This window comes from Bradyrhizobium japonicum USDA 6 (assembly GCF_000284375.1).
Classification (GTDB): domain Bacteria; phylum Pseudomonadota; class Alphaproteobacteria; order Rhizobiales; family Xanthobacteraceae; genus Bradyrhizobium; species Bradyrhizobium japonicum.
Genome location: NC_017249.1, coordinates 3,157,787 through 3,268,097 on the forward strand (window position 1 = coordinate 3,157,787; position 110,311 = coordinate 3,268,097).

The window sequence follows — 110,311 nt, forward strand, 5'->3', positions numbered from 1 at the left end:
GATATCTATGCGCAAAATACGCCTGCCAATTGCCCTTGTTCTTCAAGTATTTCTCTACGGAACGTCGCCGAGCTTGGCTCAGTCGATGGCGCCAATACCGCACGTCGCGGTGCAGGGCGCCGATCTCTATCGCTTCCGGGTCGGTGCGGTCAACGTCATCGCCTTGTCAGACGGCACGGTGCCGCAGGACCTGTATGCCCTGCTGACCAACACCACTCAAGCGAAGACGGACGCCCTTCTCGAGGTGAGCTTTCTGCGCAATCCGATCGAGGCGTCGATCAACGTGTTCCTGATCGCGCTGCCTGATCGCCTCGTGCTCGTCGATACAGGTTCTGGCGAGCTCTTTGGGCCAGGAAACGGTGGCAAGCTCCTATCCAGTCTTGCGGCGGCCGGCTACCGGCCGGAGCAGATCACCGACATTCTGATCACCCACGTCCACACCGACCACAGCGGTGGCCTGGTCGAAGGCCAGAGGATCGTATTTGCGAACGCGACGGTCCGTGTCGGAAAGCCGGATGTCGACTTCTTCCTGAACCCGGCGAATTCCGCCGAGTCAGGTTACGACCGCAAATACTTCGACGAGGCGATCAAGACTCTCAAGCCCTATGTGGACGCCGGAAAGGTCGCTGCGTTCTCGAGCTCCACGGAAGTCGTCCCCGGTATTTCAAGCTCGTCGAAAGGTAACATCGTCGACTTCCAGAGCGCGTCCGCACCGCGCCTCAAGGGCCGCCTTCTCCTCAGGAGATCGTCGAGGAGGTGGAGATGACGCCGCAGGAGATGTGCCGTCAATTACGTCAACAGGCGCATCCGACACGATGGAAGCGCGAGGGGCGTCCGGCATGAAGCGCTGGCGGCGAATTCACATGAAGCGCGACCGGCAGCGGCTGGCTGCCCCTTCCGGCGGGCTTCATCTTTCCCACGAAATCACCTCGATGGGTGCAAATCGCCTTGAAGCCAGCGGCCAAGGGCCTTGGACTTCATGGGGTCTTCATATGCAGCAAGGGTCTCAAAGACCTGATTGCAGACAGCGCATTTGAACGTATGCAAGTCGAGGTCCCTGGCGGGGTCTGGCTCGATGCTGACGAGCATCATCGCGGCGTAGCACTTCGGACAGGCGGGGCGCTCAAATGGAGCCGGAAGAACGGCGGACGACAGGTGCTGAGATTGGGCCATGGGTGCTTCCCCACAAATAGGCGGGAGCACAAAACTCTCGGTCACCGGTAATGCCGAGTGCGGGACCGGTGATGGTGCAACTATGCGCCCCAGGGAAGTCAAACGCGAGCTAATTCGAGCCCTGGCACCAACCGCTGGCGGGCTTTTCACGGGGGCACCGTGGCGCGCGCGAGCTACCGCGCGTCATGGGTGCGGAAAAGCAGAAGCGCGGGTCGCGCAGAATGAGCGACTGCCAGCAGCTGGCTGCTCACGCAAGGCGGCGAAAGGCGCACCTGAACAGGAAGACCCGCTAACTGATCAGCTTTATCTGGATCGTCCCGGCTTAGGCGCCGGGCGCTGGTTCGCTTTGGAGATTTGCGTTCGAGTCTCTCGTGCTTCCTTGGCCAATCTCAGTTCCTTGAGGCGCGCCATGTTTTCGCGAATATCAACGGCATTTTTTGCCTCTTCTTGCAAGACCACCTCGCGATGCGCGACCGCAAGGCGCTCTCGGTTCGCTTTGGCAGCGCGATGAAGTTCCCGATCGTCACTCATCTTATGGTCTCCGGCCTCGACATGCGGCTTGGAACGGTTAGCGGACCTCATTAGGCGCTCGGTTGAGGGCAGGAAGGCGCCCGCTTAGGGCTTTGCAAACCCGTCCGATGGTTTCACGGGCGTATCTCAATGTCGCGCCCATCGGTGCCTCAGTCCCAACAGCGTTCTCTAGGGCCACCGGCATCATCCGCCTTCTGTTCGGCGCGGGCGGCCTAATTCGCGCAAGGAAGGCTCCTCTTCCGGAGCAGTCGACGGGTCGATCGTCTGGGCTGTGGTGGCGACCCTGCAACGATCAGCGCCACGAACAATCTCTTCATGGCTCATAGCACGTGCCGGCTGAGAAGTCTGACTTTGTTTCGTCGTCGCCTCATGGGAGTGAACGATTCAATTCAACTCTGCGGGTACGGCGAGGGCGACGACCGCCAACGGAGGCAGCCTAATGCTGCGGGGTCCCTATTTCGATAGATCAGGGAGGCGCAGAACAGTTGCTTGGTTGTGGAGCGAACCTCAATCGCCATTCGGGACGTTCGTGGAAGCTGCTCCGGACTTCGAATTCGAGCCAACGACTCGCATCACTCGATGACCTCGTCGCTTTGTGCAAGAAGCATCGCCCGGCACTCCGAGGCGGAGAGCCCTGCAAATTCGCTCTCGCTGCTGTTCCTCGACGTTTTAGCGCTCGCTATTCCCAGGACGTAAGCGTAGAGTTGCTCATCACCGCCCATCCTGCGGCTTTCACCGGTGACTGAGGGTAACGAACGCTCCCGCCGAAAGAAAGGAAGAGGAGCGTGGATGTCTCGATCTCGTTTGGCAGCCGACTGGATCGTGTCGCCGGTGATCTTCCTGCTGTTTCCTGTGCTCCTGGTATTTGCAGCGGTTGTCCCGCGTGGATAGCGCAACACGAATGCAATACCTGGTTGGCGGCCACAATGGAGCCGGCCGCGTCAATCTGAGTCGCGACACGGTGGCTGCCGCCTTGAAGAAGGCGCGGGAGCTCTTGCAGGAAGGCTATATGGACGTGCGGATCTGCACGCCGCGAGGCCAGATCCTGCTGCCTGACGAGTTCGATAAGCTCGAAGCCTGAGGGAACAGCTGTGCTGCCGCGCCAGAGCAAACGGCGGGCAGACGGTTTTCGCCTCGGCAGAAAGAAAACGTTGCGGGATGATCGGCGTGAATATTGTGCGGAAAGGCAGCTGGACAAAGAGACGGCGACCTTAGTCGAGGAGCGCGCTGTCGACGCGTCGCTGCCGCTTTGCAACAGCAACTCGGATTTTGCGGCAACGCCGCCGTGTCTGTTCTGGTCGACTATCGAGTTTGATCGTAATGGATGGCTGCGCCTATGAAAGGCCGGACATGTTCAAGTCTAAACAATATCGTGCAGAAGCGGCCAAATACGGCGAACGGGTCAAGGGTTCGACCGATCTGGATGAAGGCCGCAAACTTCAGGAACTGCAGGACCGCCTCGTCTCGCTTGCTGATAACGAGCAGAGACTGGCGGACGACTACCACGACGCAGTTCATGTCATAGGCCCGGACCAATCTCGCGGCGCGGCCCTTGCAAGCGAAGAGGAACGCGTTCTGCGCTGTCTTGGCGCGGCTGTCATCATGCAATGGAACGCTCTGCCGACGACGTTGCAGCGGGAGATCTTCGACACCGCTGGATCGGTCGGCAAGTTGCTGGAGACGGCGGAGCTTCGTGGGCAGATCGCGCGATTTCTGCACAAGCACAAGAATGACGCGAACGGCAACGAACATTGATGAAGGCACGCCCGTCTTTATGAACGCGCAAAGGTTGTTATCGGATGCCGGAGTAGCCACCTGATGGAGGACACGATCGGATCGCGGTGACAGCGCGCGTCGCGAGCGCGACGTTTTTTAGCCACGCCAGATCTTACCGACCGCACCGACCAACAGCAGTCGCTTCGAGATGCGCGTCAAGGGTAAGGACAATCCATGACCATCGAACATGCCTCGGTGCAGGTTGCGCGCAAACCATGGGGGGTCGCAGACATCCGACCATGGAGCTGCATCGACGTTTCGGGCGACCCCGTCGGGGAGTTGTGGTTCGAGCGCATCGATAAAGATGCACCAGGCTCCGCCCTGCTGCTCAAGCTCCTGTTTACCAGCCAACCTCTGTCGATCCAGGTCCACCCCAACGATGAATTCGCGCACGCCATCGATTTGCCGAACGGGAAGACCGAGGCATGGTACATCCTGTCAGCAGCGCCGGGCGCGCGGGTAGCGCTGGGACTGACGCGGCGCCTCACGCCGCAGGCGTTGCGCGCAGCGATCAGGGACGGCTCGATCGCCGGTCTCGTGCAATGGCGCCCTGTTGCGAAGGGCGACTTCATCTGCGTCCCCGGCGGCACAATCCACGCCATCGGCGCCGGTATCGTGCTCGCCGAGATTCAGCAACGCAGCGATACGACATTCCGCCTGTTCGACTTTGGCAGGCACCGCGAGCTGCACGAAGACGACGCGGTGGCCGCTTCCGTCGCCGGGCCATCCCAGGCTCAATCCGCTCCGCGGCGTCTCACGGACGCACGAAGAATTCTCGTCGCGAGCCCACAATTCGTGCTCGAGCGGGTCGATTTCCAGGCCAATTCGCAGTGGGCGCTCGATGCCAACCGGGAAACCTGGATGCTCGTGATCGAGGGGAAGGGGCGCATCGGGCATACGGATGCGACCGTCGGTGACGCGATCTTCATTGAGGCAGACAGCGCCGGCATCGCGATTGGCCCGGACGGAATGAGCGGCCTGGTCGCCTATCCGGGACCGGATCCCATGGTTTCGCTGATGCAGGACTGCACCGGACGAGCGACCAAGTCTCCCGATGCATCCACCGGCACGGGCTCCAGGAAATCGGGCAAGATCATCGAGGCACAGACATGACGTCGCTCCGCCGCATCGCCCTTATCGGCAACTCGCTGCCTCGCCGTTGCGGAATCGCAACCTTCACGACGGACCTGCAGAGAGCGATATCGGCGTCACGCCCTGATCTGGAAACCTGCATCGTGGCGATGACCGATCGCGGCCAGGCCTACGAGTATCCGCCGGCGGTCGCTTTCCAGATCAAGGACGACAATGTCGAAGACTACCTGCGTGCAGCGGATTTCCTGAATGCCGGCCGGTTCGATACCGTGTGCCTGCAGCACGAATTCGGCATTTTCGGCGGCGAAGCCGGCGCCCATATCCTCCCGCTGCTGGCGCGCCTGACCATGCCGGTCGTAACGACGCTTCATACCGTATTGGCCAACCCGTCAGCCAAGCAACGCGCGGTCATGGAGCGCATCGTCGATGCGTCGTCGAAGGTGGTGGTGATGGCCAACAAGGCTCGCGAGCTACTGCGCAGCGTCTACCTCGTGCCGGACGACAAGATCGAGGTGATCGCCCACGGCATTCCCGATGTCGCCTTTGCCGGGCCCGATGCGGCGAAGGCCAGGCTCGGATTTGACGGCAAGTCGGTCATTCTGACGTTCGGGCTGCTGTCCCCCAACAAGGGCATCGAAGTCATGATCGATGCAATGCCCTCGATTCTGAAACACCGCGCGAATGCGGTGTATGTCGTGCTCGGCGCAACGCACCCCAATCTGGTTCGAGACCAGGGCGAAGCCTATCGTGAAAGTCTGATGGCGCGGGTCCGCGCGCTGGGCGTCGAGGACCACGTGGTGTTCCTCGACCGGTTCGTAGATCAGGCCACGCTGCTCGAATTCATCTCGATGTGCGACGTCTATGTCACGCCCTATCTCAACGAGGCCCAGATGACCTCTGGAACCTTGGCTTACAGTTTTGGGCTCGGGAAGGCGGTGGTGTCGACGCCCTACTGGCACGCACGCGAGCTGCTTACTGACGGATGCGGAGTTCTGGTACCATTCGGCGATGCGGCGGCGATCGGCGGTGAAATTGCCAAACTGCTCACCGACGACCCGCGCCGGCAAGAGATGGGCCAACGCGCATACGCCATGAGCCGGATGATGACGTGGGAACGCACGGCCGAGCGTTACATGTCCGCCTTCGAGGCCGCGCGGCAGGGTCATCGGCTCAAGGTCTTTGCGCGTCCCGATTCCGGCGCGCCGGAACCACGCGGCCCCGCTGCGCCCGACATGCAGATCGGCCATTTCATGACGATGTGCGACGACATCGGCTTGTTCCAGCACGCGGTTCAGTCGGTGCCGGATCGCTCGCACGGCTATTGCGTCGATGACAATGCCCGGGCGTTGCTCTTGGCCTGCGCCCTCAACAATCCCGGCGAACAGGCGTTGCCGGAAATCCTGACGACCCGCTTTGCGGCGTTCGTGCAGCATGCGTGGAATCCCGACATCAGGCGATTTCGCAACTTCATGGGCTTCAACCGAACATGGCTCGAGGACAGAGGCTCGGAAGACAGTCACGGGCGGACGCTATGGGCATTGGGCGAGGCGGCGCGCGGAGACGCAAGCCCGTCGCGGCGCAGGTGGGCCACCGATTTGTTCGCCCAGGCTTTGTCGACGGCCGAGAGCTTCAGCTCGCCCCGCGCGTGGGCGTTCATGCTGCTAGGTCTGGACGCTTATTGCACTGTTGCTCCGGATGATCTCCACGCGAGGGAAGTCCGGCATGCGCTTGCTGACAGGTTGATGTCCTGTCTTGCGTCGGTAGAGACGCCGGACTGGGTGTGGTTCGAGGAAGGGCTCGCTTACGACAACGCGCGATTGCCGCAAGCCTTGATGCTGACAGGGATGACGACTCAAACGCCGCAATACCGCGATGCCGGATTGCGCTCATTGCGCTGGCTGATGACGCAGCAGACGAGCGTGGCAGGTCATTTCCGGCCGGTGGGCACCGCCAGCTTCGGCGAACAGCGGCAACATCCCCGCGCCTTCGATCAGCAACCCGTGGAAGCCACGGCAACAATCGCTGCCTGCCTGACGGCGTGGCGTGCGGACGGCGATGCCGAGTGGAAAACCATGGCCATGCGCGCCTTTGGCTGGTTTCTGGGCAGCAATGATCTGTCCGTAGCACTGGTCGATCCGCACACCGGGAGCTGCCGCGATGGATTGCATCCCGATCGCGCCAACGAAAACCGTGGAGGCGAGTCGGTCGTCTGCTATTTGCTTGGACTTGCGGAGATTCGTCAGCTCGCGCGCGTCAACACCAGCCTGAACAAGCCCACGTCCTTACGCGCCGTGGGCGCTTGAATTTCCCTTTCATCCAGCGACCTGAGGATACCGTGTCACAAGCTACCTTCCTGAACCGGCAGGCGCTTCATCTGCGTCCCGATCCCGCGCGAGTTATCGTGCGGCCATTCAAGCCGGCGACTGAACCGCGCGATCTCAACCCCACCGACAAGATGCGCGCAAATCATATCGTCGAGCGAGTTCTCGCACTCGATCAGGAAGCCGTTGCCGCTCAGCTCGCGGACGTCCTGGACAATTTCAAGGGGCGGCATCGCAACCTGTTGGAAAGATTCGAGGCCCGCGCGGACGAAATGGAGGACGCTTTCGCGACGCATGGCGTCTTCTCAAAGAAGCAGCGCCAGCTGGTCGGCGCCTATTTCCTCAATGAGTATTCATTCGAAGCCTCTGCCTTGTTCAATCCGAGCATCGTGGCGCACCCCGATCAATCGGGAGCGCCGAAGGGCGGCGTGCGCTTCATCCTCAGTCTCCGTGCCATAGGCGAAGGGCATGTATCGTCACTGACGTTTCGAACCGGGACCATTGCGGCTGACGGCAGTCTGGCTGTTGATCCGACGGCTCGGCTCGCGTCGATTCCGAGGATTTGCCATCGCATATCGGGGCCGGACGGCGAGCGTGTCGAGCTGATTTTCAAGCCCGAAGAAGACCTGACCGAGCGCGTCATCTTTCCCGTCACAGAATCCCAATCGAACGGCATAGAGGACGCGCGCTTTGTCGAATTCAGCGACGGCGATCGAAAGACGTATTACGCGACCTATACCGCTTACAGCGGTCGAGCCATCCGCTCCGAATTAATCGAGACCAGTGATTTCACGTCGTTTCGACTGGCGCCCCTACGAGGGGCTGCGGCTCGGAACAAGGGCATGGCACTGTTCCCGCGCAAGATCGGCGGCCAGTATGCCATGATCGCGAGGCAGGACAATGAGAACCTGTATCTAATCTATTCAGACGACCTCCACACGTGGGATGGCGGTCAAGCCATTTTGAAACCGCAGTTTCCCTGGGAGTTCGTCCAGATCGGCAATTGCGGGTCGCCGATCGAACTCGATGAGGGTTGGCTGCTGCTGACGCACGGTGTCGGCCCGGTCCGCAAATACTCGATCGGTGCGGCGCTGCTCGACAAGCACGACCCATCCAAGGTGCTGGCACGTTCGCGCGAGCCGCTATTGCGGCCTGAACCATCCGAGCGTGAAGGATACGTCCCTAACGTCGTTTATACGTGCGGCGGGATGCGGCACAATAACCAGATCATCCTGCCATATGCCGTGTCCGACACATTCTCAAATTTCGCAACGATCGAGATTTCCGAGCTCATAAACGCGATGAAATGCTAGGGCGCGGCCAGCTGATCTCAGGAGCATACATCCAGTTCAATAGCTGCTTTTGTTCCCGAGCTACTCCTGCGCCTTGACGCCAGGCCGCACGCTTATCCTTGCGAGCTCGCGACGCTCGTCCTCTGTCAGCTGCCAATCCTCGCACTGGCTGCAAAGCTGCGCGAAAACGTCGTGTAATTGGCTTCGGGCTACCCTGACGATCTCGGTATCGTCGAATTCGCAAGACTTCAGGAAAATTGGCAAGGTAAAACTGGTCTGACGGCTTTCGAACTGAAACGTCAGGCGAATGTCCTCGCCACGTTCATTCGGCAGAATCACCTCGATGCGTGCGATCGTAATCTCGAACATATTCATGCGCATCTCCTTGTCGCCCACCTTTCCAAGTTGGTCTCGCCCGGGAGCGAAGCGTTCTGGCTGCTCTCCGGCATGCGCGAGCCGGCGCGGTCAATTGGAATTGCGGCTTGAAACTGTTGTGCTTCGTGCTGCGGTTGCTGTGGCATGGTGGGCAACGCCTTGGCGTCGTCCACGGGAAGCGGCATATCCGCAGCGTCCCGGGCTGGCCTTTCGGGCGGATTGCCGGGTTAGGCGCAGGCGCTGGCCGCAGAGGTCGAGCGGATGGGCATTGTGCGAGGCCGCCCCATGCAGTCTCCCGGAAGTGCCGGCCACTCCGGAGGGCGGACCTGATCTCTGTCTTCCAGGCTCCGCGTTGCGCCGGACGCTACTGTGCGAAGGTCTCAAGGTTCCTCACCTTGCCAGGCGATCTTTGCTCATGATCAGCGTAACGACCAGCCCCTCTTCCGACCAGTCGAATGCGATGGAGCCACCGAGTTGGGCCGCCATGCTCCGCTGCACCAATTTGCTTCCAAAGCCATCGAGCCTTGCGGGAGCCTTAAGAGGCGGGCCGCCCCGCTCGGTCCAGGTCACGACGACTTCGTCGCCATGGGCATTGCACGACACGTCCAAGGTGCCGCTTGCCAGCGATAGCGAACCGTATTTCGCCGAGTTCGTTGCCAGTTCGTGCAGCACAAGAGCGAGCGTTGTACTCGACATCTCGCCGACATTCATCTTCGGCACCGAAACGCGAATGCGGACGCTCGCCTCTCTTTCGTCGTAAGGCGCGAGCAAGATGGAGACGAGGTCACCAAGAAGCGCTCGTTCGCTCTTCCTTCCCGGTATGGGGCGAATGAGATCCTGTGCACGTCCCAAGGCCATCAGCCGATTTGTTAGCTCGTGGGCCATGTCTTCTTTGGTTGCGGCCGAACGCGATGTAAATTGAGTAAGCGCGGTCGCGATAGTCAGAAGGTTCTTCACGCGATGGCTCATCTCACCGGCAAGCAACTCGTTCGCTTCTTCGGCTTGCTTGCGTTGGGTAACATCGAGGAAGATGCCAAACATGGTTCGATCGGCGATGTCCGCATCGTCGCCTTGCCCGCGCGCGGAGATCCAACGGATGTCGCCGTCGAACAAGATGCGAAAGTCAATCTCGTAAGCGCCTACTATTGCGCGAGTAGCGGCAAACGCAGACCTGACTCGTTCCAGATCAGCAGGATGGATGTTCCTGGACAAGATCTCGAATGTGATGTGTTTTTCACTCTTCGGAACGTCCCACAGGTCGTAGGCGCGTTCGTCCATCGTAATAGCGTCCGTATCCACGTTCCAGGCCCACAAGGCCACGCCGGCGGCGTCGGTCGCAGCACGCAAGTGCTTTTCATTCCAAACCGGCATCGATATCTTATCGGACGACATCCGCTTTGCTTCCATCTTGTACACTTGTACACCGATAACGGCTGAGGGGCGCGGTGGTGCCAGGCAGCGCATGTGAGCGGAAGAACGAGGCTTGGCGGAATCAATTTCCGTGATCGGCCCGCGCCGGCCGGCCTGCGCACTCCGACATACGCGCCGCGAGCGGATAGGAATGAGCCTTGCCTTAGTCGGCGTCCGTGATCCTGCCCTTGCCTTTGCATGACTGGCATTTCGCTGGGTAGATCTTTCGGCCCGGTTCCACCGGCTGCATCGTCGGAGCGAAGCCCGTTCCGCTGCATCCAGGGCAGGTATGCTCTTTGATCTTTAGCGTCATATCGACCTTTCAGGTTCCGCGGATCTGCGGCCAACAATTTCATTACAGATCGCGCGCTTCCATGATCGATCACGCTTCAGCGGTCCGTCCTGCTTCTCGCGCTCCTGCGCCAAGCCAAACAAGAGCGGCCCGAGTTCGGCACTGGTCGAGATCTCGGGCCGCCCGAACGGCGCGGGGGCGGCCCGCGACGCCCGGCGTCATCCGATCACATCCAGCTCGCGGTCGCTGTGCAATTTTGCTCACTCTTCGACGCGCCACTTGTTGGTCCCCACCTGCTCACGCGCCCTGATGCCGGGCACGCGAGGTAAGACCGGTCTGAGGTGCCTTCGAATTGAAACGTCGGCCGACCGTCCTCGCCGTGTTCGTTCGGCGGAATCGTCTCGATGCGTGATCTGTATGCTGAATGCATTCAGCGCATCACCTTGCTTGATCGACCTTGAAGCGACTTCCCTCGGCTTGATCTCGATCTCGATCGCGCTCGGCAGCGATGCTGCCGCGATCATACCAAATGACAACCATACTGGATCGCGATCAGCATCGCAGCGATCCGGCGAGAGGGCGAATGCCAAAGACCGGCGAGGGGGCCGACGTGCCCGACCTCCAAATGGCGATGCCACGCATCTGCAGTCGATCAATCGACCGGTCGCGCGCCGGTCAGTCCTTCCGGCCCAGCTCCGACTTCTCAATCAGAACGGCGTTCAGGAGCGAGCTATGGACCTCGATTTTTCCATTGTAGCTGATGAAGCCAAGCCTGCGGAATTTATTCATGAAGAAACTAACCCGCGATCGGGTCGCGCCGATCATTTCGGCAAGTGTTTCCTGGCTGATCTTGACCCCAATAGGCTGCGGGCTGGTTTCCTTGCCGAAATTCGCGAGCAGAAGCAACAGCCGCGCCAGACGTTTTTCGCTGGAGTTGAATAGTTGGTCGATCAGATCTTCTTCAATTCGGCTATTGCGCGTGAGCAGGTACGCCATGAACAATTGGGAGAACTTGGGCCTGCCTTCGAGCGCTGAAATCATTGCCAGTTTCGATATTCTAGTGATGATGCTGTCTTCCATTGCCGTAGTCGTCGCGATACGCAATGGCTGGCCGTTGAGACAACCTTCACCAAAGAATTGTCCCGGCTCCAACATCCCGACGACGGCTTCCTTGCCCTGGTCGGAAACGACCGTGAGCTTGATCTTTCCTTTTTGAATGTAGAAAACCGCGTCCGCGACATCTCCCTGCACGAACACGTTCTGACCCTTGCCAAGCTTTGAGATCGATTTTCCTGCCCCAACCTTGGCGAGGAAGGTCTTGGGATCAAACTTGTCCTTCGCGGGCTTGGCCGAATGGACGCTCTCATTCCCTAGGTGTAGTGCCCCGTAATATTAGCAGAATGTCCGATTCGTGGAAGGCGCAGCGCGGGAGAGCGGGAACGGAAATCACATCAGGGAATTCCGGCCCGCAAGGGGGGGCCAGGTATGGACATCCCGAAATACTGCGCAGATCGCGCCCTGCGCAGGTTCGCCGGCTATCCGCGTTGCTCCACCGCTTTTTCGCGGCCGAGCGATTCGGCACAAGCCCGTGCAACGGCCGAGTTTGGCTCGGTGCTTCCCGGCATCGTGGCCCAACCTCCCTTTTCGACGAACTTGCCTTGTTCCGATACATAGGTCGCCTTCTTCATTTCGGTCAGGTTCGCCGAGGCATCAGCGGTCTGTCGAAACTTTTCAACGCAGATGGGTGTGAGAGCTGCGACGACGGCCGTCGCAGCGCGGCTTGCAGCGAGGGTCTCTGCGGACCCACCGGTCACCCAGCCGCCCCAGCTGAAGCCAACGATCGCCAGGGCCATCGCCCCAGCCACAGCACCCCACAGAACGGAGCGCGCGGTCGCCTTTGTCTCCCGGGAGATGTCCATGATGTCGCCTTTGACTGAGAGGATCGAGATAGCTTGAGGAAGCCAAGCATGTCGATCGCTGGGCGGCTGTACCAAATTGCTCATTCGGCGTGTGGAGGCCCAACTCGGATGGGCACAGATGTGCCGCATGCCCCCGCCCGCGTTGTGTGCCTATTTGAACAGACAGCGCAGTCTACCCGCGCTCTATTCTTGAATTGCCTGACTTGAAATCATACTTCCGATCAGCCCGGCCCTCGCGGCCGGGCTTTTCGTTCCGGCTCCATCGATCTGAGATCCATTCCAGGGGGTTTGCTTCGAAAGAGTTTCTCCACGTAGGTCGAAAGAAAAGGCCCGCCGGAGCGGGCCTTTGAATGTTGCCTAGCGAAGCGCGCCACCGTATTGCTGCCGCTCCTTGCGAATCTCCTCGGCGCCGTAGGGCTTGCTGGCCGGATCGAATGATTTCCACCCGGCCTTTTGCCAGGCAGCGCTGCGGTCACGCAGGTTGATGGCCGACTCGTTCAATATTGCATCGAAGCGAGACTGGTCTGCATCGGCCACGCGTGCCGACACCAGCGTGCCGCCACGACGGACGCCCTCGGCATAGGAGTGCGCGTCCTCTTCCGAAACGCCAGCCTGCGTCAGCGCTCCGACAATTCCGCCGGTAGCTGCACCTGCGGCTGCGCCGACCGCCGTCGCGGCCAGCCAGCCGGCTGCGACAACGGGCCCGAGGCCGGGGATCGCCAGCAGGCCGAGCCCGGCAAGAAGGCCGGCCGTGCCACCCACGCCCGCACCAATGCCGGCGCCTGTCCCGGCACCCTCGGCGCGATCGTCGACCCCATCGCCGTCGCGGTCCACCTTCTTGTCGGTGTTGAACCAGCTGTCTGAATTGTTGGCGACGATGCTGATGTCCGAGTGCGGCACGCCTGCGGCTTCCAGGCGTCGAACAGCCTGCTGGGCATCATTGTGGTTGTCGTAAAGACGAGAAATTGTAACGGTCATGCTGAGCCTTCCTTACTTCGCGCTATTACTTGGCGCTATTGACGTTGCCCTGAAAATCGACGCTGACCGCAGCGACTGAGCCGCTCTTGCTCGCCTTGCCGCGCCAGACACCATTGTCGTCCTTCTTCAACTCGGTGACGTTGGTGTAGCCGGCATCCTCGATCTTCGACTTGGCTTGTCCTTCGGTGAAACTGTTACGACCGGCGACGGGAGCGTTGGAGTTGTTTTGACCGGGGCTATTGACGGCGCTGTTGTTCGGCCCCGACTGCGCGGGCGGATTTTGCGCCGAAGCCGTGGTGGCCGCCAATAATCCAATGCAAATGAGCAGAAGTGAACGTTTCATAGTTTTCTCCAGTGTTCAGGTGGGAGCCCAATCTCTCGTCGCCGCGTTAGTTCCTCGCGCCGCAGCGTAAGTGGAGTTCCGCGGCGGCTAGGTAGCGCTTCAGTTGCCGGGAACGCGGTCGCGTATCGCGCCGGAGGTTGCGACGACTCGTCAACTGACGCTTGAGGAACTTAGCCGGACGCGCGGGATTGCCTCCCACAATCCCCCCCCACATCGCGGAGATGGACCATGGCGAAAATGAAGAAGCTCGAAGACCTGTTTCACGACACTCTCAAGGACGTCTATTTCGCCGAGAAGAATTTCTCGCGACCCTGCCGAAAATGATGAAGGCTGCGCAGCATGCCGACCTCAAGGCCGCTTTCGAGAAACACCTTGGCGAGACCGAAGGTCAGATCGAGCGCCTAGAGCAGGTGTTCGCCGAAATCGACAAGAAGCCCCAGGGCAAGACCTGTGATGCCATCGTGGGTATCGCGAAGGAAGGGCAGGAGATCATGGACGAGTACGAGGGCATGCCCGCTCACGATGCCGGGTTGCTCGCCGCTGCGCAGGCCGTCGAACACTACGAGATGAGCCGCTACGGCACGCTTCGTACCTGGGCCGAGGAACTCGGTTACACCAAGTCGGTCAAGTTGCTCCAGCAGACCCTCGACCAGGAACGTGCGACTGACGCCGCGCTGACCAAGCTTGCGAAAGCCGTCATCAACCTGGACGCTGAGCAAGACGAAGCAGCGTGAGTGAGCGGGGCGCGGCCCGACCGAATGCGGCGGCGTCCGTTATCTCAACATGTCGGCTGCAGGCTCGCTCCACTTCGTTCGGCACGCTTTCACCGCTGCCGAACGAAGACGTCCCTCATTTTAGGGGCGTATGACGATTCGCGCATTAGTGCGCCATCGCGATCTCACCCGACAAATGCTCGCGCCTTGCATCAATCCGCAACATCACGACAACGATCGCGCCCGCCAGCGCGCACCCCGCCAGCAGGAGAAGGCCGGCGGTAAAGTTGCCGGTCAGATCCTTCAGATAGCCCATCGCGTAGGGACCGGCGAAACCCGAAAGATTTCCGAGCGAGTTGATCGCGGCAATGCCGGCGGCGGCCGATGCGCCCGTCAGGAAACTCGCCGGCAGCGGCCAGAACATCGGGGGTACCGCGGAGACGCCGATCTGTGCAAAACAAAGCAGCGCCATGACGACGACGGCGTTTGAGACGAACCCTGCCAATCCGATTCCAATCGCGGCCATGAGCAGTGCCACCGCGACGTGACCCTTTCGTTCCATGGTCCGATCCGAATGACGACCGAGCAGCACCATGCCCACGGCGCCGAAGACAAAGGGCAGCGCCGCAAGCAATCCGGTCTGGGTATCGCTGACGCCAAACCCCTTGATGATGGTCGGCAGGAAGAACGCCACTCCGTAGCTTGCGGCATTCAGGCAGAAATACACCAACGCGCACATGAGAATGCGCGGATCCGTGAGCGCCTGCCCCAGGGACAGGTGCTCGACCTTTTCCTTGTTCAGCTTCTCGGTCGCCTGCACGTTCTCCAGCCACGCAATTTCATCCCGTTGCAGCCAACGCGCCTGGCGCGGCAAATCGGTCAGGTAGATCAGGACGCCGATGCCCACCAGAACCGATGGCAGCGCCTCGAGAATGAACAGCCACTGCCAGCCGTCCAGTCCCCAGCCGGTCAGGCCTAGCAGCATCCCGGAGATTGGCGATCCGATGATGGATGATATCGGGATCGCCAGCATGAACAGGCTGATGACCCTGGCGCGGTAAACCGCCGGGAACCACAGGGTCAAATAGAAGATGATGCCCGGAAAGAAGCCTGCCTCGCAGGCGCCGAGCAGCAGACGGAGCGAGTAGAAGACGCCCGTCGTCGGAATTCCGGTCGCCGCCGATATCGATGGGATGAACGCGAAGGCCGCCGAGACGATCCCCCACGTGATCATGATGCGGGCGATCCACACGCGCGCGCCGACCTTCTCCAGAAAGATGTTGGACGGTACTTCAAACAGAAAATAACCGACGAAGAACAGGCCTGCGCCCAATCCAAAGGCTGCTTCACTCAAGCCGAGCGCCTCGTTCATGTGCAGCTTGGCAAAGCTGACATTGACCCGGTCGAGATAAGCCACGAAGTAACACAGGATCAGGAACGGAATGAGCCGCCACATCACCTTGCCGATGACACGTTTCTCGACGTCTTGCATGGCGCAGCCTCTCGCTTGGTAGTTTGAGCTCCATGTCCCATTAAGCGGTAGCGTCGCCAGCCGACAGGACTGGCACGCCTCGTGGCGTCGATCTGGCGAACAAACGCTTCGATCATTCGCGCCGCCTCACTCCGCACGGCAAAGATAGTGTGAAACGATCGTCAGTCTGAGTCTGAGCAAAATTGATCACAGCATCTGTTCCTGTCGGCGCAGCAACGCAGCCAGCTGGCGGTCTCATCGACCACTGCTAACCGGCTGGCTTTTCCTTCTCATGCGGCGTGCCACGATTTTCGTCAGTCTGCTCGGCATCCCCCGGCGTTTTCCCTGCCATGTTTCCGGGATTGAAATGGTACTTGCCATCCGGATTCTCGCCGGGCTGCTTCTCAGTTGGATTCTTGTTGTTAGTCATTGGACCAGTCACTCCTTGGTAAGAGTAACAATGTTGAACGGGACCGAGGTCTCTATGTTCCCAAAGCTGCGATCTATCGCGTGGAACGAAAGCTCGCTCGTCCCCGTTGAGCATAACCTGCAACATTTCTCATTGGCGTGAGGCGTCGTGCAGACCACTTGAGGTGTTGCACATGGCTTTTTCGCAAACACGTTCTTCAGCATTCCTATCCGACTGTCTGGCCGCCTTCAGGCGATATCCCGCCATCGCCGCCTTTGCTGGGGCCGCTACTCTTGTGGCGGCGACGGCGATCGCGAACCGGCATCTTGCCGATAAAGCGCAGCGTGATAACCCGCCACGGGGTCGGTTCATCGACGTCGACGGGGTTCGGCTGCACTATGTGGAGCGCGGCAATGGCCGGCCGCTGGTTCTCTTCCACGGCAATGGCAGCATGATCCAGGATTTCGAGTCGAGCGGCCTGATCGATCTGGCAGCCGAGAATTACCGGGTGATCGTGTTCGACCGACCGGGATTCGGGCATAGCCTGCGGCCGCGAAACGTGGTTTGGACGCCGGAGGCACAGGCGGACCTGTTCAGGAAGGCATTTGATGGGCTGGGCGTTCAGCGAGCCATCGTACTCGGGCATTCGTGGGGGGCGTCGGTCGCGGTTGCGCTGGCGATAAGGCATCCTTCCTTCGTCGAAGCGCTGGTGCTGGCATCGGGATACTATTTTCCGACCGCGCGAGCCGACGCAGTGGCCTCATCTCTATCCGCTACACCCGCGCTTGGCGATATCATCAGCTACACCGTCTCTCCGATCCTGGGTCGATTGATGTGGCCGGCAATGTTGCGCAAGGTGTTTGGCCCGCAACCAATCCCCGGCAAATTCGCCGGCTTTCCGAAGGAAATGGCCGTCCGGCCATCACAGCTCCGCGCCAGTGCGGGGGAATCGACGTTGATGGTTCCCGCTGCATTTGCTTCCTCGAAGACCTACGGCGAACTCGACATGCCGACGATCATACTCGCGGGCGAGAATGATCGTTTGATCGATATCGATGAGCAATCGGCCAGGCTGCATGACGAGGTCAAGCAGAGCAAGCTGCACCGCATTGCCGGAGCCGGACATATGATCCAGCAATCTGCCACGCGAGATCTAATGGCGGCTATCGACGAAGCCGCTGCCGAGACCCTGCACTAGTCCATCGGATGCGGCGATGCGCTGGCGCGTACCGCTCGCCATGACCGCGCAGGGCTACCTGGCTGGGTCCGGGCTCCGGCAGGACAGATTTGCGTGGAGGATGGAGGAAACGCCTTGGTTTCGCTTTCGATGTTGCCGGAGGAGTCCCCATCGTCGCCAGGGCAGGACGCCGGCGCGTCGGAATCGGAGGCCCTGCCAACGCAGGCGGTCGACAATGTCGAGATGCCGCTGCCGTCCAGTCCGCAGACGTTCTTTCTCGGTAGCCTGTTGACACTGGCCGTCCTAGCGGCCGTGTACGTGGCAAGCTCGATCATATTGCCCGTGGTGCTCGCCTTCGTGTTGCAACTCATTCTGCAACCTGCCGTGGATCTTCTCGAGCGTATCGGCCTACCCCGTGCCGTCGGCGCGCTCTTGGCGATCCTGCTGGTCGTGGGAGCGCTCGTGGGCTTCGTGGCAGCCTTGTCAGTACCCGCCGCGTCGTGGGCGGAGAAGTTGCCGGACGGCTTACCGCGCCTGGAAACTCATCTGGTCGTCCTGAAGCGCCCGATCGAAGCGCTGCAAAAGGTTGTCCAGCAGGCGGAGCACGTCGCGGACTCTCCCGGGAAAAAGGAGCCCACCGTTTCGGTTCGCCGCGATCTCGGTCTGACCGGCGTGCTCTTTGCCGGAACGCGCGCCGTGCTCGACGGCCTGTTCACGACGGTTCTGGTGCTCTATTTCCTTCTGGTCGCAGGCGACATTTTTCTGCGACGCATCGTCGAGGTGCTGCCGAATTTTGCCGACAAGAGGCAGGCCGTGGACATCTTCCAGCAGATCGAAGCGGACATATCGGCCTATCTGCTCACGATCACGGCCATGAATGCTGCGGTGGGAATTGCGACGGCGGCTGCGATGTACCTCTGCGGGCTTGGAGATCCCTTGTTGTGGGGAGCCGCTGCTTTCCTGCTCAACTACGTTCCAATTCTGGGGCCGTTGTTGGGAACCGTCATCTTCCTGCTCGCCGGAATGTTGAGTTTCGACAGCTTGTGGTGGGCCTTGCTGCCGGCGATTCTTTACTTCTGCATCCACCTCGCCGAGGGCGAGACCCTGACTCCCATGCTGCTTGCGCGACGCTTCACCCTGAATCCCGTGCTGATCATCCTGTCGCTAGTGTTCTGGTTCTGGATGTGGGGGGTGCCTGGCGCAATCCTGGCCGTTCCAATGCTGGCCATCCTGAAGATCGTCAGCGATCGCGTCCGTCCGCTAAAGGCTTTGGGGCACGTCCTCGAAGGATAATCGCAGCGTCTTGGTGATGGATTGAGGACGTACCGCCGGCGGGGCACGGCCAGTGCTGGCAGGCTACGAAAGAGGCATAGAGAAGGTGAAGCGGGTTCCAGCGGAGTTCGATGCGACGGTCAAAGCGCCCCCCATGGGCCTTTGCGATCTGAGAGGCGATGTAGAGCCCCAATCCAAGCCCCTGCTTGCTCGCACGAGCTTTGCCGCGGAAGAACGGTTCGAACAACTTCTCCATCACCGTTTCCGGAATCGCCTCACCCGCATTGGCTACCCAGAGTTCGAACGATCCCTTTCGCGTCTCGGCGTGAACGACGATGGGTTTGTCGGTTGCTCCGTGCGTCACCGCGTTGCCGAGAAGGTTGGAGAGGAGCTGGCCGATGCGGATGCGATCGCAATTCACCGGCTCGTAGATGGCAAATTCGGTTTCGATGACCCGGCCGGGTGAGGCCAGTCTCAGTTCGTCGACCACCTGGGCAAGGGCAGGTTCGAGCGGCGCTCTTGCATCGCGTTCCAGGGCAATGCCGCCGCCCAGCCGACCGCGCGCGAAGTCGAGAACGTTGTCGATCATCGAGGCCATTCGCATGACCGTGGTCTGCATCATGGCGATGATCTGGTGTTCCTTTTCGCTATGGACGGTTCGGTCGAGAATTCTCGCGCCGGCGCTAATGGAGGCGAGAGGATTGCGAAGATCGTGACCGAGCACGGCGATGAACTGTTCGCGCAACTCGGAGGTTTCGTGCTCGAGCCGCAGCAGTTCTTGCGTCGCCTTCTCGGCGCCAATCGCCAATTCTCGGGCGGCCAGAAGCTCGTGCTCGTAGCGCCGCCGATCCGTCGCCTTGATCAGGGCTAGACGGATGAGCAGCAGCCTTCCTTCCGGATCGCGGCGCTCGTTCGCGTTGGCGATCATCTGCAGTGGCGTACCGGCGGCGGTTAACACGTCGATGGCGAATTCGTCGAAGGATCCCTGCATTCGGAGCAGCGGCGCGATATGGGTTTCGTAATAGATGCGGCCCGGCATGGTCAGGAAATCGCTGAAGCGCTTCCCGATCATCCGTGGCGCCGTATGTCCGCTCCATTCCAGGAAGGTGAGGTTGACGTACTCGATCCGGCCGTTCGGCAGCAGGGTGACGTAACCGCAGGGCGCGTTGTCGATCATGTCCTTGAACTGGGAATCGGAGGCGCGCACTAGACAAAAGGTCGCATCGCCGCGACGACCTCTTCCGGCGCGCTCAGATTTGGGCAATGCCCGGTCGCGTCCAGGACTATCATCCGGCTGTTGGGAATATTGCGGGCGACAAACTCGCCGACCTCCGGAGGGGCGATAATATCCTCGCTGCACTGGAGAACGAGGGTCGGAAGGGAGACCTCCGCGAGGTCTTCGCGGTTGTCGGAGGTGAAGGTCACCCGGGCGAACGCTTTGGCGATTTCGGGATCCGTGCTGCAGAAGCTATTGGTTAGCTCCTGACCTAGTTCCGGTCGATCGGGATTGCCCATGATCATCGGCGCCATCTGCATCGACCAACCCATGTGGTTCGAGTCGAGAAACCTGAGCAATTCCTCGATCTGCTGAGCGCTGAACCCACCAACGTAGCCGTCGTCGTCGATGTAACGGGGTGACGGACCGATCAGTACAAGCTTGCCGAACATCCCGGGGGCTTGTCGGGCGGCCATCACGCCGATCATGCTGCTGACGGAATGTCCTACGAAGACGGAATCCTTCAATCCGAGCTCCGTGCCGATTTCGACCACGTCTTTGGCGTAGCCGGACAGGGTCGAATATTTGGCGCTGTCGTAGGCCGAGAGGTCGGAGCCGCCGGCGCCGACGTGGTCGAACACAACGGTCATGAAATCCTTTTCGAACGCGGGAGCCACAAAGCGCCACATGTTCTGGTCGCACCCGAAGCCGTGTGCGAAGATCATCGTCCGGTGGCCGGCGCCGCGAACGCGAACGTTATTTCGTTTGATTGTGCCTGCCATCAGGACTCCCTGAACCGCCCTTTATCGTGCAGTTCCTCTACCGTCGCCGGGCCGCGGTCTGGTTTGCGAGGCCTGAATGCAGTGGAGATGCCCGGTCCTGCGAGCCGATCCGGATCAGCCGGCGCGCTCGAGCATCTCGACTTTCGCTTGCTTGATTTCTTCATCCGACGCCTCCTCGATGCCCGCAATGCGGTTGCTTGCGGCCTTTGTCTCCAGGATCAATTCGTCGAGTTTCAACTGCAAGGCCAGCGTGTCGCGGTTCTGCGTTGCCTGGATCAGAAAGACCATCAGGAACGTCACGATTGTCGTGCCCGTGTTGATGACGAGCTGCCAGGTATCGCTGAAGCCGAATAAGGGACCTGTGATCGCCCACACGAGTACGACGGTAACTGCCAGCAGAAAGGTCGTCGGTCGGCCGGAAATGCGCGAGGTCGCAACTGCCAGCCGGGCGAACCAATTGCCGCTTGGCTGAGCATTCGCGGACGTAGAGCCTATGGGCAGATTTGCGCGCATTGAATGATTTCCTTGGCGAAGCGGAAGCCACACCGCAGATGTCTGCAAGTCAGCTATTGGCGATCGACGGACCGCAAGGAGCGCCGTCAGCTGATGGAAGGAGGCCGTCTTTCTTTTCCCATTTGTCTGACCGCTTCGACGATGCGGTCGGGTTGGTAGGGCTTGTGCAAGGTGAGACTGCCAGGCACCGGACGGGCCTCGACGGGCGAGAAGCCGGTCGCGTAGATCACCTGCAGCTGGGGATCATGCTCCCGACAACGTTCGGCGATCTGCCACCCGTCAACTCCGCCGGGCAGCCTGATGTCGGTGACCAGAACGTCCGCGATCTGCCTCTTGCACAATGCCAGCGCTTGCTCACCATTGGAGGCGTGAAAGACCTCGTAGCCTTCCTCGCGCAGAGCGTCGACCACCAATTCGCGGACAAGTGGATCGTCCTCGACCATAAGTATTCGCACCGGTGGCTCCTCAATACTCTTGACGACCGTTGCAAGTCTGGAACGGCCCAGCCTTGAGAGGGTTCCGCGGCGACGCTGCCAACGTCGCAGCATTCTCGGAATCAGAGACTCAGGCCATCCTGTGAAATGCCGGTGGCAACGTCTCTCGAACCAGTTGACTCAGATCCAGCGCCTCCCCGCTGTCCGCAATGTCGGAGAATAGAACCTCGACGAAGGGATGCTGTCGGTTGAATACCGCGCCTCGCTGGTATTTCGCGCTCACGATCCGCTGAAGTGCGGGAAGGTTCAGTCTGCCAAGCGCATTGTATTGATCGCGAAACAGGCTTTGTCGCCCTCCACGATGCTCGATGGAATCCGCCCAGACGTCCATCACCTTCCGCCCAATGAACGCCTCCACGCCATCATTTCCATCCTGAGCGAGAAGCCTTAGTCCATCCATGACGTGTGGTCCGTCATCGACCCGAAACTGTGTAAGCGACATGGGAGTCCTCCTGTTATCGGCGTCCATCTACATCGGCGGGCAGTCGTGGACTGCTCCTCCCTCGTTGTCCCATCGCGACAGCGCCAGGGCACTTGATCTTGCATCGGCAGGCGAGTCTTCTGTCACCGGCAATTTGCCGCGACCGGCATCATCCTTGTGGTTGTGGAGAAACCGGGCGATTTGGCTGCGGAGCGCCGATGTCGCCAGTAACTTGCCGACCGACCCCGCAGTGTTGAAGATCTGCCGTTGCAGCGTTGTCGGCAGGGCGTTCCATCGTATGATGATGGCCGCGCCCAGACACCGCAAAACACGTTCTTCTCGGGCCGCAAGGGCTGCACCGTACGAACGGTTCTCATCCGGAGCGGGCGGGTGCTTGGTCAGTTCGCCGTGCTTGGCTTCTCTCGCCCGAGATTGCTGAGATCTAAACATTCCGGGCCCCCTTTCGTTGAAAGTCGCGGCCCCTTCCGAACAACCCCCGATGGGGTGATCAGACTCAAATAGATATGGGGATCAAAGGTCCGGACAACGAGCCCAAAGTCCAAATAAACTTGCACGATAGTTGGCATCGTTTGGCGTCCAGTTGCGTCGTGCAAAGAGCATTGCCGCGACAGCGGACTGCGGTGATCCCGTCAAACTCCCGGTCGTGAGCAATATTGACCAGCGGGCGGCGCTGCCGGGTCCATACTGCTGCGATCGCCGTGGACGCCGATCGGTGAGAGTTCGATAGTGCCGCTGCCCTTATTCCGCAGGGGGCGAGCGTGCTCGGGTCACAAGCCAGGGCCCCTAACGCCTCGCGCGATGTGGCGACCAGTGCTGCCTTTGGAGTGCAAGGTGAGGACGATGAAATGACAACGCTGCCGCGCAACGATCTGGACTGTCACGATTGGGCTACCCGGGCATCCGAGGCTCTTGCGCAAGCAAGGCAGTTGCCGGCTTGGAGCGATCCGATTCGAAGCCATCAGAAAAGCCGAGCAACTTGGCTTTGCCGCTGAGATGAGGAAATGGCTGATACCGAAGAAGCCCAACCGCGCCCCGAAACGGACTGGCTGACGGCGATCTCAGTTTCGAAGAGTAAAGTGCTGCTTTGCGTGAGAAGCTCCGGCCCAGAGAGCAGATCAGAAGGGCACTCCTAAAGGAACGGCCCCAGAGCGTGGGGCGCGCTGGGGCCGTCATTTCATCGGATGCGTGGGGGCACATGCATCCGGTCGCCGTCACCAAGTAACGCCGCAGACATTCGTTCCAGGAAATGCCCAAGTCGCGATGCTAGGAAGTGATCTCGTCGGTCCACACCTTGAAGCTCACCAGGGTGTTGGGCCCGAACGTCTGCGTAATCGGGACGTCAGCGGCGTCACGTCCCCGCGCAATCAGGATACGTCCAATCCGTGGCACGTTGTTGCGCGGATCGAACGTGTACCAACGTCCGCCAATGTAGGCCTCGAACCATCCGGCGAAGTCTCCTGGCGCATAGGGGGCGGCATGCCGATGTCGCCCAAATAGCCGGTGCAGTACCTTGCCGGAATGTTCATGCAGCGGCAGAACGTAATGGCCAGATGCGCAAAGTCGCGACAAACGCCCTTGCCCTCGTGGTACACTTCCCGGGAGGTCTTGGTGGCGCGCGCGTGCTCGTAGCCGAATTGAATGTGATTGTGGACGAAATCGCAGATCGCCTGAACGCGCGCCCATCCGGGCGGCTGCTTCTCGAAGAGCTTCCACGCGGTGTCGGATAGCTGGTCGGTTTCGCAATAGCGACTGCCGAGAAGATACACAATCGTCTCTGCCGGCAAGTCCTCGACCGCGTGTTGGGAAGCCGAGGGCACGGTGGCGTCCGGCAAGCCCGTGTCGCGAATGATGCCATCAGCCGCCAGCCGCAGTCGACCGGCTGGAGCAACGATACGGCTGCACCAGTTACCGAAGCCATCGCGGTATGGGTTGATCGCCACCGGAGGATCAGTGGTCAGATAGTCAGGCACGATAACGTCGGAAGCCCGGGTAAAATGAACGCCCAGGACCATGATCATGGGTGTGGGTTGCGGAAACTCGTAGACCATCTCATAGCCGACCCGGATCTTCACTCGGCGTCCTCCAAAGTCGAGAAGGCTGCTCGACTACTTCGATCTTGTGTGTGCTCACCCTACACTCGCGACACGGCGCGGCGCGAACCCCAACGCCCTGGTGGTGCTTGTGTTCCAGCCACTTCATCACAGCAGCAAAAATAGAGCCGACGCCGTTTTGACGTTGACCTCCACATTCATTCCAAGCTCGTCCTCGCGACTTCCCCAATAGGTGCCGAACAGGGGAATGGCCTGGCTCGGGATTCTGGCCACCGCGACGCGAATTAAGTCCCGGTTTCCGACGATGCCGTTGGTCGGATCGAACTCGACCCAGCCCGAACCGGGGACGTAAATCTGGCACCAGGCATGAGTGGCTCCCCCACCCAGCCAGGTAGGTCCATCGCGATCCGGTACGTAGATGTAGCCCGTGATAAAGCGCGCGGCGAAGCCCAGACTGCGTGCGGCTTCAATCATCAAAATGGCAAAGTCCCTGCAGGTGCCTTTCCTCAGTTCAAGTGTGGTGGAGGGAATTTGAGTTCCTGGCGCCGTGCGGCGGTCATATGCGAAGCCATCCGAGATTGCTTCATTGAGGGTCATCAGGAGCTGGCCCGTCGGACGTTTCGTCCCCCGCGTGAGAAAGGTGTCCAGCCACCGGCCAACATGATCTTCCGGGTCGGAGAACCATCTCTGAACATAAGGTGCCAGGTCAGGCGCCTCTTCGTCATGATACGTGAATGGATGGTCCTTCGCGTAGTCCTCAATCCTAAAGTCCGGGGCGTTCTCCGGAGTGTGGTCAACCTTGATTTCACAGTCGAATCGCAAGTAATCGCTCGCGCGGTCAAATTCGATGTGCGCGACGCAATTCCCAAAGACATCATGAAGCCATCTCACCTCTGAGGGCTTCGGCGTCACATCGAGCGAGAAGTCAATCAGTCGTTGATCGAAGCTGTCCCTCGGACGTGCCATTAGCTGATGCCGGCCGAGCCTTACCTCGCGCTCGTACCGGTACGTTGTACTATGCCGGACGATGAAGATCGCCATGATGTCGCCGGTCGACGAGGGTTAAGGGCTTACGATCCGCTCGAATGATGGAGACGGATCGCATTCCGACGGGAATGGTAGCTGGATTTGCCAGCAACTGGCGAAATCTTCGCAAGGCCGTGGCGCAAGTGATGCCAGGGCAGGGTCGCACGTCTGGTGGGATCAGACAATAAGGGCGGCTCTCGAGCCGCCCTCGTAACTGCCTGTCATACGCCTGGCGTGGTCGCCTAGCCTTCGATGATGTAGACGATCTCGTGGGTGCGCGGGCGAAGAACAATGTACCTTCCGTGCACGAGGATGAAATCGTATCCACGCCATTCCGGATAGATCTCGACGATACGTGCTGGCATCGGGTAATAACGGACGCCCGCCGGCACGGCCGTTCCGATCGAGAGGTTGAAGTTCACGTTTGCAACTTCCTCGACCTTCTCTTGCTTCATCGCCGAACTGATCTGGGTGCGCTTCTCGGCGGGAGGCGTCGCTGTCGCTGCGGCTGCGGCGTTGCCGGTCGTCTTGTTGTCCGAGGTCGAGGGCTTGGTCTCGGCAGTCGGAGTCTTCAAGTCCTTCGAGGTCGCGGCCGAATCAGACGATTTCGTCTTGCTTTCGGCTTTCATCTCGCTCGCCGCCTTGCCGCCCGAAGGCGACGTCGTTTCGGCGGCCGGATTCTTCAGGTCCTTCGTGGCGGCCGGCGTCGTTGACTCCGAGGCCTTCGACTTGCCATCGGCCTTCATGTCACCGGTCGTTTTCGCATCCGGCTTGCCCTGCGCTTGTTGGGGCGCCATCTCCTTTGACCCAGCACCTGGGGTAGCCTTCTCGACTCCCTTTGCCGCCGGTGCATTCATCGGCGCCGCAGGATCACCTTTCGGCGAAGCGGCCGTCGGAGAGTCCTTCGCCGCTCCTTGGTTGGCGCCTTGAGCTGTCGCAAACCCGGTGGTGGCCAATAGGGCCGCAACGGCCGCAGAAACCATTAGTGACTTTCTCATCTGATTTTCCAATTCAAATTCAATCTATGCCGACGGACGCCGGCCATAGGGTGCAACGGCTCCGACCTCCTAGAGTTCCGCTTTCTCCGATTGAACCATCACTCGAGCTGCGCAAGCCGTCATCGACGGCGGGCGATGGCAACTCCCAGCAGGAAGGCGACCAGCAGAGAGCCAAGAGGGCTTCGCGCGCGATATTGCTCAGGATGCTCAGCGGCATTCCTGGCTTTCGTCCAGCCTTTATCGCGCCCGCAACCCGATTGGCCGTCCCCTTCACGGCGTGGGAGACTTCCGCGATAGGAGATTTCGGCTCTGAAGCAGGATCCAGGCCTTCGTGCGGGAAGGGGCGAGCGGGATGTGGTCACTCATGATTCAATCTCCCAATCCAGCAATGCTCGGCTGCACCCGTCCCAAACGCTATCGCGTGCGCCGCGTCGGGCGCGCCAGCCATTGCGCCAACACAAATCCGATCGCGCCGGCGATCAGCATCGAACCGAGCGGATTATCCTGCACCTTCCTGGCGATCGCTTGTGTGCCCTCGCGGAAGGTATCGCCGCTGTTCTCATAGGCGTCCTTGGCGTAGTCGGCGGCGGCATCCGTAACGTCGCGCGCGGCGTCCTTGGCTTGGCCGTACAGGTTCTGCGCGGTGCCCTTCGCCTCGCGGAACCGGCCCGCTGCCTGGCTCTTTGCATCGCCGGCGATATCGCCGACGGTGCCCTCGAGCTTACCGGCGAATTCCTTCGCCGAGCCGGCAATGCGATCGTTCTCCATAGCGGATACTCCCTGGGGTGAAAGTCTCGGAGAGCTAACTGGTGGGATCACGCGGCGTTCCTGCGCGCACAGAGCGCGGCCTGCAAATGTGGTTGCGATCTGAGCTCCCAGCAGTCCACGCCTGCCGCTCGACCGCGCCGAAGAGACGGATCAAGATCGCCAGGAAAGCCGCTTTCGCTTCTGCGCAGCCTTGAATTCCAGGGCATGTCGTTGAACGGCGTGCTTGGCATTGAAGCTCCAACGACGCACGAGTTGCCATGCCGGCAGGGACGCGACCCAGTCCTGGCCTTGGCAAAACCTATCGTGGCACCAGGCGAAAGCAGGAATTGACATCAGCTTGTCGCGGTTGACGCAGAAGAGCCGCTCGATGAGCAGGAGTTTGAGAAGCTCGCCGACGATGAGGAGCGCAAACCCGCGACCGATGTGCCCGGTCGCCGTCAGGTAAGCCGCAAGAGGCTTGACAGGTTCAAGCAAGATGACCGGCACGAGGAACAGTGCCAGAGCCGGATACGGGCGAAGCGACTCGATCCACGCTCGCACGCGCTCGAAAAACCAGCAGTTCGCCAACCGGCGAAAGACAGGTTTGAAGAGAGTGAAAAAGACCGCGTCCACCAGGAAGTAGATGGCTGCGATCAGAAACACAAAGGGTTTGAACATGCGGCTCAAGCGGGTTCTCCAATGAACCAAGCGCGAACCCATCGTTAAGTTCACGAATTCAAGCGGCGAATTCCAGGACCCGCAACGGAACCATTGCTCTGCGTCCCCTTATGGCGCGCGACCAGACCTATTTTGGCGTCTCGGAACGAAATGAGCCGTCGCTCCTTCTCGTCCCACAAGGCCTTCGGCACACATCGCAAGCTCTGGACGAGGGTGATTCGGCCCACATTTGCGAGCTCCGGATGATCCCGGAGCACGTCCGGCAGCCGATAGCAGGGAATTCGACTGCATAGATGATGGACGTGGTGGACGCCGATGTTCGCGGTGAACCAGCGCAAGAACCCACGGCAAGTGATAGTGCGAACTGCCATAGAGCGCAGCTTCGTGAAAGCTCCAGGCTTCATCGCATGACCATGAGGTGTTCTCGAACTGGTGTTGGACATAGAACAGCCAGACGCCGATCGACGCAGCCAGAACCATGATCGGCAGATGCACCAGCAGGAATGGCCCAGGGCCTACCAGCCGGATCATGCCGACGATCAGAACCGCGATGGCGACGTTCGTGCCCATCGTGCTCAGCCATGGCTGCCAGCCGTTACGCATCATCCCAATCGGCAATCGATGCCGCAAGATGAACAGATATGTCGGGCCCACGCCAAACATGACGATCGGATGCCGGTACAGGCGATAGAGGATCTGGCGCCATCGAGACCGTGCGGCAAACTCACTCACGGTCAATGTATCGATGTCGCCCGAGCCTCTATGATCGAGATTGCCTGAACTCGCGTGATGCCGCGCATGGTTGCGCCGCCAAAAATCGTAGGGAGTTAAAGTGACAACGCCGATGGCTCGGCCGATCCAATCGTTTGCAAGTCGGCTGCGAAAGAAAGACCCGTGGCCGCAGTCATGCTGGATCATGAAGAGACGAACGAGCAGGCCTGCCGCGGGCACGGCCAGCAGCAGGCCAATCCCATGGCCGCGGACAACGCCGACGAGCATCAGAGCCCAGATGACAGAAAAGGGTACTGCCGTGATCACCAGCTCGAAAATGCCGCGCGCGTCATCGGGTTGGCGATACCGGGCGAGCAGCGCTGCGAGCGAGCGGGCTTCCGGTGGATATTGAACCATGTCTAACTGCTTTCGGAGTGAGCCGCCAAAGCCAGGCCGCGACATCATCGACGACCGGAATGATCACGACGAGCCCGGGTTCGGCACGAGGTAACCCATGACACCGAGCACCGCGCCGATAAGCGACGCGGGCTACCGCAGGACATGCGATGATCGAACCCAATGCTAATCCGCGTCCGGATGTCTTGCTGAGCAATATTGCTCAGTCCGGGAGCCGGCACTTCAGAAAGGACGCGGGTTGATCGAGGCTACGGGGTGTACGCTTTCGGGATGCGGCGAATGCGGGCCGGACTCCTTGACCGATCTTGCAATCACTTCTCGGAAAATGTGAGCAATATTGATCAGCAGCCGGTCAGGTGGTGCGCGATTTTGGTGCCGTCCGATTCGCTTCACGACCATAGGTGAACGGCCCCGACCCGGAAGGAGCATCACATGCCCGAAATCTTCGCGCGCCCCGAGCCCTCGCTTATTCCGATCGCACGACCGCGCTGTCCGAAGTGCCAGGGCCGCATGACGCTGACCCGGATCGAATCCGACCACGGCAATCCTGACCTGCGGACTTTCGAATGCTCCAATTGCGAGCTCGTCTGCCGGCTGCCGGCAGATGAACAAGTAAAATCACTCAAGACCTAAGGGCCCGAAGCCCGAAAAGGGAGTCCACTCACGTCACGCGATACGTCGCGCACAAGCTATGTGGCCGGGGTGCTCAGCGCGGCTATTGGCACGTCGAACGTGTACGAAAACCCCGTCGACGCATAGGCTAGTTGCACGTCACCCCGCAACTGCTTGCCCAGGGTTTCGATCAGCCGTGTTCCGAAGCTGCGCTTTGCGGGCGGCTGGACGACCGGGCCATTCTTTTCGGTCCAGGTGAGGTGCAAGCGTTGTGTCGCTTGGTCCACCGTCCAGATGATGTCGACGCGTCCCTCCGGGACCGACAGGGCGCCGAACTTCGTGGTATTCGTGCAAAGCTCGTTGAGCGTCATCGCGACGGCGATGACGGCACCCGACGCCATCCGGATATCGGGCCCCGTGATCGAGAATTTCGATTCGTCGGGATTGTCGAAGGCTTCGATGGCGCTGCGAACGACCGTGCCAAGATCGGCGCTGGACCATTTTGCCTGCAGAAGGAGATCGTGCGCCCGACCGAGTGCCAGGAGCCGGCCCTCGATGGCGCGCTGCGCGTGCTCAACCCCCTGCAGGTTGCGCAGGCTCTGGGAGACGATTGCGGCGACGGTCGCGAGCGTGTTCTTGATGCGGTGATGCAGCTCTTCGAGGATCAGCTTCTGCAGCTTGTCGGATGCCTCGCGTTCTTTGGCATCGATACCGGCCTTGGCAAGCAGGCTCCTCGTATTGATCTCAGCCTGCGCCAGGAGTAGTCGCAGGCTGACATTCTCCGCCGCCAGAAAGTCCTGGTGGAATTCTGCGCCGCCGGGGCGATTGTCCGTACGGAGATCAACTTCAAGCATTTGCAACTGTATCACCTTGGGCTGGGTGCCGCACTTGAATTCGGCCGAGCGTTCCCTCTGGCGGCATCCAGCGCCAAGAACGACGAGATTCAGGCGTGACCAATCATGCTGCGTAACTCAGCTATGATCTGCCAGGCTTGGAGTGGTTTGCCAAAAAATCTGCTGCAGGGGGGAAGATCGATGCTCGATGGGTTCAATTGGCCCGACACCAGGATGATCTTGATCGCCGGCCAACGCTTATGCACGGTATGCGCAAGACCCAGGCCGTCCATGCCGCCGGGCAACTGAATGTCGGTGTATATGAGTGCGACGTCGGACCTGGATTCCAGGATTGCGACGGCGTCGTCGGTATCCAGGGCTTCAATCGGCGTGTAACCGGCGTCTTCCACCATGTCGACCGCGTGCATGCGGAGCATCGTCTCGTCCTCGACAATGAGAACGACGGCCGGACTGCGCGAAAGATCGTGCACCATCGGATGGGCATCCACGGGAAAACGGGTGTGACTGAAACAAGCGATTGATCTGAGACAAGCATCTCGGTGCCCCTACGATCCATGCCCGGGTGCTGTTTTCCTAAATATCCGAGTTTGGGCCTGAGCGGTGGAGCGCGAAAAGAAGATAGCTCTCAACCGTCATTTTGCTGGCACGCCGACCCTGCCGCTGAAATGCTCGAGCATTTCAGCGGCGTTCTCCAGGATCGTAGCCATTTTCATCGCCTCCGCGCGCTCGTCTCCCGGCGGCATCTTGCGGGCTCCATCCAGGGCGTCTGCCGCCCGGATGTTCAGCTTGCAAGCTAACGACGATTGGACTCGCTTGACTGGCCGGAATGAGCGGTTGGCTTCAGCAGACGGCGCGGGCCCAACGAGGGAAATTACCACTGAATAAGCATCGCAGCAGCGATCAGCAGCACAAAGAAGATCGGCAGCAGTACCGGAGGCACCAGCCACTCGCGAACGCTGAATTTGGAGATATCTGACATAGTAACCGCCTCTAGGTCGCGGCGGGAGCACAATGCTCTCAGTCACCGATAACAGCCGAGGGGCGGGCGGTGATGTCTAGGATATAGTGCCGATCCGCAGAATTACGAGGCCAGGCGCAACTATTTGCTGTGACAGGATCGAGCGGGGTGGTAATCCGCTTCCAGCATAGCAATTTGGAGGGTGGCGCAACCGGATCGCTCCAAACTCCCTCCCTTCGCGCCAAGCTTTGGCTACCGCACATCTTGTCAGCGTATCGACCGGTTGCACGCAAGTGCGTCGGAGACAGGATCGGCTATCGCCATCGAATATGCCGCGACGCAAATCGCGTGCAGCCGGCACGGAGGTCTCGTGCTCCGACAACTGATCGGCCCCGACAACATGATCGAGTTTCCGAACCATAGCCGGTCTTATGACCGCACGCGGCGTGCCGTCCGATTCTGGGGACACGACAGCGCTATTGAGGCATCGTTCTTCATCAACGAAAATGCGCTGAAGCGAATTCAACCGGATATCGGTTGCGATGAGCCGGGCTTCCTCCGCGCATTCGATTCCAATCGTGACTTGATATGCGCCGCCGCTGCCAAGATGTACGTCCGCGGCAGCAGGGGCTCTTACGACCTGGTCGCCGCAAATTTTTGAACCGATCGTGCTTCTGGATTTCGCCTGATCGGCGAAACTGCTTGATGTGCTTCGATCTGGCCATCTGAATACTCTCGACTGACCACGAGGGGTAGCGGCAGAGTTTAACCGAGACTGAGCGTCAGACGCCGAGTGAAGCGTTCGATCTATGCCATTTGAAGATGGCCTCAATGAAAATGGCCGCGGAGTACTCCGCGGCCATTCATAGATATCCCGTCGTCTCTCAGTAGCGGTCGGTCCCGATTCCGACGCTCACGCCGGGAGCGCGGAAGCCGACGCCGGCACGGTCGTCATAGCCGCGCCGCTCGATGTAACGCTCGCGTGGAGCGTATCCGTAAGCATCGCGCCCGTCGCGGATGATAACATGGCGTTCGCCGCGTTCACGCCAGCAGCGACCATCTTCATTGCAGACCATGCGAACGTTTTGAATGTTGCTCTCCGGTGCAATCGATACACTGGCGAAAAGCGGGGCGGCTGAAGCGGCGGTCACAATAAGTGTACTTGCGGCGGCTGCCAGAGCGATTGCGAAGGTTTTCATAATAGCATTTCTCCAAAAGTGATTGTGTCAGTGAGCCAATAGGCTCGCGACAGGATGGTTCCAGGAGCTCGACTGTGAATATTTTCAACGCAGGTGCAGGCGAGGAGCAGGGTTTCCAAGTTGATGGCGGCTTGATACCCACACCCGAGAAAACCCGCCTGACGTCGGACGCGAAGGGGCGCGGGGCCCCTCGGTTAATCGCGACCTAGACTGGAAGTCGGTATCGGTGATTACGTCTCCGGGATTTGAGCCTGCTCGCGATCATATTAGACCGCAATGATGGCGCACGAACCCCCGACCCTTGGATGCATCGATCTGCCGCCAGTAACCCGCTGCCACGCCCGCAACCCCGGTGGCGTTCGGACCCTATCTTCACTGGGAGAGGAGCTTCATTATTTGGAAATGCTTGCTAAGCAATTGATGTTACTAGCGGCGAATTCGGCTATTTTTTTCCAAACGCGCTTTGAAATCGTTGAATAATCAAGCAGGTTTTTGATTCCGCCATTCGGATTCTGATCCGTTGCCCTCAAAAGGACGCTTAAGCCCGTGAGTTCGTTACGTACAGAAGGCCGGTAGGCGCGGGTCCTTGGGGGCGTTTGGAAACCGCTGCTAACTCTCGGCACACCGTCCAGAACAGTCTCCCGAGTTACACTGTCACACTCCTCAGGCGGCCAGTTCGAAGTCATGCTACCTGCTGAGTTCGTTCTTGCCCCTCGCCCAGAGTGTTTGGCTCCAATCGGACTTGGGTAACGGTGCTTCGGCTAGCCCCGGGACCGAGCCAATTGATCAGAGCTTTATGTTCCTTTAGCGACTCACCAAGTGCGGAAAACACGACGGTACTGATAGCTTGCTGTTGGCTGCGCAGGTGGTCTTCAACCAGCTTGTGCCGAGTGACATAGCCTGCGTTCACGCCAGGGATAGAATGGTTCATGAGGAGCTTAGCATCGAATTCGGAAACGCCGGCAGCGGTCGCAATCGTCCGAAATGTTTGACGAAGGTCATTGCCCCATTTTGACAAGACCTCTCGATCTTCCTTTGTTTCCGCTAAGTGTCCAGAGGCGCTCTCAGCGGGGAACAACCACTTTTGCGCCTGAGACGGCTGCATTTGCCTGCCGAAACGAAGCACCCGAATGAGACACAGGATCATTTGCCGAGATAGCGGGATGTCGAACGCTCGCTTGCTGCCTCCTTTGGGCTTTGGGATGTGAAGCGTACGCCGTCGAAAATTTATGTGTTCGGGTCTGGCCTGCTGCAAGGCGGTGGGTCTAGATCCACACAGCAATGCTAAAAGATGGAATTCGCGCCGGATTGGGTTCTCTAGATTGGCCAGTTCGAAAAACCATCCTTTCAAATCGCCGGTCCCCATACCAGTATTCCTGCGCTCTTCCTGATTCCAATCGACAGCATCTGCGGGGTTGTCACGCGGCAGCGATCGATTGGTCTTCCGCGCATGATTGTAGATGGCCCGCAGCGTCCGCATGCTGCCATTCGCGATGTAGGGACCGTTCTCCTTAGTAAGCTGATCATGCTTTTTGGCGACGCGAGCGGGATCATTCGCAAGATCCAGCAAAGGGGTCTTCAGCCATTCCGAAAAGAGGCGTTCAACGTGATCGCGATACCCGCTGATCGTTTTCTCGCTACGGCCTTTTCGGATCAAGTGGGCTTCCAGGTAGCGTTGCCAAGTCTGCTCCAGGGTAGCGGCCCCTACAGCACCATTCCCATCGGTCGCGGCTTGTTCTGAGTTTCCGTTCTCCCTCGCTTTCGGGTGCTGTCCCTTGCTGATCTGAGCAAGATATTCCTTGGCAATCGCGCGGGCTGCCCTGGTCGTCAACTCGCTGGCGTCACCGATCGATACTCTGATGGAGGAGGCCCGCTTTCCTCGTTGTCTAAGATCACCTTGAACAGTGAAGGTCCTTTTTCGCTTCCCGACGACCACGAAGAAGCCTTTCAACTCGGTGTCGCGAGCCAAATACCAGCCATCTTCAGGAGTCGGCAGCTGAGCGATGGCCTTATCGCTGAGAGCAATGCGAATGTCGGTCATGAGGGTCGACGTGAACTGCTAAAACGGTTTTCAAACGGTTTTGGCGAACTGAGGTGTTTGAAGGTCAGGGTTCGCTGGGCTGCGAAGCTATGCGACAAGTCTCTATAAATAAAAGACCTTTCTCGACTTCATCGTAGTGTGGCGCAGATTCAGAAATCGCAGAGAGGCGCCGGTTTTGAACTCTTAATCAGCGGGTCCCAGGTTCGAGCCCTGGTGCGCCCACCAAATCAGTAGTTTAGCGGGCAAAACCGTTTGAGCGTCTGATTTTTCAAACGGTCTTTTTCAAACCAACGGCCAACAGCGCCCGATAAAGAGGGGCGTCGCGCGACACTCAGCAGTTTGTTGGGATGACGGAACGGATCCTAGGCGTCGATCGGCAATTGCAGGCCGCGATCATCGCGAAAGTTGAGCAGTGCCGCAGGGCAAACCAAGTTGATGATCCAGTGACGGCTCAACGTCGCGGCGATCTTGCGGTCAAATATATCCATCAGATCAAGAGCGCCGCTGTCGAGTAAGTCCGCCAACTAAGGCGTCCTCGCGCTGTTGCACCGGCTGTCTCGGCGACATCGGCATCCCGGCGTCCCACGCCGCCCGGGGACTTTGCAGGCTGGTTCGAAGCCTATCTTGGCGCCGCTGGTACACATTCGATGCAGGCAACAGCACTCCGCGATTCGGCCGCGTCCTGATCGCGCAAGGCCGCGATGCGGCGGATGTTCCGATCGCCCAAACTTTCGACCCAACACGCTCGTCAGCTTCAAGGTGCGGACTGATGAGCGTGTGTAAAGGGCTCGCCTTGGGCGATTGGCTACCAGGCGGCTGAGATTGATCTCGCTAATTGGTTAGAAGGCTGCTACACAGTTCACATCACCGCGCGCTACGTGGCTGTTATCGGTGACTGAGAGCGTTGCGCTCCCGCCTCAACCCAAGAGAAGGCGGTCAGATGTCAAATTCCGACAAATTCGACATTCGTGAGTGGCTCGTACCACCCTTGTTGGTACCGGTCTTCCTCGTACTGCTGATTGCGGTGACGGCCATTTTATAGCGGTAAATCCGTTCAATCACGATGCGTCAGAACTGCAAACCGGGGCGTTGAGCCAGTTCAGGCCAAACGGGAGCCCAAAATGGCAAACACGGCAATCATCAGGGATGCCTACGGGGTTCCGGCAATCTTCGTTGGTTCGAAGACTGGCCGGGACGATGCGCCCTTTGTCTTCGTGAGGGTCGGAGGTGAGGAGCGCCGGATGCGTTGGTCCGAATGGGATGCTCTTCCGGCCTGGACCGGCGAGAGCCCCACCTGGGCGAGTAAAACCAAATAGCTATGGAGTGCTCAGCATGAGGATGGTTCGAACAGGCAGATGGACCGCGGCGCTTTTGCTGACATCCGCACTGGGCACATTCACGCCAGCAGCTGTTGCCGCGGAGCCGAATTGCCGTGCGATCGAAAGCACCAGCGCCCGCCTTTCCTGTTACGATGCGGCATTTCCTCCAAAAGCCAGGAAGCCCGCCGAAGCCGGCATCGACTCATCGTCAGGCTACAAGGATCCATTTCTTGCGGAAGAAGCCCGAACCGCCGCGAAGCTCAAGAATATTTGCCGCGGTTGCTGAGTTTCGCTTCCGAACATGCGCGCCAATTAAGAGACCTATAAGATGACGAACGATGCTAAAGATCGCCGAGTGGGCCGCCAACGAAAGCGCGCTCTTCATCTGGCGGGCACGGCTTTGGATGGGAGGGCAGACCACTCTGCGATTCTAAGGACCCATCGGCCAGAAAGCAGCGCCTGCTTGACGGGCCAGCGGAATTCAAAGCGGTCCGCGTCGATCGTTCGAAGAGACTTCAAGCGATGCTGAGTAACCGAGGTTTGTCGCCGCGTACGGTTGCTTTAGCCCCATAGTCGTGATCGCGTATGGAACATCAGGGCATTAAATATACGGTGGTCCAGACGATCAATCCGCCCGGCTGGAAATGGTCGTTTGAGCGAGACGGTCGGTCACCCCGAACCGGAATTGCCTTCAATCGAGTGGAGGCTGTCAGCGCAGCTGAACGAGCGATCAGCCGATCGCTCAGAGATCAGCAACGCCAATAGAAGCGCTCGGTGTGCAGCTCCTGCTTCAATTTGAATTTGGCCTCTGTCGTAAGGCGCAAGTGCTGATCACAGAAAGGTCGGCGCCAGGGCGGAGAATTGCAAGAGAGTTGCTCCCTGCCAGTACTGCATTGCAGACCATCGACTAGCTTCCGGCACTTCGCAAATAGTTCCTGCCAGGAACCGAACAAAGCGCTCGCTATTCGACAGATAAAGGCGCACTGTCCCACTGCCATCGAACGGCCCATAGCATCTATCGGTGGTGTGAACGCAAGTTGCGCTCCCGCTCAACCCCGCAGCGGAGCGTCATACATGCCGGCTCAACGGTCCCTAGAACAATCCTCGACATTCGAATACCGCCTCGCGCAAGAGGCGATCAATCTCCGCCTACAGGCCAGGGGAATGCCCGCTGGCGTCCGCCGCACGGAGCTTCTGCGAAAAGCCCGGCAGATCGATGTTGCCGGGGACATCAACAAGTGGCTAACCTCGCCGGGACTGCAGCCGCCATCTTGAATTTTGGTCTCGTTCTTGTCCGACGTGATGAACTTCAGCACGCCATGCGGAGACCAACCTTTATCGGGATTTTACTCTCACCTTCCCGGGGCTGGTAAGCCGCCGCCTGCGCTTTATTTAAGCGGGCGGCGTTTTTGCTTGCGATGGAAAGCCATTGAATGCGATGTCCAGCGGCCGACTGATATAGCCGCAGTCACGCAGAAGGCCTCCGCGAGGAACGACGTAACAACGGTTGCATTGCCCTTCCTAAGCGAAAGGGCCAAGCATGACCCGGTACTACTTCGACATCCGGGACGACGCCGGCCTTTGGCCGGATGAGGAAGGCTTGGAGTTCGATACTCAGCAAGAGGCAGAGGTGGAGGCCGCCCAGTCACTGGCAGGCTTGGCTAGGGAGTTTGCCTCGATACAGCAAGACGTTGCCGTCGAAGTGCGAACGGATATTGAGCGCGTGTTCCAAGCCGCGTTCATCTTCGATAGAAGCACGACGAAGCAGTAGGACCTGGCATCCTCTCGCATCCAGTCGCGCGCATGGCTTCACGCTGCGCCGCATCCAGATCGCGCCTAGTTCTTGCCGGGCGCTTGGATCGTCTCAAGAACCTCGCCGTTGGCATCCCCTGCGTGAACGTCATGCCGACTCCACAACGCGGCGGCCCAAGGCCGCCGCAACCGCATCGGCACCCCGCCGCGCGGCGGTGGCTCGTCGTCGTCTCCGTCGAGGCGACGCAGCGCGGCGAGGATGTCGGCGAGCCGGATCGTGTGGCCCATGCCGGGGATCTCGCGTAGCGCGGGGCAGGATTCGACCGCGAACATGTCGGACGCCCAGGACGACAAGATGATCCGCTTCTCCGGTGCGGAGAGTTCGTTGTCGTTCAGGACATCCTCCGGAGACGCATAGTGCGCGGCCGGATGGAAGAATGGATTGAGATTTCCGGTGTTCGTGTTGGCGTTGCTCATCGGTTGGGCTCCCCTTTACGCTCCTTTTCTCGAGATCGCTTTCGGTTCGGGCGGCGACGACCGTCGCCCGAACTGGTCGTTACTGCTTGTTGATCGCGATGCGTTTGACCCCGGCGCGCGGGTTCTCGGACTTCGGGAGGGAGATCGTCAGGACGCCGTTCTTGAACGACGCCTCGGCCCTGTCCTCCTCGACGTCCTCAAGGGCGATCTGCCGCTGGAACGAGCCGTAGTGGCGCTCGGTGAAGTATCTGCCTTCGTCCTTCTGCTCGCTCTTTTTCTCGCCTCGGATGGTCAGCACCCCGTTCGCGATTTCGATCTGGACGTCATTCTCCGTCATGCCGGGAAGCTCGGCCGAGATGGTCAGCGCCTTGTCGGTCTCGCTGAGCTCGATCTTGGGCCAGCCGAATTGCCCTTCCATGAACGGCGACAGGCCCGTCCCGCCGAAGCCGCGGATGACATCGTCGAACATTCGGTTCATTTCGCGATGCAGCGTCATGAACGGATCGTGGGGGCCGCGCGCCGGCGCAAGCTCCTGGTTTCTCGACCAGGGAATGAGATCACGAACTGCCATGGTTTTCTCCTTCGTTGCATGAGCCAGGGAGCGCGGCCACGCTTGCGCGCACCGCGTTCCGCTGTCGAACCTGATCCGGTGTCAGGCCGCCTTCTTCTGCTCGATCTGCGAGGCGGGAGAGGCGCCGCTCCCAATCTGGATCCGGCGCGGCTTCATGGCTTCCGGCACCTCGCGGACTAGATCGATGATCAGCAGTCCATCGCGGAAGGAAGCCTCGTTCACCTGAACGTAGTCGGCCAGGTTGAACACGCGCCGGAACGGCCTTGCGGCGATGCCCTGATACAGGTACTCGCCGGCCGCCTTCTCAGGCTTCCTGCCCTCGATGGTCAGCGCGTTCTGCTCGGCCGTCACGGCGATGTCGTCCGGGCCGAAACCGGCGACGGCGAGCGAGATCCGGTAGTGGTCTTCACCGGAGCGTTCGATGTTGTAGGGGGATAGTGCTCTTCGCTTGCCTGGCGCAACGTGCTGTCGACGAGGTCGGCCAGGTGGTCGAAGCCGATGGTGGAGCGCCACAGGGGCGCGAAGTCAAAGGTGGTCCTCATAACCAAGTCCTCCAAAGAGCAAGCTGGATACAAGGAGCGCAAGGCAGGAGTCAGAGCGGGTCTGATACCGGCCCGGCGCCCGCGCCGGACCCGTGAAGGCGCCCGGCACACCGCTCTCGCGGCGAAAAATGACTTAGAAAAGCGCAAAGGCCTTTCAAGAGGTGGCCGAAAAAATTGCGGGTGGCTGCGTGCCCGTCGACCCGTGCCCGGGACGACAGAGGCGCTTGACAGTTATTCGAGCCCGGATATTTTGCGTCGGGAATTCGCTTTCCCGGTTTTCTCAACACCGAAAAGGACCGTGACGACCGTCAGGAGAGACGACGATGCTCGACGAAGATCTGGCCCGCATCCGTGCGCACCGCAACAATATCCATCGCTATCGGCGACTGCTTCGGACGAAGGTCTCGGAGTTGGAACGCCAGTTCATCGAACGGCGCCTCGCCGAGGAGCAGACCGCACTCGATGCGCTGACCGCCGATACCTTCCCCGTCGCGTTTGCGATGCCGAAAGGTTCGGCTGGCTCCGAAGGGGCGGGGCCGAGCCATGAGCGACATCCGCGGCCTCCTGATCCGCGGCAGCGAGAAGGTCATCGGGCACTACCGGCTGTTGCTGGCGAGCGCCAAAACTGACAGCGAGCGTCAGCTCTATCAGACCCGCATCGACCGGGAGCAACGGCTGCTCGATCAGCTCCAAGGTAACTTTCCGGATCGGTCTGCCGCCTGATTGGTGCCTCGCATCAGCTGCCTTCTTTCGAAGCCCTGAGCTTCGGACAGCTGTCCCAAAGCGAAGCCAGCGCCACGCTAATTTGAGCGACGGCTTCGTCCGCGGCGATGCCAAGCGGATCCTGACAGGTCGGTTGGAAGGCGTCGCCGCGGACATGCGATCGGGGCCTCAATGCAACTGCATGCGGAGTCTCTTGATGATCTCCCATAGATCGTTCGCGTACTCCCCGATAGCTCGCCGGGTCTCCGCCACGCGCGACGGCTTGGCCTTCGGCGTCTTCCTCACCGGACCTCGCTCGTCGGGCTGGTTCATGGGAAGAAAGTTCCGCTCAACCGAGCGGGACCACTGACCCAAATCAAAAAAGCTCGAAACGATGTGCCAGTGTTCGATTTTGCGCAATGAGGATGCTGAATGAGATGGTTGACCTTCCAAGCTCGCTCGGTGTGTGCCCGCCTTCTCCATCAGCGTCGTCCCGCGCAGCTACGGCGACTTCGACGACACCGAGGGCGCTAACCAGGCCTCAATCTTGGCCGAACGCTCAGTCAGCTCGGCCTTCCGAAGCAGCCTCTTGCGTTCTTCGCCTTCCGGAGCCTCTTCCGCCCGCCGCCTGGCCAGCTTCGCCATCGCCAAAAGGCGCTCTTGCAGCGAACCTGGGGGCGGCTGCGGTTACGTTTGACTGACACGACTGAAATCTCCAGTTTCTGGTCCCCTAACGGTTTAGGAACATCGCGGTTCCTAGAGAATTGACCCGCAATTCGGCCAAGCGTCCCGTCGGGGGATTGCATGAAACAGCTCGATGAGCCTACCAAAACCATACGTGATGCCGCCCTCGAGAATGCCTGCCGCACGGCGACGATCATCTTTTCCGAAAAGCGATAGCCCAGAAGCTGATCCACAGCGTGAGTCGGCGAGCCGCAAGTCGGCTTAATGATCCACGCGATTTGGCGCGCGAAAGAGAGCTAGCGTCTCATGCCGCACGTCTTCGTATTCGGCACGTTGAAAAGAGGACGCCCCTTCATACGTGCGGTCTGGATGGGGCGTTTCCGCTGGGCGTGTATCAGACGGTCGAGCCTTTTCCCCTTGTCATTGCCGGGCCATGGTTTGCGCCGATGATGTTCAATGAGCCCGGTCGTGGACATCGGGTCTTCGGCGAAGTTTATCGCATTGATGTCGGCCGTCTTCAAAAGCTCGACCGGTTGGAATCGCTCGGCAAGCCGGGCAACTTCCGGGTCGCTATAGAGGTCGTCCCACTTGGCGTCGGCCAGCCGGTCCGGGCCTTTGTTTATTTGAAATCGCGCGAACTGGCCGGCGGCGCCTATCACAGCGATCTCCTTGAAACTACGAAGCCGACCGATTTGTCGTTCCTTGGCGACGGTAAGAGGCCACGACGTTTTCACGGTGCGCAACAGTCGTCGCACGCCGCAGGGTGTTTTGAAGATAGATCCGCGGTTTCTCCGAGCGCGACGCGCGACCGTGTCTGCGATGACAGTCCGCCGAACAAGGTCCGATGCGCGCAGAATCACCGCGATGCCAGAAGCCATTTTCAAGTGCGACGGCCTTGACGCTAGGCGCATCTCGCAAAAGGCTGCACTGTACAGCTAGCAACCTCCTCTGACGAGATAATCGTGGAAGCGAACACTTGAACGGTGTCAAGTTGGAACCCGCGACAGAGGGCCGCGTTGCGCTCCGCAATATGTAGTGGGAGGACAGCATGGAAAAGCCGACGGACGAACAGAGTCGGGAGCGCGCTCACTTGCTGTGGCAAGCCGCGGGAGAGACTGAAGGGCAGCAAGATCGGTTTTGGTTTGAAGCCGAGCGCGAGCTCATGCAGCAAGATCCCGCCATGAATACCGATGAGAATTCTGGCACCTTTACTGAGTAGCGATGCCGGGCTTGGGCAACGCGCGCCGCAGCCGCCACATACACACGGCGACGGCGAACCAAACCAGAGAGGCGGCAGCTAGGCAGAGCGGCGGATTGAGACCGGGGGCCTGCCACCAGATCATCAGTGCGAAGCTGGCCATGCCGATGCTACCCCAGCCGGCTCCGGCGGCATCAAGCGCGGCCGCCCCCTTGCCCCGCTGCTCGCCAAGCAGGCCCCTTTGTTGCTTGCGTTCACGTTCATGCTTCTCGATTAAAGTCGCGCTGGCGCAGAAAATTGCCGGGAAGGCGAGCATCAATCCGCCGGCCTCAGGCCCTGCCCAGTCTGCCACCAGACCGGCAACGACAGTCGCCAATCCGCCCAGCGCAAAACGCACGATGTACTCGTAAGTATGTCCCTGCTTTAGCGCCGAAAGTTTGAAGCGTACGGCCATAATTGTCACCCGATCAAGACTTGCTTGAGGCCTGCCGCCACCACAAGCCAGACGGCAAGAGCGGCGAGGGTGGCCTTCAGCGCCGACCAGTCGGCCCGCATCAGCAACTGACACACAACCATGCTATAAGCCGCCAGCGCGATCGAACCCAGGATCATCGAGCGGCCTTCGATCGCCACATAGTCGCCGCCGTGCTTCCAGAAAGCGAGGCCGAGCGTGGCAAGCGCAACGGAGGGCGCGGCGCCAAACAATCCCGCGAAACTCTTGGGTCGCAGCACGTCGCCTATGACCGCAAACAGTGAGACCACAAGGCCGCCGATGATGAAGCGCAAAGCGTAATCCACGACACCTCCTTGCTTGTCGCTTCTAGGATGTTGTAGGCATCAGCATGCTGACGGCCATGCCCACGATGCAAAGAGCCATCGCGGCCGTGGATGCCCAGCCAAGCCAGTACAGCCAGCCTTCGACGACAAGCTTGCCCATGACGTCACGGCGCCTGACCAGCAGCATCAGCATGGTCATCACCGGCGCCGCCAGCACGCCATTGATGACCGCGCTCCAGTAAAGCGCCTTGATCGGATCGATGGGTGTGAAATTGAGCGCAACACCGAGGCCGACCGAGAGGGCAAGAACCGAATAGAAAGCCACCGCCTGCTTCGGTTTGCGCGCGAGACCAACCGGCCATTTGCGGCCTTCGCCGATGGCATAGGCGGTCGATCCGGCCAGCACCGGCACGGCGAGCAAACCCGTGCCAATGATGCCGAGCGCAAAAACCAGTTCGGCCAGCGGCCCCGCGATCGGCTTCAAGGCGGCGGCCGCCTGAGCCGATGACTGCACATCGGTCACCCCCCGCTGATGCAGCGTGGCGGCTGTCGTCATGATGATCGCGATCGCAATGATATTCGAGAAGGCCATGCCAATCATCGTGTCGAGGCGAATGCGCCAAAGCTCGCGCTCTTCAGTACGCGCGTCCTCCTTGAGCGGTTTCTTGTCGGGATGAATGCGCTGCTCCTCGGCTTCCTGCGAGGATTGCCAGATAAACAGGTACGGCGAGATCGTGGTGCCGAGGATGGCGACCAGCGTCGTCAGAAAGGCGCCGCTCCATTCGACCTTCGGGATGAACAGTCCCTTGAGCGCGTCAGGCCAGGGCACTTTGACGACCGCCAGCGCAACCACATAAGCAAAAAGCACCAGCGTCAGCCATTTGAGGATCGCGACATAGCGCTTGTAGGCGATGAAGATCTGCGCCAGTACCGAGACGACCGCAAAGGCAACGACATAGATGATCGCCGAGCCGCCAATCACCAGCTTCGCGGCATCCGCCATGGCGCCGAGATCGGCCGCAACATTGATCGTGTTGGCGACAAAGAGAAGACCGACGAGCGACCAAATCACCCAGCTGGGATAATTGCGGCAGACATTGCCGGCGATGCCGTGACCGGTCACCCTTCCGATCCGGCCCGAAATCTCCTGGATCGCTACCATTAATGGATAGCTGAGAAGCATCGTCCAGCCGATGCCAAAACCAAGCTGCGCGCCGGCCTGGCTGTAAGTGCCGATGCCGGAAGGATCATCGTCCGATGCGCCCGTAATCAGTCCAGGACCGAGCCGTTTCAGAAGGCCATTCTTCTCATCCGGCTTTTTGTCATCCGGCGTTTTGGCCTCGGCTTTTGCCATGTGCTCCTCGGGATCAGGGCTGCGCAGCGTCCCGTTTGCCACGTCAAGAAGCAATGAGGACTTCTCCGGTCAAAGTTCAACGCGCGACAGGGGACGCCCGCGCCGCCGGGGACGCGGGCTCGCCAGCCTAATGGTGCCAGAAGATCGCCAACAGCAGAATGATCGGCAGCGGGATGCCCAGCAACCATAACAATGCGCCTCGTCCAAAACCCATGGCTCTTTCCTCCAATCATCTGTCCCACGCTTTCAACGCCACCGTCCGCCGCACAGTTCCTCGCTGGGAACGGTTTTCGCGGCTGTCGATTGAGAGACCGAGACGACCTGCTCCGCTTGCCAATCGCTATTTTATGGGGATTGCGGCAAGGCCGATCGTGGAAAGGAGGTCAAGGCTATCGATGACAATACGCGTGCACCCTTTGCCAGCCGACACCGCGCTCGCACGCATAATCGCGCGCAACACACGGCCTCTGCCTGAAGACGTATCCTCGATCATCACTTGGGGAGCCGATGGACATGTCCTGACGGCGCTCGCCGTCGGATGGTGGCTCTGGTCGCGTTCCAAGTCACCAGCACAGCGACGGGCGGGCGATCATGTGCTGCTGACGACGTTCGCGGCGGTTCTGCTGCCTCACCTTTTGAAAACGCAGTTCGATCAGGTGCGGCCCGATCGCCGGACCGTGCGCGGCCATCTTCATGGCATTCCGCTCTCGGGCAAGGCGCTTGATGCGTTTCCTTCGGGGCACGCTGTGCATGTCGGCGCCCTTGCTTCCGCCGCAACCGAGTTGCGGCCAGCCAAGAGAAACCTTGTCTGGGCCATTGGTGCCGTTCTCGTCTCGACGCGCATCGTTTTGCTCGCGCACTGGGCAAGCGACGTGATCGCGGGACTGGCGATCGGCGCGGTCCTCGAGCGCCTGATGCGGCGGCTGACCGGCTTTGGAAGGTCGGGCTAGTCATGGGCCAATTGCTCTCGCCGCCTGGCCCGCATGCCGTCCATCTCTGCATCGACATGCAAGGATTGTTCGCGCCCGGCGCTGCATGGGCAACGCCCTGGATGGAACGTGCGCTACCCGGGGCGGTCAGGCTGATTGCACATGCGCCACAGCGTACCGTGTTCACGCGATTTATACCGGTCCGCAACAAGGCCGAGGCGCGCGGCGTCTGGAAGGCCTATTACGAGAAATGGGAATGCGTAACACGTGATAGGGTCGATCCGGCGCTGCTGGAGCTGATGCCGGCCCTGCTACGCTTCGTGCCGCCTGCCACGGTCATCGACCGCCAAACCTACTGCGCTTTCGCCAATGGGCGGCTGCACGGCTTCCTTGATGGGCATCAGGTGGATACGCTGATCGTTTCCGGCGGTGAGACTGATGTTTGTGTGCTGGCCACCGTGCTTGCCGCGGTCGATATTGGCTACCGCGTGATCCTTGCCGAAGACGCGCTATGCAGCTCATCCGATGAGAGCCACGACGCGCTGATCGAGCTCTATACCAAGCGCTTCAGCCTGCAGATCGAAGTGGCATCGGTTGACCGCATTCTAGCGAGTTGGGCGGTCGATGATTGAGCGCGTAGGATGATGGTACTTCTAGGGCGCGCTTAACATAGGTTAGACTTGCGCTTGCAAAGCAAGCACTTCGATCAACGGGCTTGAATTGAAGCCGATCACATGGCCCGATGGGTGGGCGTTCCGCCAATCAGGATCGAAACTGTGAGCCGTACCAAAGGGCGCCTTTACCAATTGCTTCTCGCCGCCGCGCTGCTGGCGGCGGGGGCAGCGGCCGCCCAGGAAAACAAGAAGACCGACGACGATAAGCCGGTCGATCCCGATACGGGCGAAAGTACCTTGGAGGAAAAGACGCTGGGTCTCCTTCCCAACCCTTTCCAAAAATACGGCGTCAAATTCGCAGCCACCTATATCGGCGAAGTGCTGGGCAACCCTTCGGGCGGACTGAAACAGGGTTCGGTCTACGAAGGTCGGTTGAATCTCGCCGTGGACCTAGACCTGCAAAAGCTCGCCGGCCTCGATCAGCTGACATTCCATGCCAACATGTTCCAGATCCACGGCGGCGGGTTGTCGCGCGGCAGTCTACAGAACTATTTGGTCGTCAGCGGCATCGAGGCATTGCCGTCCACGCGTCTTTACGAGGCGTATTTTGAAAAGCAGTGGGGCAGCGAGAAAGTCTCGCTCAAAGTGGGACAACTCGCGGCCGACAGCGAGTTCTTCAATACCAAATATACCGACGTCTTGACCAACGCCTCGATGGGCTGGCCGGCGATCACCTCGCTTGATTTGCCCAGCGGCGGTCCGTCGCCTCCCTTGGCTGCCATGGGAGCCCGGCTTCTGGTGAATGTCACTGAGCAGTTGTCCGTTCTTGGCGGCATCTTCGATGGCGATCAGGCTGGGCCCGGCCCCGGGGATCCGCAGGAGCGTAACCGCTATGGCGTCAACTTCCGCGTCAACGATCCGCCCCTCCTGCTCGGCCAGATCCAGTATGCCTGGAATAACACGAAGGGCGATCCGAACCCGGCCGGCCAGATCAAGTTTGGCGGCTGGCGCCATTTTGGGTCTTTCGCCGATCAGAGATTGGCGTCCAATGGCGTCTCACTCGCTTCACCCGTTAGCAGCGGCGAACCTCTGCTCTTGTCCGGTGATGTCGGCGGTTGGATGGTATTCGAGCAGAAGCTCTATCGTGTGCCGAAAAGCGACGACCGTGGCATTGGCATCTTTGCGCGTATCTCGGGGGCGCCTGCCGACCGCAATCTTATTGATCGCTACGCCGACGCCGGCATCGAATTCATCGGACTCGACGACCGCCGTCCCGACGACAAGTTCGGAATTGCAGCCGGCTACGCACATGTATCGAAGCGCGCACAGGCGCTCGATGCAGATTATCGAACATTTGTCGATCCGACCTGGCCGATGCGAAGTTTCGAAGGCCTTCTGACAGCCGTGTATCAATATCAGATCAGGGACGGGTGGACGTTACAGCCCAATCTTCAATACATCATTCATCCGGGTGGAGGTGCCACCAGCCCTTCCAGTGCAATGCCCGGCAAGGCGCTTCACAATGCGACCGTGCTTGGCCTGCGAACGACCCTGAAGTTTTGAGCCATGTGCCTGGAAACCTGGCGCCACGCGTGGCAGGGAACGTCGAGACGGCCCGAATGACGCGTGACTGCGGAGTGCCTGCATATTGCCCCGTTACTTCTTTTTCTTGGGGACCTTCTTGCCTTTTTTGCGGGCCTTGGAGAGGCCGATCGCGATTGCCTGCTTCTTGCTTTTCACCTTGCCGCCCTTTCCGCCACGGCCGCTTTTGGCGGTCCCCTTCTTGTACCGTCGCATCTCGCTCTTGACGTCCGAGCCCGAGCTCTTCGAGGTGCGACGCTTCTTCTTTGCTTTCTTTGCCATGGGTTTCTTCCTTTCCGTGTTCGGATAACGACAGACGTTGTCAAGACGGCGGGCTGTCACCCCCACCGACCATCCAATCCTCGATGCCTTCGTCGTCTTCCTCAGTACTCAGCCGCCAACTGCGTCGGCGGACTCGGTCGGACATCTGTTGCTTCAGCTGAGTTCTGGTGCGGCGCATCGATCAAGGGTACTCCACGCCATCAATCATGCAACATCTGGCGGCGTTCCTATGCGGTCAATCCTATTCAGCGCGTGCCAGGTCGGATGCGCGGAGCTGTACCTTGGAATTTGCCCGCGCCATCGAAATGTGTCGCCACACAGCTTAGCCGGGCGACGGATCAGCAAGATACACGCTCTAGTCACCAGTGATGAGTTCGATGGCGATGACTGAGAGTGCAGCTCAGCGGGCCAGCCGTTTGATGGCCTTGGTCGCACGGTTTGGCCCATGCCAGCCGAGAAACTTCAGATCCTTGTTCTCCAGGGCATTCGTTGCCAGGAAGAACTGTTCGAGATCATCGCGCGCATGCGATGGAAGATTGCGGATATCCTTGAGATCCGTTTCGAGCGGTGACCGGTCCGGTACCGCAAAAATGCGGTCGTTTCGCTCGCTCTTGCCCTTTTTCTTCTGCTCGACTTCGAGAATGCCGATCGGCCGACAGCGTAGCACAATACCGGGATAGGTTTGCGCGTCGTGCAGGATCAGCACATCCAGTGGATCGCCATCCTCGGCCTTGGTCGAGGGAATGAAACCCCAATCGTAGGGATAGGTCAGGCCCGCCATCAACGGCTTCGCCAGAGCAAAAGCACCGAGCTTAGGATCGAATTCGAGCTTGCACGAACTGCCGCGCGGCGTCTCGACCACGGCGAAGATGTTGTTATCGTCAGCCCAACTCGGCAGTTCTGTCAGATTGGTCATACGGATGACTTGGCCTCGAAAGGAGTAGCAGGCCCGATGGAAAACGATCCGTCGGGCCCTGCCGGATCATGCGGCGGTGGAGGCCTTCTTGTTGACGCCCTTGCGCAACGCGACTGTGTTGAGCTTGGTGTTCGCCGCCTTCTCTTCGTTGAGGTTCGTCGTCAGGAAGCGCACGATATCGTCGTGGCCGAGCTCTTCCGCCCAGGCGATCAGTGTGCCATAGCGGCAAATCTCGTAATGCTCGACGGCCTGCGCGTTGGCGACGATCGCTGCATCCAGCACCGTCTTGTCTTCGATCTCGCCGGCCGTTTCGTCGGCTTCCTTGATGATGCCGTCGATGGCCGGGCATTGCGTGCCGCTTGGCGACTGGCCAAGTTTCTCGAAGACCTTTTCGAGACGCTCGATCTGCTTGTTGGTCTCCTCGAGATGATTCTTGAGGCCCGTTGCCAGATCACGGTTGGTGGCCTTGTCGATCATTTTCGGCAGGGCCTTGGTGATCTGCTGCTCTGCATAATAGATGTCCTGCAAGCCATGCAGCAGCAGGTCATCCATCGTCTTGATGTCCTTTGTGAAAATTCCCATGACGTCGCTCCTCCAATTCAAAGCGATGGAACGGCGGCGCGACGGCTTTGTTCCTCGCGCGTTTGCCGCTACCGGACGGGCGAATGCGGTCCCCGAGCGTGAGCGGCCTTCCACAGCGACTGGCTTCCCGCGCCTTCGCAGGAACCCGCGACAACAGCCCGCGTTTTGCCTCTTTGGGTGGAGTTCAACATGGTCAGCACCTCGCTCTGGATGGAGACCGAGATCCTGCCGGAGGCGGGGGCGCTTGGAGGTGATGTGCACTGCGATGTCGCCGTGGTCGGCTCCGGCGTCGCCGGGCTCTCGACGGCGTACGAACTCATGAAGCGCGGCCGGTCAGTCGTCGTCATTGATCGCAAAGGCATCGCAAGCGGTATGACGGCGCGCACGTCGGCGCATCTTGCGCCGCTTTGCGATGATCTGATGAGCGAATTCAAGAAGCTGCGCGGCGCCGATGCCGCCAAGCTGTTCTACGAAAGTCAGGCTGCCGCCGTCGACCGGATCGAGGACATCCAGGCCGGCGAGAATATTGCCTGCGACTTCCTCCGTACTGACGGCTATCTTTTTCAGGGTAACGGCATGCCGGCCGATATATTCGATGAGGAGCTCGAAGCGGTGCGCGAGGTCGGCGCTCCCGTTCATCGGCTGGTCGGCGTGCCGCTCAAAGGCTGCGAGAACCGGCATGTCCTTCGATATCCACGCCAAGCAAAATTCCACCCCCTTAAATATCTCGCCGGACTTGCGGCCGTTTGCGAGAGCGGCGGCGTTCGTTTCTTTGCCAACAGTCCAGTGGAAGAAGTTGCCGAGCAGGACGGCGCTGTCACGCTGCGAACATCGCAAGGGCAGGTCACGGCCAGCCACGCCGTGATCGCGACCAACGCATCCATCGCCGATCGCTTTCAACTGCACACGAAGGTGGCTCCCTATCGCACGTATGTCCTCGCTTTCGCCATTGAACGGGGCGAACTTCCCGATGCGCTCTATTGGGACACCGAAGATCCCTACCACTATGTACGGCTGCAAACCGGCCCAGACGATCATGATTTCGTTCTTGTCGGCGGCGAAGACCATAAAAGCGGCGAAGCCAACGACGCCGACAAACGCTTTACACGTCTGGAGAGCTGGGCACGCGACCTGATTCCGGCCCTTGGGCGCATCACGCACCGCTGGTCGGGCCAGATTCTCGATACGATCGACTATGCCGGCTTCATCGGCCGCCAGCCCGGCAGCGAGCGCATCTACCTTGCGATGGGCGATTCGGGCCAGGGTCTGACCCATGGCGTGATGGGCGCGATGCTGAACACGGCGCTCATTCTCGGTGAAGATCATCCATGGCAGTCCGTCTATGCGCCGGATCGCAAGCCGTTGGCAGCGGCCAAGAATTTCCTGCGCGAGAACGTGACGATCCTGCAAAACCTCGCCGAATACGTGGCGCCGGGTGAAATCGCCTCGCTGGAAGAGCTTCAGCCGGGTGAGGGCGCCATCCTGCGCCGTGGTCTCGAAAAGATCGCCGCCTACAAGGACAAGGCCGGCGAACTGCATCTTCATTCGGCCAGTTGCACCCATATCGGCTGTCATCTGCTCTGGAACAGCTTTGAGAGCTGCTGGGACTGCCCGTGCCACGGTTCGATCTTTGCCCCCAACGGACAGCCGATCAATGCACCGGCCGTGTCGGCCTTGCGCCCGGTGAAAGTCTAGCGGGTCAAGGCACCTGGGAGCGTTCCATCTTCAAAAATGATGACATCGAGCAGGACGATCTGCGCAGCCCGCGCGCACCGTGGGCCGTCCTGCCGCCGCCGCCGATTGAACCGATAGCTGACAGCTTTCGATGCGAGGTTCTGATCATCGGCGCCGGCATCACCGGCGCGCTGGTGGCCGAGCGTCTGACACGGCAAGGCCATCAAGTTGTCATTATCGATCGCGAGCTTCCGAGTCTCGGTAGCACGGCGGCCAGCACCGCCATGCTACTCTGGGAAATCGACCGGCCGCTGTTCGAACTCGCGCAGCTCTATGGCTTCGAGAGGGCGGCGCGTTGCTATCGAGCCAGCCACCATGCTGCGCAAGGCCTGCTGTCCCTGGTTGCGCAGCATGGAATTGCCTGCGAGATGCGGCCACGTCTATCGCTCTATCTCGCCATCGATGACAGTCGGAAGCTTGTTCAGGATGAATATGCGCTGAGGCGTCGTGCCGATCTGCCATCCCTCTATCTCGATCATGCCGCGCTGCTGAGGCGCTTCGGCATCAGGCGGGCGGGCGCCCTTTTGTCAGCAGACGCGGCGGATGCCGATCCGGTGCTCCTCACGCATGGCTTGCTTGATATCTCCGTCCGACGCGGCGCCCGCCTTCTCAAGGACAATGCGGTTGCCTTTGATAGCGCCGCCCAGAGCGTCATCGTTGGCCTTGAAAGCGGGCTTTCGATCGAGGCGCGCCATGCCGTGCTCGCGACCGGCTATGTGGTACCCGACATCGTGAAGCTCAAAGCCCGACCAGCCTCCAGTTGGGCTATCGCGACCCGCCGGCAGCCGAGCCATCTGTGGCCCGAACAGGCGCTGATCTGGGAAGCGAGCCGGAACTATCATTATGGACGGACCACCGCTGATGGCCGCATCATCCTTGGTGGCGAGGATGATCACGCGTTGATCGAGCCCGAGGCTCGAAATCATGCCACACCGACAAAGGTTGCGGCGCTCAAGGATTATCTGAAGACACTTTGGCCGCAGGCATCGGACCGGGTCGACTTCGCCTGGTCCGGCGCTTTCGATACCACCCATGACGGCCTGCCGTTGATCGGCGCGGTGCCCGGCTGCAAGAATATCTTTGCCGCCTTTGGCTATGGCGGCAACGGAATTACCTTTAGCTTCCTCGCGGCGGAACTTCTGGCTGCGTTGCTTGCCGGAGGCTCTTCGCCGCTGCTCGATGATCTTGCGATTGACCGCGATATTCCCGGCTAACGACGCGCGATCAGGCAGCCCAGCATGAAGGCGACGAGCAGCGAGGGCAGCGGGGCCTCTCGCACCACATCCCGCAGGAAGGCGAGCGCCTGGCCGGGCGGCTGTCCTTCTTCGAAGCTTTGCCTCACCGTGCGGGCGGTCTCACGCACGCCTTCCGAAACGTCCTTCACTTTTGCCAAGGCGTCTTCGCTGTCCATTTGATCCTCCTCCGGCTTATCCAACAAGCCAAGCTCATGGATGCCCAGTCGTTCCTCCACCGTTCTGTCCTTCACCATGAAGCCGTTGTGGTGAAGTGAACCATCGGCGGAAGCCTGCCTCGGCGCCTGAGACGAAAGACGGAGAGCAAGCCCCAGCGACTCCGCTTATCGTAGCGTAATGGTTCGTCTTCGCGTGTGCCCTACGGAAGACCCGATTTAGGAACTTTTGATCTCGGCCGGGCGTTTAGGCATGTTTCGCGGAGTCGGGAACCAACCGGCCAAGGCGACCAGGGGCAGGAAGAACAATGGTGCCGCACCCCTCTTGGTCCTGGCGCGGGGGATGAGGCCTATGAATATTCAGCAGACGGCGGTCGATCTTGACAGTCTCGAGCCGCTCGCAGCGCTCGGTTTGCAAAGCCCGTCACCCGCTTTCCTCGCGCAGCTTCCCATCGCGATCCACGCCTGTGACGCGGAGGGTCGCATTCTTTGGTTCAATTCACGCGCGGCGGACTTGTGGGGCCGCGCACCGCGGGTTGGAGATGATAGCGAACTCTTCTGCGGCTCCTACAAGCTCTTCCTTGATGGACGGCCGATCTCGCGCGAGCTAACGCCAACGGCCGAAGTGCTGCGGACCGGAACTCCGGTCCGTGGCCTCGAAGGTCGCCTGGAAAGGCCCGATGGCTCACACGTCTGGGTCACCATCCATATTGCGCCGGTCTTCGATGAGGACGGTGTCCTGGCCGGGGCCATCAACTGCTTTCACGAGCGCATCGGCGGCCGAGTCGAAATGTGCGACGCCCGTTCCGACGACTGGATGCAGGCCCGCGACGAACGACTTGCCGCCACCTATGAGCATGTCGGCGCCGGCATCGTCGAAATCGATCGCGACGGCCGCATGCTACGGGTCAACCAGCAGCTTTGCCGGCTGACCGGATATATGGCTTCCGAGCTTTTGGGACGAACGATCTTCGAGGAGACGCTGCCCGAAGATATTGCCGAGGATCGCGCGCAATTCACCCGCCAGATCGCGGGCGAATTCGATCGCTACAGCATTGAGAAACGCATTTATTGCAAGGATGGCGGACATATCTGGGCGGCCGTCACGTCATCGAGCATTCGCGACGCCGCCGGCAAGTTTCTTTACGCCGTCCGTGTGCAGCACGATATTACGGACCGCAAGCGCGCCGAACAGGCGCTCGCTCGGCGCATGGAAGAGCAAGCCGCCTTGTTCGCTTTCTCGGAGCGACTTCAGCACTGCCAATCGGCCGAGCAAATACACCAGGCCGCGCTTGATGCTATCACGCGCGCGCTGGGCTGTACGCGGGCCTCGATCCTACTCTATGACCAGGCCGACATCATGCGGTTCGCGGCTTGGCGCGACCTTTCGGAAGCCTACCGGAAGGCGGTGGAAGGACATTCCCCGTGGGACCGCAATGAGACAAGGCCGGCGCCTGTTTGCATCGAAGATGCTGCCCGCAGCGACCTGCCGGATGATCTGAAACAGACAATCCTCAACGAAGGCATTCAAGCCACGGCCTTTACGCCCATTGTCCAGGATGGCCGGCTTGCCGGCAAGTTCATGGCCTACCATGATGAGCCCCATCATTTCACGCCGTCCGAGCTCGACACCGCGCTCACGCTGGCACGCCTGCTCGGCTTTGCCCTTGCGCGCTTTTCCGGCGATGAAGCCCGCCGCCTGGCCGAGCGCGATGCCCAGCAACTGGCGGCCATCGTTGAATCGTCAGCCGATGCCATCGTCAGCAAGAATCTCGATGGCATAATCCAGACCTGGAATGATGGTGCGCGGCGTCTGTTCGGCTACAGCCGAGATGAGGCTGTCGGCCGATCGATCACGATGCTTATTCCGCCGGACCGGCAGGATGAGGAGCCGCGCATTCTGGCCAAGATCAAAGCCGGCGAGCGCGTGGATCATTTCGAGACCGTGCGTCGCCGCAAAGATGGCAGTCTAGTCGACATTTCGCTGACAATCTCGCCGATCCGCGATCGCATGGGGCGCGTCATTGGAGCCTCGAAGATCGCCCGCGATATCACAGAGCGCAAGCTCTCCGAAAGGAGATTGCAGGAGAGCGAACAGCGGTTGCAGGAATTGCTCGACGCCATACCGGCCGCCATCTACACGACCGACGCCGACGGAAGGATCACCTATTTCAACCAGACTGCCGTCGAATTCGCCGGCCGGACACCGTTGCTCGGCAGCGACGAATGGTGCGTGACCTGGAAGCTCTATCTCCCCGACGGCACGCCGTTGCCGCATGACCAGTGCCCGATGGCCGTCGCCCTCAAGGAAGGCCGTCCGGTGCGCGGGGTCGAGGCTATTGCCGAGCGGCCGGATGGCACACGCGTTCCGTTCATCCCGTTCCCGACGCCCCTGTTCGATGCATCCGGCCGGGTCACCGGCGCCATCAACATGCTGGTTGATTTGAGCGAGCGAAAGCAGGCTGAGACCCAGCAGCGCCTGCTGCTCAATGAACTCAACCACCGCACCAAGAACAACATGCAGATGCTCCAGGGGCTCCTGTACACGGCGGCCCGCAGCGCCCGGAGCGAGGAGGCCCGGCGTGTGCTTGACGATGCCTGTAGCCGGATTGCCGCCATGGCCGCTGCCCAGCGTGTTCTTTATGGCACCACCGACGCGACCAGCTTCGCGGCGGATGAGTTTCTTGGCGCAGTGGTCGAAACGATCCAGCAGACGCTGCCAGCGAGAATCAAGATCACGCGTACGCAGGCAACCGGTGCTCTGTCCAATGATATTGCCATGCCGCTCGCCCTGATCCTCAATGAATTGCTGACCAACGCAGCCAAGCACGGGATCCGCGATCCAGCCGCCGACAGCATTCGCGTCAGCCTTGTTGAGCATGATGGACAGTTCGAGCTTCATGTCGAGGATGACGGGCCCGGATTTGACTTGAATGCGGTGCGGCAAACCTCGTCGGGCCTTCGTCTGGTACTTGGCCTGGCCCGCCAGCTCCATGCCGAGCTTGCCGTGAGCCGATCGCCATCGCGCGCTACGCTTCGTTTCGGCGCATCGCGAGGTGCATGATGACGCAGCCGAGCATGTCCGATAGCCATGAACTAGCCGCTCCGACCGATCATCCGCCTGATAAAAAGATGGCGCCCGCCGCCGACGAAGCGAGCGATCGTGTTGATCAGTCCCACGCGGTCCTGATCGTCGAAGACGATTTTCTCATCGCCATGCAGGCCGAAGCCGCGTTGCTCGATGCCGGCTTTCGAGTGACCGGCATTGCAACCACCGCCGAGGAAGCCTTGACGATGGCAAGGGAACAGATGCCGGCCCTTGCCATCATGGATATACGTCTGGCTGGCCGACGCGACGGCGTTGAGGCGGCCGGTGATCTCTTTCGCGAGCTCGGCTTGCGCTGCGTCTTCGCCACGGCCCATGATGATCTCCTGACCCGCACGCGGGCCGAGCCGTTCGCGCCGCTTGGCTGGCTCTCGAAGCCTTATACCATGGCTTCCCTGACGAGCGTGGTCCGTGCATCGTTGGCGCGGCCAGACTAGCATCTGCGCGCCAGCGTCGATGCCGCGATACTTCAGTAGATAGGAACAACCGCAGCGCCTGGCTGTTCGGGACTCATCTCCCTCCAAGCCCGAGGCTTTTCCATGTATCACCACGTCAAGAAGTTGATGTTCACCGTCCGCGTCGATGAGCCGGACCCGCGCTTTGGCAATATGCTTCTTGAACAGTTCGGCGGTGCCAACGGCGAACTCGCGGCCGCCATGCAGTATTCGATACAGGGGCTCAATTGCGAAGACCCTGATCGCAAGGACCTCCTGATGGATATCGGCACCGAAGAGCTGAGCCATCTGGAAGTCGTCGGTACGCTGGCCCGCATGCATCTCAAGCCGGCGAAGTTTGATCGCCAGGCTGCCGAGGCCGATCCGTTGATCGCGATCGCGGGTGGGGGCGGGGTGAACCTCTTCAACTCGCAAGGCAACGCCTGGACCGCCGATTACCTGAAGATCACGGGCGAACTGGACGTGGATCTGCGCAGCAATATCGCCGCCGAAGCGCGGGCCAAGATCGTCTACGAACGCCTGATAAATTTTACCGATGACGCCGGCACTAAGGACGCCTTGCAGTTCCTCATGACCCGCGAAATCACCCATATGAAGGCCTTTTCGCTCGCCCTTGAGAGCATGAGCAAGCCAGCCTTCAGTATCGGCCGCCTTGCGCCGACGCCCGGCCTGGTCGACCAATTCTTCAACGACTCCACGGGCACCGGCGATCATGGCGAGATCGACACCCGCGGGCCCTGGAACGAAGGCGGCGAATGGGTCTTTACGGAATCGCCGGCCATTCAGGCCGGGGAACCAGGACCCGCGTCGGCTATCGTCACCGAAAGCTCACCGCCGGTCGACGAGGCCGGTCTTGGCGACCTGCTGATCGACGAGCTCCGCGACATCCTTCACGCCGAGAAGCAGTTGACGAAGGCGCTTCCCAAGATGGCGGAAGCGGCGCGGTTCGACCAGTTGCGCGAGCTGTTCGAGCTGCATCTCGGCGAGACCGAAACCCAGATCGAGCGCATCAATGAATGCTTTGAGTTGCTCGGCAAGTCCGCGCGCGCCAAGCCCTGCAAGGGCATGATGGGTCTTGTCGAAGAAGGTCAGGAAGTCATGACCGAGGGCGAGGAGAAGGAAGATGCCGCGGCCGACCTCGCCCTGATCGGCGCGGCGCAGCGGGTCGAGCATTATGAGATTGCCGGCTACACGACAGCGCGCAACCTTGCCCAGCAGCTACGCCATAGCGCCGTCGTCAGCCTCCTATCGAAGTCACTGGCAGAAGAGGAAAACGCGGACCAATTGCTCAACCAGGTCGCGCGGTCCTTGATGTCGGTCGCGAAAATGCCAGCCGCCGTCGAACAGACCGAACAGTAGGCGGATGAGGGCGGTCCCGGGCAATGCCACGGTAACTGCGCAGCTTTGCGTCTGTCAGCTGCTGTGCCTTGCTGTAGTCGGAGGCGTTGCCGATGTCGTCCATCGTCCCCCTGCGTGACGAGCAGGACATCTATCTCGTTGAAGACGATCGTGGCGCCTCGGGCCCTGTTTGGTGCGAGGCGCCCGTCCTTGGCAACGACTTCGAAGCCGTTGTGATGGATCTGCTGGAGGGAAACTATCAATGCCCGCGCCGGGTCGCGGTCTTCAATATCGCTCAAGGCTGGGTTCGCGATGCGTCGGCCGAGGTGGTTCACGAATTGCGGCGGCGCTGCGATCTCCAGCTCCGCGATATACTGGAGGCCCTGCATGCCTTTACCGACCGCTATGAAGGACGCTTCGCGGACGTGCAATTGCCGTTGCCAATACCAATAGGCATTTAGGCCTTCCACACACGCCATGACACGTCCTGTCACCCCCGCCACCTTTCTAGGCCTTCCTGCGGCGGCGCCCGACATAGTCTCGAGCGCGGATGTCGTGATCTTTGGTGCGCCGGACGCGACGCCGCATGTTCCGGGCTCCACCAGCCATGCCGCACGCGCTCCTTCGGCTCTACGAGAAAGTACCGAGCAAATTGCGCGTGATCCCTTGCGGTGGGATTTCGATCAGGGGCGGCCCTTTGATCCCGGAAGGACTGCGGGCGGTTGATCTTGGCGACCTTCCAACCGATCCGGCAACACCGCAGGAGAATCGCTCGCTGATCACATCGACAACCGTGAGCATTCTGAAGGCGGGCGCCGTGCCTCTGCTGCTCGGCGGGGATGACTCGGTTCCCATTCCATTCTTCGCGGGGTTCGAGCGGTTTGGCCCCGTCACCATCTTGCAAATCGATGCGCATCTCGACTGGCGTGATGATCGGGATGGCCTCAAGCATACATTCTCCAGCACCATGCGCCGCGCCAGCGAAATGCCATGGGTGGAGCGGATCATTCAGGTTGGACAGCGCGGCATCGGTGGTTCGCGGGAACGGGATCTTGCCGACGCCCGAGCTTGGGGCGCGACACTGTTCAGTGCGGCGACCGTGCGCCGACACGGCGTGCAGCCGGTCATCGACCTAATCCCGCCGGGCAGCCACTGCATCGTCACCCTCGATTGCGACGGGCTCGACCCGGCTGTTATTCCCGCGGTGCTGGTCCCACAGCCGGGTGGTCTCGGCTATCTCGATATCGTCGAGCTTTTGCATGGCGTTACGCAACGGGCGAGGATCGTTGGTTTTGATCTTGTGGAGCTGGTGCCGGATGCGGATGTACGAGGCTTAGGCGTGCTCGCCGCCTCGCGCATTCTCTGCGTTGCCCTTGGATGCGTGGCGCGACAGCGATCCGCTATGAGGCTAGCGGATCCATGACAGCATGAGAGGCCTGATCAGGATTTTGCGGTGCCGGGCTCCGCCTGTTTGCGATGCTGCTTGGCGAGTGTCTCGGCCGGCGTCACATTGGCAACCGCCGACTGGATCTTGTTCTTGAGGCCTGTCACAACGTCGCCTTCGCCATTCATCATCGCCTCGAAACCCTTGCGGGCGACCATCGCCGCATCGTCCTTGTCCTCAGAGCCCACTTTGGAGTCGAGCATATCTGCGCGCGCGAAGAACTCGGTCTCGGTGGCACCCGGCATCAGGCAGGTGACCGTCACCTTCGTGTCGCGCAGTTCCTCGCGTAGCGCAAAAGAGAGGGAGTTCAGGTACGACTTAGATGCATTGTAGACGGCCTGAAAGCTGCCGGGGGTAAAGCCGGCGATCGACCCGGTAATAAGGATCCGTCCCTCATTGCGCCGGCGCATGTCCTGGCCGACGCGCTGGAGCAGATAGGTCGTGCCCATGACGTTGGTGTCGATCACCTGCCGGATACGCGCCCACTCCTGATCCAGGAAAGCATGGCCCAGACCGCGGCCGGCATTGGCCATCAGCGCGTCGACCTTGCGGCCTTGTGCCACCTCGCAGAGTTTGTCGACGCCTTCAATGGTCGCGAGATCGGCTTTCAGCGCTACAGCGGCGATGCTGTTGACTTCTTTGCGCAGCGCCTCCGCCGCCGTCTCGATCTCGGGCTCATCCGCGGCGATGAGAAGGTCATATCCTTTGGAGGCGCAGAGCCGGGCAAGCTCAAAGCCGATGCCGGTCGAGGCACCCGTCACGATTGCAAACTGTCCGGCCATGGGCATTCCCTCTCGGTTTTTTACGTGGCTTTGAGCCTAATGGCGCACGGGCGCGAGCGTTCCTAAGCAGCTAGGAACCAGCCGCAAGATTGAGGCTTGGTCTGGTCGCGCAACCTTTGGAGCGGTCCATGAAAGCCCTCACCTGGCACGGCAAGAGCGACATTCGCTGCGAGTCAGTTCCCGATCCCAAGATCCAGGACGGACGTGACGCGATCATCAAGGTGACGGCCTGCGCGATCTGCGGCTCGGACCTTCATCTGTTCGACGGCATCATGCCGACCATGGAAAAGGGCGACGTGCTCGGCCATGAGACTATGGGTGTGGTGGTCGAGGTCGGCAAGGACAACAGCAAGCTCAAGGTGGGCGACCGGGTGGTCGTGCCCTTCACCATTGCCTGTGGCGAATGCTTTTTCTGCAAGAACGGCTTCTACTCCGGCTGCGAACGGTCTAATCCCAACGCCAAGCAGGCCGATAAGATGTGGGGACATTCGCCCGCCGGCCTGTTCGGCTATTCGCACATGCTGGGCGGCTTTGCCGGCGGTCAGGCCGAATATATGCGTGTGCCTTACGCCGATGTCGGCCCCTATAAGATCCCCGAGGGTCTCACGGACGAACAGGTCTTGTTTCTCTCGGATATTTTCCCGACCGGCTATATGGCCGCGGAATTTTGCAACCTCAAAGGCGGCGAGACAGTCGCCGTCTGGGGCTGCGGACCAGTCGGCCAGTTTGCCATCAAGAGCGCATTTTCTGCTCGGCGCCGAACGCGTGATCGCCATCGACACGGTGCCCGAGCGGCTGTCGCTCGCCATGCAACGGGCGCCATCATGCTGGATTTCATGAAAGAGGATGTCTACGAGCGCATCCAGCAACTCACGCAAGGGCGCGGCGCCGATGCATGCATCGATGCGGTCGGCACCGAGCCCGAGACCATGGCAAGCAAGGATTCTGTGATCGATCGCATCAAGGTCGCGACCTTCATGGGAACCGATCGCCCGCATGTTTTGCGGCAGGCCATCCAATGCTGCCGCAACTTCGGTACTGTCTCGATTGTCGGCGTCTATGGCGGCTTGCTCGACAACATCCCGATGGGCAGTGCCATCAATCGCGGACTAACCTTCCGCATGGCCCAGACCCCTGTTCAGCATTACCTGCCCAAGCTTTTGCAACGCATCGAAAAAGGCGAGATCGATCCAAGCTTCGTTATCACCCATCGAGCGACGCTTGAGGAAGGGCCCGATCTCTACAAGACGTTCCGCGCCAAACAGGATGGCTGCATCAAGGTCGTAATGAAGCCGTTCGGCTGATGGGGAGGGTGCCGCGAAAGAGCTGAAGTCACGCTGGCTGGCGGCCGCTCAGCTCGGGCTCGTCAGTAGCACATTCTCGACGCTCATCGGTCAGCTTGCGGCGTCACAGTTAGGACGGGACGCGGCGGTTGACTGGATGACCGTCGCTGCTCAATGGGCGGACTTTTCCTGGGCGCTTGTCTTCTTCGGTCTGTTTGGGCGCTGGACGAGCCGTCTCGCGCCCCGCACTCTTTTCTGGCTGGCCATTCCGTGGGCTGTCTTTACCTCGGCAACCGAGTGGTTTGGGCTGGTGCCGCTATTTCCGTTCTTCCAGCCGATCTTCACTTTGCAGCAACCCTACTGGATCGGCTTTCTCGTTCATCTCTCGTCCGCTTTGATCTATCCCTTGTTCGCCTGGCTGCGTTGGCCGCTAAGACGTGCGCCGCCAACATCCGCGGTGCGCTTTGCCAAACGGTGGGCAGCGGGAGCACTTCTCGTGCTCGCAACGTTCGGCCTTGTTTCCGTGATCGATGGGTTGGGTTGGCCGCTGCCAACCCTCAGCCGCGATGTCGCCGGTGATCAGCGTTATATCCGCCATATGGTGACGCATCACGAGCAAGGCATTGAGCTTGCAAAGCTAGGCAAGCAGCGCGCACAAGACCCGCACCTGCGCGCGCTCGCGGCTTTGATGGTCGCCAGCCAGCAGAGCGAAAACCGCATCTTCGATCGTTGGTGGCGCGGGTGGTCCAGCGAGCCGATGGCGCTCTGCTCCAGCGAGGAACGGTTGGCCATGCCTGGCTATCTGACGTCGGCACAAATGGCGGATGCGCGCAACGCGGCCGATGGTGAGTTTGATGCGGTGTTTATCCGTCTGATGAGCCTGCATCATGCCGGCGCCGTCCAGATGGCGGATAACCAATGGCATTCGTCCGGCGATCCCCGCCTGCGTCTGATGGCGCATGCCATACGACATGAGCAGCAAGGCGAGATTGCTTTGATGAACAACGTCACGGGCATCGAAGCCGTGCGGCAGGCGACGCGCAACATGCTGGCCAACAATCTCTGACCAACCTTAATCTTTCTCTCAGGAACGAGCTTCTGATCTCGCCATTAGCCTTCATGGGCCGGGCAACAAACAAGGAGAAGATTGATGGCAGACGAACAACGTGGTGGCTCCGGAAATTTCGCCAACGATCCGCAGCGCGCGTCTGAGGCCGGCAAGAAGGGTGGCGAGCGAAGCCACGGCCAGCAGGGACAGCAGACCCAGGGCGGAAGCAAGCCCGGCCAGCAGGGCGGGAGCTCGACGGACAATCCGGGCAATTTCGCCAACGATCGCGAGAAGGCCAGCGAAGCCGGACGTAAAGGCGGCCAGTCCTAAGGCTCCACTGACCCAGCAAGGCCAGGACGTCGACGAGATGTCCTGGCCTTTGTTAAAAGCGCGCCGAGCTACGTCGCTGCTCGGAAGGTTTGTGTGGCCGCCCTCTGCCGAAGCTGATCCATGCGACATTGCGAGGGCTTCTTGTCAGGACGCCAGCGGATGACTTTCGTGCCGTGCCGAAAGCGGTCGCCCGTCACATGGTCATAGGATACTTCGACCACGAAAGTTGGACGCACGGCTTTCCATTCAGCCGATCGCTTTGTCGACCAGCGGCTTGGACCGCCCGGTGAATTGCCGGTGAAGCTCTGCAACCCGACGATTTTCTCCAGCCGATCGGTGAGAGCCAGTCGATCGGACGATCGGATGCCGGACGTAAATCCGACATGGTGCAGAAGTCCACCCTTGTCGTAGAGGCCGAGCAGCAACGAGCCAACGACTTTTCGATTGCCCTGCTTCCTCTCGGCATAACGAAATCCGCCAACAACGCAATCAGCCGATCGCAGCAGCTTGATCTTCTGCATGCCGTCTCGGGTGCCGCCTCGATAGGGTAGGTCGAGGCGCTTGGCGACCACGCCATCATGATCTTCATTTACGCTGTTGAGCCAGGCCTCGGCATCCGCATAGTTTCGGCTTGCCGGTGTCAGCCGGAAAAGCCCGCTCGCCTGGAAGGCCTTTCCCGCAAGTGTTTCAAGAGCGGCGCGGCGCTTCATAAGCGGCAGACCCGAAAGATCTCTCGCGCCCGATCGCAACAGGTCAAAAACCATGAAGGTTGCGGGAGTTTCTTTGGCAAGGTGCTTGACCCGGCTGGCGGCCGGATGAATGCGTTGAAGCAACGCATCAAACGAATAGCCCTCATCAAGCTCGATGATCAACTCACCATCCAGGGTGAGCGTCTTCGGCGACAAGGCGGCCGCGGCTGCGGCAATTTCCGGGAAGTAACGAACCAGATCACGGCCGCTTTTGGATTGCATGCTGACTCGGCTGCGTTCGCGGATCAAAAGACAACGGAATCCATCCCATTTCGGCTCGTATTGCCACTGGGCCCCCCGTGGCAGTTGGGCGACGGACTCGGCTTCCATGAGCTGCATTGTGCGGTTCAAGCTCCGGGAGGGGCGCAGGACATTGATCGTGAAGCCCTGGCTTTTCACGGCATCAAGCGAAACCGTCCAGAAACGTTCCTCCGTCACGGTTATGCTGCGACTGAAATACCAATGTTCTTGGGACAATCGCTATAGCAGTTCTCTTAGGGCCTGCGCGTCGGCCGGCGCCGCACTCTTCTGGTCGTTGTCGAAATAGACAAAGGCGTCGCAGCCTTGGCGCTTCCACGATTTGAGGCGCTTGGCCCATTGGGCGAGCGTGGCCTGCGAGTAATGGCCGTGATAGCGTCCGCCTGGGCCATGTCCGCGGACATAGACGAAGTCCGCCGTGCGCTTCCAGGGAGCCGGCGCATCGTGATGGTCGGACAGGCAGAGTGAGATATTCTCGTCAGCCAGCATCCGGAGAACGCGCGGCTGATACCAGCTCGGATGCCGAAATTCGAAACTGTAGCGGCGCTTCCTGGAGAGAAGCTTGAAGAAGGATCCCAGCCGATCGGGGTCCGCTTCAAACTGTGGCGGAAGCTGAAACAGGATCGGGCCGACCTTGCCGCGTAAAAGGGAAATGCGACTTTCAAGCAGGTCGAGGCTGTTCTCGGAGCGTTCGGACAAGCGCTTCCAGTGCGTGATGAACTTCGAAGCCTTCCAGGCGAAGACGAAGTCGCGCCCGGTCTGGTCGCGCCAAGCCTTCACTGCCTCTGGTGTAGGGGTGCGGTAGAACACCCCGTTCAACTCGGTGGTCTCAAACCGCCCGGCATAGTAGGGGAGCTGCTTCTTGAGCGGCAATCCTTCTGGAAAAAACGGACCTCGCCAGGAGGCGTAGTGCCAGCCGGATGTGCCAATCAGAACGCGCGCCATCTGCTTTGCCATCATTGGGCGCGATGCATCCAAGCCGCGCTTTCAAAGAATAACGTTGGGGCGCAGGATACGTTGCTGTCGGCATAGCCGGCCTTCCAAGTCCGGACAACCGGGCGCACCCGGCCGACTCCTCGGCAAAAAAATTTCGCCGGCCTCTTGAAACTTTTTTGAGCCGACCAATTTTTTTGGCGTCGCCGCGGGCGACCGGGACGCCTTACGGGTCCCGCTGTCATGAGACGGGCGCCGGACGGTGTCCGGAGCCTGCTCGTACCCATCTTGCTCCAAGGAGGATTTGGATATGAGGTATGATTGGACTCCCCTCTGGAGGTCGACCATTGGGTTCGACCGCCTGTTCGACGTTCTCGACGAGGTCCAGCGGACCGCCGAAGAGAGCTATCCCCCTTATAATATCGAACGTCTCGACGAGAACCGTTTTCAGATCTCGGTGGCGCTCGCCGGCTTCACACCGGATGAAGTTGCTTTGACGGTCGAGCAGAACGTCCTGAGCCTCGAGGGCCGCAAGAGCGAGAAGGAAGAAAAGACCTTCCTGCATCGCGGTATCTCAGCGCGGAATTTCAAGCGCCAGTTCACCCTTGCCGACCATGTGGAGGTGAGGGGTGCGCGCCTCGAGAACGGCCTGCTCATCATCGAGCTGCAACGCGAAGTTCCCGAAGCGATGAAGCCCCGGCAGATTGCAATCGGCACAGCCACAACCCCAAGAAGCGTGAGCCAGATTGGGGCCAAGGCCGCCTGAACGAGGCCAGGACCTCAGCTTGATCCAGGCCGCGCGGGACGAGCCCGCGCGGCTCTTCCTCAAACCCGTCTCGAACAGGAGGCAATCATGCGGCCGACGACCGCGCTCCCCGACAACGTTTTCGATTTCGACTATCTCCTTCATCCGGGCACCAGGTTCGATCACCCGAGGGATGTGCTCGCGCATTCAGGCCTCACACCTGCCGAAAAGCGCGCCATCCTGGCTTCATGGGCGTCGGATGCGTCTGCAATCGCGTCATGCCCATCGCTGCGGGCTCCCAAAGGCCTGAAGGCGCCTGTAACGATCGACGAAATCCTTAATGCGCTTTGCGCGCTGGATGGTGGTCCGCGGCATCCGCCAGGTGGCAAGCCAATGCGTAGGCGGTCAATCGAGCGGTGCGCCGCAGCCTGATCGCAGGCGCTTGACTCGCAAACCGCTCCGCATATTTTTGGGTCGGGAAATTCGCTTCCCGACCCCTGAATCACAAAGGACGATGACGACCGTCAGGAGTGACGACGATGCTTGATGTAAATTTGGCCCGCATCCGTGCGCACCGCACCAACATCCACCGCTACCAGCGTCTGCTACGGACAAAGCTCTCCGAGCTGGAGCGCCGGTTCGTTGAAGGACGGCTGGCGGACGAGCAGGCAGCGCTCGACGCGCTAGCCGCCGAGACATTCCCGATCATACTTCCTTCGCCGAACTGCCAATCCGCTTCCCCCGGCCTGAGGAGCGAGCTATGAGCGACATCCGGCAGTTGCTTATCCGCGGGAGCGAGAAGATTATCGAGCACTATCGGCTTCTTCTCGCAGGCGCAGCGAGCGCACAGGAGCGCGAACTTTATCAACGCAGGATCGAGCGGGAGCAGAAGCTGCTCGACCAGCTCCATGGCCTTTCCGATCGCGCCGCGGCTTAACCGAGGCATAAGCGATACCTATCAGGAGGCCGGGCGGGCTCCACTCCGAACGGCCTCGTGTCATTGCTTCCTGAAGATCCTGGAATTGAAGACCGCCGTCAGCTCGAGCACAGGCCCAATTTCATTGCGGACCTCATCCTTCGATAACGGCTTCGCGGGCGGCGTCCACGAGTGCATCAAGCGCCACGTCGTGCGCCGCTTCCGCGTCCGGCAAGCCCATGAAGCTGCAGCGGTCGCCTCCGGACGGGGCGCCGAAAATCGTAGCCCGTGGGGCAAAGGAAGATCCCGCGCCGGCGGAGGGCTATTCGTCGACCGCGGCGGCGGTATCCTGGGTGCCAAGCAGCTTCAGCGCGGTCTCGATCTTGGCGAGGAGCGCCTGGATTTCGGCGCGCTCGTTCGGGCCCGGATCGTTGTCGAGGCGCGCGAGCAGTTGCTCCTTCTGATTCTGGAGCTTCGCAACAGCTGACATCTTTTCTCCGCGAAGGCGAGCATGACGTAGAAGGGGCCGCTCAAAGAGCGGCCCCTTCTCGGGAGTTCACCAGCTTCGGGTGCCGAAGCTGAAACCAATGCTCGGGCCACCGCCGTAGTGGCCATAGCCGCGGTCGTAGTAGCCGGGTCCGCCATAGTAGCCGTAGCTTCGGCGAACCACATACCCGTCGTCGCCGCCGTAGTAGCGCTGGACGTAGCGGGGGCCGCGGGTCCGGTAGCAGCGGCCATACTCGTCACAAACGAGGCGCACCTGCTCGACGCCGGCAGCCTCGGTCGAGGCAGTGGCCGCAGGCGCGATTGGGGCGGCATTCGCAGAGGCCGCCAACAGTGCGGCCCCGAGCGCTCCTAAAAGGATGGCTTTCATCATGTTCTCCTTTGTGCGAGATCAATCGATCTCTTCGATGACGCGACGTTCGTGGGGTTCGACGATGTAGGTGCGGCTGTCCCGGTTGATGTACCGGTACTCGCGAAGGCTCGGAGCATCCCGATAAACCTCTTCCGGAAACGCCTCGATCTCAACGCTCTCCGGCAGGCGCTCGCCGGTCCGGATCTCCCTCCGGACGGTGCTGCCGGTCGTGCGGCTCTCGCGTTCGACCGGGCGCGCCTTGGCGTGCTTACGGACGACCTCGCGATCGCGGTCGCTGAACGTCACCTTGCGCTGCTCGGTGCGCGTCGGCGCCGAGGCGGTGGAACGGCCGGAGTACGGCAGGACTGTCACGATCTTGTAGGTGGATGGCTCCACGATCACGATCTCGTCCTTCACCAGGACGAAGTTGTAGCCGCGATACTGGGGCACGATCTCGACGACATCCGCGGGCAGCGGCTGCAGGCGGACGTCGCGCGGCACGACGGTGCCCACCGACAGCGAGAAGTTCACGTTGGTGAGCGGCTGCACGTTCAGGTGAGAGATCGACGCGCCGATTCGTGTCCGCTGCTGATCGTTGATGTTCACTGAGGCATTCACGTTGGTGTTCGACGAACGATCCGCCGTGTTCTGCTGATTGTTCGGCTGCTGGGCGGTGTTGGTCGATCCGCTACCCACCGGCGATTGGGCCTGATTCGTGCCCGACGCGGGCGGATTGGCGCTCTGCGTCTGATTGTTCGTGCTCGACGGAGGGTTGGTCTGCGCCTGGTTGGCTGGCGTCGTGGTCTGGCTGGACGGCTGATTAGTCTGGGCCTGGTTGGTCGAGTTGTTCGAGGCAGGCGCCTGCGTCGTGTTGGTGCCAGAATTGGACGACTGGCCGGCTGTGGTCTGACCGGTCGAAGATGGAGACTGAGTCTGAGCCGAATTCGTCGAAGGATTGCTCTGCGCGGATCCGGACGACGAGCTCGGTGACGTGGTCGAAGGCGATGGCGACGTGGTCGAAGTGGAATCCTGCTGACGCTGTGTCGCCGACGGACTTGAGCTCGACGTGCTCGGAGAAGATTGCGCGAACGCCGAAGTCGCGATGGCGACGGCGGCGGTGGTAGCCAAGAATAAACGTTTGTTCATCGAAAACCTCCGAAATGGGGACGCCGATCAAACCCTCGACGCGGCGCGAGGTTCCGATCGGGATATCCTGGCAAAACGCGGCAGCTCACACGCTTTTGGTAGCCGCGTTATGCTGCAGTAGCGAAATAGTGTACCCGCGCAACAATCGGGAATAACTGGAACTCTGGCCCCGCGTGCTCGTTGGCAGCTACATACAAGCTTTGAGGAGGACACCATGAAGAAGCTGATCGTATGCGGTGCTCTGGCCGCTTTCGCCCTCGGCACCCAGGCCGCGAGCGCCGCCGAGTTCTATATCGTTCGTGACGCGACCACGAAGAAGTGCACCATCGTCGACACCAAGCCAACGACCACCACTACGACGGTCGTGGGCAACGGCGTCTACAAGACCAAGACGGAAGCTGAGTCCGCCGTGAAGACGACCAAGGTCTGCACCGAGCAGTAATCGCTCCACGACTCTGGTCTGAAAACGTTATTGGAGGAGAGCATGCCCGTCTTGATTTTGTGGGCCGTTCCCGCCGTCCTCGTTGTCGGTGGTGTCGGCTATTTCCTGGTTCATATGCACTGAGCGAACAGATCATTGCGGAACGGCTCGTCCGGTACGCCGGGCGGGCCGCTTGCGTCCGGTCATCCCAACGAACGCGTTCTTCGACCGGCGTCACCTGCAAGCGAACAGCTCGCGATAACGGCTTTCGTATTCCCTCGCCATCCGACTGGCGGCAAAGCGCTCCTCGAAGCGGGCCCGAATCCTTCTTCTATCCAGCCGCACGGCTTCCTTCACGGCCTCGATCGCGTGCTGCTCGCCGTCCACGATAAAGCCGGTGACACCATCTTCTACTACTTCCGGCACCGATCCGGAACGATAGGCGATCACGGGCGTTCCGCACGCCATCGCCTCGATCATCACCAGACCGAAGGGCTCGGGCCAATCGATCGGAAAGAGCAATGCGGCGGCACCTGCGAGGAAGGTTTGCTTGCGGACGTCGCCCACCTCACCGATCAGGAGGATGTCCTCTCCGTCGATCTCGGGCTCGAGCTTCTTCTTAAAGTAGGTCGTTTCCGCGCGAGGAATCTTGGCCGCGATCCGCAGCGGCATGCGGACGGCGCGAGCGATGCGTATCGCGGCTTCTGGTCCCTTCTCCGCCGTAAGTCGCCCGAGAAAGGCCAGGTACGAACCGGCTCCGTAGGAGGGACGAAACTGCTCCTTTGGCAGCCCGTGCGGAATCGTCGCCACCCAGTTCGCGTCCGGGAGGGGCCGGCGCTGGTTGTCGGAGATAGAGACAAAGGGGGCCTGTGGGAAAGCCCCGATCACGTCGGACAAGCCCGGAAGGTCGAGCCGGCCATGCATGGTCGTCAGAAACGGCACGCCGGTGCGGTTCAGGACAGGCAGCGGCAGCCAGTCGACATGTGAATGAATGACGTCGAAATCGCGTGCGCGCCCGGCGATGGCCTCAATCAGTAGCGCGCAGGCCGCGTTCGGATCGACGCCCTTCCGTCCCAGCCGTAGGGCGCGAGGTAAGACAGCATGGAGCTTACCCTTCGTCCTCGAATCTCCGCTTGCGAATAGGGTGACGTCGTGCCCGAGGTCGACCAGCTCATCTACCAGCCAGGCGATCACCCGCTCCGTGCCACCATACAGTTTCGGAGGAACGCTCTCGGCCAACGGGGCAAGCTGGGCTATCCGCATCGATCAGTCACCAAAGACGACCCGCAAGCCGATCACGACCACCGCGGAGATGAGAAACGAAATCGCGAGCAACGTCCAACTGGGCCTTGTGCTTCCGCAAGCTACGCGCGCTACGAGCATTTTCACGCTCGTCAACATTCGAATCGGGGAAGCCGGTGCAAATACGCGATACCTAAGCTGGCGAGTTCTTCGGTATCGCTATCGCGCCCTTCCCATCTCCTGTGCAGATGGCGCTCCAGCAAACAGCGTCGGCTATCGCGTGCGCCGACATGGGGGTGCCGAGCCCGGTAAACTGTCCAGGCGGTTTCCGTGGCATTCTTCAAGACGACATCGTCGACCATCTTGACGCTCCCGGCGACCGATCCGATCGCTGGCAACTCAACACGGTCAGCAAAGTTTCCTGTTTTTCCCGGGCCGTTGAAGTCAGTCGGAGCACGGCCGCATTCAGCACGCTTTGGCACGGGCCCGCTTGCGTGCCGCACGGCGGCGCTGCAGGCGCTGGCTTCTGCCAGAGCGCCTTGCGGCAAGAAGCGAGGACGCCTGTTTGGCCGCAGGAGGCTCTGCCGGAGGCACGGCGCTCTCCGTCCGCATCTCGGCAGGCCTTGCTTCCATCAATTTCAGCACCGCGCGCCCCTCCTCAGTGATGCGCCAGCCGCCGTTCAGACGTTCGACCAATCCTTGCGAGAAGATGTCGAGAGCGGGCACGCGAGCGGCGAGGCGCTTTGTCCGCTCGGCCCAGTCGCGTCCGCTCGTCGCCAGAATCGCCATATCGCGCTTGAGCTCCGCCATCATGGCGAATCCATCGGGATAGCTCACTAGGATCTTGAGAACGGTGACCTGAAAGTTCACCCCGCCTTCCTATGCCTATCTCTGTACACGACAGCCGTGTCGGACGCGGTAAGGCGGTTCCGGAACATCGTGGCAATCGCTCCTGACCGCCTCATCTGCTCAAGCTCGATCTGAGGTGAGAGCGTAGTGCGGCATTCCGCATATTCGCGCAGTAGCAACCAATTCGAAACTCGCTTGTTGTCGCCGGCACCATCACTTGCAGGAGACAAAAAATGTCACGTCTGACTCTGCTGGCGGCAACCTTGTTGTTGCTCGCATCTGCGCCCGCGGGCGCGCAGCCCGCGCAAAGCGGGCCGGGCAACAACGCCGTCAACAGCTCCGATAAGAACAATTCGAACGCACCGGTCTCGGGCCGCAACAGCTTCACCGAGGGCCAGGCGAAATCACGGATCGAGGACGCGGGATATTCCAACGTCTCCGGCCTGCAGAAGGACAACGAAGGCGTCTGGCGGGGCAAGGCCGACAAGGCTGGCACCAAGACCGACGTCAGCGTCGACTTCCAAGGCAACGTCAATCCCGCAAAATAAGGAGCAGATCGCATGACCACTACCATTTCTCGCCTCTACGACAATTATTCCGACGCCGAGCGGGCCGTCGCCCGACTCGAGAGTGCCGGCGTATCGCACTCCGACATCAGCATCGTCGCCAACAATTCCGACAATTGGTACGGTTCACAGCGCGGCAAGGCCGATCGAGACCGCGACGGCGTGGATGATCGCGCCGAAGGAGCCGGCACGGGTGCTGGCATTGGCGCCGGGATCGGCGGCGCGGCAGGCCTTCTCGCCGGCCTTGGCCTATTGGCTATTCCAGGTCTCGGGCCGGTCGTGGCGGCGGGATGGCTGGCCTCCACGGCTGCAGGAGCGGCCGCGGGCGCGGCCACAGGCGGAATTGTCGGCGCACTCACCCAGGCCGGCGTCTCCAGGGAAGACGCATCGCGTTACGCGGAAGGCGTTCGCCGCGGCGGTACGCTCGTTTCCGCCAAGGTATCCGATATTGATCGTGCGCGACTGGATGCGCTGCTCCACGAGAGATCCGTCAACCTTCAGGAGCGCAGTTCCGCCTGGCAGAAGTCGGGCTGGACGGACTTCGATGCCGCAAGCCCGCCGCTATCACCGGAGGACATCGGCCGCGAGCGCGAGCTTTACGGTGCGGGTGTGCGACGATAAGTTTCCTCAGACTCGGAAAAGGCCCCGCAGCGCGGGGCCTTTTTGATGAAGATGGCCTCTGCAAACTCGGGCTAATCGGACCCGTAGGAACATCGTTCCGCTTGGCTGGTTGCTTCGCCCGTGAAGGGGCGATGAAGCTTTTGGTCGAGTATTTGGAATGAGCTCATCGACTTGAACGATTGGCCGCGAGCGAACGCGATCCAAATTTCAAAGAGCAACTGCTTATACGGGCGCAAGGCTATCGGAATCTCGCCGCTAAACGAGCGAAGGACTATGGCCCTTCCAGCTCCAAGCCCCTCGGAAGCGGCGCGGGTATCGGTCCATCCTTGACGATTTCTAGCATGCTCTCCGCGCCTAACCCGCGGCAATAACCGACTTGCCGTAGATCAATTCGCATTACTAAAGAGCGATGCGGCCGAAGGCCGCTTCACGTCAGGTGATTCCACTGACATGGCTGAAGATCCTCAAAGTCTTGACCTCGCGCAATGCCGATCAAGGTGATGCCGCTTGCCTCGGCCGTCCGTATCGCAAGCGCGGTCGGCGCGGACATTGCGATTATGAAGCTGGCGCCGATCGCGGCGGTCTTCTGCACCATCTCGACCGAGATACGGGTCGTTAGCACGACCGCGCCAGTGCATCCCGAGACGCCCGCCATGGCGAGAGCACCGGCCTGTTTGTCGAGCGCATTGTGGCGTCCGACGTCTTCACGAATGATCATGCTTTGGTTGCCGGGATCGAAAAGTCCCGTAACATGAGCCGCGCGCGTCACGCTGCCCAGAATCTGTAATACGGCGAGTTAGGCAATTGCGCATTGACGCAAGGCGTAAGGGGAACTCGTCCGAGCCTCGAACTGGAAAGGGCTGCCTGCGCCGCCAGCGGCATTGCGAGAAAGGCCATGAGCAACCCATCGAGCGATCCGCACGCGGGGGCGGCTCGCGGCCTTGTCGATCCAGCATGAGAATAACACAATGCGCCTCTTACCGGGCCATTGTTCGAACGAACCGGCGCGCTTGATAATGGTTCCAAGCGCCAGGCCGGTTGGATCATTCGGATTTCAGGTCCGTTACCTGTCCTAACGACAATGGCGGCGAGCGAATGGACGACAAGGTTTACAAGCTGGAGCAGGGCGCCGGGCGATCGTCTCCCGGATTTGTCAGGGTGCGCGGTGCGCGCGAGCACAATCTGAAGAACGTGGACGTCGACATCCCGCGCGATGCGCTGGTGGTGTTCACCGGCGTCTCCGGCTCGGGAAAATCATCGCTGGCCTTCGGGACGCTGTATGCGGAGGCGCAGCGGCGATATCTGGAATCCGTTTCGCCCTACGCCCGGCGCCTGTTCCACCAGATGGCCGTGCCAGAGGTCGATGAGGTCGAGGGCCTGCCGCCGGCGGTGGCGCTCCAGCAGCAGCGGGGATCGCCGACCACGCGATCCAGCGTCGGCAGCGTCACGACGCTGTCAAACCTGTTTCGGATGCTCTATTCGCGCGCCGGCGACTATCCAAAGTCGCAGCCGCTGTTGTACGCCGAGTCCTTCTCCCCCAATTCGGCGGAGGGAGCCTGTCCCAGGTGTCATGGCCTCGGCCGCGTCTACGACGTGACCGAAGGCTCGATGGTGCCCGACGACACGCTCACCATCCGCGAGCGCGCCGTCGCGGCCTGGCCGACAGCCTGGCACGGTCAGAACCTGCGCGATATCCTAACGACGCTCGGCTACGACGTCGACACGCCTTGGCGCGAGCTTCCCAAGAAGGACCGCAACTGGATCCTGTTCACGGACGAGCAGCCCACGGTCCCGGTCTATGCCGGCTACGATCTCAAGGAGGTCCAGCGGGCGCTGCGTCGCAAGGAAGAGCCGAGCTATCAGGGCACTTTCACCGGCGCCCGGCGCTACGTTATGGAGACGTTCGCCAACACGACCAGCGCGATGATGAAGAAGCGCGTTTCGCAATACATGCTGAGCACTGAGTGCTCCGCCTGCCACGGCAAGCGGCTCAAGCCGGAGGCGCTGTCTGTCAAGTTTGCCGGGATGGATATCGCCGACATGGCGCGTGTTCCGTTGAAGCAACTGGCCGCGCTGATGCGGCCTTATTGCGGGGGCAAGGCCGGCCGGAAGGAGGCTCACCCGGAGAAAGCCATCGTCGTACAGCGGATCGCGCAGGACTTGAGCGCGCGACTTTTTGTGCTGCTCGACCTCGGCCTCGGCTATCTCACGCTTGAGCGGAGCACGCCCACCTTGTCCCCGGGCGAGCTCCAGCGTCTGCGTCTGGCGACGCAAGTGCGCTCTAATCTGTTCGGCGTGGTCTATGTGCTCGACGAACCGTCCGCCGGGCTCCATCCATCCGACACCGAGGCGCTGCTCCGCGCGCTCGACAGGCTGAAGGCGGCCGGCAACTCCCTCTTCGTCGTCGAGCACGAGCTTGATGTCATGCGCCATGCCGATTGGATCGTCGACGTCGGACCGGACGCAGGCCGGCATGGCGGCGAAATCCTCTACAACGGTCGCATCGACGGGCTGAAGTCCGTCGCGAGATCGCGCACTGCGAAATACCTGTTCGGTCAGGCCGTTCCGCCACAGCAAAAGCAGCGCTCGCCGCAGGCTTGGCTCAAGCTGCGCGGTGTCACGCGCAACAATCTCAGGGGGATCGACGTCGCATTCCCGCTGGGTGTGCTGACGACGGTCACCGGCGTATCCGGCTCGGGCAAGTCCAGCCTGGTCAGCCAGTTCCTCGTCGAGGCGCTGGGCGCGCATTTTGGACAATCGCATGCGTCCGACAAAGACGGCGAAGACGTCCTTGAACGCGCGCCGGTCGAGACCTCGAGCGGCAAGATCACCGAAGGGCTCGATCGCCTGAAGCGGCTGGTGGTCGTGGACCAGAAGCCGATCGGACGGACGCCTCGCTCCAATCTGGCGACGTACACCGATCTTTTCGACGACGTGCGAAAGCTATTCGCGCAGACGAAAGAGGCGCGCCGGCGGCGGTTCGGTGCCGGGCGGTTCTCCTTCAACCTGCCGAAGGGCCGCTGCCCGAATTGCCAGGGAGAAGGTTTTGTCTGCGTCGAACTGCTGTTCCTGCCGAGCGTCTATGCGCCATGCCCGGAGTGCCAGGGCGCGCGCTACAACAAGGAGACGCTCCAGATCAAGCTCGACGGCAAATCCATTGCCGACGTGCTCGGAATGACCGTCGATGAGGCGCACGCGTTCTTCGCCGACGACAGCTACATTGCGAGGTCGCTCGATGTGATCCGGCAGGTCGGGCTTGGATACATCCGCCTCGGTCAGCCGGCAACGGAGCTGTCCGGCGGTGAGGCGCAGCGGGTCAAGCTTGCCACTGAGCTTCAGCGCACCCAGCGGGCGGGCAGCATCTATGTCCTCGATGAGCCGACCACGGGCCTGCATCCCTCGGATGTCGAGAAGCTGATTATACAGTTGAACGGATTGGTGGAGGCGGGAAGCACCGTGATCGTCGTGGAGCACGACATGAGCGTCGTGGCCGCGAGCGATTGGGTGATCGACATTGGGCCGGGCGCCGGCGATGAGGGCGGGCAGGTCGTCGCAGCGGGGCCACCGGCAGAGATCGCGCGGCGCAAGTCGAGCCGCACGGCGCCGTATCTCGCGCGGGCGCTGGACGAGCATCGATTGCGATGATGAGCAGCAAGTCCGAGGTGGTTGTTGGATGAACAGGCTCTACCCGCTAGTGCTAGAGCACCGGATACCGGCATTCCTCAGGTACTGCATCTCCACCTGCATCATGGTGGTCTGCGCCGTGCTGGAAATGGCGCTGCAGATGCAAACCGGGTCCGCCGGATACTTCGTGCTGTTACCGGGTGTGTTTCTATCGGGTCTGATCTTCGACCGCGGCTCCGGGATCTTCGCCGCCGCCATCGCAATCGGCGTGGTCGCGTACATGAGCTATGCGGGCGCGACAGGCCTTGACTATCTTGCGCCCAACGCGCTCTTCGCGATCACCGCCGCCGGCGCGGCGACGGTCGCCGAATTCCAGCGCGCCGAGCTGAAGCGGGTCATGCAGGCGGACAAGACCAAAGCCGTTCTACTGCAGGAGTTGGCGCACCGAACGAAGAATAACCTGGCCGTCCTGAGCGCCATGATCCGGCTGGAAGCCAGGAACGGAGGGCCGGAAGTCGCAGCAGCCCTCGAAGCCACAGCGCGTCGGCTGCACGTCATGGCGGAAGTGTACGACCATCTCTCGCTCAAGCAGGATTCGCGTCTCGTTAACATGCGCTATTTCCTGAATAACGTCGTCGAGAAGGTCTTCGACTCCTTGGCTTCAGCCGGACCCATCGCATTCCAGGTGGTCTGCGAAGAGGTGTATCTGCCAAGCCAGCAGGCGCTCGCCGTGGGCATCATCACGAACGAGCTCGTCACGAATGCGCTGAAATATGCCTTTCCAGGCGACAAGCCTGGGCAAGTCGCAGTCACGCTCTCGACAAGTGACGGCATCGAACTATCAATCTGCGACAATGGCGTCGGCCTTCGCGGTGAAGCTGATCCTGGCGGGTTGGGATCCCGGATCGTCCTGCTGCTGACCCAGCAGCTCGATGGGCAATTGACGTACGAGAGACTCGATATTGGTCTGCGCGTGACATTACGGGCGCATCCTCGTTAGCGACGGGAGGGCATGTGTTCCGCCGCCTTCAGCCGTTTGAGTCCGGGCTGTTTTGCTAACTTTTCCCGACCTTGGTTACGTCCTCTTAGTCCGTTGGGGATACAACGATGGGATCGGTTCGGTTTACCCAATGCCTATAGAAAAAGAACAAGAAGGCCGACGGGTCACCTTTGAGCATCCGTTGCCCGCGCATATGATGGCCATCGATGGCACTTGGCGTCGCGCGTGCATGCTTAAGGATGTTTCGGAGTTCGGCGCAAAACTTCAGGTAGAAGCCTCGATTGAGGGCTTGACCCTGAATGAGTTCTTTCTTCTGCTTTCCTCCACCGGACTTGCCTATCGGCGCTGTCAGCTCGAGTAAACGGCGAAGAGCTTGAGGTCAGCTTCCTCCGCCAAAAGGCCAAGGCCAAGAAATCCTCCGACCGCGACTAGGACCGTTGTCTCGAATTTCTGCCGAATATTCCCGACAGCTCAGGAACTTTTAGCTTGTGTGCACTTTGTAACGTCCAGTGTACGTGTGCTCCCGGGGAACCCTTTGGCGGAAATGCAACCGATAGTTCTGGTCATCGAAGACGATGATGCGATCCAAGGCATTGTCGAGGATGCGTTGAGAGAGGGAGGCTTCGAGGCTGCCATCGCCAAGACCGGCGAAGAGGCGGTGACACTGTTGAAGGGCCGGCTCATTGCATACCGCGCCCTCGTTACTGACATCAATCTGTTGGGAAGGTTCAACGGCTGGGAGGTCGCGCGGGCGGCACGCGATGTCGATCCCAATTTTCCCGTGGTCTACATGTCGGGCGTGGCAGCCCACGAATGGCCAGCACAAGGCGTTTACAACAGCATAATGCTTCACAAGCCGTTCGCGCCCGCGCAGCTAACAACCGCGGTCTCCCATCTGCTCAACGGGCTTTTGGCAGTCGGTTCAAACAGGGCTTGAGGCAAAACCGATGACGCAAGCATCCATATTCCTGGTCGAAGATGAGGCGCTCATTCGGATGATGCTTGTCGAGATGATCGCGGAACTGGGGCACAAGGTCATCGCTGAGGCTGGAAGTGTAAATCAAGCGCGATCTCTTGCCGAAACTGAGCGCTACGATCTCGCGATTCTCGACATCAATTTGCAAGGCACCAACGTGCAGCCAGTTGCCGAAGTAGTAAGGGATCGGGGGTGCCCTTCTTTTTCCTAAGTGGTTATGGCAGCAGAGGCCTGCCCGATGGATTTGACGGAATGCCAGTGTTAGTCAAACCTTGTACGCCAGATACGCTCAAGCGCACAATCGAAGCTGTCCTGCCGAATGGAGAGCCCGAGGAAACGCAAGACAAGCGTTGGGGGCGTCGTAAATCTTTAGTGCCTAGAGGACGGCTTGCCGCCCAAGTCGTACAGGGCACGAGGCCTGGCATGAAGCTCATGCCGGGCCTCGTCCTGGACTCCGAGGGGCACAAGTAGCGACGCGGCTAGAGGCGTTTAAGGTCAAGACCGTGCTAACTACGCCGTCGCGCGTAGCATACGAGATAGCTGCTCCGTCGTCTGAGGGGCAAAGATTGTCCAGATCGACGGTGCACTCACTTGGGAATCGCGTTGAAGATAGGGGGAACCGCGAGTGTCTTTCAACTCGCGGACCTTAAGATTGATCCTTGTTCAATTTGAGGGACCGGCCGGGCTCCAGCTCGTATTTCGTCGGAAGAAAGCGGCCGAGATGCACATCGGCCGCTACCCCTTCCGAGCCAATCCTGCAACGAACCGTTCTGGGCCACCGACGCACCCAGCGCAGCAAATGCGGCGCTGCTAATCGCCTGCTGCTGGCTGCGCAGATGATCCTCGAGGAGCTTGTGCCGAGTAATATAGCCCGCGTTTACGCCGGGAATGGCATGGTTCATCAGGAGTTTGGCGTCGATGTCCGAGACACCTGCTGCCGTGGCAATCGTGCGGAAGGTTTGGCGGAGGTCGTTGCCCCATTTGGATAGCATTTCCCGATCTTCCTTTGTCTCCGCCAAATGCCCCGACGCGCTGTCGGCCGGAAATACCCACTCTTGTGCCTGCAGAGGATACATCTGTCTGCCGAAACGGATTGCGCGGACAAGACAAAGGATCATCTGACGCGACAACGGAATATCGAAGGCTTTCTTCTTGCCGCCCTTCGGTTTGGGGATATGCAGCGTGCGGCGCCGAAAATCGATGTGCTCTGGCTTGGCTTCCTGGAGCGCAGTGGGCCGAGAACCGCAGAGGAGAGTGAAGAGGTGGAACTCCCTACGCACTGGGTTATCGTGACCGGCGAGCTGAGCGAACCAACCCTTCAGATCGGCCGACCCCATCCCGGTGTTGCGGCGCTCCTCCTCATTCCAATCGACCGCATCGGCTGGATTATCTGACGGCAACGACCTGTTCGTCTTCCGAGCATGATTGTAGATGGCCCGTAACGTACGCATGCTGCCATTAGCCATGTAGGGCCCATTTTCCTTTGTGACGTGGTCGTGCTTCTTGGCTACTCGAGCCGGATCGGTTGCGAGCTCATGGAGGGTAGTGTCGAGCCAGTCTGCAAAAATTCGATCGACGTGATCGCGGTACCCTTCAATGGTCTTTTCGCTGCGGTTCTTCCGTATCAGATGAGCCTCGAGATACCGCTCCCAGGCCTGCCTGAGGGTGACGCTCGCGACCGTCCCGCCAATTGCCATCGCCGGAGCGGGGTGCGCTTCGTCGGCTTGTTTGTCGTTCTTTGGGTGCCGTCCGCGGCTAATCTGGGCCAAGTACTCTTTGGCCGTGGCGCGTGCAGCTCGGGTTGACATCTCACTAGCATCACCAATGGAAACCCTGATGGATGAAGCTCGTTTGCCTCCCTGTCTAAGGTCGGCCTGAACGGTGAAAGTCCTCTTTCGCTTGCCAATGACGACAAAGAACCCCTTCAATTCGGTGTCGCGCGCCAGATACCAGCCTTCCTTCGGAGCGGGTAGTTGAGCGATTGCCTTGTCGGTAAGAGAAATTCGAATATCGGTCATGACGGGAATCCAGGTCCGCCAAAACGGTTTTCAAACGGTGTTGGCGGATTGAGCAGTTGGAAGGTTTGAGTTCGACGGAGCGCGAAGCTATGCGAGAAACACCTGCAAACAAAGGGCTTCTCCAATACTCATCGTAGCTCGGCGTACATCTAGAAACTGTGGCGAAGGGATAGTACTGAACTCTTAATCAGCGGGTCCCAGGTTCGAGCCCTGGTGCGCCCACCATATAAAAGGCCTTCTTCTTCAATAGATTACGAGCAGGTCCGCCGAGAACGAAGCGGGTCTCGTGCGACGTTTTTTGTGACCAGACTTCGTACGGCCAGATTGCTGTTCAGCTTTTCCTTGCTTCTGTATCTCCACGCCCATTCGATACAGCGCGCAGATCCGATGGTACAGGGCGTGCACGTGCCAGTCGTAGAATAGGATATTAGAGCGAGCAGAACGGACAATCTGTTTTGCCCGTCACCGCTAGGTACCGCCTGCAGAACCAGAACTGGATAGTTCGGGTCGGAGATGTTCGCGCATAGTGCCTGTTTCCATTCAGAGTCGCGGTCTTCGGCAGGAAGTCGGGACCGTTCTTGCCCGCCGCTAACTGGCGCGCACGGCTCCCGACCTGTTTTCCCGTCGCTGCCGACTGTGACCTCGCGCAAGTCGCCGTCGCCCGTGCCGAACAAACCGGCAGAACCGGCCCCGTGTTGCTAACATCGGTTCGCGGCAACTAAAGGTCGCCCGGGCTTTTGCGCGACACCTCTCGAAGGCGGAGATCTCAGCTATTCTGAGCAACAGCAAGGGACCTGTACACGCGGCAGATCCGCCGCGAGATGCTTTGCCAAGGTCTTCACCGCGCGCGTTTTGGCGAGTCCCGGAAGGCTTTCGATCAGGAGGTTTCCGTTTGCGATCAGCGCAATCAACATGCTCTCGACCAGATGATCCTGGCCGAGTACCGACCTTCCGATCCGCGACTTGAGTTCGATTATGGCGTCACGAGCAGCTGATAGTTTTTTTGAACTTTCCGGCTCCGTCAGCACAGCTCTCCCTCAAAAAAGCTGCCCGCCACATGAACGTGCCGTTCGTGTCGGCGAGGCCGCCGATACTGCCGCCGTTGAAGGGATTGATATTGACGTTGTTGGTGGTGATCTGGGCGCTGGTGCTGGCGTGAACGGCAGGCGTTCCGGTCAGCGACGTATTCGGGTCGATCGCGCAGGTTCCGCTGGTGAGAGTAACCGTCGAGTCCCCGGCAACAGTGCAGGATTGAGCGAACGCCGTGTCGCTCGCGCCGACCCACGACGTCATCGCCAGTATCGTGAGTCCAATTGAGTTGAAGACACGGTTCACCGCGCACCTCCTTCAAGTGACGTTCAACGACGACAAATCGAAAGAATGGGACGCGCTATTCTGGCGCTGCGAACACGTAAAGATTGCTACAATTTGAAGGAGCAAATCACGCGGTTCACTCTCTCGACACAGCTTGCCATCATTGTGGCAGTGCCGGGCGGCCTCGCAACTCGCGAGGAGAGTGATGCTTTCGGGTGACGCGAAAGTTCCCGCGGTGATTTTTCAGGTCGTGCGGACCACGCAGCGCAGCGATGATCCGCTATGATCGCGCGCCCCTGGACCGGATGTCATTGATCGCAGCGATCAGCGAGAGATCCTCGAGAGGCTTGAGGAGATAGGCATCGGCACCTGCGGTCATGCAGAGTTCGCGCATGTCGTCCTCCGAATGCGCGGTGATGACGATGGTCGGGATCTGAATTCCCGACCGGTTCAGGTGGCGTTGAAGTTCGAGGCCGTTCATCTCGGGCATCTGGAGGTCGAGGATCAAGCATTCGGGCCACGAGCCGGTCGGCTCTTCCGGCAGCGCGTTGAGGAAGTCCCTGGCGGACTCATACGTCCTGGTGTCGATGGCTCGTGTCCGCAGCAATCGCGACAGTGCCTTGAGCACCGACGGATCGTCGTCGACGATAGCTATCCACCGGGGGAGGTTGTGCCATGCGATGACTATCGGCGCTGCAACGGGGCGTTGTCGAGTTGGCCCTAGGGCCAACAGCCCATCCTCACGCCTCGCCGCCGGTAATTCCGGCCCTCTCTGCGAAGCGCACGAGGTCTGCGACGGAGCGGACTCCAAGCTTGGCCATGACCCGGCCGCGATGAACCTTGACGGTTTTCTCGACGGTCCCCAGATCGCTCGCGATCTGCTTGTTGAGACGGCCGGCGACGACATGCTGCATCACTTCGCGCTCGCGTGGCGTGAGCATGGCAAGCCTGGTGTTGAGCGAGCTCCGGCCCGCCTCGGCAGCGCGAATTTCGCCATCTCTCCGCTCGGCCTGTGCAACGGCCGTCAACAGGTCAGCATCGTTCACCGGCTTGGTCAAGAAATCGATCGCGCCGGCCCGCATGGCCCGCACGGTGGTCGGGATGTCGCCTCTGCCGGTGAGGAAAATAACCGGGCGGCAGGAGCCGCTCGCACTCAGCGCTTGTTGCAGTGCGAGACCGTCAAGGTCTGGCATCGCGACGTCCGGGATGGCGCAACCGGGGATCGAGGCGTCATGATTCGAGAGGAATGCGCTCGGCGAAGTGAACGATTGAACACGATACCCTCGCACCCGCAGCAGCCGGGCGATAGCCTTCAACACGCTCTCGTCGTCATCGACCAGAAAGATTGTAAATTCTCGGTCCGTCATTGAGCTGCCATGAGCATTGGCCGAGCGGGCAGGGTGATCTTTGCCGTTGCGCCGCCAGCTTCATTGTTCTGCAGATTGATCGTGCCGCTGTGCTTCCGGATGATACTGGAACAGATCGTCAGGCCGAGGCCAAGGCCATGGTCCTTGGTCGTGTAGAACGGCGTAAACAGTTGCTTGCCATCGACATTGCTGACGCCGCATCCGCTGTCGCTCACCAACAGTTCGACGGCACCGTTTGGAGCGTCCCTGGTACGGACCCGGACGCGCCTTTGGCTGACGGGCGTCGAGACCATCGCATCCATGGAATTGATGATGAGATTGAGAAGGACCTGCTGAAGTTGCACGGAGTCGCCGTGTACTATCGGCCTACTCGTTGCCAGGTCCGTTTCTATTGTCACGCGCCGGCTGATCAATTCGGCGCGGAGCAGCGCCTTATGTGCGCTTCAACTAGTTAGGAGAACTGTCGTGACAAAGCGTTCCCTTCTTATCGCAGCGTCGAGCGGCTGGGCGAGCGCGCCGATAGAGAGCGGCAGCACATGACCGTACGCGCTGGGCCATTCAAATTTCCAACTCGGCCTGTGCGTCACGAGCAACATGACAGGTGCTCGATTGATCGGCGCCAAAAGGGCGTCGAGTAACTCGGTCGTGGTTGGATCGATCCAGTGGGCATCCTCAACAATTAGTAGCCGGGTGACGCGTCCGGCCCGGTGCACGAAGTGCTCGACCAGGGTCTGCAAGATGAGGCTCTTCCTTTGCTGTGGCGGGAGTTCGAGCTCGCCATAGCGATCATGGTAGTCAAGTGAAAGGAGTTCAGCATAGACGGGCCCCACGGTGCTAGTGTCGAAGCCCAGATCGGCAAGCATGCGCTCGAGCTTGATGAGGCGCTGTTCGTTTTGATCTTCAGGCCGAAAGGCAGCCGTTCGCGACAGGCTCTGAACGATTGGAAACAGCGCACTGTTGCTATGGTATGGTGAGCACCGAAGACGGATGACCTCGTGAGGTGCTGAACCGAGTGTTTCAGTAAAGATTTGGACGAGCCGCGACTTGCCGATTCCGGCGTCCCCGACAGCAGGATCGCCTGTCCCTTCGCCCCGCACGCGAGTTTCCATCTTTCAACGAGGAGCGTGAGTTCATGTACGCGACCAACGAATGGTGACAATTCTCTTGCATGAGCTGCGTGGAAGCGGCTCTCGACCTCGCGCTCCGACTTGACGAGATGCACACTTGTGCCGGTCCCGAATCCTTTGAGGGCTATCTCGCCGAGATTCTCGACAACGAAAGCGTCGCCGATCAATCGCCTGGTCGACTCCGCGATAATGAGTTGATTGGGTTGAGCAATCGCTTGGAGCCTGGCTGCAAGATTAGGCGTCTCGCCCGCGACCGCGGCCTCCTCTCGAACAGAGCCGGCGATGAGGTCCCCTACAACGACTTGTCCCGTGGCAATGCCAACACGCGCCTGGAGTTCGGTATCTCTGGATCTTAGCACTTGCACGGCAGCCAAAGCCTCGAGCCCGGCTCGAACTGCACGCTCGCCCTGATCCTCGTAGGCACGTGGCCACCCGAAATACGCCATGATACCATCGCCCATGTAGCGGGCGACGTAGCCTCCATAGCGGATCACAGTCTCGGCGACCCGATCTTGGTAACTACGGAGTACCTCCCGGAGGTCCTCGGGATCGAGCCGCCGAGATAATTCGGTGGACCCAACCAAATCGCAGAATAGGACGCTCAGGAGGCGTCGCTCTGGTGGTCGCTCCGAGGAAGCGATATGCTGGACAAGCTGATGCTTGGCACCGGTAGCAATAATGCGTGTTGGCCGCGAGGCTGTCCCGAAGGACTCCGCCACCGCAGCCATCAGGATCTTGCGGTGTCCGAGGGACAGGCCCAGCTCGCGAAGATCCGCTTCGGTGAGATGCGGGAGCACCCTCAGGTCGATGTCGCTGGCGGCGAAGGCATCGGAATATTGCTCAAGGCCGAGCGCTCGCAACCACGTATGTACGTCGTTGCTCATTGGCTTCCCGTCGCTTCTTCACTCCCCGTTGTGTACTTGCGATGTGGTCAAGCCGCCGCCGTGATCGAGAATGCCGGCGCAACGTTGAGGTTCACCCGAGCAGGTTCATAGTTCCTACGGCGCGTGATCTACGCCGGACCGGCAAGCCAATTATAGCATGTCTTGCTGGCGCTGAGTGTGATGCTGTTCACGGAGACGCCCGTCTCGATCAACCAGCACGCCGCCGATGGGCGGGGCGAGGTTTGGCCGGCCAAACCCCGGTTACGCCTTGTCGCCACATCCAGGTCACCGACACGGCTTCGGCTCTTTGCAGGCGTCATAATGTCTGGTCCGTGAGGTGAAGCATGATGGTACCGGATACTGACCTTCTCTCCCGGCGCGGTTGTGAACTGGACTTAGCGTCATGCTTGGATTGAGGCAGCCATAGAAGACAGAGACACGGATGTTCGCGTTAGCTCGTGATTTCGGCCTCGCGCGAACAATCTTGCCCGTGTTCCACGGGACGCGCATGGAGAAGTTCTCACCGAGTCAACGAAACTACTGCTCACCGATTTGCGCTAAGGTGCGTCCTCGCAGACCGCCTTCGCTGCGGCATTCAGGAAGCTGACCGGCGAGACCCCGAGCGGTTGGCGGCGACGCATGCGGTGAGCATCTTCTTCGCCGCTCGCTATGAACACTCAACCACCCGCTGCAGCGATGCACCTGAAAAGTGTGCCCGGACGCCACTCAAGGCCCGCTTCGGGTCAATCCGTCGATTTGGCCGCCGGCCGTACTTTTCCGGTCCACTCCTGTGACGGACATCTTAAGACCGCTTCGGCACGTCTCGGGACCAAAAATACCGACGGGGCGAGATCAAAAAACTCTAGTTAGATAGCAGGTTACCAGTATGGAAACCTCGTCCTGATGTCCGCCCTGGGCCAGAAGCCGGAAGCCGACATCAATCGCGATCCGGCCTTGTCCGCTATCCTGAGGGACATTCGTTCGGATTCGGATATTCCGGTCATTATCATCACCGGGCATCATCCCGATGAAATCGACCGGATCGTCGGCCTCGAGCTCGGTGCGGATGACTATCTCCTGAAGCCGTTCGGCCTGCGAGACGCTTGAGGTGTCGGATTGCTGCAGTGGCCCCGGCGCACACCGCCTGCGGCAGCGCGGTGGTGAAAATGAATCCCGGCGCGTACGACCGCACCGCATCGATGATGTTGGCGCTTGCAGCAATATACTCGCCCAGACAGCCGAACGCCTTCGCCAGCGTACCCTCCACCACGTCAATGCGAGGCAATGCGCTGACGGCATGTCCGCTAGACGTCTGTTCTCTGGGGGTGAAGCAGACTCGACATACTCAACCTGAGTTCTTCCGCGTGCGACCCGAAGGCGACCTTAAACTCGCAACCAGCGAGAGGCTGATCGCAGCTTAGTAGAGTCCTTGGTGGGACTTAGCACAAGCGGCACGCTCCCCAGGATCCGCAGCAACCCGCGCAACCACCGAACCCCCAGCCACCATACCCCCAGTCATCGAACCCGATGTCGTCATAGAACCCGATGCTGAACCCGCAGCCGCCGCAACCGCAGCCACGGAAGCCCCCGCAGCCACGGAAGCCACCGCAACCACGGAAGCCACCGCAACCACGAACGCCAACAAACCCACCACCACCGCAACCACGGACGCCAACAAACCCGCCACCACCGCAACCTCGGCATCCAACAAACCCGCCGCCACCGCAACCTCGGCCGCCAACAAACCCACCACCACCGCAACCTCGGCCGCCGCCGCACCCGCCGCCACCATGGCCGCACCCGCAACCACCGCACCCGCGCGCTAGCTGCACGCCGCTGCCAAAGTTTTCTCTATCGAAAAGATGGAACGTGGCCAGACTGACGTCGGCCATTTCCTCTTCGCCAAGAAAGAAGCGCTGATTTGGCGAGGTATTGGATTGCGGGATACCGGCAGCGGGGATCGTGGATGCGGATGCACTACCCGCCAGCGAAAGACCCAGTCCGGCGGCACCTAGCGCCTTCACGGTGGTGGCTTTGGCTGTGCGTTTCTGCTTCGAAGCTTGCTTGACCCGTGGCATGGTCGCACCCTCCGCAGTTCTTGTGAAAACGCTCCGCAAGAGTGCGCTCGGCGAAACCGGCGCGCAAGGGTTACCTGTGCCATAAAATGCGAAACATCTCATCGAGCTCCATTCATCTTCATGAGCGAGATCGAGACATAACCACTTTTGGTTGAGCCATCTGCGCACATGCAGCAGCATGGACCTGTATGTCAGGCCCTGGCCCGAATGCGAAGTCTAAGCGGGCCGCTAAACAGTCTGCTTATCGGGGTGGACTGGAAACGGCGATGTGCCCGCGAGCAATAGCCTCTGCGCTCGCGGCCGGTTGTTCAAGGGCGTCCGACGAGCAACGGCAGCACGTCTGCGCCCCCTGCCATGAGGGGATTCGACGGTTCGAAGTGTTCCCGCAATTCTCGCTTCCGGACGAGTGAGCGCGCATCCAGAAACGCATCCTTCAGACTAACGGCTTTCCGGAGCGCGACGTTGAAAAAGGCGTCGCCGAAATAGGTCCACTTGGCCTTGTCCTGACAGCCGAACGACGGATGGTTGGCATCGGCCGCGGTGATGACCAGCACATCGGGATTCGCCAGACGCGGGATAAAGACCCCGGAATAACAAGCCGAGATGACAACCACCTTGTGTCGCACACCTGTCTTCGCGAGCATGTTGCTGAGACGAGATGGCGTGAGCGTCTCTGTGTGCCGCCCCGCCTTGATTGCGAGGCCGTCTGGAGAGCCATGCGAGGTGAGAATCAAAAAGAGAACGTCTTTCTCAGCATCCAAGCGGTTGGCTGCCGCCTGCAACGACCTGGTCAGCGCTTCGATCGTTGCATTTCCGCCCTTCTTGGAATTGTACCCCACATTGATCGGGCCAGTCCGAAAACGGCCAGCTACGACCTGAGCTGCACCGGTCGCCTCGGATCTAAACACGCTTTGATCCCCGAACAGGCCAAAGGACACGACGCCAACCTTTCCAGCGTCCTCAACAGCATGTACCGACGAAACTAACGGCCAGATGGTCAGAAAAAAAGTGACGAGCGGCGCACCGAGCCATCTGATCGAGGACCTAGAGGTCATAGCGAACCTCGTTTCGAGATCGCCGCCACAGAACTGCGGCTCAACGCAAAATAGCCGAAAGCCAGTGAATTTTCATCCTTCGAAACGGCACGGGTATTGGTCCGGATATGGCCCATCAGCGAAGTGGCGACACCTTTCATTGAGGTCCGCTTGGTGGGGTAGAGCGGACTGACTTTGCTCACTTTGAGTTCTTCACATTTTGACCCAACTGCGACATCGCGCGGAGACGCGCACGGTGAGCTCAATGCAGCGACCATGATCGAGACGTGATACAGTGCGTGCCGCCGTCCTCAAGCTGCCGTGAGGATCGAATGAAGCGGCGAGAGTTCATAGCGGCTTTTGCGGCGTTGCTCGTTTCACCACGGAAGCGGGGGCCATCATGAGGCGCCGACATTTTTTAGGTCTTGTAACCGGAGGGGCCATTTGGCCAATCGCGGCTACAGCGCAGCCGGTCACGCGCCACATTGGCGTACTCGTCCTCGGCAATCCGAATCCCGAGTCATTCCTGAAAGAACTGCGCGACGGACTTCGGGAACTCGGCCATCGCGAGAATCGGGACATCCAGCTGCAAATCCGTTCGGGGGGAGGCAATGCAGCTGTGCTTGCCGACGCGGCCGCCGACCTCGTGAGGCTAAAGGTTGACATTATCGTCGCCTGGCAGACGCCAGCGGCTACGGCTGCAAAACGTGCCACAGCCGAAATACCGATCGTGATGACCTCAGGCGATCCGGTCGGCACTGGTCTCGTCGCCAGCCTGTCCCGGCCGGGCGGCAACGTAACCGGAGTGGATAGTTTCGGGGCTCAGCTCGGAGGCAAATGCGTCGAACTGATTCGCGATACGATTCCGTCGGCGCATCGGGTGGCGATCCTTGCCAATGCGGCTGACCCATTCACCAAATCCTTCCTCGCGGAGATTGACAAAGTCGCGGGCAGTATCGGTGTCGCGACGCAGCCATTGATGCGCCATCCCGACGATGAATTCGAGACCGCTTTCGCTGAAATGCGGAATGGCGCGGCCGATGCTGTGATCATTCAGCCCACTCTTTTGCGCGCTACCAGCATTGAGTTGGCGCTGAAAAACAAACTTGCGTCATTCTCCATAGTACGGGGATTGCCGGCGGCGGGTGGGCTCATGGCGTACACGCAGGATGCGGCGGAGCAGACCCGAGCAATGGCAAGCTACGTCGACAAGATATTGAAGGGAGGAAAGCCGGCGGAGATGCCGGTTTCGCAGCCGACCAAATTTGAGCTGATCATCAACCTCAAAACCGCCAGGGCACTCAATCTCCATATTCCGCCGACCCTGCTCGCGCGGGCCCACGAGGTGATTGAATAGGGCGGTGCATGTCTCCTCATGGCCCAACCCAGACCTCCGGCGATGTCCGCTTTAGCGCCGCTGTTGGGGGAGAAACGGACATCAGTCCAGCGGCATTTACATCCGACGACTTGCGTCTATCGCGCGATACTGAGCGGGTTCGCGGACGCTGATCGCATCCAGCGCTTCAGCGATCAAAGCCGACATCTCACGGGCGCTTAGCGGCGGCCCGTGCGCCTTGCGGGGCAACGCTGTCATTCGGCCTGCAATATTGCCCCCCTAAGCCGGGGGATCGGCGTCCAAAATTTGCTAACCGATTGACAGGTAGCAGAACGTTGCGCGCTACGCCAAGGGCAATGGCCGGCTGGTGCTGGCTCTGTCGGCGGCCTTTGCTGGTCCGTTGGTCGGACCGTGTGCAGCTGAGGGCGGCGGTATCCACTTCAAGGGCGCATGGTCCAGCTTCCTATTCAGATCTCGCAGTCGATTGAGTTCAAAGCCTTACGCAAACCACCAAACGCGATTAGCCGACAGGGCTCGGTGTCGCCAGCAGCCTTTGGACGCTCGGAAATGGTAGTTCGCTTGTTTTCGGCTTCCTTTGACTTCGACTTAGGAAGGGCAGCGGCAACCTTCTTTGATCTGGGATGGTGCCGATGGTGGTCGATAACCTTGGGGGGTTCCGAAGACTCGATCCCCATGCCTGCCGACGGAGAAATGCGTTCCTCGACTAGAGAGGGCTGAGCTGGAGTTTCGTTGCTCGCAGCGGCAGTTTCTAGTCGATCAGCTTTCGCCAACGCACCATGTGAATCGGAAATGCCTACGGTCGTTTGGGCAGGGGGCTGGACGACAGCTACTGTACTTCGCGCCGGATTTCTGAGTTCCATCGACACCAGAAATCCAGCACCCAATAGGATGAGGAGAGCCAACAACACCATTCTCAGCATGATGCTTCTCCACCTTAAAATAGTGCCGGTGAAACTCATCGATCCAATGAGGCAACATGGCGGCGGCTCGCTACCACGTATGGGGTGTTTGCCAACAGGGTTAACCGCCGGCTTAGACGTTCCTAATGCGCGTCGAATATGCCCGGTGAGCCACAGGGCGACTGGCCGGAGACCATCATTGTACCAAGGTGCAGGCCCGACGACGGCGAACGTGATCGCCTTCATCGGGCCAGAATCGCAGTCACAGACTAATGCCGCTTTCGATTCGTGGAGCAGGAACGGCAATGGTGCCCGCAAAACCCCGCAAATGGACCGAAGAAGAGACCAAGCTGCTGATCGAACTCGCGCAACGTAAGGAAAGAGTGCCAGCGATGGCGCGAGAGATTGGACGTCACATCGCATCCGTTAGGCGACGAGCTCGCGAATTGGGTTTGCCTCTGCTGCCCGGCCGAGGTGAGAGGTAACTTTAGCTCCCTACCCACTCGCCCCTCCGGGACGCTGGGCCTTGAGTTCTGGCTCCTTTGCACCCGTGTCCCGCCGGCGGCCATCAAAATCCGCAGCGTCCGGCTAACGCGCAACCTCCGCAGCCTTAACATGACGGATCGCTTCCTACTCTCGTACTTACAACCGCATGCAGATTGCATGAGGACGAGAGATGGACGATCCCGTGAACTTCGCGCAGTTGGTGCAGTTTCGTGCCCCAGCGAACCTATCAAAAGCGATTCCAAATATCGGCGCTCCTGGACCATCCTCGCATCGCACTAGTCATCTCCTTCCGATCGTCGCGCAAGAGCGGCCAAAAGAGGGCGCCGGCCACGGGATCGACGTAGTCCCACCACGCTCCGTTGACGATGAGCTCTTCATAAAGCTCAAGGCGATCGCGGCAACGCTGAAACTGGCGGGCGGCGCGAGCCGAGCACAATTCGATGGCCGCGTAACGTTCTTCGCGAAATTCGGCGGCGTGCCAAATCATCAAGACGTCGGTCCGCCATTCCTGCGAGTTTGAGTACTCAAGTTCAGCGAATATCGGCGACAGCGCCAGTCGCAGGGGACTGTACCTGACGCCCAGATACGGCATCTCGGACTTCATGTAAGCTTGCATGGCGGGCGCGCGTTCAGGCTCTCGTACGGAATCGAGCGCCGCACGGATCGTGGCGGTCAGATCATTCCGTTTCACGTGCGAGTTTCTCGTGCCTCAGCCATTGTCAGGAACGAGCAATGCCGCCCGTTCGCGGCAGAGGTCGTCGACCTTTGCCCGCATCCGAACAAGCAGCAGCTCGGCGGAGGCGGTCGCGAGGCCGGCCCTCTGAAGCATCCGGATCTCCCGCTCCTGGGCGCGGATGCCTCCACGCATCCGCGAGATCTCGCTGCGCACCCATTCGAGTTTCGCGGGTCTCACAGCGCGCTCAGGTCGTCGGGAACGTCGCCGAACCTCCGAATCAGCCTGGCGTCGCTGAAGTCGCCGCTCGACGGATCGCCGGTGCGCGAGAACGCCACGGCACCAGCGTGACCAGGCTTGCGCGACAGCGCCTCGGCCCGCATGACCGCAGCGTTGGCGCTAAGGCACTCGGTCGCCTCGCCGGCGGCCACGCCGTCGTCGGACAAAACGAACGGTAGAGCGACGTAGTAGGTTACGTCAGTCATTTGGCTCACCCTTCTGTCCGCGCACCCCCGAACCGTCCACCGGGGCGCAGCCCTTCGACAGCTGGCTCCGGCTCTCACCGCACTGGGCCTCAATGAAGTCGTTGCCACGATCGGCACCTTCACGGCTTCCCAGGCGTCGCCGCGGCAGGCCGTGATCGCCTGGTCGACGGCGACGTCCAGATCACCGAAAGCCGGCTGGCCTCGCTTTGAGGTCGCGTTCATTCAAATTTGTTCCCGCGTTGTTCACAAGAGTCAAGAGGCTCGGGTTCGGATTCTGTTGGCGCCGCGGCCGATAACCAATGAATCTCAGGGACGAGCGGCTCGCAAAGAAGGCGGCCGCAGGTCAGAAGGAGATGCTGATGCCGATCGTAGGCAACAAGTCAGCCGCCAAGGAGGTGTCCGCGAAGAAGCCGGCCAGAGGCGCGCGGCGGAAATCAGCGTGAAACATCCGTTGACGCTGGATGGACGATCTTCGCGCTGTACTCGGTGACGGGACCGGCCTTTTGTGGAGGGATGGATCGCCGGACCTCAATCGGCCAATAGCGAAGGATACGTCTTATGCCGAATGGTGCGCCGCTCCTCAGGCGAACATATCGGCGTGACCAAAAGGTGAGATCGAGTGCCCGTCGATTTCCAACTAACCCGGAGAAGTTTCCAGGATAGGCGAGACTCCGCGACTGACGCGTGTCGTGTCATCATTCCGCAGAGAGCGTGGGAACGCGATTTCTCATCCGCCGAGCCGATCGCCCCTTTGGGTGATTTTCAGGTCCTCCGAGACCGCGTTCAGAAAAGAACACGCGCTTTGAACCAGCACCTGCAACTCAATCGCGGTTGCTGGATCTCGCTCGGTTTGCAGCAGCAAAAGGGTTTCTCGTCGTCCAAGCATCTAGAATCTCCGGCCGAATCAGAGGCAAAAACGATGGCACAAAGCGGGGCCGCGATCCGAAGTCGGGGAGCTTGTCCCGGTTATTCACAGGTATGGGAGGGAGGGTGGAGTTCTTCAGAAAGCTGTTTGGCTTGGAGTGGACCAGCGGCTCGCGCCGGGGCGTGCCGGTGGTTGGAGAATCGCAGTTTCAAGACGCGCTTCAGGTACTGTATCGGGCACGACATCAAGTTGAGTGCTATGTTGGTGCCCGAGGACGACAATCCCGCCGATCCTAACGCCGTGCAACAAGATCAAACGCCCACCCTCAAAAGAGGATGGGCGCGAGGTCACTTATGACATTATGACGTCCTACTTCTTCTCGGCGCTGGCTTCCTTAGCTGGGGCGGCTTCATGCCGACGGTCAACTGGCGGATTTTTAAAGCGCCGCCTTCACGGATGTTGATGGAACCCCAGAACACCGTAACCTTAGTGGCGTCACCACTCTTAGGATCCTTGCCGAAGATGTCGGTCTCGCCGTTGGCAACGACCAGATCGTTGTTGATGACCGACATGTTGCCGACTCTGATCTCAATATGATCGGTGCCGTTCTTGAAGTTGTTTTCGTATACGGTCTTGAGATCGGAAAACACACCGCCCGGGTTGATCTGGACCCCGTCCTTTGTATAGAGCGCAGCGACACAGGCCGCGTCTTTCTTGGCGACGCAGTCGGTGTAGGCGACGGCTATTTTGTCGGCCTCCTGCTTGACCTCATCGGCCAGTGCCGGCGCAGAGATGAAAGCGGAAGAACACAATGCCAAGAGCAATGAACGTCGCTTCATAACAACTTCCCCTCTGGTTGCGATGCACAATTGCATCGCGACGTCCTCCCAACGTAGGACGCTGCGTTGCATTTGTTCCGAGGGGCATTTTTCGTTAGGCTATAATTCTACCGGTTTGCGAGCATACGCCATTTTGCAGGGCTTGGCGCGCCAACCTTGATCATCGAGGACGGGGGCGGGCATTCCTCGAAGAATGCAGCGAATGCGGTCGGGAAAGACAGGCGTGTTGACGCATGCCACAGATGAAAGTGTCTCTCTCGACGCGCGCGATGGCCTACTTGTTCATCATCCGGCGGATCTTCCAATCGAGATCCCTGGCGTTCTCTTCTTCGCAACGGCCTGCTTCGCCATCGACATAACGTTCGGCCCCGACGGCTCCTGGCGGACGCGTTCTTGCGGCTCCTTTATGATTCGCCGCAGATCCGCTGCCACGCCATCCAGCACCGCGCGCTTCTCCTTCATCCGCTTGCTGTGATTGTAGACCTTGCCGGTAACGGTTGGCACGATCTGCTCCGATTTTTTGCTCGCGGCGTGGTCGAGGCATTTCGCGATCCATGCATCGTCAAAGCCCAGATCACCGGTGGAGGCTCACGGACTGCTTCTCTGCTTCAGCTCCCAGAGCCGGCACGCCTCCGCCTCGCAAGAGGGCATCACCGGTCGTCGGCGGGATGAGCTTCGCCCGCCGCCGAGGGCAATGTCGACACCCACTATGTTGGTGGTCTTGGTCGGCGGCGTCTCGCCCGTCAACGCCGATCTGGTGTTCGACATGTTTAGCGATTGTCTGAGCTCAGTGGTGCGACCAGTAAGCCATTGATTGTTCTCAACCCGGGGCCGACTCTTAATCAGCGGCTCTATCGGAAGTCCTACATAATCAACTCCAATCGGCACGCGCAGCCCCTCAACTCCGTCACTTTCGAAGCTGATCCGGCCTGCGAGGTTCGCTTCTCCATTTGGAAACGACTCCCAACCTATTGAAATTGTTAGAGGGCGTTTTGAGCCGTTTTTCCAAATGCGCTTTGAAATCGTTGAATAATCAGGCGGATTTTGATTCCGCCATTCGGAGGTTCGATCCCTCCCGCCCCAGCCAATTGATATTGCTCACCAATTCGCAGTCACCGTTGCTCCATTTGGAAAGGGCGGATTCCGCCGTCCGTTGAAGAGACGTCGCTATTTTCGTTCGCCAATATTCAACGTCTTCCAGAAGCTCGAAATCAGTAATCGGACGGTGCTCGCGATTTTCGCACAACGATCGCTCAGGTCCCCTGAGGACAAGCTGACCACCTGATGGATTGAGCGCAGTACGCGTGACGGTCGTACCTTGTGAAAGGATCGCACCAAATGCCACCGCCCTACATTCAGCTCGTTAGTCATTTCATCGGAGCCAACTAGCTGTTTGCTTGAGCCGATGGCGCGAGTCCGCCGAGGGCGACTACCACTGAATAACTATTGCAACGACGATCAACAGCGCGAAAAAGATCGGCAGCAATACCGGAGGTACGAGCCACTCACGAACACTGAATCTATCGATATTCGACATTTGGGACCGCCCTTCAAAACGGCGGGAGCGCAACACTCTCAGTCACCGATAACAGCCAGGAGGACCCGCGGTGATATGAGGGATATGGTGACGCTCCGCGGAATCACGAGGCTGGTCGCTAGTTTAATTGTCGTGGGCAGGTTGTAATCCGATTCCAGAGTAGCCATTTACGTCCTAGCGCACCCAGATCGCTTTCAGCATCTCTTGCCGTTGCGCAAACTTGATCGGACCCAACCATGATCGAGTTTCCAAACTATAGTCGTTCATATGACCGAACGCGCCATGCCGTGCGTTTTTGGGGATACGATAGCGCGCTAGAGGCATCGTTTTTCATAGAGGAAGACGCGCTGAGGCGACTTCAACCCGACGCTCACCCCAATGAATCGGGTTTCCTGAACGCATTCGATTCCAATCGTGATGTGATATGTGCCGCCGCTGCCAGCGTGTACGTCCGTGGCAGCAGGGGTTCTTACGATCTGGTCGCCGCTAATTTTTGAAACGAAGACTCACGTCTTAATGGACGCGGAAGACTCCGTTTACGGCACGTGGTTCGTTACGACTGCCAATCCAGAAATAATCACACAAGCCAGGGAGGGTTGCATGAAATTCCGTCCACTCCATGACCGCGTCGTGGTCAAGCGCTTAGAGGCCGAAGACAAGACAGCCGGTGGCATCATCATTCCGGACACGGCCAAGGAGAAGCCCTCCCAGGGCGAAGTCATCGCCGTCGGCCCCGGTGGCCGCGACGAAGCCGGCAAGCTGATCCCGATTGACCTGAAGGTCGGCGACCGCGTGCTGTTCGGCAAGTGGTCCGGCACTGAAGTCAAGATCGACGGCGTCGACCTGCTGATCATGAAGGAAAGCGACATCATGGGCGTTCTCACTGATCTGCCGGCCGCCAAGAAGAAGGCCGCGTAAGCGCCAGCCGGTTTTCCTTACCCTGAGGATTCGGCGTAGCCGGGTTCTCGAAGGATGAGGCCCGCAATTCAAATCTCATCCCTCAAGAGCTCGCCAGTTGCGCGGCCTTTGGGATCTGACCAGTTGAAAACGGAGATCGCCATGTCAGCCAAAGAAGTCAAATTCGGCGTCGATGCCCGCGACCGCATGTTGCGCGGCGTCGAAATTCTCAACAACGCGGTAAAGGTGACGCTCGGTCCGAAGGGCCGCAACGTTGTGCTCGACAAGTCGTTCGGCGCTCCCCGCATCACCAAGGATGGCGTCACCGTCGCCAAGGAGATCGAGCTCGAAGAGAAGTTCGAGAACATGGGCGCACAGATGGTGCGCAAAGTCGCCTCCAAGTCAGCTGACGCGGCCGGCGATGGCACCACCACCGCCACCGTGCTCGCGGCTGCGATCGTGAAGGAAGGCGCCAAGGCGGTTGCCGCCGGCATGAACCCGATGGACCTCAAGCGCGGCATCGACTTGGCAGTGGACGCCGTCGTCGCCGACCTCGTCAAGAACTCCAAGAAGGTCACCTCGAACGAGGAGATCGCCCAGGTCGGCACCATCTCGGCCAACGGCGATGCGGAGATTGGCAAGTTCCTCTCCGACGCTATGAAGAAGGTCGGCAACGAGGGTGTCATTACGGTTGAAGAAGCCAAATCGCTCGAGACCGAGCTCGAAGTCGTCGAAGGCATGCAGTTCGACCGCGGCTACATCTCGCCCTACTTCGTCACCAACGCCGACAAGATGCGCGTTGAAATGGACGACGCCTATATCCTGATCTACGAGAAAAAGCTCTCCAGCCTGAACGAACTGCTGCCGCTCCTGGAAGCAGTCGTACAGAGCGGCAAGCCGCTCGTTATCATCGCCGAAGACGTGGAAGGCGAGGCGCTCGCCACCCTCGTCGTCAACCGTCTGCGCGGCGGCCTGAAGGTCGCGGCCGTCAAAGCTCCGGGCTTCGGCGATCGCCGCAAGGCCATGCTGCAGGACATCGCGATCCTGGCCGGCGGCCAGGCGATCTCGGAAGATCTCGGCATCAAGCTCGAGAACGTCACGCTCAACATGCTCGGTCGCGCCAAGAAGGTGATGATCGACAAGGAGAACACAACGATCGTCAACGGCGCCGGTAAGAAGGCCGACATCGAGGCGCGCGTGGCCCAGATCAAGGCGCAGATCGAGGAGACCACCTCGGACTACGACCGTGAGAAACTCCAGGAGCGTCTCGCCAAGCTCGCAGGCGGCGTCGCGGTGATCCGCGTCGGCGGCGCGACCGAGGTCGAGGTGAAGGAGCGCAAGGATCGCGTTGATGACGCGATGCATGCGACCCGCGCGGCGGTCGAGGAAGGCATCGTCCCGGGCGGCGGCGTCGCCCTGCTCCGTGCCTCCGAGCATCTCAAGGGGCTGCGCACCAAGAACGACGACCAGAAGACCGGCGTCGAGATCGTGCGCAAGGCGCTGTCCGCGCCGGCCCGCCAGATCGCGATCAACGCCGGTGAAGACGGCTCGGTGATCGTCGGCAAGATCCTGGAAAAGGAACAGTACGCCTACGGCTTCGACTCACAGACGGGTGAGTACGGCAATCTGGTCGCCAAAGGCATCATCGACCCGACCAAGGTGGTTCGTGTGGCGATCCAGAACGCGGCTTCGGTTGCGGCTCTCCTGATCACCACCGAAGCCATGGTGGCCGAGGTGCCGAAGAGGAACGCCGGCGGCGGCGCGCCTGCGGGTGGCGGCGGCATGGGAGGCATGGGCGGTATGGATTTCTAAGTCCAACCTGCAGCGCTAAAAAGCAAGAGAAAGGCCCGGCAGCGATGCCTGGCCTTTCTGCATTGTCTTGCGCCTGATCGCGGTTGCCCTGCTCAATTTGCCACAGGCCGTAATACTGCCACGTCAGTACATGGTTCGGATCGGCTTTCAGCGCGCGCTCGTACCAGACGTGCGAGAAGTTGGAGTCGCCGAGCTTGCAATAGGAATAGCCGATCAGATTGCCCTCGTTCGGGTGATCGCCGTGTGCTCGCCTGCGTATGGGACTGAGTTGAATTGCAGTAACGCTGCTTCCTTCGTCATGCCGGCCGGCGCCAGGCGCCATCCCGCAGTTTCGGAGCGTTTCACGATGCCCACGAATGATCCGAATTTCGGCAGGATAAGCGTCACGACGGCCGAACCTACAACAGCGGTTGCGCGCGACCAAGTCATAGATCGCGTCGCGGATCATCCGTGGGATGAAATGGAAGATCCATGTCCACTGTAGAGTCAGGAACGAACGTATCTGCTACATAGTTTTTATCGACCGAACCAAACCGGATAATAGTGTGCGTATAAATCCAGCCACCCGGCACCCTGAAACGAAATATGGTTTCGTCATACTGACCGGAGACATGATCTTTAAAGACTTCTTCGTGGGTGTGAAGCTTTTGCTTAGGCATGAACGTCTTTCGAGTGCCGCTGCCAATAGCCACCAAAATCAACTGACTTGCCACGCTTCAAAGACAAAGCTGCGAGGCGGTTGACTTGCTCACCGTTCGGACGGCCGTTGTCCCCTCTCCAAGGCCGCTCGTGAGCATACCGAAAAAGGTACGCACCAGCAATGTGGTGATGGATGCCTTTCAGTCGACTATCCAGGCCGTGATGGCAGCGGAGCCGATCGCGCATGCCTCCTCCGAAAGCCATCCGGTCATAGTCGTAGTGCCGAAATCCCTCGCGTGAGCGGCATGTCCCGAGACCTTCTTACGAAACATCCGCCATCTGTTCGCTATGAGCGCCCCTCGCTTGGGAAAAGTCGGATTAGGTTACACCACTCGGCGAAGAGTCACGCCGTCTCATCCGCAGCTGGAAGATGATTGCTAATCAGGCGGCCCTCCAAGAGATCAGAGAGGCGCAAAAGTCAGCCCGCCTCAATTTGGGGTGGTCTCCGTATTTGAGCCCGGTGTCTTCTTCGTACTCCTACCGAGAGAACGGCCAATCTTAAGGTCAAGCCTCCTAACTTGAATTGGCTAGGAACCCAATTAGCTTTATCAGGATTATCGTCCCACTTGGAGGACAAGGTGTGGGCAAAGATAAATCAATGTCGTTTTGGACGCCTGAGAAACTGGGTGAAAAAGCTAAAGAAGACGCTGAGAACGACAACTATAGTCCACCACATTCATGGTGGCCCGGCCGATACAGCGTTGGTACCGAAGCCCGCGACAGGTACGATCGAGCTTTCAACCTTCATCACAGCGACAAGGACGAGTACTAGGCCGCCCCCGTTGGCGGCCTCTTTCATTTCATAACGTCTGGCGGAGGCGGGAGCCCTGAGCCTTTCGAATATTCAGTCCTGTCCCGATCAGGACACTCGATTCAAATTTGGACGGAACGATTGATCTTGGGAGTTCTTGGTCCTCAGCAATCGGTGATTTATCTCCGAAAGCAAGGCCGGCCGATCGGTCGACATTTTGCCCAATGCCCGGCGGAAGGTTTCAAGCGGCCTCAGATGCCATCCACACTGAGGCCGTTTCCTTGGACCCGCAGAACCGGAAATTAGGGCGCTCCTGGAACCAAAGCGGGTGCAAAAAAGGCCCCAAGCCTCGGGTGAAAGCCCGCGCTCGCTAAGAGGCGCTTGTTCTTAGCAACCGGGAGCAAACCGGGCAACGCAAAGAAAACCCGCTCATGGCCGCATGGCGCACAAATGAGTCGACCTGCAGTCGGGCGTACTCTTCTTAGGAGGCGTCTCTCGCTTGCCGAGGCACCGGTGTCAGGTCGCTGATCGGCACCGGACGGCCTCCCAAGCGAAAAGCCCGGCCGTGAGGGCCGGGCTGATCGGCAATATATTCCAAGTCAGGCAATGCACGGAATAAATCGGGGAGAGACGTCGCCGTCTGTTCAAAAAGGAACACCTGAACCGACTATTGGCGGCCGCCCGCGCTCAACTGCGAAAGGCAGAGAATTTCACGAAGGCCCTTTATTTCCAGCAGCATCGCGGGGCAGATACTCGCCGTAGGGCACAGGCGCACACCACCGCAGCGAACGGCGCATCAGGCCATCCCGAGAGTGTCCGTACGCGATTGAGTGAGCAATTTGGTACAGACGCCGATCGCTCGACGTGTCTAGCCTCCTTAACGGGTGAAGCTCAACATGCCTCTAACGCAAGGTGAAAATCATGGAAATCTCCAGGGAGACAAAAGCTGCCGTGCGGCCGGCACTGTGGGGAGCCGTGGCCGGAGCAATTGCTCTGACAATCGTGGGGTTCAGCTGGGGCGGCTGGGTGACGGGTGGGACCGCCGAGACGCTCGCGAAGAATAGTGCTGCGACGGCTGTCGTTGCAGCTCTCACACCCATCTGCGTTGAGAAGTTTCGACAAGCCGCTGATGCGTCGGCGAACTTGGTCGAAATGAAGAAGGCTACCTATGCATGGGACCAGAGCAAGTTCGTCGAAAAAGGCGGTTGGGCCACGATGCCGGGAAGCGCTGAGCCAAACTCAGCCGTTGCAAAAGCCTGTGCCGAATCGCTTGGTAGCCAGAAAGCTGCGGAGCTGCGTGGATAGTCAGGCAAGTTCCGCGGAAATCTGCGCATAGACGAGGGGGCTCTTGCAAAGCTGACCAGACAGTCGTCGCTAGATGGTCAAGCCTCGAAGTTCGTCGTATCGACTTTGAACGAAGAACTCGATGAGGCCGAAATCCGTGAAGCCCACGTCGAGCCGAACGCTTCCTCTCTTGTCATTTCAGTTCCAATTTGCCGCACGCCACGCGGCTTCCAACAGATGAACATCCTTTCAAAATATGGTAGTATGACAGTGTGTTGACGGCCCAGCGAACGAGAGTACGGCCTTGGTGAAAGCGGCGAAGGACTTGTTTGATCCCAGAGCCTTCCTTGCCAAGGTCGGGGCCGGAAAATCGATTGCGAAATTTGGCAAAGGTCGGAACGTGTTCGCGCAGGGAGATGTCGCGGACGCGGTATTCTACATTCAAGAGGGAAAGATCAAGCTCACGGTCGTTTCGGACCAAGGTAAGGAAGCCGTCGTCGGGATTTTAGAGCCGGGACAATTCTTTGGCGAGGGCTGCCTCAATGGTCATCCATTGCGTATTGCCACTACTACGGCAATGGAGTCCTGTGTCATCACGAGAATATCGAAGACGGCGATGATTGCAGCGCTCGAAGGCAAGCCGAAGTTCTCTCAATTGTTCATGGCGTATTTGCTCGCGCGCAATAGCCGGATTGAAGAAGACCTGATCGACCAACTCTTCAATTCGAGCGAGAAACGCTTGGCGCGCCTGTTGCTTCTGCTGGCAAATTTCGGCAAGGAAGCCAGCTCGCAGCCCATTGGCGTCAATATCAGCCAGGAAACGCTGGCCGAAATGATCGGTGCGACCCGATCACGGGTTAGCTTCTTCATGAACAAGTTTCGCAAGCTCGGCTTCATCAGCTACAATGGAAAGATCGAGGTTCATAGCTCGCTTCTGAACGCGGTTCTGCACGACAAGCCCGAGATAGACCGGAAGGACTGACCACTGCGCGGCCAACCGTGCGCATGGCCGATGGCCGGGCCAAACGTTCTTTCTCGCCGCAATCTCGTGGTGCAGATCTCAAGTCAGCCTATGAAATGCCGGCGGCAAGACCTCTCGCACGAGCTCACTTAGATCTAGCGCCTCGCCGCTTTCCGTAATGTCCGAGAACAGAACCTCGACAAAGGGATGTTGCCGGTTGAAGGCGGCTCCCCGCTGGTATTTCGCGCTCACAATCCGTTGGATCGCCGCAAGATTCAGCTTGCCAAGCGCATTGTATTGATCGCGGAACAGACTTTGCCGCCCGCCATGGTGCTCGGCAGATTCGGCCCAGACGTCCATCACTTTGCGGCCCACGAACGCCTCGACGCGTTCAGTTCCATCCCGGGCAACAAGCCGTAGCCCATCCATGCTATGGGGGCCGTCATCGACGCTAAATTGGGTAAGTGACATCATGAGTCCTCCTGCTTTTCCGCGTTTACGCACATCGGCGCTTGGTTGCGGACTGAGCCTCCCTCGTTCTCCCACCGCGACAGAGCGGCAGCGCCCGATCTCGCATCGCCAGGCGTGTCCTCTGTTAAAGGCAGCTTGTTGCGACCGACTTCATTTTTGCGCCTGTGCTCCGTCAATAAGACAAAGCCGGCCCTCCAGTTCTTGAATTTACGGTTTTTCTCAGCGATGGTCGAACCCTTGACGAGTTCGCCGGACGCGGTCGCTCTTGCGCGATGCTGCTGAGATTTGAACATGTGCAGAGCCCTTTCGTTGGAAGTCTCCGCGCACTCCGGCCAATCTCGATGGTTGACCGGATGGACTTGGATATGGGGATCGAAGGGCTGAATAACGAGCCCCAGGCATAAATAAGATTGCCAAAGAAGTGCGCGGATAAGCTTTGCCGTGTGTCTCCGTCCCGCCTGGCAGAAGGGCCGCTGCAGCGGACCGCAATCAGAAACAATTCACTACTATCTTCGACCGCATCGTAGTTGCGAGCGATGGCCTCGGCCGCAATTTGCGGCGAAGAGCGTCCGACCAGAACGAGAAGTCCCTCAGGCGCGGCCTGATCAATGGTGCTGGCATACAGAAACACAGCAATCGCGGCTCGGCGCTGGTTCGCACGCCGAGCTTCTGTTCTGGCGATCCACGGGATTCGCTGCGGGATGGTAAGATAAGCTGTCCGTCCTAGCTTCGGACGCCGAGATGAATGACTCGACAAGCCCAAGAAAAGGATAGCAATTCGAGCAAAAGGGGCGCACCGTTCATGCAAGCTTGATTGACGTCGGCGGTACGCGGGCGGTAATCGAAGCACGCAGTGCTGAACGGTACCTGCGCGCCGAGCGCTTAGATGCGGCGGATGACAGTAGAGATCGAAAGCGCGGCGTTCTGCTGGCGCTTGCCAGCCACATCGCGTTGCTCATCATCTCCAATAAGCTTGCGATGCAGATCGCGCTCAGCCTCGCTGGCATTCTGGTGATGATCGCGGTTGCAACGGTGCTGAGCTCGATCGAACTCAAGCCGAGGCGGCGACATGACGTCATGAAGACCGCGACGTCTGGGTGGCCTCTGGTAAGTGATATTTCATACGGAAAGATCGATCAAAGTCGACCCGGCGAGGTGAGGCAATGGGCAAATTCAAGATAATGGTCGCACGCATCGAGATGATTTCGCCGAACGAACGAGGCGAGGACATCCGTTTGACGTTTCAATTCGAAAGCGGTCAGACCAGTTTTGCCTTGCCAATCTTCCTGAACTCTTGCGAATTCGACGACACCGAAATCGTCGAGGTCGCTCGAAGCAAGTTATATGACGTCTTCCGGCAGCTTTGCAGTCAGTGCGAGGATTGGCAGTTGTCGGACGCCGAGCGTCGCGAGCTCGCAGAGATCAACGTGCGGCCTGCCGGCCAAGGTCGATTAGTCCGCGAATCAAAGAGCTAGTTGTCTAGTCGCCGGTTTGCCCGCTCCTTCTGTTTGGAAAGTCGGCACTTGTAGCTTCTGCCGCCACTGCTCACCGTCATTCCAACAAAGGGAGAATCTGCTGCCTCAGGTTTTTGGACTGATCCTCCCTGTGAAGGCCGCTTCCTTATTTGGAAACGACCGCCAAGCTATTGGAATTGCTAGAGGCCGTTTGGGCCATTTTTTCCAAACGCGCCTTAAAATCGTTAGATAATCAAACTGATTTTGATTCCGCTATGCGGAGGCCCAGGAGAGAAGGTCGGAGTAAGGTTAGGCGAGAGGCAAACTCCAATTCATGCCTCCCAGGTCATGATCAACCGAGATCCTTTAGACCAAAGGCTCTTTTGAGCGGGAAATGCACCTAAACTCGTTTCCTCCGCTGTAGCCCGTTGAAATCACAGCAAATACGAACGCCCTCCGAGCGCACCATAAACCCAAAGCGGCGATACGTCGTCGCAATGGGCTTCACCCTGGGCAAGTATCCAGTTCGGGAAGTTCTTTCTACCACAACGCTCGAGACGCACCCCTCTGATGCGCCTGAGCGATAGCGAGATAAGGTCTGGAAGCTAAGCTACATGTCTGCTTATCGAGCGACAGGAGACAGCCGTCTTTTGATCGGACACTGTCAGCTTTTGACCCCGAGCGGACGTGCGGACGAATCACGCCAAGCTAGGTTTGCTGCTCCGCGGTCTCACTTACCCGCCGCGAGGACAATCCGAGCTTATTGGCAAGCCGGAGATTTCTGGACGGCGGAGATGTCAGTCGACGAATTCAAGCTCACGGACGTTTGATCCGATCCCGGAAATTTGCTTATGTCGGTCGGGCCGGCTAGTCGCTGATGCGTTTTACGCGGCGACCTATCGCGGCGCGTGCAGGTGCGTTCAAGCGATGACTTCGATGATGCCCATCATGCCCTTGTCTTCGTGATCGACTGCATGACAATGGTACACAAATCGACCGACGATCACTGGATCGGTGAACGGAATGAGGACCTTGAGCGCGCCGGGCCCCTGGTCCGTTGCCGGCGGTACTGAAAAAGTGTCGCGCAGACTATCATCGCGCCAGGAAACGCCGCCTACTTCCGTCACCAGGAACGGTGTCTGGTGAATGTGGAAGCTGTGATACTGCTGATCCGTGTTGATCACCGTCCATTCTTCCGTATCGCCGAGCTTGACGGTTTGGTCGGTGCGCGCCTCGTCGACGACGCGGCTGTCAATCATGAATACCTTACGGTCGGCGGTTCGCGAATAAGATAGCGTGCGGCGCCGTGCAATCGCCGCGGCGCGAACGTCGTTTATCCATTGCGGCCCAGTGACCTGCTGGCGCAAGATATCATCCTCGATCGCCGCACTCTGCGACGAACCGCTGGAATGGATGACTGCCAATTGCCTCACCGGTTCCGGCGGCCGCCAGGCTTCGTTCTGAAAAGAAATGGTTCGCATCGGGTACTCCCCTGCCGGCGGACCGATCGCAATGGCGTCAATCCGCTCGCCGGGGCCAATGAAAAATTCGGTCATCTTGCGTGGCTGCGACAACGCGTGCCCATCGGTCGCCACGACGTATAGCGGCATGCCCTCAATACGCAATTTGTAGAAATCCGACGCTCCTATGTGCGCGATGCGCCAAAATTGCATTTCGCCTGGGCGCATGGCGACGGCGGGATTGATCTGACCATTGATCGAAACCATTTCGCTTTCGTCGTCAAACTTGACGTGCTTGATCAGAAAAAAGCGTTCAGGCAAGCCGCGCAGCAGCGGGAAAAGTTGATCAATGCCATCGACGACCAGAGCACCTGACATACCGCCAAGGATCTGATCATTGACGAAGCCGTGCGCATGGGGGTGGTACCAGAACAAGCCTGGACCTTGCTTGCCCGACGCGGGGATGCGCACTTGGTATTGGAACGTATCGCCGGGTTGAATGTGAACGAACACGTTATCGCTGTTGCCCTGTGGCGACACGCTCATACCGTGAAAGTGCAGGTTCGACGCTGTGCCGGCGCCGGTACAAATAGGACCCACGTAGCCAGGACGATCGAGCCCGGAGGTCAGATTGTTGCGGAACGTGATCCGCAGCATATCTCCCAAGCGCGCTCGTAGCATCGGCGGCACATAGGCGCCATTGTAAAGCAGTCCGGCAAACGCGCGACCGCCGAGTTGCACCGATCCGGGCGCCGCCGTAATCGTCGCGTCGAGCACGCCATTGACGCTATGCATCTCCGGCGGCTGGATGAGCGGCTCCGGCTGTGTCGCTTCAGGCTGCGAACGCGCCCCCGACATCGATGGGCCAAGCGACAGCAGACCTCCGGCCGCGGCCGTCGCGCCAAGGAAACGACTAGCGGTTTTGATAAACAAGCGGCGGTCGGGCGTCCAGGACTGGCGCATTGCATCCCTCATCACGCGCATGGCTACCGCCAGACGATATTAGGTATCCTCTATCGGGCCAAATTGCGTCCCGCCATTTGTGGGTGAGCCGGATGGCGGTAGGCGACTAGAATGTGCCGCGACTTACCGTTTGTCACAGCTTTGCAGCCTCCCATCGCAATTAGAGAATGTCCGAGGCGGACAGCTGGAACTTCTGGTTATGGCCCAAGCGGTCGACCCAGCATGTCCGCTAGATGTCCGCTCCTTGGGGGTGAAGCAGACTTGATATGCTCAGGCCGAGTTCTTCCGGGTGTGACCCTGAGCAGACTACGTGACGTTGGTGTGATTGACTATCGGTCGTGATACAGTCTGCCTGTGAGAGGGCCTTATGGTTTTCAAATTTCAGGCCGGCATGAAGATGTACGAAGTCGTCTGGGAGCGCGACGGCGAAAAGCTCCACGTGGCAGTCCTTCACGCGGCGGACAAGGCTGGAGCCATCTCCCGAGCGGAAGAAACCTTCGCCGAGCACCCCCAAATCGACTTTGATCGCAGTGGCACCACGGTGCGTGCTCGCCTCCACAAATTGCGACCCATGGAAGTTTTGTCCTCGCTAGAGCAGGCAGTGCTCGACGCTATTGCGCTTCAGATACCTGAAGCCGCCGATGCGCTAGCTGATCAGCAGGGGAAAGTGCGCGTCACTGCCCGCGAGAACACGGGAGCCGGGTTCTATACCACGCTCGACGTCTCACATCGTTCGCCAATCAAAGAGGTTGCCTCGCCATTGGGCGATGTCGGAGCGACTGTTGTCGGGCTTGAGCATGGGATGGGATTTCTGCTCTGGCTTCGGGATGGCCACATTCATAAGCTGGAGGGCTTCTCATTTGGAGAGAGTACGTCTGGCATCGATTTTGAGCGAGTAGCGTTCGGGGCAGTCGGGCCGCGCACCTGACGATCCGTCCGCCATGTCGCCTCTTGGCCGATTGTGTTGCAAAAGTCGAAAGTTGCAGGGCTCAAGATTTTTCGCGAAAACACTAAGCAGCGAGCGATCGCTGATTCGTATGACCTCAATCGCGTTGCCGAAGTCGCCTGTGAATTTTGCGTGAGGCCGTGAGGTCCCTCGCATCTTGTATGCGAAAGTCGCGCCCACGGCCCGCAGAATTTTGGTCATCGGCGAAAATCGACTTTTGCAACAATATCGGCCCTTAGCGGACGTGACTAACGTTGTCGCTGACTTCCGCTTTACCGGAGATAGCCGACATCATCACCAAATGCAGAGATCGCTTCCGTCGGCCGGAAAGGCGAGGATCGTGGATGCACTGCCGTATCCTCTCGCCGGCATAGGAGCTTGCTCGACGCCTTCGCGAACTCGCGCGTGAACGAACAGTGGATGTATCTGGTGCGGTTTCTGGTGCGCTCGTCGCGCTGAGGGCAGCGGAGAGCAAGCAAGATATTGATATTCTTAGTGGGCCCAGCAGGACTCGAACCTGCAACCAGACCGTTATTAGCGGCAGGATAGCGATCAGCTTCGTTGATCTTGCTGCGTTTTCGTTTGAGTTTAATCGCGCTTGTTCGTCCTCTCGGCGATTTCGGCACTTTGGCCGGTCATGGCGGTCTACTTTCCGGGCGACGTCAGTTCTCATTTTAACCCCGCCATGACATTTGATTTTCGCCTTTTCCGTCTGGCTTCGTTCGTGTTCGTTGCGTTTCGATCAGGTCGTTTCTGTTGCGAAACTGGTGCGGTTCGATATGTCGCGCTTATGAATCGCAGCGGCAATTGCTCTCGATTTCCTATCAACCCGGACGCATGATCCAGGCAACTGCCGTATCCCAGGTAGCCGTGGCGAACGAGCCCAAAATGTCTGCCGATCGGAATGACGCGAGCCCGATTTGCGATGAAGGCTATCGCCGTACTTTGTCAACCGGAGAGCATCCGAGTGACTGCGCGTTGCCAGCATGCGGAAATCGTATGCGATCGAAGCACTTCATGATGGCTGATCAGGATTCAATTCCTTCACGGACATGGGCGTCAGGCCTGACGGGTTCGCTCAGAATCGAGCGTTCTGTCTCGGCAATCGGTGACGACGCGTCAGATGACGTCGCCGACATCTACAATCAGGCCGGTGACGATTACGTTTCTTATGCCGACGGTGATCCTGCGCAGCCGTTTTCCTTTGACGGAGCACATGCCTATGCGGATCGACGGGTCTGGGCCGTACTCGACGCAAAACTGGCTGACCTGCGGGCCTCCGGGGCGAAATCCGTCAGGTTTCTCGATGCGGGCTGTGGGCCCGGTACGTGGCTGCGGCGACTGATCACACGCGCGCACGCGCTTGGGTTCAGCGGCATTACCGCGCGTGGATTTGACATTGCGCAGGCACAGATCCAGCGGGCCCGACTGGCGGCTGGAAATCTCTCCAGCCTTCCCGGCGTGGATCTCACGTTCGACGTCGCAGACCTTATGGACCGGTTGCCGGAGCCCGATTCCTCGGTCGATATCACCCTATGCCTGTATAGCGCTCTCAGCCATCTGCCTGTTGAAAGGCTGACGGATGTCTCGGCAGAGATCGCATGCGTTACGTCGAGGCATTTCGTGACCACTGTGCGTCCGGTTGGCAGCACTCCAACGGCCTTCGTGGAATCTGCAGAGAACGTCCGCCGCTTGAAACATGATCACCTCAAGGACCGGTGTGAAATCTACCTTGGCGACGGTCGACATATGGTATTCGGCTTTCACCTTTTTACTGCAGTCGAATTGCGAAGCCACTTCGCTCGGCATTTCGACGTCGAAGATCTGCGGGGCCTCGACCTGTTCCACAATCGATTCATGCCGGACGCTCGGTGGAATCCAGTGTCGTCGGCGCATGATAGTCATGTCGCCGATGAACTCGATCGGCTTGAGAGGACGTATGACGCGATCCTGGAGTTCATGGATCGGGCCACCCATCTCCTGCTTGTGGCGCGCGGCCGGCGAGGCTTGACACGTGAATCGTCGGGCAGGGCTTAGATACCCGCCTCGCGCTGCAGGCATTCGGCGTCGATCGAATTCATCTGTTTCAGGTTGGGCTCAGGACAAGGAAAGGGTTCTTCGTAGGCGCGCGATTACACCGGGGAAGCCGCGCACCTTTATGATCCGGCCCGTGGCGTCGTAGGTTTCGGACAGCACGTGCGCATGCTGATACACGTCGCTGAGCATCCCCTGTTTCGCATAGGGCACCACGAACTCCTCCTCCACCATCGCAACTTCGAAGAATGTGGTGATCGTCTCACGCAGCGCCGCCAGGTCCGCCGGTGACCTTGCGGAGAGCAGGATCGCGTCGGGGTGCTTTGCGCGGAGCGTGGTGCGGTCCGCCTCGCTAACGCGATCGATCTTGTTGAGGAGGAGGCGCGAAGGAACGATCTCCGCGCCGATCTCGCGCAGTACGTTGTGGGTCACCTCAAGCTGGGATTCGTACGTCGGATCGGATGCGTCGACCACGAATAGCAGAAGGGATGCTTCCAGCGCCTCTGCAAGCGTGGATCGAAACGACACCACGAGGTCGTGCGGCAGTTTCTTGATAAATCCCACTGTATCAGAGACGAGTATGCGCGGTTTGGTCTCCGGCTGCAGAGCGCGCACCGTCGTATCGAGCGTCGCGAAGAGCTTGTCGGCGACCAGGACCTCGCCATCCGTGAGGGCTTGCATAAGCGACGACTTGCCGGCGTTTGTGTACCCGACCAGCGCGACCCGAGGTTGATCGCGGCGTGCGTCGCGACGATGGTCGCTATCCCGCCGGATCGCCTCCAGTTGCTCCTTCAACTCGGCAATGCGGTCGCGGATCTTGCGTCGCTCGAGTTCGAGATCGGATTCTCCCGCACCGTAGCCCTGCCGCCGCTCCCCGGCCGACGACGATTCCCTCAAGCGCGGTCCGATGTACTTCAGCCGCGCCATCTCGACCTGCAACCTCGCCTCCCGGCTATGCGCATGGCGATGGAAAATCTCCACGATCACGCCGGTCCGGTCCAGGACCTGTGCGCCAGTGGCACGTTCGATGTTGCGTGCCTGGTTCGGTGAAATGTCGTGATCGACGATCACAAACGCCGGCTTCGGCGGTGGCTCCAGATCAGGCTCGATTTGCTCGACATTCGGTTTCTTCCTGTCGGCACCTTCAAAGCGCTCGCGGGCCTTTGACTGGCGGACATGTGCCACCGGTCCGACAACGCCGGTCCCGCCAGTGATCGCAGCGAGCTCCTCGAGCCGTCCCTTGCCCAGCACCGTTGCGCCGTCGAGTTCGTCGCGCTTCTGTGATATCGTGCCGACAACCTCGTGCCCGAGCGTATTTGCCAATCGGCCCAACTCTGCAAGGCTCGCGGCATGTGCGTCGTCATCGACGCCCGGGGTCTGGACGCCGACGAGGATCGCACCCGCAACATGCGGCACGGTTCTTGAGATGCGGCGCTCCTCGGCACCGTGGCTGTCTGCGGTCATTGCCATTGGCCTTATCCTGTGCGTGAGGTTCGATCGCCTGACGGAATGCATCGGACAGGTGTCATGATCCCGCCATTCTGGACGATCCGTTGTTGACCCCAACGCGGGCTGGGACGGCTGATCGCGTCTCGCGCACGCCGGGCCGCGCGTTGAACGTGGAACGATCGCTGTCGCGAGCCCTGCCTGCTGGTGCCGATTTAAGAATCCCTGGAACTGCGGATCAGTGTATGGGGATCAGTGTCTGGCGTGAGGGTCTTCGCATGCCGAACGAGCCCTCCATGCGATCGGAGGATTATCGCGTCTGAAACGGGGCGGCATGACACGATCTCACTTGAGAAACAAACGGGCCGGCAGCGTCCACAACATAGGTGAAGCGACAGAAGGAAGCGAGGCGGACAGAGAGGCTCCGATATAATGGCCGTATGAATGAACCCCGGCGAGGGCGAGCGGACCTGTCGGCAAGGGGTATGTCGGCCGGCACATGGCGAAGGTGATGGGCAGACCTCATTTCGTCAGAAATCTGTAGGCGGCGATCAGAGCCACCATGGCTGCGAAAATCAGCAGGGCTGGCACGGATCGTCGGGCGGCTGGCCGGTCGGGAGGGGACGCGGCCAACCGGGCCGGCGGAGGCTCGCCTGGTCGCTCAGGCCGCACGACGGTGTTATCCGCGGATGTCGCGAGGGCTTCCAGTTGCGGCGCCGCGCCAAGACCTCCCATCTCGCTATAATAGCTGGCGTAGACCTCGCGCACCGCCAATACTGTCGACTCGGCTTCGCTCATCCGCTCGAGCCTGGCCCGATAGCTAAGCAAGAACCCTTGCGCATTTGGAGGCAAGTCATCGAAGCTGCCAAGCTTGGCCATCATGAGCCATGTGGCAAAATCCGACTCTGCTTTGGAGCGGGCTTTTCGGGCGATGCGGACGCTTGGGCGTGAGGCCATAATTGTCTGATCGAGTTGCGATGCAAAACCCCGCGCATTCACGGCGTTCGTTGGACGGTTCGCCTAGATGTGCGAGTTGTCTAAACTGGCGTCAAGCGCCTTCACTTTGGGGTTCGCTTGCGTAGCTCCGAAGCGCCCGACGCTTATTATTCTCCTATAATGTTAGCGTAACCCCCATCTGGAAAACATGTTTTGCAACATGCAGCCAAGCGTTATTGTTGTTGATCCATCGCAAGCTTCCTTCCTGGACCGCAAGGATCGTCCTGGAGACAAACGCGACAAAGAACCATTTCGATGTTGTCATGCAGTCGTTAAAGCATGATCCGGACTCCGAAGGGCCGCGTTAGCGCAAAGTGCGCAACGGTTTTCCGAAAAGATCATGCTCAAACAACAACCTAAAGCGCGGTGACGATTCATCCCAATCTGCAAGCTTCGCCGCATCGGTAGACGTTTGGGCCGCCTTCGCTTGCCCTGCGCCCATTCTGTACGTGACAAATGGACAGACAAGTCCAACAACAAGCGCGACGAGAGCGCAACGGCTGATGACGGTGTCGTCAAGAATGGCTGCAAGGCACTTATCAATCCGCCGCGCAGCGATGCGGCTACGAAGTGTCCGGCCACAAAGCCTCGCGACGGCTGGCATACAGGCAGCGAAAATGCTCTTTTGCTCGTTGTTGCCCGCCTCCGCCGGGTGCCTGCTGGCAAGTAGCACCGATGATTGTACCCGGAATTGGCCAAAATATTAAGTTGCCGCCTGATCCTGCTTGTCCGGGCAGCCGATCGAGCGACCCGTAGTTCG

111 protein-coding genes and 16 pseudogenes are annotated in these 110,311 nt (G+C 59.9%); 56 read left to right on the top strand and 71 right to left on the bottom strand.

Annotated features, from left to right (window positions below):
* The first annotated feature begins 7 nt into the window (after positions 1 to 7).
* Positions 8 to 766 (top strand): MBL fold metallo-hydrolase, encoded by a 759-nt coding sequence (locus tag BJ6T_RS14805; protein WP_080588732.1) that lies wholly within the window; start codon positions 8 to 10, stop codon positions 764 to 766.
* Between the two features lie 710 nt (positions 767 to 1,476).
* On the opposite strand, the gene BJ6T_RS47170 is transcribed toward BJ6T_RS14805, so the two are convergent.
* On the bottom strand, positions 1,477 to 1,704 hold the full coding sequence (locus BJ6T_RS47170; RefSeq protein WP_155256740.1) for a transcriptional regulator: 228 nt from the start codon (positions 1,702 to 1,704) through the stop codon (positions 1,477 to 1,479).
* 901 nt (positions 1,705 to 2,605) lie between these two features.
* On the opposite strand from BJ6T_RS47170, the gene BJ6T_RS14815 reads away from it, so the two are divergent.
* The 6 genes from BJ6T_RS14815 (at position 2,606) to BJ6T_RS14835 (ending at position 8,206) form a co-directional block, all read left to right on the top strand.
* Positions 2,606 to 2,785 (top strand): hypothetical protein, encoded by a 180-nt coding sequence (locus BJ6T_RS14815; RefSeq protein WP_014493201.1) that lies wholly within the window; start codon positions 2,606 to 2,608, stop codon positions 2,783 to 2,785.
* A gap of 10 nt (positions 2,786 to 2,795) precedes the next feature.
* Positions 2,796 to 3,044, top strand: a complete 249-nt coding sequence (locus tag BJ6T_RS45570; RefSeq protein WP_141379025.1) for a hypothetical protein — start codon at positions 2,796 to 2,798, stop codon at positions 3,042 to 3,044.
* Positions 3,025 to 3,459, top strand: coding sequence for a hypothetical protein (locus BJ6T_RS14820; RefSeq protein ID WP_014493202.1), 435 nt, complete (start codon positions 3,025 to 3,027; stop codon positions 3,457 to 3,459). Before BJ6T_RS45570 ends, BJ6T_RS14820 begins: the two co-directional genes overlap by 20 nt.
* 195 nt (positions 3,460 to 3,654) lie before the next feature.
* Positions 3,655 to 4,593, top strand: a complete 939-nt coding sequence (locus tag BJ6T_RS14825) for a cupin domain-containing protein (RefSeq protein ID WP_014493203.1) — start codon at positions 3,655 to 3,657, stop codon at positions 4,591 to 4,593.
* Positions 4,590 to 6,875 (top strand): glycosyltransferase family 4 protein, encoded by a 2,286-nt coding sequence (locus BJ6T_RS14830; RefSeq protein WP_014493204.1) that lies wholly within the window; start codon positions 4,590 to 4,592, stop codon positions 6,873 to 6,875. Before BJ6T_RS14825 ends, BJ6T_RS14830 begins: the two co-directional genes overlap by 4 nt.
* Positions 6,876 to 6,907: 32 nt before the next feature.
* Positions 6,908 to 8,206 (top strand): glycoside hydrolase family 130 protein, encoded by a 1,299-nt coding sequence (locus BJ6T_RS14835; protein WP_014493205.1) that lies wholly within the window; start codon positions 6,908 to 6,910, stop codon positions 8,204 to 8,206.
* Between the two features lie 60 nt (positions 8,207 to 8,266).
* Here BJ6T_RS14835 and BJ6T_RS14840 read toward each other — a convergent pair whose 3' ends face one another.
* The 6 genes and pseudogenes from BJ6T_RS14840 to BJ6T_RS14870 all read right to left on the bottom strand — a co-directional run bounded on the left by BJ6T_RS14840 (position 8,267) and on the right by BJ6T_RS14870 (position 13,502).
* Positions 8,267 to 8,560: a hypothetical protein gene (locus tag BJ6T_RS14840; protein ID WP_225895068.1), complete on the bottom strand. Its 294-nt coding sequence runs from the start codon at positions 8,558 to 8,560 to the stop codon at positions 8,267 to 8,269.
* A 390-nt stretch (positions 8,561 to 8,950) separates the two neighbouring features.
* The gene (locus BJ6T_RS14845; protein ID WP_014493207.1) at positions 8,951 to 9,931 is read right to left on the bottom strand and encodes a sensor histidine kinase; all 981 of its coding nucleotides are present in this window, start codon (positions 9,929 to 9,931) and stop codon (positions 8,951 to 8,953) included.
* Between the two features lie 1,006 nt (positions 9,932 to 10,937).
* Positions 10,938 to 11,612, bottom strand: a pseudogene (locus BJ6T_RS14855) (Crp/Fnr family transcriptional regulator); the annotation flags it as partial.
* Between the two features lie 185 nt (positions 11,613 to 11,797).
* A complete protein-coding gene (locus BJ6T_RS14860; protein WP_225895067.1) occupies positions 11,798 to 12,265 on the bottom strand; it encodes a hypothetical protein in 468 nt (155 codons plus the stop codon).
* Positions 12,266 to 12,538: 273 nt separating this feature from the next.
* Positions 12,539 to 13,159 carry a general stress protein gene (locus tag BJ6T_RS14865; RefSeq protein ID WP_014493210.1) on the bottom strand — a complete coding sequence of 207 codons (621 nt, stop codon included), beginning with the start codon at positions 13,157 to 13,159 and terminating at the stop codon, positions 12,539 to 12,541.
* 25 nt (positions 13,160 to 13,184) lie between these two features.
* The gene (locus BJ6T_RS14870; RefSeq protein WP_014493211.1) at positions 13,185 to 13,502 is read right to left on the bottom strand and encodes a hypothetical protein; all 318 of its coding nucleotides are present in this window, start codon (positions 13,500 to 13,502) and stop codon (positions 13,185 to 13,187) included.
* A 228-nt stretch (positions 13,503 to 13,730) separates the two neighbouring features.
* Between BJ6T_RS14870 and BJ6T_RS14875 the strand changes: the two are divergent.
* A pseudogene (locus tag BJ6T_RS14875) lies at positions 13,731 to 14,236 on the top strand (YciE/YciF ferroxidase family protein).
* 145 nt (positions 14,237 to 14,381) lie between these two features.
* Here BJ6T_RS14875 and BJ6T_RS14880 read toward each other — a convergent pair.
* Positions 14,382 to 15,707: an MFS transporter gene (locus BJ6T_RS14880; protein WP_014493213.1), complete on the bottom strand. Its 1,326-nt coding sequence runs from the start codon at positions 15,705 to 15,707 to the stop codon at positions 14,382 to 14,384.
* Between the two features lie 247 nt (positions 15,708 to 15,954).
* Complete coding sequence (locus BJ6T_RS47175; protein ID WP_014493214.1) at positions 15,955 to 16,116, bottom strand: hypothetical protein; 162 nt, start codon at positions 16,114 to 16,116, stop codon at positions 15,955 to 15,957.
* Between the two features lie 172 nt (positions 16,117 to 16,288).
* Here BJ6T_RS47175 and BJ6T_RS14885 point away from each other — a divergent pair, with 172 nt between their 5' ends.
* Together BJ6T_RS14885 and BJ6T_RS14890 are read left to right on the top strand one after the other, a co-directional pair.
* Complete coding sequence (locus BJ6T_RS14885; RefSeq protein WP_028170276.1) at positions 16,289 to 17,293, top strand: alpha/beta fold hydrolase; 1,005 nt, start codon at positions 16,289 to 16,291, stop codon at positions 17,291 to 17,293.
* 93 nt (positions 17,294 to 17,386) lie between these two features.
* The gene (locus BJ6T_RS14890) at positions 17,387 to 18,565 is read left to right on the top strand and encodes an AI-2E family transporter (protein WP_014493217.1); all 1,179 of its coding nucleotides are present in this window, start codon (positions 17,387 to 17,389) and stop codon (positions 18,563 to 18,565) included.
* 63 nt (positions 18,566 to 18,628) lie between these two features.
* On the opposite strand, the pseudogene BJ6T_RS14895 reads toward BJ6T_RS14890, so the two are convergent.
* The 12 genes and pseudogenes from BJ6T_RS14895 to BJ6T_RS43410 form a co-directional block, all read right to left on the bottom strand.
* Positions 18,629 to 19,721 (bottom strand): annotated as a pseudogene (locus BJ6T_RS14895) (PAS domain-containing sensor histidine kinase).
* A 29-nt stretch (positions 19,722 to 19,750) separates the two neighbouring features.
* The gene (locus BJ6T_RS14900) at positions 19,751 to 20,542 is read right to left on the bottom strand and encodes an alpha/beta fold hydrolase (RefSeq protein ID WP_014493219.1); all 792 of its coding nucleotides are present in this window, start codon (positions 20,540 to 20,542) and stop codon (positions 19,751 to 19,753) included.
* A 114-nt stretch (positions 20,543 to 20,656) separates the two neighbouring features.
* Complete coding sequence (locus BJ6T_RS14905; protein ID WP_014493220.1) at positions 20,657 to 21,055, bottom strand: low affinity iron permease family protein; 399 nt, start codon at positions 21,053 to 21,055, stop codon at positions 20,657 to 20,659.
* An 86-nt stretch (positions 21,056 to 21,141) separates the two neighbouring features.
* Positions 21,142 to 21,498, bottom strand: coding sequence for a response regulator (locus tag BJ6T_RS14910; RefSeq protein ID WP_035632832.1), 357 nt, complete (start codon positions 21,496 to 21,498; stop codon positions 21,142 to 21,144).
* Between the two features lie 121 nt (positions 21,499 to 21,619).
* Positions 21,620 to 21,991, bottom strand: coding sequence for a hypothetical protein (locus tag BJ6T_RS14915; RefSeq protein WP_014493222.1), 372 nt, complete (start codon positions 21,989 to 21,991; stop codon positions 21,620 to 21,622).
* A 27-nt stretch (positions 21,992 to 22,018) separates the two neighbouring features.
* Positions 22,019 to 22,420 carry a hypothetical protein gene (locus BJ6T_RS43395; protein ID WP_014493223.1) on the bottom strand — a complete coding sequence of 134 codons (402 nt, stop codon included), beginning with the start codon at positions 22,418 to 22,420 and terminating at the stop codon, positions 22,019 to 22,021.
* Positions 22,421 to 23,254: 834 nt separating this feature from the next.
* Positions 23,255 to 24,063, bottom strand: a pseudogene (locus tag BJ6T_RS14920) (transglutaminase-like domain-containing protein).
* A gap of 126 nt (positions 24,064 to 24,189) precedes the next feature.
* Complete coding sequence (locus tag BJ6T_RS14925) at positions 24,190 to 25,083, bottom strand: transglutaminase family protein (RefSeq protein ID WP_028170278.1); 894 nt, start codon at positions 25,081 to 25,083, stop codon at positions 24,190 to 24,192.
* Between the two features lie 227 nt (positions 25,084 to 25,310).
* The gene (locus tag BJ6T_RS14930) at positions 25,311 to 26,078 is read right to left on the bottom strand and encodes a DUF1236 domain-containing protein (RefSeq protein ID WP_225895066.1); all 768 of its coding nucleotides are present in this window, start codon (positions 26,076 to 26,078) and stop codon (positions 25,311 to 25,313) included.
* Between the two features lie 402 nt (positions 26,079 to 26,480).
* On the bottom strand, positions 26,481 to 26,834 hold the full coding sequence (locus BJ6T_RS14935) for a CsbD family protein (protein ID WP_014493227.1): 354 nt from the start codon (positions 26,832 to 26,834) through the stop codon (positions 26,481 to 26,483).
* Positions 26,835 to 26,984: 150 nt separating this feature from the next.
* Positions 26,985 to 27,491, bottom strand: coding sequence for a hypothetical protein (locus tag BJ6T_RS14940; RefSeq protein WP_049803101.1), 507 nt, complete (start codon positions 27,489 to 27,491; stop codon positions 26,985 to 26,987).
* 50 nt (positions 27,492 to 27,541) lie between these two features.
* Positions 27,542 to 28,619, bottom strand: a pseudogene (locus BJ6T_RS43410) (fatty acid desaturase).
* 432 nt (positions 28,620 to 29,051) lie between these two features.
* Between BJ6T_RS43410 and BJ6T_RS14955 the strand changes: the two are divergent.
* Positions 29,052 to 29,252: a hypothetical protein gene (locus BJ6T_RS14955; RefSeq protein WP_014493230.1), complete on the top strand. Its 201-nt coding sequence runs from the start codon at positions 29,052 to 29,054 to the stop codon at positions 29,250 to 29,252.
* Between the two features lie 56 nt (positions 29,253 to 29,308).
* On the opposite strand, the gene BJ6T_RS14960 is transcribed toward BJ6T_RS14955, so the two are convergent.
* Both BJ6T_RS14960 and BJ6T_RS14965 read right to left on the bottom strand, forming a co-directional pair.
* Positions 29,309 to 30,085, bottom strand: coding sequence for a sensor histidine kinase (locus BJ6T_RS14960; RefSeq protein ID WP_028170281.1), 777 nt, complete (start codon positions 30,083 to 30,085; stop codon positions 29,309 to 29,311).
* Between the two features lie 89 nt (positions 30,086 to 30,174).
* Positions 30,175 to 30,558: a response regulator gene (locus tag BJ6T_RS14965; RefSeq protein ID WP_028170282.1), complete on the bottom strand. Its 384-nt coding sequence runs from the start codon at positions 30,556 to 30,558 to the stop codon at positions 30,175 to 30,177.
* Positions 30,559 to 31,413: 855 nt separating this feature from the next.
* On the opposite strand from BJ6T_RS14965, the gene BJ6T_RS14975 reads away from it, so the two are divergent.
* Complete coding sequence (locus BJ6T_RS14975; RefSeq protein WP_014493234.1) at positions 31,414 to 31,704, top strand: DUF1488 family protein; 291 nt, start codon at positions 31,414 to 31,416, stop codon at positions 31,702 to 31,704.
* Positions 31,705 to 31,927: 223 nt separating this feature from the next.
* Here the strand turns inward: BJ6T_RS14975 and BJ6T_RS14980 are convergent, their stop codons facing one another.
* The 3 genes from BJ6T_RS14980 to BJ6T_RS47180 form a co-directional block, all read right to left on the bottom strand.
* Positions 31,928 to 32,242: a hypothetical protein gene (locus tag BJ6T_RS14980; RefSeq protein WP_014493235.1), complete on the bottom strand. Its 315-nt coding sequence runs from the start codon at positions 32,240 to 32,242 to the stop codon at positions 31,928 to 31,930.
* Between the two features lie 682 nt (positions 32,243 to 32,924).
* A complete protein-coding gene (locus tag BJ6T_RS14985) occupies positions 32,925 to 34,283 on the bottom strand; it encodes a tyrosine-type recombinase/integrase (RefSeq protein WP_014493236.1) in 1,359 nt (452 codons plus the stop codon).
* A 362-nt stretch (positions 34,284 to 34,645) separates the two neighbouring features.
* Entirely contained in the window at positions 34,646 to 34,807 is a 162-nt protein-coding gene (locus BJ6T_RS47180) for a hypothetical protein (protein ID WP_014493237.1), read from the bottom strand.
* Between the two features lie 11 nt (positions 34,808 to 34,818).
* Between BJ6T_RS47180 and BJ6T_RS48290 the strand changes: the two are divergent.
* The 3 genes and pseudogenes from BJ6T_RS48290 to BJ6T_RS14990 form a co-directional block, all read left to right on the top strand.
* Positions 34,819 to 35,066: pseudogene (locus BJ6T_RS48290) on the top strand (transglutaminase family protein); the annotation flags it as partial.
* Between the two features lie 549 nt (positions 35,067 to 35,615).
* Positions 35,616 to 35,888, top strand: coding sequence for a hypothetical protein (locus BJ6T_RS43420; protein ID WP_080588817.1), 273 nt, complete (start codon positions 35,616 to 35,618; stop codon positions 35,886 to 35,888).
* A 1,254-nt stretch (positions 35,889 to 37,142) separates the two neighbouring features.
* The gene (locus tag BJ6T_RS14990) at positions 37,143 to 37,373 is read left to right on the top strand and encodes a DUF6894 family protein (protein WP_014493239.1); all 231 of its coding nucleotides are present in this window, start codon (positions 37,143 to 37,145) and stop codon (positions 37,371 to 37,373) included.
* 65 nt (positions 37,374 to 37,438) lie between these two features.
* Here BJ6T_RS14990 and BJ6T_RS14995 read toward each other — a convergent pair whose 3' ends face one another.
* From BJ6T_RS14995 to BJ6T_RS47185, 4 genes and pseudogenes are all read right to left on the bottom strand, one after another.
* Entirely contained in the window at positions 37,439 to 37,831 is a 393-nt protein-coding gene (locus BJ6T_RS14995; RefSeq protein ID WP_014493240.1) for a hypothetical protein, read from the bottom strand.
* A 79-nt stretch (positions 37,832 to 37,910) separates the two neighbouring features.
* Positions 37,911 to 38,402, bottom strand: a complete 492-nt coding sequence (locus tag BJ6T_RS15000) for an Hsp20/alpha crystallin family protein (protein ID WP_014493241.1) — start codon at positions 38,400 to 38,402, stop codon at positions 37,911 to 37,913.
* A gap of 81 nt (positions 38,403 to 38,483) precedes the next feature.
* Positions 38,484 to 38,944, bottom strand: a pseudogene (locus BJ6T_RS15005) (Hsp20 family protein).
* A gap of 308 nt (positions 38,945 to 39,252) precedes the next feature.
* Entirely contained in the window at positions 39,253 to 39,498 is a 246-nt protein-coding gene (locus BJ6T_RS47185; protein WP_167541691.1) for a hypothetical protein, read from the bottom strand.
* Between BJ6T_RS47185 and BJ6T_RS15015 the strand changes: the two genes are divergently transcribed.
* The 3 genes from BJ6T_RS15015 to BJ6T_RS43440 all read left to right on the top strand — a co-directional run bounded on the left by BJ6T_RS15015 (position 39,488) and on the right by BJ6T_RS43440 (position 41,549).
* Complete coding sequence (locus BJ6T_RS15015) at positions 39,488 to 39,667, top strand: hypothetical protein (protein ID WP_014493244.1); 180 nt, start codon at positions 39,488 to 39,490, stop codon at positions 39,665 to 39,667. The genes BJ6T_RS47185 and BJ6T_RS15015 overlap by 11 nt on opposite strands.
* Before the next feature lie 1,052 nt (positions 39,668 to 40,719).
* Complete coding sequence (locus BJ6T_RS49620) at positions 40,720 to 41,229, top strand: gamma-glutamylcyclotransferase family protein (RefSeq protein ID WP_161801178.1); 510 nt, start codon at positions 40,720 to 40,722, stop codon at positions 41,227 to 41,229.
* Positions 41,230 to 41,378: 149 nt separating this feature from the next.
* Complete coding sequence (locus BJ6T_RS43440) at positions 41,379 to 41,549, top strand: DUF2934 domain-containing protein (RefSeq protein ID WP_014493247.1); 171 nt, start codon at positions 41,379 to 41,381, stop codon at positions 41,547 to 41,549.
* On the opposite strand, the gene BJ6T_RS15030 is transcribed toward BJ6T_RS43440, so the two are convergent.
* From BJ6T_RS15030 to BJ6T_RS15040, 3 genes are read right to left on the bottom strand one after another with little or no spacing between them, the layout of a single operon-like run.
* Entirely contained in the window at positions 41,539 to 41,982 is a 444-nt protein-coding gene (locus BJ6T_RS15030; RefSeq protein WP_014493248.1) for a DUF3147 family protein, read from the bottom strand. The two genes, BJ6T_RS43440 and BJ6T_RS15030, sit on opposite strands and share 11 nt — an antisense overlap.
* Before the next feature lie 5 nt (positions 41,983 to 41,987).
* Positions 41,988 to 42,314: a DUF3147 family protein gene (locus BJ6T_RS15035; protein ID WP_202557240.1), complete on the bottom strand. Its 327-nt coding sequence runs from the start codon at positions 42,312 to 42,314 to the stop codon at positions 41,988 to 41,990.
* 34 nt (positions 42,315 to 42,348) lie between these two features.
* Positions 42,349 to 43,659 carry an Nramp family divalent metal transporter gene (locus BJ6T_RS15040; RefSeq protein ID WP_041958803.1) on the bottom strand — a complete coding sequence of 437 codons (1,311 nt, stop codon included), beginning with the start codon at positions 43,657 to 43,659 and terminating at the stop codon, positions 42,349 to 42,351.
* Positions 43,660 to 44,054: 395 nt separating this feature from the next.
* Here BJ6T_RS15040 and BJ6T_RS15045 point away from each other — a divergent pair, with 395 nt between their 5' ends.
* From BJ6T_RS15045 to BJ6T_RS15055, 3 genes are all read left to right on the top strand, one after another.
* Positions 44,055 to 44,609 (top strand): phosphatase PAP2 family protein, encoded by a 555-nt coding sequence (locus BJ6T_RS15045; RefSeq protein WP_039227682.1) that lies wholly within the window; start codon positions 44,055 to 44,057, stop codon positions 44,607 to 44,609.
* Between the two features lie 2 nt (positions 44,610 to 44,611).
* The gene (locus BJ6T_RS15050; RefSeq protein WP_014493253.1) at positions 44,612 to 45,220 is read left to right on the top strand and encodes a cysteine hydrolase family protein; all 609 of its coding nucleotides are present in this window, start codon (positions 44,612 to 44,614) and stop codon (positions 45,218 to 45,220) included.
* A 144-nt stretch (positions 45,221 to 45,364) separates the two neighbouring features.
* Positions 45,365 to 46,765, top strand: coding sequence for a carbohydrate porin (locus tag BJ6T_RS15055; RefSeq protein ID WP_014493254.1), 1,401 nt, complete (start codon positions 45,365 to 45,367; stop codon positions 46,763 to 46,765).
* 102 nt (positions 46,766 to 46,867) lie between these two features.
* Here the strand turns inward: BJ6T_RS15055 and BJ6T_RS15060 are convergent.
* The 3 genes and pseudogenes from BJ6T_RS15060 to BJ6T_RS15070 form a co-directional block, all read right to left on the bottom strand.
* Positions 46,868 to 47,065: pseudogene (locus BJ6T_RS15060) on the bottom strand (DUF6496 domain-containing protein); the annotation flags it as partial.
* Between the two features lie 400 nt (positions 47,066 to 47,465).
* A complete protein-coding gene (locus BJ6T_RS15065) occupies positions 47,466 to 47,981 on the bottom strand; it encodes an inorganic diphosphatase (RefSeq protein ID WP_014493256.1) in 516 nt (171 codons plus the stop codon).
* 66 nt (positions 47,982 to 48,047) lie between these two features.
* Complete coding sequence (locus BJ6T_RS15070) at positions 48,048 to 48,563, bottom strand: YciE/YciF ferroxidase family protein (RefSeq protein WP_014493257.1); 516 nt, start codon at positions 48,561 to 48,563, stop codon at positions 48,048 to 48,050.
* A 189-nt stretch (positions 48,564 to 48,752) separates the two neighbouring features.
* Between BJ6T_RS15070 and BJ6T_RS15075 the strand changes: the two genes are divergently transcribed.
* Positions 48,753 to 50,258, top strand: coding sequence for an FAD-dependent oxidoreductase (locus tag BJ6T_RS15075; protein WP_014493258.1), 1,506 nt, complete (start codon positions 48,753 to 48,755; stop codon positions 50,256 to 50,258).
* Positions 50,259 to 50,347: 89 nt separating this feature from the next.
* Entirely contained in the window at positions 50,348 to 51,511 is a 1,164-nt protein-coding gene (locus BJ6T_RS15085) for an NAD(P)/FAD-dependent oxidoreductase (protein ID WP_080588674.1), read from the top strand.
* Here BJ6T_RS15085 and BJ6T_RS15090 read toward each other — a convergent pair.
* On the bottom strand, positions 51,508 to 51,786 hold the full coding sequence (locus BJ6T_RS15090) for a hypothetical protein (RefSeq protein WP_014493260.1): 279 nt from the start codon (positions 51,784 to 51,786) through the stop codon (positions 51,508 to 51,510). The two genes, BJ6T_RS15085 and BJ6T_RS15090, sit on opposite strands and share 4 nt — an antisense overlap.
* A gap of 271 nt (positions 51,787 to 52,057) precedes the next feature.
* Here BJ6T_RS15090 and BJ6T_RS15095 point away from each other — a divergent pair, with 271 nt between their 5' ends.
* The 5 genes from BJ6T_RS15095 to BJ6T_RS15115 all read left to right on the top strand — a co-directional run bounded on the left by BJ6T_RS15095 (position 52,058) and on the right by BJ6T_RS15115 (position 58,027).
* Positions 52,058 to 54,769 (top strand): PAS domain S-box protein, encoded by a 2,712-nt coding sequence (locus BJ6T_RS15095; protein WP_014493261.1) that lies wholly within the window; start codon positions 52,058 to 52,060, stop codon positions 54,767 to 54,769.
* The gene (locus BJ6T_RS15100) at positions 54,769 to 55,248 is read left to right on the top strand and encodes a response regulator (protein WP_014493262.1); all 480 of its coding nucleotides are present in this window, start codon (positions 54,769 to 54,771) and stop codon (positions 55,246 to 55,248) included. Before BJ6T_RS15095 ends, BJ6T_RS15100 begins: the two co-directional genes overlap by 1 nt.
* A 102-nt stretch (positions 55,249 to 55,350) precedes the next feature.
* Positions 55,351 to 56,625, top strand: coding sequence for a DUF892 family protein (locus BJ6T_RS15105; protein ID WP_028170291.1), 1,275 nt, complete (start codon positions 55,351 to 55,353; stop codon positions 56,623 to 56,625).
* 92 nt (positions 56,626 to 56,717) lie between these two features.
* Positions 56,718 to 57,065, top strand: coding sequence for a hypothetical protein (locus BJ6T_RS15110; protein WP_014493264.1), 348 nt, complete (start codon positions 56,718 to 56,720; stop codon positions 57,063 to 57,065).
* A gap of 146 nt (positions 57,066 to 57,211) precedes the next feature.
* Entirely contained in the window at positions 57,212 to 58,027 is an 816-nt protein-coding gene (locus BJ6T_RS15115) for an arginase family protein (protein WP_240537970.1), read from the top strand.
* A 17-nt stretch (positions 58,028 to 58,044) separates the two neighbouring features.
* Here BJ6T_RS15115 and BJ6T_RS15120 read toward each other — a convergent pair whose 3' ends face one another.
* The gene (locus tag BJ6T_RS15120) at positions 58,045 to 58,836 is read right to left on the bottom strand and encodes an SDR family NAD(P)-dependent oxidoreductase (protein ID WP_028170292.1); all 792 of its coding nucleotides are present in this window, start codon (positions 58,834 to 58,836) and stop codon (positions 58,045 to 58,047) included.
* A 122-nt stretch (positions 58,837 to 58,958) separates the two neighbouring features.
* Here BJ6T_RS15120 and BJ6T_RS15125 point away from each other — a divergent pair.
* From BJ6T_RS15125 to BJ6T_RS15135, 3 genes and pseudogenes are all read left to right on the top strand, one after another.
* Positions 58,959 to 60,134: pseudogene (locus BJ6T_RS15125) on the top strand (zinc-dependent alcohol dehydrogenase).
* A gap of 136 nt (positions 60,135 to 60,270) precedes the next feature.
* Positions 60,271 to 61,179: a DUF305 domain-containing protein gene (locus BJ6T_RS15130; RefSeq protein ID WP_014493268.1), complete on the top strand. Its 909-nt coding sequence runs from the start codon at positions 60,271 to 60,273 to the stop codon at positions 61,177 to 61,179.
* 84 nt (positions 61,180 to 61,263) lie between these two features.
* Entirely contained in the window at positions 61,264 to 61,491 is a 228-nt protein-coding gene (locus tag BJ6T_RS15135; RefSeq protein WP_014493269.1) for a con-10 family general stress protein, read from the top strand.
* A 68-nt stretch (positions 61,492 to 61,559) separates the two neighbouring features.
* On the opposite strand, the gene BJ6T_RS15140 is transcribed toward BJ6T_RS15135, so the two are convergent.
* Together BJ6T_RS15140 and BJ6T_RS15145 are read right to left on the bottom strand one after the other, a co-directional pair.
* Positions 61,560 to 62,579, bottom strand: coding sequence for an ATP-dependent DNA ligase (locus BJ6T_RS15140; protein ID WP_014493270.1), 1,020 nt, complete (start codon positions 62,577 to 62,579; stop codon positions 61,560 to 61,562).
* Positions 62,580 to 62,720: 141 nt separating this feature from the next.
* Positions 62,721 to 63,443, bottom strand: coding sequence for a DUF72 domain-containing protein (locus tag BJ6T_RS15145; RefSeq protein WP_028170295.1), 723 nt, complete (start codon positions 63,441 to 63,443; stop codon positions 62,721 to 62,723).
* Positions 63,444 to 63,741: 298 nt separating this feature from the next.
* On the opposite strand from BJ6T_RS15145, the gene BJ6T_RS15150 reads away from it, so the two are divergent.
* From BJ6T_RS15150 to BJ6T_RS47195, 4 genes are all read left to right on the top strand, one after another.
* On the top strand, positions 63,742 to 64,197 hold the full coding sequence (locus BJ6T_RS15150; RefSeq protein WP_014493272.1) for an Hsp20 family protein: 456 nt from the start codon (positions 63,742 to 63,744) through the stop codon (positions 64,195 to 64,197).
* A gap of 87 nt (positions 64,198 to 64,284) precedes the next feature.
* A complete protein-coding gene (locus BJ6T_RS43445) occupies positions 64,285 to 64,608 on the top strand; it encodes a hypothetical protein (protein ID WP_014493273.1) in 324 nt (107 codons plus the stop codon).
* 107 nt (positions 64,609 to 64,715) lie between these two features.
* Entirely contained in the window at positions 64,716 to 64,940 is a 225-nt protein-coding gene (locus BJ6T_RS15155; RefSeq protein ID WP_014493274.1) for a hypothetical protein, read from the top strand.
* Complete coding sequence (locus tag BJ6T_RS47195; protein ID WP_014493275.1) at positions 64,937 to 65,113, top strand: hypothetical protein; 177 nt, start codon at positions 64,937 to 64,939, stop codon at positions 65,111 to 65,113. The genes BJ6T_RS15155 and BJ6T_RS47195 overlap by 4 nt, the downstream gene beginning before the upstream one ends.
* A 301-nt stretch (positions 65,114 to 65,414) precedes the next feature.
* On the opposite strand, the gene BJ6T_RS47200 is transcribed toward BJ6T_RS47195, so the two are convergent.
* From BJ6T_RS47200 to BJ6T_RS15165, 3 genes are all read right to left on the bottom strand, one after another.
* Positions 65,415 to 65,582: a hypothetical protein gene (locus BJ6T_RS47200; RefSeq protein WP_014493276.1), complete on the bottom strand. Its 168-nt coding sequence runs from the start codon at positions 65,580 to 65,582 to the stop codon at positions 65,415 to 65,417.
* Positions 65,583 to 65,648: 66 nt separating this feature from the next.
* Entirely contained in the window at positions 65,649 to 65,966 is a 318-nt protein-coding gene (locus BJ6T_RS15160; RefSeq protein WP_014493277.1) for a hypothetical protein, read from the bottom strand.
* A gap of 21 nt (positions 65,967 to 65,987) precedes the next feature.
* Positions 65,988 to 67,094, bottom strand: a complete 1,107-nt coding sequence (locus tag BJ6T_RS15165; RefSeq protein ID WP_038935517.1) for a DUF1236 domain-containing protein — start codon at positions 67,092 to 67,094, stop codon at positions 65,988 to 65,990.
* A 214-nt stretch (positions 67,095 to 67,308) separates the two neighbouring features.
* On the opposite strand from BJ6T_RS15165, the gene BJ6T_RS15170 reads away from it, so the two are divergent.
* A complete protein-coding gene (locus BJ6T_RS15170; protein WP_014493280.1) occupies positions 67,309 to 67,536 on the top strand; it encodes a hypothetical protein in 228 nt (75 codons plus the stop codon).
* A 213-nt stretch (positions 67,537 to 67,749) separates the two neighbouring features.
* Here the strand turns inward: BJ6T_RS15170 and BJ6T_RS15175 are convergent, their stop codons facing one another.
* Both BJ6T_RS15175 and BJ6T_RS15180 read right to left on the bottom strand, forming a co-directional pair.
* Positions 67,750 to 68,778 carry a glycosyltransferase family 4 protein gene (locus BJ6T_RS15175; protein WP_014493281.1) on the bottom strand — a complete coding sequence of 343 codons (1,029 nt, stop codon included), beginning with the start codon at positions 68,776 to 68,778 and terminating at the stop codon, positions 67,750 to 67,752.
* Positions 68,779 to 69,222: 444 nt separating this feature from the next.
* Entirely contained in the window at positions 69,223 to 69,627 is a 405-nt protein-coding gene (locus BJ6T_RS15180) for a hypothetical protein (RefSeq protein ID WP_014493282.1), read from the bottom strand.
* A 212-nt stretch (positions 69,628 to 69,839) separates the two neighbouring features.
* On the opposite strand from BJ6T_RS15180, the gene BJ6T_RS15185 reads away from it, so the two are divergent.
* The gene (locus tag BJ6T_RS15185) at positions 69,840 to 70,154 is read left to right on the top strand and encodes a hypothetical protein (protein WP_014493283.1); all 315 of its coding nucleotides are present in this window, start codon (positions 69,840 to 69,842) and stop codon (positions 70,152 to 70,154) included.
* A 12-nt stretch (positions 70,155 to 70,166) separates the two neighbouring features.
* A complete protein-coding gene (locus BJ6T_RS15190) occupies positions 70,167 to 70,793 on the top strand; it encodes a hypothetical protein (protein WP_014493284.1) in 627 nt (208 codons plus the stop codon).
* 427 nt (positions 70,794 to 71,220) lie between these two features.
* Here the strand turns inward: BJ6T_RS15190 and BJ6T_RS15195 are convergent.
* Positions 71,221 to 71,589, bottom strand: a pseudogene (locus tag BJ6T_RS15195) (formate dehydrogenase accessory sulfurtransferase FdhD); the annotation flags it as partial.
* A gap of 299 nt (positions 71,590 to 71,888) precedes the next feature.
* Here BJ6T_RS15195 and uvrA point away from each other — a divergent pair.
* From uvrA to BJ6T_RS43465, 5 genes are all read left to right on the top strand, one after another.
* A complete protein-coding gene (gene uvrA, locus BJ6T_RS15200; RefSeq protein WP_014493286.1) occupies positions 71,889 to 74,438 on the top strand; it encodes an excinuclease ABC subunit UvrA in 2,550 nt (849 codons plus the stop codon).
* A 28-nt stretch (positions 74,439 to 74,466) separates the two neighbouring features.
* Positions 74,467 to 75,417, top strand: coding sequence for a sensor histidine kinase (locus tag BJ6T_RS43460; RefSeq protein ID WP_014493287.1), 951 nt, complete (start codon positions 74,467 to 74,469; stop codon positions 75,415 to 75,417).
* Between the two features lie 130 nt (positions 75,418 to 75,547).
* Positions 75,548 to 75,778, top strand: coding sequence for a hypothetical protein (locus BJ6T_RS15210; protein WP_306329808.1), 231 nt, complete (start codon positions 75,548 to 75,550; stop codon positions 75,776 to 75,778).
* Positions 75,779 to 75,961: 183 nt separating this feature from the next.
* Positions 75,962 to 76,354: a response regulator gene (locus BJ6T_RS15215; protein WP_014493289.1), complete on the top strand. Its 393-nt coding sequence runs from the start codon at positions 75,962 to 75,964 to the stop codon at positions 76,352 to 76,354.
* 10 nt (positions 76,355 to 76,364) lie between these two features.
* A complete protein-coding gene (locus BJ6T_RS43465; RefSeq protein ID WP_014493290.1) occupies positions 76,365 to 76,604 on the top strand; it encodes a response regulator in 240 nt (79 codons plus the stop codon).
* A 421-nt stretch (positions 76,605 to 77,025) separates the two neighbouring features.
* Here BJ6T_RS43465 and BJ6T_RS15225 read toward each other — a convergent pair whose 3' ends face one another.
* From BJ6T_RS15225 to BJ6T_RS49625, 8 genes and pseudogenes are all read right to left on the bottom strand, one after another.
* Positions 77,026 to 78,411, bottom strand: a complete 1,386-nt coding sequence (locus BJ6T_RS15225; RefSeq protein WP_014493291.1) for a tyrosine-type recombinase/integrase — start codon at positions 78,409 to 78,411, stop codon at positions 77,026 to 77,028.
* A 770-nt stretch (positions 78,412 to 79,181) separates the two neighbouring features.
* A complete protein-coding gene (locus BJ6T_RS49125) occupies positions 79,182 to 79,439 on the bottom strand; it encodes an AAA family ATPase (protein WP_259226268.1) in 258 nt (85 codons plus the stop codon).
* A complete protein-coding gene (locus BJ6T_RS15230) occupies positions 79,393 to 79,746 on the bottom strand; it encodes a hypothetical protein (protein ID WP_014493292.1) in 354 nt (117 codons plus the stop codon). The genes BJ6T_RS49125 and BJ6T_RS15230 overlap by 47 nt, the downstream gene beginning before the upstream one ends.
* 259 nt (positions 79,747 to 80,005) lie before the next feature.
* A complete protein-coding gene (locus tag BJ6T_RS15235) occupies positions 80,006 to 80,353 on the bottom strand; it encodes a response regulator (RefSeq protein ID WP_049824966.1) in 348 nt (115 codons plus the stop codon).
* Between the two features lie 112 nt (positions 80,354 to 80,465).
* Positions 80,466 to 81,092 carry a response regulator transcription factor gene (locus tag BJ6T_RS15240; protein ID WP_014493295.1) on the bottom strand — a complete coding sequence of 209 codons (627 nt, stop codon included), beginning with the start codon at positions 81,090 to 81,092 and terminating at the stop codon, positions 80,466 to 80,468.
* Positions 81,089 to 81,436 carry a sensor histidine kinase gene (locus BJ6T_RS15245; protein WP_028170508.1) on the bottom strand — a complete coding sequence of 116 codons (348 nt, stop codon included), beginning with the start codon at positions 81,434 to 81,436 and terminating at the stop codon, positions 81,089 to 81,091. The genes BJ6T_RS15240 and BJ6T_RS15245 overlap by 4 nt, the downstream gene beginning before the upstream one ends.
* 99 nt (positions 81,437 to 81,535) lie before the next feature.
* Positions 81,536 to 82,189 carry an AAA family ATPase gene (locus BJ6T_RS42550; protein WP_167541694.1) on the bottom strand — a complete coding sequence of 218 codons (654 nt, stop codon included), beginning with the start codon at positions 82,187 to 82,189 and terminating at the stop codon, positions 81,536 to 81,538.
* A 146-nt stretch (positions 82,190 to 82,335) separates the two neighbouring features.
* A pseudogene (locus BJ6T_RS49625) lies at positions 82,336 to 83,103 on the bottom strand (adenylate/guanylate cyclase domain-containing protein); the annotation flags it as partial.
* Between the two features lie 963 nt (positions 83,104 to 84,066).
* Between BJ6T_RS49625 and BJ6T_RS15255 the strand changes: the two are divergent.
* Positions 84,067 to 84,204: pseudogene (locus BJ6T_RS15255) on the top strand (response regulator); the annotation flags it as partial.
* Here the strand turns inward: BJ6T_RS15255 and BJ6T_RS43480 are convergent.
* From BJ6T_RS43480 to BJ6T_RS45600, 3 genes and pseudogenes are all read right to left on the bottom strand, one after another.
* Positions 84,143 to 84,382, bottom strand: a pseudogene (locus tag BJ6T_RS43480) (aminotransferase class I/II-fold pyridoxal phosphate-dependent enzyme); the annotation flags it as partial. The pseudogenes BJ6T_RS15255 and BJ6T_RS43480 sit on opposite strands and share 62 nt — an antisense overlap.
* A gap of 1,107 nt (positions 84,383 to 85,489) precedes the next feature.
* Positions 85,490 to 86,236 (bottom strand): C13 family peptidase, encoded by a 747-nt coding sequence (locus tag BJ6T_RS15265; protein WP_014493303.1) that lies wholly within the window; start codon positions 86,234 to 86,236, stop codon positions 85,490 to 85,492.
* On the bottom strand, positions 86,233 to 86,418 hold the full coding sequence (locus BJ6T_RS45600) for a hypothetical protein (protein WP_144037996.1): 186 nt from the start codon (positions 86,416 to 86,418) through the stop codon (positions 86,233 to 86,235). Before BJ6T_RS45600 ends, BJ6T_RS15265 begins: the two co-directional genes overlap by 4 nt.
* 197 nt (positions 86,419 to 86,615) lie before the next feature.
* Here BJ6T_RS45600 and BJ6T_RS15270 point away from each other — a divergent pair, with 197 nt between their 5' ends.
* Together BJ6T_RS15270 and BJ6T_RS49630 are read left to right on the top strand one after the other, a co-directional pair.
* Positions 86,616 to 87,572 (top strand): ABC transporter substrate-binding protein, encoded by a 957-nt coding sequence (locus BJ6T_RS15270; protein ID WP_028170485.1) that lies wholly within the window; start codon positions 86,616 to 86,618, stop codon positions 87,570 to 87,572.
* A gap of 322 nt (positions 87,573 to 87,894) precedes the next feature.
* A pseudogene (locus BJ6T_RS49630) lies at positions 87,895 to 88,125 on the top strand (DUF927 domain-containing protein); the annotation flags it as partial.
* On the opposite strand, the gene BJ6T_RS43485 reads toward BJ6T_RS49630, so the two are convergent.
* The 4 genes from BJ6T_RS43485 to BJ6T_RS15285 form a co-directional block, all read right to left on the bottom strand.
* Positions 88,019 to 88,492 carry a hypothetical protein gene (locus BJ6T_RS43485; RefSeq protein ID WP_048228215.1) on the bottom strand — a complete coding sequence of 158 codons (474 nt, stop codon included), beginning with the start codon at positions 88,490 to 88,492 and terminating at the stop codon, positions 88,019 to 88,021. The pseudogene BJ6T_RS49630 and the gene BJ6T_RS43485 sit on opposite strands and share 107 nt — an antisense overlap.
* Before the next feature lie 712 nt (positions 88,493 to 89,204).
* Positions 89,205 to 89,669, bottom strand: a complete 465-nt coding sequence (locus BJ6T_RS15275; RefSeq protein ID WP_014493305.1) for a DNA alkylation repair protein — start codon at positions 89,667 to 89,669, stop codon at positions 89,205 to 89,207.
* 18 nt (positions 89,670 to 89,687) lie between these two features.
* Entirely contained in the window at positions 89,688 to 89,891 is a 204-nt protein-coding gene (locus tag BJ6T_RS15280; protein ID WP_014493306.1) for a hypothetical protein, read from the bottom strand.
* Positions 89,888 to 90,136, bottom strand: coding sequence for a hypothetical protein (locus BJ6T_RS15285; RefSeq protein WP_014493307.1), 249 nt, complete (start codon positions 90,134 to 90,136; stop codon positions 89,888 to 89,890). The genes BJ6T_RS15280 and BJ6T_RS15285 overlap by 4 nt, the downstream gene beginning before the upstream one ends.
* Positions 90,137 to 90,462: 326 nt before the next feature.
* On the opposite strand from BJ6T_RS15285, the pseudogene BJ6T_RS45610 reads away from it, so the two are divergent.
* A pseudogene (locus BJ6T_RS45610) lies at positions 90,463 to 90,579 on the top strand (non-homologous end joining protein Ku); the annotation flags it as partial.
* Between the two features lie 284 nt (positions 90,580 to 90,863).
* Here the strand turns inward: BJ6T_RS45610 and BJ6T_RS47215 are convergent.
* The 3 genes from BJ6T_RS47215 to BJ6T_RS48310 all read right to left on the bottom strand — a co-directional run bounded on the left by BJ6T_RS47215 (position 90,864) and on the right by BJ6T_RS48310 (position 92,344).
* Positions 90,864 to 91,022 (bottom strand): hypothetical protein, encoded by a 159-nt coding sequence (locus BJ6T_RS47215; protein ID WP_155256754.1) that lies wholly within the window; start codon positions 91,020 to 91,022, stop codon positions 90,864 to 90,866.
* A gap of 338 nt (positions 91,023 to 91,360) precedes the next feature.
* Positions 91,361 to 91,840: a Cif family virulence factor gene (locus tag BJ6T_RS15290; RefSeq protein WP_014493308.1), complete on the bottom strand. Its 480-nt coding sequence runs from the start codon at positions 91,838 to 91,840 to the stop codon at positions 91,361 to 91,363.
* A 285-nt stretch (positions 91,841 to 92,125) separates the two neighbouring features.
* Positions 92,126 to 92,344: a hypothetical protein gene (locus BJ6T_RS48310; protein ID WP_014493309.1), complete on the bottom strand. Its 219-nt coding sequence runs from the start codon at positions 92,342 to 92,344 to the stop codon at positions 92,126 to 92,128.
* Positions 92,345 to 93,613: 1,269 nt separating this feature from the next.
* On the opposite strand from BJ6T_RS48310, the gene BJ6T_RS43500 reads away from it, so the two are divergent.
* The 3 genes from BJ6T_RS43500 (at position 93,614) to groL (ending at position 96,086) form a co-directional block, all read left to right on the top strand.
* A complete protein-coding gene (locus BJ6T_RS43500) occupies positions 93,614 to 93,874 on the top strand; it encodes a DUF1488 family protein (protein ID WP_080593865.1) in 261 nt (86 codons plus the stop codon).
* Positions 93,875 to 93,977: 103 nt separating this feature from the next.
* On the top strand, positions 93,978 to 94,295 hold the full coding sequence (locus BJ6T_RS15295; RefSeq protein WP_028160112.1) for a co-chaperone GroES: 318 nt from the start codon (positions 93,978 to 93,980) through the stop codon (positions 94,293 to 94,295).
* Positions 94,296 to 94,436: 141 nt separating this feature from the next.
* Positions 94,437 to 96,086: a chaperonin GroEL gene (groL, locus tag BJ6T_RS15300; RefSeq protein WP_014493311.1), complete on the top strand. Its 1,650-nt coding sequence runs from the start codon at positions 94,437 to 94,439 to the stop codon at positions 96,084 to 96,086.
* Between the two features lie 69 nt (positions 96,087 to 96,155).
* Here groL and BJ6T_RS49635 read toward each other — a convergent pair.
* Together BJ6T_RS49635 and BJ6T_RS45615 are read right to left on the bottom strand one after the other, a co-directional pair.
* Positions 96,156 to 96,324, bottom strand: a pseudogene (locus BJ6T_RS49635) (tetratricopeptide repeat protein); the annotation flags it as partial.
* 187 nt (positions 96,325 to 96,511) lie between these two features.
* Complete coding sequence (locus tag BJ6T_RS45615) at positions 96,512 to 96,745, bottom strand: hypothetical protein (RefSeq protein WP_014493313.1); 234 nt, start codon at positions 96,743 to 96,745, stop codon at positions 96,512 to 96,514.
* A gap of 1,712 nt (positions 96,746 to 98,457) precedes the next feature.
* On the opposite strand from BJ6T_RS45615, the gene BJ6T_RS15310 reads away from it, so the two are divergent.
* Positions 98,458 to 98,841 (top strand): hypothetical protein, encoded by a 384-nt coding sequence (locus tag BJ6T_RS15310; RefSeq protein ID WP_014493316.1) that lies wholly within the window; start codon positions 98,458 to 98,460, stop codon positions 98,839 to 98,841.
* Positions 98,842 to 99,124: 283 nt separating this feature from the next.
* Positions 99,125 to 99,802 carry a Crp/Fnr family transcriptional regulator gene (locus tag BJ6T_RS15315; protein ID WP_014493317.1) on the top strand — a complete coding sequence of 226 codons (678 nt, stop codon included), beginning with the start codon at positions 99,125 to 99,127 and terminating at the stop codon, positions 99,800 to 99,802.
* A 78-nt stretch (positions 99,803 to 99,880) separates the two neighbouring features.
* Here the strand turns inward: BJ6T_RS15315 and BJ6T_RS15320 are convergent, their stop codons facing one another.
* The gene (locus tag BJ6T_RS15320) at positions 99,881 to 100,252 is read right to left on the bottom strand and encodes a hypothetical protein (protein ID WP_014493318.1); all 372 of its coding nucleotides are present in this window, start codon (positions 100,250 to 100,252) and stop codon (positions 99,881 to 99,883) included.
* Complete coding sequence (locus BJ6T_RS45620; RefSeq protein WP_014493319.1) at positions 100,252 to 100,545, bottom strand: hypothetical protein; 294 nt, start codon at positions 100,543 to 100,545, stop codon at positions 100,252 to 100,254. The genes BJ6T_RS15320 and BJ6T_RS45620 overlap by 1 nt, the downstream gene beginning before the upstream one ends.
* Positions 100,546 to 101,062: 517 nt before the next feature.
* On the opposite strand from BJ6T_RS45620, the gene BJ6T_RS47955 reads away from it, so the two are divergent.
* Positions 101,063 to 101,434, top strand: coding sequence for a hypothetical protein (locus BJ6T_RS47955; protein ID WP_028156909.1), 372 nt, complete (start codon positions 101,063 to 101,065; stop codon positions 101,432 to 101,434).
* Positions 101,416 to 101,727, top strand: coding sequence for a hypothetical protein (locus tag BJ6T_RS15330; RefSeq protein WP_014493321.1), 312 nt, complete (start codon positions 101,416 to 101,418; stop codon positions 101,725 to 101,727). The genes BJ6T_RS47955 and BJ6T_RS15330 overlap by 19 nt, the downstream gene beginning before the upstream one ends.
* A gap of 899 nt (positions 101,728 to 102,626) precedes the next feature.
* On the opposite strand, the gene BJ6T_RS15335 is transcribed toward BJ6T_RS15330, so the two are convergent.
* The gene (locus BJ6T_RS15335) at positions 102,627 to 104,129 is read right to left on the bottom strand and encodes a multicopper oxidase family protein (RefSeq protein WP_014493322.1); all 1,503 of its coding nucleotides are present in this window, start codon (positions 104,127 to 104,129) and stop codon (positions 102,627 to 102,629) included.
* A 367-nt stretch (positions 104,130 to 104,496) separates the two neighbouring features.
* Here BJ6T_RS15335 and BJ6T_RS15340 point away from each other — a divergent pair, with 367 nt between their 5' ends.
* Positions 104,497 to 105,057 carry a hypothetical protein gene (locus tag BJ6T_RS15340; RefSeq protein ID WP_014493323.1) on the top strand — a complete coding sequence of 187 codons (561 nt, stop codon included), beginning with the start codon at positions 104,497 to 104,499 and terminating at the stop codon, positions 105,055 to 105,057.
* Positions 105,058 to 106,092: 1,035 nt separating this feature from the next.
* Positions 106,093 to 107,112 (top strand): class I SAM-dependent methyltransferase, encoded by a 1,020-nt coding sequence (locus tag BJ6T_RS42570; protein ID WP_167541695.1) that lies wholly within the window; start codon positions 106,093 to 106,095, stop codon positions 107,110 to 107,112.
* A 60-nt stretch (positions 107,113 to 107,172) separates the two neighbouring features.
* Here BJ6T_RS42570 and hflX read toward each other — a convergent pair whose 3' ends face one another.
* On the bottom strand, positions 107,173 to 108,579 hold the full coding sequence (gene hflX, locus BJ6T_RS15350; protein ID WP_014493326.1) for a GTPase HflX: 1,407 nt from the start codon (positions 108,577 to 108,579) through the stop codon (positions 107,173 to 107,175).
* A gap of 498 nt (positions 108,580 to 109,077) precedes the next feature.
* Positions 109,078 to 109,512 (bottom strand): hypothetical protein, encoded by a 435-nt coding sequence (locus BJ6T_RS15355; RefSeq protein ID WP_014493327.1) that lies wholly within the window; start codon positions 109,510 to 109,512, stop codon positions 109,078 to 109,080.
* Positions 109,513 to 110,311 lie beyond the last annotated feature (799 nt).

Excerpts from the sequence above, each read along its gene's own strand:
- BJ6T_RS14805 (WP_080588732.1), top strand. The coding sequence starts at position 8 with ATGCGCAAAATACGCCTGCCAATTGCCCTTGTTCTTCAAGTATTTCTC.
- BJ6T_RS47170 (WP_155256740.1), bottom strand. The coding sequence starts at position 1,704 with ATGAGTGACGATCGGGAACTTCATCGCGCTGCCAAAGCGAACCGAGAG.
- BJ6T_RS14815 (WP_014493201.1), top strand. The coding sequence starts at position 2,606 with ATGCAATACCTGGTTGGCGGCCACAATGGAGCCGGCCGCGTCAATCTG.
- BJ6T_RS14820 (WP_014493202.1), top strand. The coding sequence starts at position 3,025 with ATGGATGGCTGCGCCTATGAAAGGCCGGACATGTTCAAGTCTAAACAA.
- BJ6T_RS14825 (WP_014493203.1), top strand. The coding sequence starts at position 3,655 with ATGACCATCGAACATGCCTCGGTGCAGGTTGCGCGCAAACCATGGGGG.
- BJ6T_RS14830 (WP_014493204.1), top strand. The coding sequence starts at position 4,590 with ATGACGTCGCTCCGCCGCATCGCCCTTATCGGCAACTCGCTGCCTCGC.
- BJ6T_RS14840 (WP_225895068.1), bottom strand. The coding sequence starts at position 8,560 with ATGAATATGTTCGAGATTACGATCGCACGCATCGAGGTGATTCTGCCG.
- BJ6T_RS14845 (WP_014493207.1), bottom strand. The coding sequence starts at position 9,931 with ATGCCGGTTTGGAATGAAAAGCACTTGCGTGCTGCGACCGACGCCGCC.
- BJ6T_RS14860 (WP_225895067.1), bottom strand. The coding sequence starts at position 12,265 with ATGAGCAATTTGGTACAGCCGCCCAGCGATCGACATGCTTGGCTTCCT.
- BJ6T_RS14865 (WP_014493210.1), bottom strand. The coding sequence starts at position 13,159 with ATGACCGTTACAATTTCTCGTCTTTACGACAACCACAATGATGCCCAG.
- BJ6T_RS14870 (WP_014493211.1), bottom strand. The coding sequence starts at position 13,502 with ATGAAACGTTCACTTCTGCTCATTTGCATTGGATTATTGGCGGCCACC.
- BJ6T_RS14880 (WP_014493213.1), bottom strand. The coding sequence starts at position 15,707 with ATGCAAGACGTCGAGAAACGTGTCATCGGCAAGGTGATGTGGCGGCTC.
- BJ6T_RS47175 (WP_014493214.1), bottom strand. The coding sequence starts at position 16,116 with ATGACTAACAACAAGAATCCAACTGAGAAGCAGCCCGGCGAGAATCCG.
- BJ6T_RS14885 (WP_028170276.1), top strand. The coding sequence starts at position 16,289 with ATGGCTTTTTCGCAAACACGTTCTTCAGCATTCCTATCCGACTGTCTG.
- BJ6T_RS14900 (WP_014493219.1), bottom strand. The coding sequence starts at position 20,542 with ATGGCAGGCACAATCAAACGAAATAACGTTCGCGTTCGCGGCGCCGGC.
- BJ6T_RS14905 (WP_014493220.1), bottom strand. The coding sequence starts at position 21,055 with ATGCGCGCAAATCTGCCCATAGGCTCTACGTCCGCGAATGCTCAGCCA.
- BJ6T_RS14910 (WP_035632832.1), bottom strand. The coding sequence starts at position 21,498 with ATGGTCGAGGACGATCCACTTGTCCGCGAATTGGTGGTCGACGCTCTG.
- BJ6T_RS14915 (WP_014493222.1), bottom strand. The coding sequence starts at position 21,991 with ATGTCGCTTACACAGTTTCGGGTCGATGACGGACCACACGTCATGGAT.
- BJ6T_RS43395 (WP_014493223.1), bottom strand. The coding sequence starts at position 22,420 with ATGTTTAGATCTCAGCAATCTCGGGCGAGAGAAGCCAAGCACGGCGAA.
- BJ6T_RS14925 (WP_028170278.1), bottom strand. The coding sequence starts at position 25,083 with ATGGCGATCTTCATCGTCCGGCATAGTACAACGTACCGGTACGAGCGC.
- BJ6T_RS14935 (WP_014493227.1), bottom strand. The coding sequence starts at position 26,834 with ATGGAGAACGATCGCATTGCCGGCTCGGCGAAGGAATTCGCCGGTAAG.
- BJ6T_RS14940 (WP_049803101.1), bottom strand. The coding sequence starts at position 27,491 with ATGTTCAAACCCTTTGTGTTTCTGATCGCAGCCATCTACTTCCTGGTG.
- BJ6T_RS14955 (WP_014493230.1), top strand. The coding sequence starts at position 29,052 with ATGCCCGAAATCTTCGCGCGCCCCGAGCCCTCGCTTATTCCGATCGCA.
- BJ6T_RS14960 (WP_028170281.1), bottom strand. The coding sequence starts at position 30,085 with ATGCTTGAAGTTGATCTCCGTACGGACAATCGCCCCGGCGGCGCAGAA.
- BJ6T_RS14965 (WP_028170282.1), bottom strand. The coding sequence starts at position 30,558 with ATGGTGCACGATCTTTCGCGCAGTCCGGCCGTCGTTCTCATTGTCGAG.
- BJ6T_RS14980 (WP_014493235.1), bottom strand. The coding sequence starts at position 32,242 with ATGAAAACCTTCGCAATCGCTCTGGCAGCCGCCGCAAGTACACTTATT.
- BJ6T_RS14985 (WP_014493236.1), bottom strand. The coding sequence starts at position 34,283 with ATGACCGACATTCGCATTGCTCTCAGCGATAAGGCCATCGCTCAGCTG.
- BJ6T_RS43420 (WP_080588817.1), top strand. The coding sequence starts at position 35,616 with ATGAGGATGGTTCGAACAGGCAGATGGACCGCGGCGCTTTTGCTGACA.
- BJ6T_RS14990 (WP_014493239.1), top strand. The coding sequence starts at position 37,143 with ATGACCCGGTACTACTTCGACATCCGGGACGACGCCGGCCTTTGGCCG.
- BJ6T_RS14995 (WP_014493240.1), bottom strand. The coding sequence starts at position 37,831 with ATGAGCAACGCCAACACGAACACCGGAAATCTCAATCCATTCTTCCAT.
- BJ6T_RS15000 (WP_014493241.1), bottom strand. The coding sequence starts at position 38,402 with ATGGCAGTTCGTGATCTCATTCCCTGGTCGAGAAACCAGGAGCTTGCG.
- BJ6T_RS15015 (WP_014493244.1), top strand. The coding sequence starts at position 39,488 with ATGAGCGACATCCGCGGCCTCCTGATCCGCGGCAGCGAGAAGGTCATC.
- BJ6T_RS47185 (WP_167541691.1), bottom strand. The coding sequence starts at position 39,498 with ATGTCGCTCATGGCTCGGCCCCGCCCCTTCGGAGCCAGCCGAACCTTT.
- BJ6T_RS43440 (WP_014493247.1), top strand. The coding sequence starts at position 41,379 with ATGGAAAAGCCGACGGACGAACAGAGTCGGGAGCGCGCTCACTTGCTG.
- BJ6T_RS15030 (WP_014493248.1), bottom strand. The coding sequence starts at position 41,982 with ATGGCCGTACGCTTCAAACTTTCGGCGCTAAAGCAGGGACATACTTAC.
- BJ6T_RS15040 (WP_041958803.1), bottom strand. The coding sequence starts at position 43,659 with ATGGCAAAAGCCGAGGCCAAAACGCCGGATGACAAAAAGCCGGATGAG.
- BJ6T_RS15045 (WP_039227682.1), top strand. The coding sequence starts at position 44,055 with ATGACAATACGCGTGCACCCTTTGCCAGCCGACACCGCGCTCGCACGC.
- BJ6T_RS15050 (WP_014493253.1), top strand. The coding sequence starts at position 44,612 with ATGGGCCAATTGCTCTCGCCGCCTGGCCCGCATGCCGTCCATCTCTGC.
- BJ6T_RS15065 (WP_014493256.1), bottom strand. The coding sequence starts at position 47,981 with ATGACCAATCTGACAGAACTGCCGAGTTGGGCTGACGATAACAACATC.
- BJ6T_RS15070 (WP_014493257.1), bottom strand. The coding sequence starts at position 48,563 with ATGGGAATTTTCACAAAGGACATCAAGACGATGGATGACCTGCTGCTG.
- BJ6T_RS15075 (WP_014493258.1), top strand. The coding sequence starts at position 48,753 with ATGGTCAGCACCTCGCTCTGGATGGAGACCGAGATCCTGCCGGAGGCG.
- BJ6T_RS15090 (WP_014493260.1), bottom strand. The coding sequence starts at position 51,786 with ATGGTGAAGGACAGAACGGTGGAGGAACGACTGGGCATCCATGAGCTT.
- BJ6T_RS15095 (WP_014493261.1), top strand. The coding sequence starts at position 52,058 with ATGAATATTCAGCAGACGGCGGTCGATCTTGACAGTCTCGAGCCGCTC.
- BJ6T_RS15100 (WP_014493262.1), top strand. The coding sequence starts at position 54,769 with ATGACGCAGCCGAGCATGTCCGATAGCCATGAACTAGCCGCTCCGACC.
- BJ6T_RS15105 (WP_028170291.1), top strand. The coding sequence starts at position 55,351 with ATGTATCACCACGTCAAGAAGTTGATGTTCACCGTCCGCGTCGATGAG.
- BJ6T_RS15110 (WP_014493264.1), top strand. The coding sequence starts at position 56,718 with ATGTCGTCCATCGTCCCCCTGCGTGACGAGCAGGACATCTATCTCGTT.
- BJ6T_RS15115 (WP_240537970.1), top strand. The coding sequence starts at position 57,212 with ATGCCGCACGCGCTCCTTCGGCTCTACGAGAAAGTACCGAGCAAATTG.
- BJ6T_RS15120 (WP_028170292.1), bottom strand. The coding sequence starts at position 58,836 with ATGCCCATGGCCGGACAGTTTGCAATCGTGACGGGTGCCTCGACCGGC.
- BJ6T_RS15130 (WP_014493268.1), top strand. The coding sequence starts at position 60,271 with ATGACCGTCGCTGCTCAATGGGCGGACTTTTCCTGGGCGCTTGTCTTC.
- BJ6T_RS15135 (WP_014493269.1), top strand. The coding sequence starts at position 61,264 with ATGGCAGACGAACAACGTGGTGGCTCCGGAAATTTCGCCAACGATCCG.
- BJ6T_RS15140 (WP_014493270.1), bottom strand. The coding sequence starts at position 62,579 with ATGCAGCTCATGGAAGCCGAGTCCGTCGCCCAACTGCCACGGGGGGCC.
- BJ6T_RS15145 (WP_028170295.1), bottom strand. The coding sequence starts at position 63,443 with ATGGCGCGCGTTCTGATTGGCACATCCGGCTGGCACTACGCCTCCTGG.
- BJ6T_RS15150 (WP_014493272.1), top strand. The coding sequence starts at position 63,742 with ATGAGGTATGATTGGACTCCCCTCTGGAGGTCGACCATTGGGTTCGAC.
- BJ6T_RS43445 (WP_014493273.1), top strand. The coding sequence starts at position 64,285 with ATGCGGCCGACGACCGCGCTCCCCGACAACGTTTTCGATTTCGACTAT.
- BJ6T_RS15155 (WP_014493274.1), top strand. The coding sequence starts at position 64,716 with ATGCTTGATGTAAATTTGGCCCGCATCCGTGCGCACCGCACCAACATC.
- BJ6T_RS47195 (WP_014493275.1), top strand. The coding sequence starts at position 64,937 with ATGAGCGACATCCGGCAGTTGCTTATCCGCGGGAGCGAGAAGATTATC.
- BJ6T_RS47200 (WP_014493276.1), bottom strand. The coding sequence starts at position 65,582 with ATGTCAGCTGTTGCGAAGCTCCAGAATCAGAAGGAGCAACTGCTCGCG.
- BJ6T_RS15160 (WP_014493277.1), bottom strand. The coding sequence starts at position 65,966 with ATGAAAGCCATCCTTTTAGGAGCGCTCGGGGCCGCACTGTTGGCGGCC.
- BJ6T_RS15165 (WP_038935517.1), bottom strand. The coding sequence starts at position 67,094 with ATGAACAAACGTTTATTCTTGGCTACCACCGCCGCCGTCGCCATCGCG.
- BJ6T_RS15170 (WP_014493280.1), top strand. The coding sequence starts at position 67,309 with ATGAAGAAGCTGATCGTATGCGGTGCTCTGGCCGCTTTCGCCCTCGGC.
- BJ6T_RS15175 (WP_014493281.1), bottom strand. The coding sequence starts at position 68,778 with ATGCGGATAGCCCAGCTTGCCCCGTTGGCCGAGAGCGTTCCTCCGAAA.
- BJ6T_RS15185 (WP_014493283.1), top strand. The coding sequence starts at position 69,840 with ATGTCACGTCTGACTCTGCTGGCGGCAACCTTGTTGTTGCTCGCATCT.
- BJ6T_RS15190 (WP_014493284.1), top strand. The coding sequence starts at position 70,167 with ATGACCACTACCATTTCTCGCCTCTACGACAATTATTCCGACGCCGAG.
- uvrA (WP_014493286.1), top strand. The coding sequence starts at position 71,889 with ATGGACGACAAGGTTTACAAGCTGGAGCAGGGCGCCGGGCGATCGTCT.
- BJ6T_RS43460 (WP_014493287.1), top strand. The coding sequence starts at position 74,467 with ATGAACAGGCTCTACCCGCTAGTGCTAGAGCACCGGATACCGGCATTC.
- BJ6T_RS15210 (WP_306329808.1), top strand. The coding sequence starts at position 75,548 with ATGCCTATAGAAAAAGAACAAGAAGGCCGACGGGTCACCTTTGAGCAT.
- BJ6T_RS15215 (WP_014493289.1), top strand. The coding sequence starts at position 75,962 with ATGCAACCGATAGTTCTGGTCATCGAAGACGATGATGCGATCCAAGGC.
- BJ6T_RS43465 (WP_014493290.1), top strand. The coding sequence starts at position 76,365 with ATGACGCAAGCATCCATATTCCTGGTCGAAGATGAGGCGCTCATTCGG.
- BJ6T_RS15225 (WP_014493291.1), bottom strand. The coding sequence starts at position 78,411 with ATGACCGATATTCGAATTTCTCTTACCGACAAGGCAATCGCTCAACTA.
- BJ6T_RS15240 (WP_014493295.1), bottom strand. The coding sequence starts at position 81,092 with ATGACGGACCGAGAATTTACAATCTTTCTGGTCGATGACGACGAGAGC.
- BJ6T_RS15265 (WP_014493303.1), bottom strand. The coding sequence starts at position 86,236 with ATGACCTCTAGGTCCTCGATCAGATGGCTCGGTGCGCCGCTCGTCACT.
- BJ6T_RS15270 (WP_028170485.1), top strand. The coding sequence starts at position 86,616 with ATGAGGCGCCGACATTTTTTAGGTCTTGTAACCGGAGGGGCCATTTGG.
- BJ6T_RS43485 (WP_048228215.1), bottom strand. The coding sequence starts at position 88,492 with ATGCTGAGAATGGTGTTGTTGGCTCTCCTCATCCTATTGGGTGCTGGA.
- BJ6T_RS15285 (WP_014493307.1), bottom strand. The coding sequence starts at position 90,136 with ATGACTGACGTAACCTACTACGTCGCTCTACCGTTCGTTTTGTCCGAC.
- BJ6T_RS47215 (WP_155256754.1), bottom strand. The coding sequence starts at position 91,022 with ATGCTTGGACGACGAGAAACCCTTTTGCTGCTGCAAACCGAGCGAGAT.
- BJ6T_RS15290 (WP_014493308.1), bottom strand. The coding sequence starts at position 91,840 with ATGAAGCGACGTTCATTGCTCTTGGCATTGTGTTCTTCCGCTTTCATC.
- BJ6T_RS43500 (WP_080593865.1), top strand. The coding sequence starts at position 93,614 with ATGATCGAGTTTCCAAACTATAGTCGTTCATATGACCGAACGCGCCAT.
- BJ6T_RS15295 (WP_028160112.1), top strand. The coding sequence starts at position 93,978 with ATGAAATTCCGTCCACTCCATGACCGCGTCGTGGTCAAGCGCTTAGAG.
- groL (WP_014493311.1), top strand. The coding sequence starts at position 94,437 with ATGTCAGCCAAAGAAGTCAAATTCGGCGTCGATGCCCGCGACCGCATG.
- BJ6T_RS45615 (WP_014493313.1), bottom strand. The coding sequence starts at position 96,745 with ATGCCTAAGCAAAAGCTTCACACCCACGAAGAAGTCTTTAAAGATCAT.
- BJ6T_RS15310 (WP_014493316.1), top strand. The coding sequence starts at position 98,458 with ATGGAAATCTCCAGGGAGACAAAAGCTGCCGTGCGGCCGGCACTGTGG.
- BJ6T_RS15320 (WP_014493318.1), bottom strand. The coding sequence starts at position 100,252 with ATGTCACTTACCCAATTTAGCGTCGATGACGGCCCCCATAGCATGGAT.
- BJ6T_RS45620 (WP_014493319.1), bottom strand. The coding sequence starts at position 100,545 with ATGTTCAAATCTCAGCAGCATCGCGCAAGAGCGACCGCGTCCGGCGAA.
- BJ6T_RS15330 (WP_014493321.1), top strand. The coding sequence starts at position 101,416 with ATGGGCAAATTCAAGATAATGGTCGCACGCATCGAGATGATTTCGCCG.
- BJ6T_RS15335 (WP_014493322.1), bottom strand. The coding sequence starts at position 104,129 with ATGCGCCAGTCCTGGACGCCCGACCGCCGCTTGTTTATCAAAACCGCT.
- BJ6T_RS15340 (WP_014493323.1), top strand. The coding sequence starts at position 104,497 with ATGGTTTTCAAATTTCAGGCCGGCATGAAGATGTACGAAGTCGTCTGG.
- BJ6T_RS42570 (WP_167541695.1), top strand. The coding sequence starts at position 106,093 with ATGATGGCTGATCAGGATTCAATTCCTTCACGGACATGGGCGTCAGGC.
- hflX (WP_014493326.1), bottom strand. The coding sequence starts at position 108,579 with ATGGCAATGACCGCAGACAGCCACGGTGCCGAGGAGCGCCGCATCTCA.
- BJ6T_RS15355 (WP_014493327.1), bottom strand. The coding sequence starts at position 109,512 with ATGGCCTCACGCCCAAGCGTCCGCATCGCCCGAAAAGCCCGCTCCAAA.